We start from the raw sequence: 115028 nt of genomic DNA on the forward strand, positions 1-115028 counted from the left end.
ACGCGGATATTGGGCACATCCAGGCGCGCACGGGCGTTCTCGTACTGGCCGGCAGACACTGCGACGGTCACCGGTTCAAAGCGCGCAATGGCCTTGGCCACCGCCACATGGGCCGCCTGCGCCGGCTTGCCGCCCAGGCGCCAGTTGTCCGGGCGCTCGGGCCAGATCATCCAGGTTTGGGTTTGTGGCGCCCATTCGGCAGGCATGTAGAAGCCATCGGCGCGAGGTGTGCTGTGCAGGGTGGTCATGGCGTTCAGGACTCCGAATGGGGTGAAGGTCGACTTTATAACGGATAAAAATCGGCTTTAGAAGTGATAAAAGATCATAGCCGACAAGTATGACAAGCCTTAGTCGATAACAATCGACTACCTATAGTTGCTCATCGAGCACCTTCGACAACATGTCGACAAAGAAATCCACGCTGCGTTATGGAAACCCAACTCGCGCAGGCGATCAAGGCAACCCTTCTTCACCCGAGTATGCTTGCGCCGCCCCGTTGCGCCACTCAAGCTATGCTCTGGCTTAATCTCTGTCTTGGAAAAAAGGCTCTCTGAATGCGCATTCTCATCACCGGCGGCGCCGGCTTCATCGGTTCTGCCCTGGTTCGTCACTTGATTCAACACACCGAGCACGAAGTGCTCAACCTGGACAAACTCACCTACGCCGGCAACCTGGAGTCACTCACCAGCATCGCCGCCAACAGCCGCTATGAGTTCGTGCAGGCCGACATCATCGACCAGGCCGCCGTCAGCTCCGTGCTGGCGCGCTTTGAGCCGCAGGCCATCATGCACCTGGCCGCCGAGTCGCACGTCGACCGTTCCATTGATGGCCCCTCGGACTTTATCCAGACCAACATCGTCGGCACCTACAGCCTGCTGGAAGCCACCCGCGCCTATTGGCAGACCCTGGAAGAACCGGCCAAGAGCGCGTTCCGTTTCCACCATATTTCCACCGACGAAGTGTACGGCGACCTCCACGGCGTGGATGACTTGTTCACCGAAACCACGCCTTACGCACCCAGCTCGCCGTATTCGGCCAGTAAAGCCGCCTCCGACCACCTGGTCCGCGCCTGGCAGCGCACCTATGGCTTGCCGGTGCTGCTGACCAACTGCTCAAACAACTACGGGCCGTTCCACTTCCCCGAGAAACTGATCCCGCTGGTCATCCTCAACGCCCTCGCCGGCAAGCCACTGCCGGTCTACGGCGACGGCCTGCAGGTCCGCGACTGGCTGTTCGTCGAAGACCACGCCCGCGCTTTGTTGAAAGTGGTCACCGAAGGCGTGGTCGGCGAGACCTACAACATCGGCGGTCACAACGAGCAAAAGAACATCGACGTGGTACGCGGCATCTGCGGCCTGCTCGAAGAACTGGCGCCACAACGCCCGGCCGGTGTGGAGAAGTTCACCGACCTGATCACCTTCGTCAAAGACCGCCCAGGCCACGACCAGCGCTACGCGATCGACGCGAGCAAGATCGAAAACGAGCTGGGCTGGGTTCCGGAAGAAACCTTTGAAACCGGCCTGCGCAAAACCGTGCAGTGGTACCTCGATAACCTGGACTGGTGCCGCAGGGTCCAGGACGGCAGCTATCAAGGCGAGCGCCTGGGCAATACCGACCCAAAAGACCTGATCGCATAAGGTTTTGATCACACGACCTGTTCACCCGGCGAGTGCAACCGATGAGTGTGATCGCTACGGAGTTGCCCGAAGTATTGATCCTCGACCCCATGGTTTTGCGGTGCTCAGCGACTCTGCCGAGTTCCTCTACAAAACCACCGATTACTACACGCCTTCGGCAGAGCGTTGTATTCGCTGGGACGACACGGAACTCAAGACTGACTGGCAGTTTGAGGGCGCACCGACCTTGTCCGCCAAGGATCAGAACGGCAAGGCATTGGCAGACGCCGATCTGTTTGCATGACCGGCGAGTGCCTTGCACGCCGGCCCTAGGCATAATGCGCCTGTTCCCACAGGCGCATGACTCCCATGACTCCACCCCTCCCGCGTAGACCTCGCTGGCGCAGCCTCGCCTTATTGGCGTTGTGCCTGGCACCGCTGCTGTGGCCGCTGGAGCATCTGGCCGAGCGCTATTACCGCAGCGAACTCGCCGGGCAAAACCGTCAGACCCTCGACCTGTACGTCGCCAACCTCCTCGGCACCCTGCACCGCTATGAAGTGCTGCCGCAGATCCTCGGTGACTTGCCGGCCCTGCGCACCGCGCTGGATGCGCCGCAGGTCAGTGCCAACCTGACCAACGCCAACCTGCTGCTCAAGGACGTTGCCGCCCAGGCCGGGGTGGAAGTGATGTACCTGATGGACACCACCGGCAAGACCCTCGCCGCCTCCAACTGGGACAAGCAGGACAGTTTTGTCGACCGTAACTTCTCGTTCCGACCCTATTTCAGCGAAGCCATGGCCGGGCGCCTGGGACGGTTTTTCGGCCTGGGCACCACCTCGGCCAAACGCGGCTACTTCTTCGCCGCCGCTGTACGCGATGGCGCCAAAATAATTGGCGTGCTGGTGGTGAAGGTTGACCTGGACCACACCGAAAGCCTATGGGGCAAAACCCCCGAGCAACTGCTGGTGACCGACCACAACGGCGTGGTCATCCTCACCTCACGCCCGCAATGGCGCTTCCGGGCGACCCGGCCGCTCACGGCGCAAGAGCGCCAGGCAATCATCGCCATACAGCCCTACCCGACCCGCGACCCGCAACCGCTGGCGTTGAGCACCACGGCATGGCTGCGCCAATCCACGGCCATCGCCGAGACCGGCTGGACCGTGGAAATTCTTGCACCGCGCTCGCTGATCAATCGCCCGGTGCGCACCGTAGTGGCCGTTGGCGGCGCGACGCTGTTGGTGCTGATGTTGCTGCTGGGCTTGATGATGCAGCGCCGTCGCCACTACCTGGAGCGCATCGCCTTCGAAGCCAAGGCCCGCCGCGAACTGGAAGCGCGTGTGATCGAGCGCACCAGCGACCTCGAAGGCCTTAACCGCCGCCTCAAACAGGAGGTGCTGGAGCGTGAGCACGCCCAGCAGGAACTGGTGCGCGCCCAGGATGACCTGGTGCAGGCCGGCAAGCTGTCGGCGCTGGGCACCATGTCGGCGAGTATCAGCCACGAACTCAACCAGCCGCTGGCGGCGATCCGTAGCTACGCGGAAAACGCCGAGATCCTGCTCGACCACGAACGCACCAACGACGCCCGTGGCAATCTCAAGCTGATCAGCGAACTGACCGGGCGCATGGCCTCGATCATCGCGCACTTGCGCGCCTTCGCCCGCCGCGACCGCCACGCCCCGGAAAGCGTGGCCCTGCAACCGGCACTCGACGATGCCCTGGCGTTGCTGGCCAAACGGCGGCGCTCGATGGAAGTCGAGTTGATCCGCGACTTGCCCGAGGCGACCTTGTGGGTGCAAGCCGGCGAAACCCGCCTGCGCCAGGTGCTCGGCAACCTGCTGGCCAACGCCCTCGACGCCCTCACCGAAAAAGGCCCGCCGCGCAAACTGTGGCTGAGTGCCCAAACCACCGAACAGGGCGTCAACCTGTACATTCGCGACAACGGCCCAGGTTTTTGCATGGAAGCCCTGGGCCGCGCCAGCGAGCCGTTCTACACCACCAAGACCCGCACCCAGGGTTTGGGGTTGGGCCTGGCGATCTGTGACACCTTGATGCGTGCCTTTGGCGGCGAATTGCTGTTCGCCAACCACAAGGAAGGTGGCGCACTGTTAACCCTGAAATTGCGTGCCGGCTCGCCGGGCGTGAGTCTGCAACCGTCCGAGGACCGCAGTGTATGAGTATCGATAACCAGATCCAGGTGGTGTTGATCGACGACGATCCACACTTGCGTCAGGCTCTGTGCCAGACCCTGGACCTGGCCGGGCTGAAAGTCCTGACTCTGGGCGAAGCCACGGGCCTCACGGCGCGCCTGTCCCGCGATTGGCCGGGCGTGGTGGTCAGCGATATCCGCATGCCCGGCATGGACGGCCTGGAGCTGCTGGCTGAACTGCACGGCCAGGACCCGGACTTGCCGGTGCTGCTGATAACCGGCCACGGCGATGTGCCGCTGGCGGTGCAAGCCATGCGCGCCGGGGCCTATGACTTCCTCGAAAAACCGTTCGCCAGTGATGCCCTGCTCGACAGTGTGCGCCGCGCGTTGGCCCTGCGCCGCCTGGTGCTGGATAACCGCAGCCTGCGCCTGGCCCTCAGTGATCGCCAGCAACTGAGCACGCGCCTGGTCGGGCATTCGCCGCAGATGCTGCGCTTGCGCGAGCAGATCGGCGCCCTGGCGGCAACCCGCGCCGATGTGTTGATCCTCGGCGAAACCGGCGCCGGCAAAGAAGTGGTGGCCCGCGCCCTCCATGACCTGTCGAGCCGCCGCAGTGGGCCTTTTGTGGCGATCAACGCCGGCGCCCTGGCAGAATCGGTGGTCGAAAGCGAACTGTTCGGCCATGAGCCGGGCGCCTTTACCGGCGCGCAGAAACGCCGCATCGGCAAGTTCGAGTTCGCCAATGGCGGCACGCTGTTCCTCGATGAAATCGAAAGCATGAGCCTGGATGTGCAGGTCAAATTGCTGCGTTTGTTGCAGGAGCGAGTGGTCGAGCGTCTGGGTGGCAATCAGCTGATCCCGCTGGATATCCGCATCATCGCCGCCACCAAGGAAGACCTGCGCCAGTCCGCCGACCAGGGACGCTTCAGGGCCGACTTGTACTACCGTCTCAACGTCGCGCCGCTGCGCATTCCGCCACTGCGCGAGCGCGGTGAAGACGCACTGATGTTGTTCCAGCATTTTGCCGACGAAGCCAGCAGCCGCCACGGCCTGCCGTTGCACGAGCTGCAACCGGGCCAACGTGCCCTGCTGTTGCGCCACAGCTGGCCGGGCAATGTGCGCGAACTGCAAAATGCAGCCGAGCGCTTTGCCCTTGGGCTCGAACTGGCACTGGACGCCACGGCGGACAACCCCGCCGCGGGCGTGCTGACGTCAACCTCTGGCGGTTTGAGCGATCAGGTCGAGCAGTTCGAAAAAAGCCTGATCGCCGCCGAGCTGACCCGCCCCCACAGCTCGGTGCGCAGCCTCGCCGAAGCCCTGGGCCTCCCGCGCAAAACCCTGCACGACAAACTGCGCAAGCACGGCCTGAACTTCGCCGACAGCGCCAGCCACAGCGCCGACGACGAATGACCCGCCAAGAGACCGCCATGAACCGCGACAGCCGCTACCTGGAATCGATCCTTCACCACGACATCCCCCTCACCCGGGAAATGGGCCTCAAGGTGCTCGGCTGGCAACACAGCCAACTGCAGCTGCACCTGCCCTTACAGGCCAATATCAACCACAAGAGCACCATGTTTGGCGGCAGCCTCTATTGCGGCGCCGTATTGGCGGGGTGGGGTTGGCTGCACCTGAAACTGCGCGAAGAAGGTGTCGAAGACGGGCATATCGTGATTCAGGAAGGGCAGATCAGTTATCCACTGCCGGTGACTCAGGATGCGATCGCTATTTGCGCGGCGCCGGAAGACAAAGTGTGGAAGCGCTTTGTGGCGACGTACAAACGCTATGGCCGGGCGCGGTTGGCGTTGGAGACGTGGATTGTGAATGAGGGCAGTGAGGAGCGGGCTGTAGCCTTCACTGGCCAATACGTCCTGCACCGCTAACCGTCACAACACAAAACCAACTGTGGGAGCTGGCTTGCCTGCGATAGCGGTCTTACAGTCACCTCATTAGTGACTGATCTACCGCTATCGCAGGCAAGCCAGCTCCCACATTTTGACCTGTTGTGGCCTTAAGAACGGGCCAGGGTCAGCAGGCGCTCGCGCCACGCTGCCTTGGCCGGCAACGCCAGAAAGAACGGGTTTAACAACGAAGCCCGCGCCGGATAGCTGAACGGCGCACCACTCAACTCCAACACCTCACCACCCGCCCCTTCCAGCACACCCTGGGCTGCGGCCGTGTCCCACTGCGACGTCGGTGCCAGACGCGGGTAGCAATCGGCACTGCCTTCGGCCAGCAGGCAGAACTTCAGCGAGCTGCCAATATTCGCCAATTTCAGCTCACCCAAACCTTCGCTCAAGCCACTGAGCAAGCGTTCCTGTTCCGGGCTGCTATGGCGGCGGCTGGCTACCACGGTAAACGCCTCGCCGGCCGCCGGGGTCTGGCGTACCTGGATCTGCTTGGGCGCCTCACTCACGTCCGAGCGCCACGCGCCCAGGCCCGCGCCACCGAAGTAGCAACGGCCACTGGTGGGCATCGACACCACGCCAAACACCACGCGGCCTTGCTCGATCAACGCAATGTTGACGGTAAATTCTTCGCTGCCGGAAATAAACTCCTTGGTGCCATCCAGCGGGTCCACCAACCACCAGCGCTGCCAGCCGGCACGCACGTTCTGGTCGATATCGGCGTCTTCTTCGGACAGCACCGGGATGCTCGGGTCCAGAGCGGTAAGGCCCGCCAGGATCAGATGGTGAGCCGCCAGGTCGGCCGCCGTCACCGGTGAATCATCCGCCTTGGCGGTGACCGCTACGTCCGCACGCCAATACGGCAGGATGACTTCACCTGCCTGGCGTGCCAGCTCGATCACAGGGGCAATAAACGGATGGCCTAAAAACAGTTCGCTCATGCGACAAAAGCTCCACGCTGGGTCAACAGGTCTCGTACCAAATACAGGGCCGCCAATGCACGGCCTTCACTGAACTGCTCGTTTTGCGCCAGCATCGACAGCTCGCGCAGGTTGACGCGCTCCACACGCATGGGCTCAGGTTCATCGCCTTCCAGGCGCTCTTCATACAGCTCGGTGGCCAGCACCACCTGGATTTTCTGGCTCATATAGCCAGGCGACAAGGAAAGTTCGGTAATGTGCTCCAACTGGCGCGCGCCATAACCGGCCTCCTCCTTGAGCTCGCGGTTGGCCGCCGCCAGTACGTCCTCGCCGGGTTCGATCAGGCCCTTGGGCAACGACAATTCATATTCGTCGGTACCGCCGCAGTACTCTTCCACCAGCAACGCGTGGTCGGCATCGATCATCGCCACGATCATCACCGCGCCGTAACCGGCACCGCGGCCTACCAGGCGCTCGTAGGTCCGTTCAACGCCATTGGAAAAGCGCAATTGCACTTCCTCCACGCGGAACAAACGGCTACTGGCGACTATTTCGCGGGCGAGGACGGTGGGTTTCTGGCGCATAAGCGGCTCCTTGGCGTGATCGGGTTACTATACCGTGGCTTTTCCGATTGTCTGTGTCGGATATCTTTACTTACATGAGAACGCCCCATGCCCTCTTTGCCCTGGCACGCCATCGACACCGTCCTGCTGGACATGGACGGCACCTTGCTCGACCTGCACTTCGACAACCACTTCTGGATGGAGCACCTGCCCCAGCGTTACGCCGATTTGCACGGGGTGAGCCGGGCCATGGCCGACATGGAATTGCAGCCGCTGTTCGAGCGTAACGCCGGACAGTTGCAATGGTATTGCCTGGATTTCTGGAGTGCCGAGCTGAACATTCCGGTGCGCGAACTCAAACTGGAAACCGCCCACCTGATCGCCCTGCGCCCGGACGCGGACACCTTTCTGGCGGCAATCAAACAGGCCGGCAAGCGTGTGATTTTGATCACCAACGCCCATCGTGATTCGCTGTCATTGAAGTTGGAGCGCATTGAACTGGCGCCGTATTTCGAGCGGTTGATCAGTTCCCACGACTACGGTTTCGCCAAGGAACACCGGCAATTCTGGGATGCGTTGCAAGCCGACATCCAGTTCGACCCGTCCCGCAGCCTGTTTATTGATGACACCTTGCCGATCCTGCGCAGTGCGCGCGAGTTTGGAGTGGGGCATTTGCTGGCGGTCAAAGAGCCGGACAGCAAGAAGGGGCCAAAGGACACAGGGGAGTTTGCGGCAGTCGATGATTACAGAGATCTGATTGCCGGGCTCTAATGTAAATGTGGGAATGTGAATGTGGGAGCTGGCCAGTGTGAGAGCTGGGCTTGCCCGCGATGCAGGCACCTCGGTGTATCAGTGATACCGAGGTGATGCTATCGCAGGCAAGCCGGCTCCCACATATACCTGCTCCCACAGTTATGCCTGTGTATTACTCAGGAATACGCAGTGTCTGGCCTGGGTAAATTTTGTTTACATCTTTAAGCAGCGGCTTGTTGGCCTCGAAGATTTTGTTGTACTGGTTGGCATTGCCGTACACCGCCAGGGAAATCGCGCTGAGGGTGTCGCCTTTCTTCACCACAACAAAACGAGCGGCCGTGACCGCGGGGCCGGACACAGTAATCTGGTCATCCACGCTGGCAACACCGGCGATATTACCCGCCGCCAGAAGGATTTTTTCTTTCTCTTCCTGACTGGCAACTTCACCGGTGATCGTCACCTTGTCACCGTCTACGGTGGCGTGAACGTTCGGGTTACCCAGCCCTACCGCTTCGATATGCTTTTTCAACTCTTCGCCAGCATTGGCATTACCCGGCGTCAACAGGTCAATCAACTTCTCGCCTGCTTCCTTAACAAAGCTAAAAATACTCATGGTGCGCTCTCCTTGGGGTTTAAGTTCCAGATGCCCAAGACTAGACCAGTCCTGCAGTCTTGGGTTCCAGGCACGCCAAAGACCCAAACACGCTAGCCTGCGCGCTGGCAGGAATAAGCCCGCAACACGCGCCTTGATCGACGCCATCTATCAATAGATCAGTACAGCCGATTAGACGCGACCCTTTGTCGCGCCTAGTCTAAACATTGATCATTCCCTCGGTGGTACTGCCCCATGAACGCCAAGCGCCCAGTCTGCGCGGCGCCTGCCCTCGAAACGCCCGCGCCGGCCGCCAGCCAGAGCTACCAGTTTTGCAATCTGGAACACACTGAAATTGCCAGCACTGCATTGGCCGAAGAAGTGGCGTTGGCGATTGCCTACAACGACATCAGCCAGGCGGTGATGCTGGTGACGCCCACCGACCTGGAAGACTTTATCGTCGGCTTCAGCATCGGCAGCGGCATTATCGCCGACGTTAGCGATATTTATGATCTAAAACTCAGCGGCACGGGCTCTGCCCAATACGCTCACGTACAGATTTCCAGCCGCGCCTTCTGGAACCTCAAGCAGCAACGCCGCCAGTTGGCCGGCACCAGCGGCTGCGGCCTGTGCGGCGTAGAGGCCGTAGAACAAGCCTTGCCAGACCTGCAAGTGCTGCCCGGTGCGCCCTTGCCGCCCGCCGAATGGCTCGACGGCCTGCGCCAACGCATCAGCGCCTTTCAGCCCCTGGGCCAGTACAGCGGCGCGGTGCATGCGGCGATCTTTATGAATAACCAGGGCGAGTTGCTGATGGGCCGCGAAGACATCGGCCGACATAACGCCCTGGATAAATTGATCGGCGCGCTGATCCGCCAAAAAATTCCGACCGACGGCGGCCTGGCCATTGTCACCAGCCGCTGCAGCCTCGAATTGATCCAGAAAGTCTTGCGCGCAGGCATCCAGACCCTGGTCAGCCTGTCGTCGCCCACCGGCCTGGCCCTGCAATGGGCGCGCCGGCACAACCTCAATCTCATCCACCTGCCGCAGAAAAGTGCGCCGCGGGTCTACAGCCCTGCGATGGAGAACCAGCCATGAGCCTGCATCACCAAGCCGACCAAACCCCGACTCCGCGCTACAAGCCTTACAAAGGCCCGGCCGGCGGCTGGGGCGCACTGATCAGCGTGGCGCAGGCCTGGCTGACCAGCGACAACGCCATGAAAAACCTGCGCATGATGCTCAAGACCAACCAGAACGGCGGTTTCGACTGCCCTGGCTGCGCCTGGGGCGACTCGCCGGAAAGCGGCATGGTCAAGTTCTGCGAGAACGGCGCCAAGGCGGTCAACTGGGAAGCCACCAAGCGCCGTGTGGACGCGGCCTTCTTCGCCAAGCACAGCGTGACTGCACTGCTGGAGCAGAGTGACTACTGGCTGGAATACCAGGGCCGCCTGACCGAGCCGATGCGCTACGACGCCGAGACAGATCGATATAAAGCCATCAGCTGGGACGCCGCCTTTGACCTGATCGGCAAGCACCTCAACGCCCTGCCAAGCCCGGACATGGCCGAGTTCTACACCTCGGGCCGGGCCAGCAACGAAGCGGCGTACCTGTACCAGCTGTTTGTGCGTGCCTACGGCACCAACAATTTCCCGGACTGCTCGAACATGTGCCACGAAGCCAGCGGCGTCGCCCTGGCGCAAAGTGTGGGCGTAGGCAAAGGCACCGTGACCTTTGATGACTTCGAACATGCCGATGCGATTTTCGTCTGGGGCCAGAACCCCGGCACCAACCACCCGCGCATGCTTGAGCCGCTGCGCGAAGCGGTAAAACGTGGCGCCCAGGTGGTGTGCATCAACCCGCTCAAAGAGCGTGGCCTGGAACGCTTCCAGCACCCGCAACACCCGCTGGAAATGCTCACCAACGGCGACAAACCGACCAACACCGCGTACTTCCGCCCGGCACTGGGTGGCGACATGGCCATCCTGCGCGGCATGGCCAAGTTCCTGCTGCTGTGGGAACGCCAGGCCCAGGCCGAAGGCAAAGAGGCGGTGTTCGACCACGACTTCCTCAATGAACACAGCGTCAACGTGCTGGAGTACCTGGGCCAGATCGACGACACCCCATGGGATGAAATCGTCACGCAGTCCGGCCTCACCCTGGTCGAGATCGAGCAAGCGGCGCGCATGTACGCCAAAGGCAAAAACGTGATCATGTGCTGGGCGATGGGCATTACCCAGCATCGCCATTCGGTGCCGACCATCCAGGAAATCGCCAACCTGATGCTGCTGCGCGGCAACATCGGCCGCCCAGGCGCCGGGCTGTGCCCGGTGCGCGGCCACAGTAACGTGCAGGGCGACCGCACCATGGGCATCAACGAACGCCCGCCGGTGGCGTTTTTGGATTCGCTGGAGCGCCGCTTCCAGTTCCAGGTGCCGCGTACCAATGGCCACAACGTGGTCGAAGCGATCCACGCCATGCTCGAAGGCCGCTCCAAGGTGTTTATCGGCCTGGGCGGCAACTTCGCCCAAGCCACGCCAGACAGCCCGCGCACCTTTGAAGCCCTGCGCAGTTGCGACCTGACCGTGCAGATCAGCACCAAACTCAACCGCAGCCACCTGATGCACGGCAAAGACGCGCTGATCCTGCCGTGCCTGGGCCGTACCGACATCGATATCCAGGCCGACGGCCCGCAAGCCGTGACAGTGGAAGACTCGTTCAGCATGGTGCACGGCTCCAATGGCCAGTTGCAGCCGCTGTCGAAGCTGATGAAGTCCGAGCCGGCGATTCTGGCCGGGATTGCCGCCGCCACGTTGGGCAGCAAGCCGGTGGACTGGAACTGGCTGGTGGCCGACTACGGGCGCATCCGCGACTTGATCGCCGATACCATCCCAGGCTTCAAGGACTTCAACGAACGCATCAAACACCCAGGCGGTTTCTACCTGGGCAACTCCGCCGGTGCACGCCGCTGGAACACGCCGTCGGGCCGCGCCAATTTCCGCCCGAACGTGCTGCCCAAAGACCTGATCCACGAACGCACCCACGCCACAGGGCGGGTGCCGGACCTGATCATGCAATCGATGCGTTCCCACGATCAGTACAACACCACCATTTATGGCCTGGACGACCGCTACCGTGGGGTCAAAGGCCAGCGTGACGTGCTGTTCGTCAACGAAGCCGACATCATCCGCCTGGGCTTCAAGCCGGGTCAGAAGGCTGACATTGTGTCGCTGTGGGAAGATGGCCGCGAGCGCCGCGTGAAGGGCTTTACCTTGCTGGCGTTTGATATTCCGGCGGGCCAGGCGGCGGCGTACTACCCGGAAGTGAACCCGCTGGTGCCGCTGGAAAGCACCGGGGATGGCAGCCATACGCCGACGTCGAAGTTCGTGGCGATTTGCCTGGAAGCGGCGAGCGACAGTGGCTTGATCATGGCCCGTTCAGCCTAAGCAGAGCCCATCGTGGCGAGGGAGCTTGCTCCCGCTCGGGTGCGTAGCGACCGTAATAATGTTGGGGTCGCTGCGCAACCCAGCGCGAGCTTGCTCCCTCGCCACAAGAGAACAATGCCGGCAGTTTTACTCAGGCACAAAAAAAGGCCGCTTTTGCATAAAAGCGGCCCTTCCGAAGTAGCTAAAGACTCACAAAATTGACTTAAGTTCCCTATACAAAACAGCAACTTAGCAAATTGTATACAACCTCTACCGCCGGTCGGTTTTCGATTGTCAGCGCCTCGATACAACCTCAGGATCGCGCCGTCATCCTCTTGAGGTCTCTCTATGAAGTTCTCCTCGATTCTCTTGTTGTCCCTTGGCCTGGTCAGTGGCGCAGCCATGGCCGGTGGCACCACCGAAGCCGGTGTGGGCGGCGCATTGGGCGGGGTTCTAGGTTCGGTTGTCGGCCAGCAGTTGGGCGGCAACACAGGTTCCACCATCGGCGCAGCCTTGGGTGGCGCAGGCGGCAGTGCGGTGGGTGCCGATAGACGCAGCCGTGGCGAAGCCGCCATTGGTGGCGCACTGGGCGCAGCCGGCGGCAACGTCGTGGGCCGCAGCATGGGCGGCAGCACCGGCGCACTGGTCGGCTCAGCAGCCGGCGGTGGTGCAGGTGGCGCGCTGGGCAACTACATGGGCAACAAGAGCGATGACGACGACCGCCGCTACCGCGGGCGTGACAACCGTCGTTATGACCGTGATGACCACCGTGGACGCGGGCATGCCTACGGGCATCGCAAGAACAAGCACCACTACCGTCATCGGTAAGTTCTAAAGAACACAGCTGGCCCCCTGTGGGAGCTGGCTTGCCTGCGATAACGGTGGGTCAGGACGCACATCTAATCCTGACCCACCGCTATCGCAGCGATGCGGCGACCCAACAAGCCAGCTCCCACATTTGATTTTCATTGCATGAAAAAGGGTCTCATACCACCAACCGCTCCAACGCCTCGCGCAACTTCCCCGCAATTGCCACCGGTTGGTTCGATGCCCGATCCACAAACACATGCACAAAGCGCCCCGCCGCACTGGCTTCGTCCTCGCCGGCCTTGAACACCGCCAACTCATATTGCACCGAGCTGTTACCAAGCTTTCCAACCCGCAGGCCGATATCCAGGCGATCCGGAAACGCGATCGAGGCGAAATAATCGCACGCCGAACTCACCACAAACCCCACCACCTCACCGTCATGAATATCCAGCCCACCTTCTTCAATCAGGTAGGTATTCACCGCCGTGTCGAAAAAGCTGTAATAAGTGACGTTGTTCACATGGCCATACACATCGTTGTCGTGCCAACGCGTGATGATCGGCTGGAAGTGACGGTAGTCGGCGCGTTGCGGCATTGAGTCAGGCATGGGCGGTTCTCTGGAAAGTGGGTTTACAGGTCATTCAGGTGGGCTTGCGCCCACTCACGCACCTCGGCGTATGGGTAGTCCTCCAGCGCAGCAAAACCCGGTATGCCCCGCGCCTTCAGCTTGGTAAACAGCGGCACGCTGATACCGCCGAGAAACCGCGCCAGCCGTTCCGCTTCTGGCAGGTTCGTGGTGTGTTCATGATGCCTGTGGATAAAATCACCGCACAGCCCCATGAAGTTTTTATCCACAAGTGGCGGCAAACTCGGCGGCGGCGGCAAATGTGCGACGTGGCCGTGGCATACCGAACAATGCCCGCAGCGTAGAGGGGCATTTTCATCGCCAAAGTACTTGGCCAAACGCTGCCCCAGGCAATGCTCGGTAGCAAAAAGCTCGAGCATGGCGTGGATCCGCGCCACTTCCGTCACTTCATGGTGCTTGAAGCCTGTGTATAACTCGGCGCTCAGCACCCGTGGATCAAAGTCAGTATCGAGCAGGCTGTAGACCTCGGTCATCTGCTTGCTTTCCAGCTCAATCAGGCCCTGTTCCTGGAAGTAGTCCAGCGCCTTCACCACCCGGCTGCGCTCGGCATTGTGCTGTTGGTACAGCGCATCGAGATCCACCGTCGCCCAGGTTTTGGCGCGTTTACATACCTGGATGATCGCCGCGACAAACTGCTGCCGCTCGCCGGAAAACCGCGCCAGCAACGCCTCGGGCTCGATCAGGTATTTGAAGCGGTATTCGGCGTAAAACGCATAACGCGGTGCGATCACACCCTTGAGCTCCAACTGCACCAGCAGTGTCTTGAGCGGCAGCTCGCGGATGTTGCTGTGGTCCGACAGCGATCTCAGCAGGAACTCCCACTGGCCTTCGCTTCGCGCCGCTTGCAACTCCTCCAGTACACGGCGAATGCCCTCCTGCTCTGGCGTATCGCCATACACAAAGTTTTCCAGCACATTGAGGCTGTCGCGGTTGGCCAGTACCAGGCAATCGGACGGCTGCCCATCACGCCCGGCGCGGCCGATTTCCTGGCTGTAGTTCTCGATAGACTTGGGCAGGTCGAAGTGCACCACGTTGCGAATATCACTCTTGTCGATGCCCATGCCGAACGCGATGGTGGCAACAATGCAATTGGAGCGCCCGCCCATGAAACGCTGTTGGATACCTTCGCGTTTATCGTGGGGCAACCCGGCGTGATACGCCTCGGCCTGGATGCCATTGCGGTTCAGGTGTTCGGCAATCTGCTCGGCGGTTTTTTGCAACGTGACGTAAACGATGCTCGGCTGATTGGCCCGCGCGCTCATCCACTCGACCAAGCGCCGGCGTTTGTCGTGGCCGCTCACCGGCTCTACCAACAAGTTGAGATTGGGCCGGTAGAAGCCCGTGGTGATCACATCATCCGGCGCAATGGCGAACTTGGCCTGCATGTCGGCAATCACCTTGGGCGTGGCTGTAGCCGTCAGCAGCAGCGCTTGTGGGATATTGAACTGGCGCTGGTAGTCCGGCAGTTTCAGATAGTCCGGGCGGAAGTTGTGGCCCCATTCGGAAATACAGTGCGCCTCATCCACCACCAACAAGGAAATCTGCACGCTTTGCAGGAAGTTACGGAAGCGCTCGTTCTTTAAGCGCTCCACGGAAATCATCAAAATCTTCAACTCACCCGAACGCGCGCGGGCCATCACCTCATTGGCATCTTCACGGCTCTGCGCCGAATCGATACTGCCAGCACAAATGCCATGGCGTTGCAGGAAACCCAACTGGTCCTGCATCAGCGCCAACAGCGGCGACACCACCAGCGTCAGGTGCGGCAACAGCACCGCCGACAGCTGATAACACAAAGACTTGCCGGAACCAGTGGGGAAAATAGCGGCAGCCGAACGACCGGCCAGCACCGCGCTGATCGCGGCCTCCTGGCCCAAACGAAACTGTGGGTAACCAAAGACCTGTTGGAGGGTGTTGTGCATAAGCTGTCACTCCGTTGACCGCTGAACGAGTCAAAAACATAGACCAGCGATCGGTAAACGGTCGGGGATAAACGCTACAAACTGATACAGAGAAAACCAGCAAGACCGCGCAAAAATGCAGACAGTAGCACGCTTGATTACAAGCCCCGACAAGGAGTCGTGAATGTCTCGCATGCCACCGTTTTCTTTGCTCCTCGCAATGCCCTTTCTGCTGATGGGCTGTGCAACGCCGCCGAAACCCACCTCCGAGCAACTGGCCGTGCATGCCTTTGAAACGCCCGAATACTTCTCCGCAAATGCACTGCCTATCGTCAAGGCATCCACCCTCTATGCCCAGTTGATCTCCATGCAGTCTGGCGACGACCGTCCCATGACCCCGTCCTGACTGAGCGTTCCTCACGCTCTGCGTGGGAATGCCGCCTGGGACGCTCCGCGTCCCACCTCCGCGCACGGCTTTAAGCTTGGGCACTGGTGACGCAGAGCGTCACGGGAGGCATTCCCACGCAGGAGCGTGGGAACGATCTAAAAAATGACCCCGCAGCAGGTTCGCGAACGCTTGCTCAGCACCGCCAATCGGACGGGCATCTATGCCAACAGCGAAGCCTACGGACGCGGGTTGATGGACCTGGATGCGGCTTCGCGTCTGTAGGATTGGCGATGGCCGTCCCTTGAAGCCGTTCTGACTGATCGTTCCGCACGCTCTGCGTGGGAATGCCGCCCGGGACGCTCCGCGTCCCACCTCCGCGCACGGCTTTAAGCTTGGGCATTGGTGACGCAGAGCGTCACGGGAGGCGTTCCCACGCAGGAGCGGGGGAACGATCAGGAAACCTGTGGGAGTCGGGCTTGCCCGCGATGGCGGTGTGTCAGGCAGGGAAATATTGCCTGACACACCGCCATCGCGGGCAAGCCCGGCTCCCACATTGGCTGGGTGTTGCCAAAAAATCACTGTCAAACCGAAAATTCCGGAAAGCTTTGTGGGAAGCAGACAAACACCGTGTAGTCCTCTTCCCAAACTGATCAAAACACCTGCCAAGCCCTCTACATAACCTCCCTTCACATGACCGAAACTAGTGACCTCTCAACTGTCCCGGCAAAAACCGTGAACATCGAAAGGACTCAACGATGGTCGACTACAGCTCTTGGGGCTCGCTCCTCATTCTTATTGCCCTTACTGTCCTGCTCGATAGTAAGTTGAAGCATCCCGAGCTCAGAAAATGGTTCGGACTGGCCCTCATCCTCACCGGACCAATGCTTCTAATCGTCGCCACTTCCTGGCTGAGCGAATTACAATTCGACAGTCTTCCGACATTCGCCTTTATCATTGGCATCCGTCTCTTTTTCACCCGAAACAAATTCCGTCGCCAACGCAATCCTCCCCCCCACCCACTCCTGCGTGCCCCCACCATGAACCTGGCCCCCAACTTCCCCGAAGACCCCGTGATGCAGCAGCTTCTGCAACTGTTGCACGAAGAAATCGGCCTGCCGAAGCACAAGACCCTGCGCCTCGAAACCTCGATCAACCTCGAGCTCGGCTGCGACGGCGCCGAGGCCAAGCAATTGATGGAAGCGATGGAGCAAGAGTTTGCCCTCGACTTGGGCGACTACGATGCTTATCGTTACTTCAAACCGCCGGTGTTCGATGTGTTCCTCAAGCGCCGCGCCAAGGGCCGGGGCGATAAGGTGCCGCTGACCATCGGCATGCTCTACCTGGCGATCAAGACCCATAGTTGGGATACGCAAACCCTGGAAAACTTGAGCTGATCCCAAGACCACCGAATACCGGTGTGGGAGCTGGCTTGCCTGCGATGGCATCACCTCGGTATTACTGACAGACCGAGTCGCCTGAATCGCGGCGGTGCGACGATTCGACAAGCCCGGCTCCCACACTGAAGTTGCTGACACAACAACAAGGACCTTACATGGACGTAATAATGGGCCTGCTGGCCGCCCTCCTCTGGGGTGGCACGGACTTTCTCGTGGGCCTCAACGCCCGAGCCGTGGGCGTTAAACGCGCGGTGTATTTCGGCCAAGCCCTTGGCTTTTTGATAATGACGCTGTTGCTGGTTATCTTCCCGGCCTTCCTGTTCAAATCCTTGAATGCCCCATTGAGCGTCTGGCTCCTGGGCATCACCGCCGCCCTGCTCACCGTCTCCGGCGCGCTGGCACTGTCCAAGGCCTTCGCCCTGGGCAAAGCCGCCATCGTTGCGCCTTTGGTAACGTCTTACGGCGTAGTGACCACCCTGCTGTCCTGGGCCAGTGGCGAACACATCAACCTGATCCAACTCGGCTGCATCGGCCTGTGCGTAATCGGCGTGATCCTGTCCAGCATCCACAAGGATAACGGCACGCCCCACAACAACCCGCGCCAGTCCATCGCCTACGCCATGCTCGCCGCCTTGCTGTACGGCACCAGCTTCTGGTTGCAAGGTCGCTACACGCTGCCGGCGCTGGGGCCGATCACCATGTTGTGGCTGGGTTACCTGGTGGGCCTGTGCGTGCTGGTGGTGATGGTGCTGAAGATCAAGGACGGCCTGAAGATCCCGCCGTTGAAAAACTGCGCAACCTTGACCGGTGCGAGCCTGATGAACCTCGGCGGGTTCTCGGCGTTTTCCTGGGGCGCGATGGCGGGCTCGGTTTCGGTGGTGACGGTGATCAGTACATTGTCCGGCGGGATTGCGGCGATTATGGGGTATGTGTTTTTCAAGGAGCGGTTGTCGGCGGTGCAGGTGCTGGGCGTTGCATTAGTGCTGGTCGGCGCCGTGGTTTTGCATATCGCCATCTAACCTGTCGCCCACAAAAAAGCCGCCCCGGAGGGCGGCTTTTTCACAACAACCGAACCTTACAACTTAGGCCCGGCCGCCTTGATCGCATCGCTCACTTCAAACTTCTTGAAGTTCTCGATGAACAGACCAGCCAGCGCTTTCGCCGCTTCGTCGTAGGCAGCCTTGTCAGCCCAGGTGTTACGTGGGTTCAACAGGCCGGTATCAACGCCCGGTACGGCCAAAGGCACGTCGAGGTTGATAGTGTCGAGGTGTTCGGTTTGTGCACCGATCAACGCGCCGCTCTGGATCGCTGCGATCACGCCGCGAGTGGTCGGGATGTTGAAGCGCTTGCCGACACCGTAGCCGCCGCCGGTCCAGCCGGTGTTGACCAGGTAGACCTTGGAGCCGAAGCCGCGCACACGCTTGATCAGCAGTTCTGCGTATTCACCGGCTGGGCGTGGGAAGAACGGCGCGCCGAAGCAGGTGGAGAAGGTCGACTTGATGCCGCTGCCCGAACCCATTTCGGTCGAGCCCACCAAAGCGGTGTAGCCGGACAGGAAGTGGTAGGCCGCTTGTTCTTCGCTGAGGATCGAGACGGGCGGCAGTACGCCGGTCAGGTCACAGGTCAGGAAGATCACAGCGTTTGGCTCGCCGCCCAGGTTCTTCTCGGAACGCTTGGCAACGTGCTCCAGCGGGTAGGCGGCGCGGCTGTTCTGGGTCAGGCTGACGTTGGTGTAGTCGGCGTGCTTGGCATCGTCGATCACCACGTTTTCAAGCACGGTGCCGTGCTTGATGGCTTTCCAGATTACCGGCTCGTTCTTCTCGGAGAGGTCGATGCACTTGGCATAGCAACCGCCTTCGATGTTGAACACCACGCCTTCGCCCCAGCCGTGTTCATCGTCACCGATCAGGTAACGGCTTTCGTCAGCCGACAGGGTGGTTTTACCGGTGCCCGACAGACCGAAGAACAGAGTCACGTCGCCGGCTTCGCCGATGTTGGCGGCGCAGTGCATTGGCAGCACGTCGGCGGCCGGCAGCAGGAAGTTCTGCACCGAGAACATGGCTTTTTTCATTTCACCGGCGTAACGCATGCCGGCGATCAGCACTTTTTTCTGTGCGAAATTGAGGATCACGCAACCATCGGAGTTGGTGCCGTCACGCTCTGGCACGCATTCGAAGTTGGCGACGTTAAGCACTTGCCACTCATCACGGCCGGCTGGGTTGTACTGGGCCGGGTTGATGAACAGGCAACGACCGAACAGGTTCTGCCAGGCAGTCTGGGTGGTCATTTTCACGGCCAGGTAGTGGTCTTCTGCAGCCCCTACGTGAACATGGGAAACGAAATGCTCTTGCGCGTTGTTGAATGCCTCGACGCGAGCCCACAGGGCATCGAACTTGTCGGCCGGGAACTTGCGGTTGATCGGGCCCCAGGCAATTGCGTCCTGGGTGGAAGGCTCTTCAACGATGAAACGGTCAACCGGCGAACGACCGGTGCGGTGACCGGTTTCTACGACCAGCGCGCCAGTATCGGCAAGCACGCCTTCACCGCGCTGCAGGGCTTCTTTGACCAGATCGTCAACACTCAGATCGGTGTATACGGCGTTATTGGCTTGCGTCATGAGGTTCCCCGTCGGCCTATGGCCGAGTGCTCCAAACGTTTTGTAGTAGAAAGTTGCGCACTACTACCGCGAAAAAAGTGGGCCGGATTATGCCAGAAAAGCCCAAAAAGAGTAGGGTCCTCCCGTCAGAACTGCGCTAATCCGGCGTTTGTCAGGTGATTTACCTGTGCTTAAACGTTTTAGTGGCGGGTGTCGGAGGGGGTGTCGATGCCTGCGCCGGCGAATAATTGGGCTACATCGGCTGCATCGAACAGGTAGCGCTGGTTGCAGAACTGGCAGTCGATCTCGATATTGCCGCCATGTTCCACCACCAAGTGCTGCGCATCTTCAAGGCCCAGGCTAACCAAGGCGTTGGCCGAGCGCTCACGTGAACAACTGCAACGGAAGCGCAGGCCCTGGGCGTCGAACAGGCGCACGGCTTCTTCGTGGTAAAGGCGATGCAGGATGGTTTCGTTATCCAGGCCCAGCAGTTCTTCAGCCGTCAGGGTGCCGGCCAGGGCGGTCAGTTTGCGCCAGCTGTCGGTGCGCTCATCGTCGTCCTTGATGCGGTCAGCCGGCAATTGCTGAAGCAGCAAGCCACGGGCGCGCTTGCCGTCAGCGTTGAGCCAGAATTTGGTGCCGACCTGCTGGGACATCACGAAATAGTTGGTAAAGCAGTCCGATAGGGTTTCGCCGTCGAGGTCGACGATGCCCTGGTAACGCTGGCCTTCGGTGGGGTCGACGGTGATCGCCAGCACGCCATTGGCCATCAGGTCTGACAAGGTCGCGTCCGGGGCGATCTGGTCGGCTTCGTAACGGGCCAGGCCACGGATTTCGCGCTCGCTGGAACACTCGATCATCAACATCGGCACCGGGCCTTCGGAACGGGCCTGCAAGATCAGCAAACCATCGAACTTCATGGTGCCTACCAGCAGCGAGGCCGCCGCCATCAGCTCACCGAGCAGCTGCGCAACCGGCTCCGGATAGGGGTGCTTGGCAAGGACTTCGGCATAGCTGCGCTCCAGCGAGACCAGTTCGCCGCGGGCGTCGTTCTCATCGAAGATGAAGCGTTGGGTGAAGTCGGTATCCGGTAGATCAGTCATAGGTCTGGGTATCTGAATTGATGACAAATTGGTTACAAGGTTTATAGAATTAAACGCTTTGGCACCTTTTTGGTGCGTTTTTACAGAGCGAAGAGGGACAGTTTATGAACAATCCGGGTTTGTTCCAAGCCAGGTGGAACCTCCGGGGGTGGGCCTTTTGCAATCTAGTCGCTATCGGGCTGCTGTGTTTTTGGCTGTGGCCCACGGGACAGATGCTGTGTGTGGTTTTCGACGAATGGCTGTTTCATCTGCTTAATGACCCATTGGCAAGCAATTCGACATGGTTGCATGTGTGGGCGGTGGCCAGTTTGCGACCGTTTGATGCCGTGGTTGGGGTGATTTTGCTGGCACTGCTGATTCGCGGCGACTGGGTGTTCAAGGCCATTCAGGTGCGACAGGCATTCTTCGGTTTCCTCAGCATTCTGCTGCTGTTGCTGTTTATCCGTATGCTGTTTTCCAAGCTCACGGCGCAAATGGGCTGGCAGCACAACAGCCCGTCGATGGTGATCAGCGGCGCGATTCATATGAGCGATTATTTCCCGGGCCTGGAGAAAACCTGGGAGTTGAAGGATCGTTCCAGCCAGAGCTTCCCGGGCGATCATGCGTCGGTTCTGCTGATCTGGGGCATGTTCATGACGGTGTTTGCCCAGCGTTTCACCCAAGTAGTGGTGATCTGGGGCTTGGCATTGTTGTTCATGATGCCGCGGCTGGTGGCGGGCGCACATTGGGGCCAGGACGACTACATCGGCGGAGTGCTGCTGGCGTTGCTGGCACTGGGGTGGGGGTATTACACGCCGTTTGCGGCAAAGGTGTCGGGGTTGCTGATACGGGTGACGGCGCCGGTTTTCGGGTTGCTCGGGAAGCTGCCAGTCATCGGGCGGTTGAGTGTCATGCGCATAGCCGCGTAACACCGCAGCCCTAATGTGAGAGCTGGCTTGCCTGCGATAGCGGGGGGTCAGCCACCCTCTCAGTCACTGACCCACCGCTATCGCAGGCAAGCCAGCTCCCACATTGTTGATCTCCTTTTGAAGGGAGATCCGTGTCAATCATCATTGCCGCTGCCGCGAAACTTGAACAGATCACGCCGCTGCTTCTTGCTCGGCTTGCCGTCGGTGGTCATGCCGGTTGCGCCAGCCTTACGCATAGCCGCCGCATTTTCGCGCTTTGCGATGCTGGCTTCGGTTTCGGCATACAACGCCTGCGCCTCAGGCGCGCCACGACGCACGACAGACAGTGCCTGCACCACCACAGTCTTTTCGTCAAAACCTGTACGAATCTGCAGCTCGTCTCCGACGCGCGGTTCCTTGCCCGGCTTGCAGCGCTCGCCGCGATGGTGCACCTTGCCGCTTTCGATGGCCGCCTTGGCCAGGGCACGGGTTTTATAAAAACGCGCCGCCCACAACCACTTGTCCAAACGGACCTTTTCTTCCTCTTCCTGCTTTTGAGCCACTTGAATTCCTCGCTCTGAAAAATGTCGCAACTTTACCGTTGAACCCCTTCAACGCATAAATCCCAAGCCTCACCTAAGATACGCCAGACACCCCCTGTTTTCGCGAGGATACGCTGTGACCGACTTTCCCACCTCACTCACCTCGCCCAACCAGCGTTGCGTAGGTTGCCAGCAAAGCGAAGACTTGGGTTTCGATTTTTCCTTCGCCTACCAGCCTATCGTAGACCTTCGCGACCGGTCGATTTTTGCCCACGAAGCATTGGTGCGCGGTATTCACGGTGAAGGGGCGTTGTCGGTGCTGGACCAGGTCAACGACAGCAACCGTTATCGCTTTGACCAACGCTGCCGTACTCAGGCGATTGCGGGGGCCGCCGCGCTGGGAATGCAAAGCTATCTTTCGATCAACTTCATGCCCAATGCCGTGTACCGGCCGGAGCTGTGCATTCGCAGCACGCTGGAGGCGGCCCGTGCGCATAATTTCCCGCTGGATCGGTTGATTTTCGAAACCCTTGAAAACGAGCATGTAGATAACTATCGCCATTTGACCAATATTCTGCGTGAATACCGCGAATTCGGCTTCAAGACCGCCATCGATGACTTCGGCGCCGGCTATTCAGGGCTGAACCTGCTGGCCGATTTCCAACCCGACTTGATCAAACTCGACATGGCGCTGATTCGCGATGTAGACCAGGATCGTGTCCGGCAGGTTATTGTCCAGGGGATTGTCACAATCTGTGAGCAGTTGGGCGTTACTGTCATTGCCGAAGGTATCGAAAGTGCCGGCGAGCGCGACTTTCTGTCCGACTGCGGAATATTTCTGATGCAGGGCTACTGGTTCGCCAGGCCTGCATTCAAAGCCCTGGCCGAGGTTTCCCCTCAGGCCTGGGCGAACTGACCGGTTACCCATATTGAAGACATTTGACCATTTGACCGTTGTGGGTCTGCGCGAGTGGGTGGCCCTTCCCGACCTGGGAGTGGCTGGCCTGCGCGCGAAGATCGACACCGGTGCCAGTACCTCGAGCCTGCATGCCACCGATATCGAGCCCTTTGAGCGCGACGGTGAGAAGTGGGTGCGCTTCACTGCGCACCTGGGCAGCGTGGTGCAATTGCGCCATCGTCGCTGCGAAGCGCCCCTGGTGACGATGAAAACTATCAAGAGCTCCAACGGCCATGCGCAGGTGCGGTATGTAATCAGCACCACCCTGGCACTGGGTGACCGAGTATGGCGGGTGGAATTCACCCTGGCCTGTCGCAAGGCCATGCGTTACCGCCTGTTGCTGGGCTCCAAGGCGCTGATTGACGGCCAGTTGGTGGTCAACCCCGGCGTCAAGTACGTTCAAGACAAGCCGGTGTTCCCGGTCTCTACTATTTCTGCCCCAGGTGCTGCATGAAGATTGCTGTGCTGTCGCGAAACCCGCGTCTGTATTCCACCCGCCGCCTGGTCGAGGCCGGCACCGAACGTGGCCATGAAATGGTGGTGATCGACACGTTGCGTGCCTATATGAACATTGCCAGCCACAAGCCGCAGATCCACTACCGGGGCAAACCGCTGGAAGGCTTTGATGCGGTGATCCCGCGGATCGGCGCTTCGGTGACGTTCTACGGCTGCGCGGTGTTGCGCCAGTTTGAAATGATGGGCGTGTTCCCGCTCAACGAATCGGTGGCCATTGCCCGTTCGCGGGACAAGCTGCGCTCCCTGCAATTGCTGTCGCGCCGGGGTATCGGCCTGCCGGTGACCGGCTTTGCCCACTCCCCCGATGACATCCCCGACCTGATCGAGATGGTCAACGGCGCACCGCTGGTGATCAAGGTGCTCGAAGGTACCCAGGGTATCGGCGTGGTGCTGTGTGAGACGGCGACTGCCGCCGAGTCGGTGATCGAGGCGTTCATGGGCCTCAAGCAGAACATCATGGTGCAGGAATACATCAAGGAAGCCGGCGGTGCGGATATCCGCTGCTTCGTGGTCGGCGACAAGGTGATCGCAGCCATGAAACGCCAGGCCAAGCCAGGTGAGTTCCGCTCCAACCTGCACCGTGGCGGCAGTGCCAGCCTGATCAAGATCACCCCGGAAGAGCGCATGACCGCGCTGCGGGCCGCCAAAGTGATGGGCCTGGCAGTGGCAGGCGTGGATATCCTGCGCTCCAACCACGGCCCGCTGGTGATGGAGGTGAATTCATCACCGGGCCTGGAAGGGATCGAGACCACCACCGGCAAGGATGTGGCGGGGATCATCATTCAGCATCTGGAGAAGAATGGTGGGCCGAATATGACCCGGACCAAGGGCAAGGGCTGATACAACCCGGCCTTCCACCCACCGAAAAAACCTGTGGGAGCTGGCTTGTCGGGTCGACGCATCGCTGCGATAGCGGTGGGTCAGCAACCCATTTGTTAACTGATACACCGTTATCACAGGCAAGCCAGCTCCCACATTGGGTTGCTGTTGTTTTTTAGACCGCATCCCTTGGCAGCATCAAGCCCAGCGGCAAGCGCACCCGCGCTTCCAGGCCGCCTTCTTCGCGGTTGCGCAGCTCAACATTGCCGCCATGCATCGAAGCAATTCGCCGCACAATCGCCAGCCCCAGCCCCGTACCCTTGCCGCCCCGCGCACGGTCGCCACGGGTGAATGGGTTGAAAATACCTTCCAGCTCCGCCGGGTCGATGCCCGTACCACGGTCCATCACGCTCAACACCACATAGGGCGCCGTGCTGTCGCCGGACACATAGGCGGCCACTTCCACATCTGAACCCGCGTGATGCAAGGCGTTGCCGATCAGGTTGTTCAACAGGCGCTTCATCGATACCCGACGCAATGCAAACGGCTGGATCGGCTCCAGGCGCATGCGCACCTGTTCGCCATTCTGGTTGTAGGGCGCTACCACCTCACGCACCAGGTCCGTGAGGTCGACTTCCTCCACCACCTCATCACGGCCATCGCGGATAAACGCCAGGAACTGGTCGAGAATCGCGTCCATGTCCTCGATGTCGCGCACCATGTCGTCGGTCAGGTCGTTATGGTTGCCCATCAACTCCAGGGACAGCCGCAAACGCGTCAGCGGCGTGCGCAAGTCATGGGACACGCCCGCCAGCATCAGCTCGCGTTCGCGCCCGGCCTGTTCGACATCCTCCGCCATCTGGTTGAAGGCACCGTACACCTCGGTCATCTCACTGGGCGTATCGCTGATCGGCAGGCGCACACTGCGCCCCTGCCCGAGTTGGCGGGCGGCAAACACCAGGCGTTTAAGCGGTTGGTTGAGCTGTCGGACGAAAATCCACGCGGAAGCGGTTGAAAGTAAACCGATGGCCAGGAACCAGCCCAACACGTTCCAGATTTTTTGCCCGCGCAGCGGATGGGGGTAAAGGGGCACCTTGATCCAGGCATCTCCCAGACTCGGAGCCCTGACCCAGAGTGCAGGTGAAACATGCATGCGCAGGCGCACCTCGGTGTCCTCTCCCAGCTCAGCCTGCATCTGACGCTGATAAATCTCGCTGTAAGGCCAATGCTGCTCACCTTCGGGCACACCAGCGCCGTCGACTCGAATCAGCGTCGAAGCCTTTGCTACCTTTTCGCGGTTTTCAGGGTCAACGGCCCAGTAGGCACGCAGTGTCAGGGCGACACCGTGGCTGTACTGCCTGTCTACCAGCACGTCTTCGTTCATCAACAGATAAACCAGCGTGAGCGCCTTGGAAAACAGAACGACGATCAGCACCAGCCAAAGGGTGCGAGAGAAGAAACTTTGCGGGAACCACAACGGGGTTTTCATAGGAGACAGCTAAACACCTTGCAGGAACGAGCGGCGCTCGCAGAATTGCAGACGCCGGGCATCCCGTCGACCCTCATGGAGTCAAACGCCGGGATGCCCGCCCCTGCAAGTCATCGGTCACTTGGTTGCAGTGCCATCCGGCACAAACACATAACCCACGCCCCACACCGTCTGGATGTACCGCGGCTTGGCCGGGTCCGGCTCGATCATCCGGCGCAGACGCGAGATCTGCACGTCGATGGAGCGCTCCAGGGCGTCCCATTCGCGGCCACGGGCCAGGTTCATCAGCTTGTCGCGGGTCAACGGCTGGCGAGCATTCATCACCAATGCCTTGAGCACGGCGAACTCGCCGGTGGTCAGCATGTGCACTTCTTCGCCACGCTTGAGTTCGCGGGTCGCCAGTGACAGCTCGTATTCGCCAAAGGTGACGCTCTCGTCTTCGCTGCCTGGCGCGCCCGGTACCGGCGGTGCCTGGCGACGCAATACGGCCTTGACCCGGGCCATCAACTCGTCAGGGTTGAACGGCTTGGCCAGGTAGTCATCAGCGCCCAGTTCCAGGCCCTTGATGCGGCTCAGCTCATCGCCCTTGGCGGTCAGCATGATGATGGGGATCTGGTTGTTCGCACCGCGCAGGCGCTTGCAGGCGGTAAGGCCGTCTTCGCCGGGCAGCATCAGGTCGAGTACGACCAGGTTGAACACTTCGCGCCCCAACAGGCGGTCCATCTGCTCGGTGTTCGGCACCGCGCGGGCACGGTAGCCCTTGGAGTTGAAAAAACGTTCCAGCAGGCTGCTCAGCCCCGGATCGTCGTCAACGATGAGAATTTTTTCGCCTTCAGCAGTTTGTGCAGTGCTGCTCATTAGATGCTCCTCTTATCTCGGCGCGCATTATGGCGTAGCTGCCGTTATACGCACCGTGTGCATTGTTAGCAGATTTTTCCTCCACCGCCAGCGAACCCGCGTCCTACAACCACCGGCGCAGTACCCCCCAAGGGCAGAACGCTGGTTATAATGCGGCGCCTTCACGCAGGGCACTGTCAGACTTTACTGTTTGCAGCCTCAGCCGTTTTTTCAGCGCGGGGCAGCAATTTCCCGATTTCGAGGGTCAATAGGCAGCCTTTTGACCCAGGCAGCGGTGCCGCTGGCGCCGCTCAACCAGCCTCGCAACGCCTTGTTTTCCGGGCCTGCGAGCTGCTTTCAAGAATTTCAGGTGGTTTTATGGACAGCATCAACAGCCGCATTGCCGAGGAACTCGGTGTACGCCCACAACAGGTCGAAGCGGCCGTCGCGCTACTGGATGAAGGCTCCACGGTGCCTTTCATCGCCCGTTACCGTAAAGAAGTGACCGGCAGCCTCGACGACACCCAATTGCGTCACCTGGAAGAGCGCCTGCGCTACCTGCGAGAACTCGACGAACGGCGCATCAGCATCCTCGCCAGCATCGAGGAACAGGGCAAGTTGACCCCGCAACTGGAACGCGACATCAAGCTCGCCGACACCAAGACCCGCCTCGAAGACCTTTACCTGCCGTACAAACAGAAGCGCCGCACCAAGGGCCAGATCGCCCTGGAAGCCGGTTTGGGCGAGCTGGCCGACGGCCTGTTCAACGACCCGTCGCTGGCCCCGGAAGCCGAAGCCGCGCGCTTTATCGATGCCGAAAAAGGCGTCGCCGACGTCAAGGCCGCCCTCGAAGGTGCCAAGTACATCCTCATGGAGCGTTTTGCCGAAAACGCCGGCCTGCTGGAAAAACTGCGCACCTACCTCAAGCAGGAAGCCATTCTCAGTGCTCGCGTTATCGCCGGCAAAGAGGAAGAAGGCGCCAAATTCCGCGATTACTTCGAGCACGACGAGCCGCTCAAGAGCATGCCGTCGCACCGGGCACTGGCGATTTTCCGGGGTCGCAACGAGGGCATTCTCAGCTCGGCGCTGAAAGTCGGCGACGAATTGCCGGGCACCATGCACCCGTGCGAAGGCATGATCGGGCAACAATTCGGCATCCAGAATCAGAACCGTCCTGCGGACAAGTGGCTCGGTGAAGTCGTGCGCTGGACCTGGAAGGTCAAGCTCTACACCCACCTGGAAACCGACCTGCTCGGCGAGTTGCGCGACGGCGCCGAAACCGAGGCGATCAACGTGTTCGCCCACAACCTGCACGACCTGCTGCTGGCCGCACCGGCCGGCCCGCGCGCCACGTTGGGCCTCGACCCGGGCTTGCGTACCGGCTGCAAGGTTGCGGTGGTCGACTCCACCGGCAAGCTGCTGGACCACGCCACCGTGTACCCGCACGTGCCGCACAACAAGTGGGACCAGACCCTCGCCATCCTGGCCGCCCTGTGCGCCAAGCACGCCGTGGACCTGATCGCCATCGGCAACGGCACCGCCAGCCGTGAAACCGATAAGCTGGCCGCCGAGCTGATCAAAAAATCCCCCGCCATGAAGATGACCAAGGTCATGGTTTCCGAGGCCGGCGCTTCGGTGTACTCGGCGTCGGAACTGGCTTCCAAGGAATTCCCGGACCTCGACGTGTCGATCCGTGGCGCCGTCTCCATTGCTCGCCGCCTGCAGGACCCGCTGGCAGAGCTGGTGAAGATCGACCCTAAATCCATTGGTGTCGGCCAGTACCAGCACGACGTGTCGCAGCTGAAACTGGCGCGCGGCCTGGATGCAGTGGTGGAAGATTGCGTGAACAAGGTGGGCGTGGATGTAAACACCGCCTCGGTCGCGCTGCTGGCGCGTATTTCCGGGCTTAACACCACCCTGGCGCAGAACATCGTCACCCACCGCGACGAAAACGGTGCGTTCAAAACCCGCGCTGCGCTGAAGAAAGTCGCACGCCTGGGCGAAAAAACCTTTGAACAGGCCGCCGGCTTCCTACGGGTCATGAACGGCGATAACCCGCTGGACTCGTCTGCGGTTCACCCGGAAGCCTACCCGCTGGTGCAGCGTATTGCCGCCGAGACCGACCGCGATATCCGTTCGCTGATCGGTGACGCCGCGTTCCTCAAGCGCCTGGACCCGAAGAAGTACACCGACGAAACCTTCGGTGTGCCGACCATCACCGACATCCTGCAAGAGCTGGAAAAACCTGGCCGCGACCCGCGTCCCGAGTTCAAGACCGCCGAGTTCCAGGACGGTGTTGAAGACCTCAAGGACCTGCAGCCGGGCATGATCCTCGAAGGCGTGGTCACCAACGTGACCAACTTTGGCGCCTTTGTGGATATCGGCGTGCATCAGGACGGTTTGGTGCACATCTCTGCACTTTCGGAGAAGTTCATCAAGGATCCACGCGAAGCGGTAAAAGCCGGTGACGTGGTCAAGGTCAAGGTCATGGAAGTCGATATCCCGCGCAAACGCGTGGGTCTGTCGATGCGCATGAGCGACACCCCAGGCGAGAAAATCGACGGCGCCCGTGGTGCACGCCCAGGCTCGGCCCCGCGCCAATCCCAGGGTAACGCGCCGCGTAAAGAGCCCACCGCCACGGCCGCGCCGAGCAACAACGCGATGGCGTCGCTGTTTGCCAACGCCAAGCAGTTGAAGAAACGCTGATGGAAATCCCGGCCGGTTTGACCCAGAGCGCGTTCAGCGAACTGATCGGCTGCCGCCTGCAACGCCTGGACGAGGGCGTTGCCGAGGTGGCCCTGACACTGGAGCCGCAGTTGCGCAACCGCGCGGGCAAGCTCCATGGCGGGGCGATTTTCAGCCTGGTCGACATCACCATGGGGCTGGCCTGTTCCAGCGCCCATGGGTTTGACCAGCAGAGCGCGACCATCGAGTGCAAGATCAACTATATCCGCGCCGTCGAAGACGGTGATGTGCTGTGCACCAGCCGGGTGATTCACGCCGGCAGACGCACGTTGGTGGTGGAAGCCGATGTGTATCAAGGCGAAAGACTTGTCGCAAAAGCACAAGGCACCTTCGCTGTCCTCTAGCTCCCCGCCCTCGATTTGAGTTAATTTCGGCGCTGCGACAACAGCGTCGGAATTTTCTTGCTGCGCTATAGCCCAATTCATGGAGTGAAGTAGGCTTTTTCAATGTGAGCCAAATCGACTCTAAACCAGGCGATAACGCCAGTTTCAACTTCACCCTTGTAGACCGTCCTGCCCACCCCCATATTGGGGCGACTGACGCGTGAAGGAATCCAACTTGAGCGAACTTCTCAACCGCCGCCTGGCCCTGCTCGGCAAGCGCGAACACCTCTCCCTGCTAGAGCAATGCTTGCACGGCATCGAGCGTGAATGCCTACGCGTCACCGGTGAGGGTCGCCTGGCACAAACGCCGCATCCAGAAGCCCTGGGCGCCGCGTTGACCAATGAATTGATCACCACCGACTACTCGGAATCGCTGCTGGAGTTCATCACTCCCGCCCTGCCCAACCCGGCCGACACCCTGAGCAGCCTGGACAAGATCCATCGGTTTGCCTACAGCAAGCTCGGCAGCGAGTACCTGTGGAGCCCTTCGATGCCGTGCCCGTTGCCGGCCGAGGAAGATATTCCGATCGCCTACTACGGCACCTCCAATATCGGCCAGCTCAAGTACGTGTACCGCAAGGGCCTGGCCCTGCGTTACGGCAAGACCATGCAGTGCATCGCCGGCATCCACTACAACTTTTCCCTGCCGGAACAGCTGTGGCCGTTGCTCAAGGAGACTGAAGGCTTCGTCGGCACCGACCGCGACTACCAGTCCACCGCCTACATCGCGCTGATCCGTAACTTCCGCCGCTACAGCTGGCTGCTGATGTACCTGTTTGGTGCTTCACCGGCCCTGGACGCCGGTTTCCTGCGCGGCCGTTCGCACCAACTTGAAGTGCTGGACGCCGACACGCTGTACTTGCCGTACGCCACCAGCCTGCGCATGAGCGACCTGGGTTACCAGAGCAACGCTCAGGCTGGGCTGACGCCGTGCTACAACGACTTGAACAGCTACACCGACAGCCTGCGCGAAGCGGTGGCAACGCCCTACGCGCCTTACGTCGAAATCGGCACCCATAAGGATGGTGAATGGGTGCAGCTCAACACCAACATCCTGCAGATCGAAAACGAGTACTACTCCAACATCCGCCCCAAGCGCGTGACCTACACCGGCGAGCGGCCGATCCAGGCGCTGATGGCCCGTGGCATCCAGTACATCGAAGTGCGCTGCCTGGACATCAACCCGTTCCTGCCGATGGGCATCGACCTGCCGGAGTCGCGTTTCCTTGATGCGTTCCTGCTGTACTGCGCGTTGAACGACAGCCCGCTGTTCGCCAACAACGAGTGTGGCAATGCCACCTCCAACTTCCTCAGTGTGGTCAAGGAAGGCCGTCGCCCAGGCCTGCAATTGCAGCGTGAAGGCCAGGCGGTGGACATGAAGGAATGGGCCACCGAGCTGCTGGAGAAGATCGCCCCGCTGGCGGCCTTGCTGGATGAGAGCCACGGCATCACCGAGCACAGCCAGGCGCTGGACGCTCAGTTGGCGAAGGTCAAGGACTCGTCCCTGACGCCGTCGGCCCAAGTGCTGGCAGCGATGGCCGAGCGCAAAGAGAGCTTTGCGCAATTCTCCCTGCATCAGAGCGAGGTGCACGCCGCGCACTTCCGCCAGGAGCCTTTACCGGCCGAGGAGCAGGCACGCTTTGAAGAGTTGGCACGTAAGTCGCTGGCTCAGCAGGTGGAGCTTGAGCAAAACGAAGTGGGCGACTTTGACGTGTTTGTCGGCTCGTACCAGGCAAGCATTCTGGCGATCAGTAACTAAAGCATCACGCCATCTCCTGTGGGACCTGGTTTGTGTGGGAGCTGGCTTGCCTGCGATGCAAACACCTCGGTGTATCAGTGATACCCAGGTGATGCTATCGCAGGCAAGCCAGCTCCCACATTTGCCTTCATTGGGTTGAAGATTGCGCTCACTCTTCTCCTCATAAGCTAATTCGAAAATGTTATTTATTTTCGAGTTCTTAGATCATTTAGTCTCCTCACACGCCGACCCTCGGCCGCCTGATTGAGGAGCTTCCCCTTGAAACTGCTTACCCCATTGCGCCTCTTGGCCGCATTGTCCCTGGCCGGTGCCAGCCTGTTTGCCCAGGCGGCAGATGTGACCATCGCCTACCAGACCACCGTAGACCCGGCGAAAGTCGCCCAGGCCGACGGTGCGTATGAAAAAGCTACCAACGCCAGGATCGACTGGCGCAAATTCGACAATGGCGCCGACATCATCGCCGCCATTGCTTCCGGCGACGTCCAGATCGGCTACCTCGGTTCCAGCCCGCTGACCGCTGCGGTAACGCGCAAAGTACCCGTTGAAACCTTCCTGGTCGCCACCCAGATCGGCGGCGCCGAAGCGCTGGTAGCGCGCAATGGTTCGGGGATCAACAGCCCACAGGACCTGGTCGGCAAAAAGATTGCCGTGCCTTTCGTGTCTACCGGCCACTACAGCCTGTTGGCCGCGCTGAAACACTGGAACATCGACCCTTCCAAAGTGACCATCCTCAACCTCGCACCACCGGCAATCATTGCGGCGTGGAAGCGCGGTGATATCGACGCGACATACGTGTGGGACCCGGCCCTGGGCGTTGCCAAGGAAAACGGCAAAGTGCTGATCACTTCCGGCGAGCTGGCCAAGTTCGGCGCGCCAACCTTCGATGCCTGGATCGTGCGCAAAGACTTCGCCGAAAAACACCCGGAAATCGTCACGGCCTTCGCCAAAGTCACCCTGGACGCCTACGCCGCCTACCGCAAAGACCCACAGGCCTGGCTGGCCGACAAAGGCAACGTCGACAAGCTGGTGAAGCTCTCCGGCGCCAAGGCCAGTGATATCCCACTGCTGCTGCAAGGCAACGTCTACCCACTGGCCGCTGACCAAGTAACCCTGCTGGGCGCACCGACCACCAAGGCTGTGACCGACACCGCCGCGTTCCTCAAGGAACAAGGCAAAGTCGACGCCGTGCTGCCGGACTACGCCCCTTACGTCAGCGCCAAGTTCATCACTAACTGATTCAAGGAGTTCATCGCGATGGCCTTGCTACAACTGGAGCGCATCAGCGCACAGTACCCAGGCGCCACAGAACCGGTACTGTCCGATATCTCACTCGACCTTGGGCCTCAGCAATTGCTGGTGGCCCTCGGCCCGTCCGGCAGTGGCAAGACTTCGCTGTTGAACCTGATTGCCGGCTTCGTCGAACCTTCTGCCGGGCGCATCACCCTCGATGGCGTGCCGGTCAAAGGCCCGAGCGCCGAACGCGGCGTGGTGTTCCAGGACGACGCTCTGCTGCCCTGGCAGGACGTGCTGGCCAACGTCGGCTTCGGCCTGGAACTGGCCGGTGTGCCCAAGGCACAACGCGAAGTGCGCGCCCGGGAAATGCTCGCACTGGTCGATCTGGCCGGTTTCGACAGCCGCCGTATCTGGCAGCTTTCCGGTGGCCAGAAACAGCGTGTCGGCCTGGCCCGCGCGCTGGCGGCTGACCCTCGCGTGCTGCTGATGGACGAGCCTTTCGGCGCCCTCGATGCCTTCACCCGCGAACAGATGCAGGAGTTGCTCCTGCAAGTCTGGCGGCGCACGGCCAAGCCGGTGTTCCTGATTACCCATGACATCGAAGAAGCGGTATTTCTCGCCACCGACCTGATCCTGCTGGCGCCCAACCCAGGCCAGATCGTCGAGCGCCTGCACCTGGACTTCGGTCAACGCTACGCCGCCGGTGAATCGGCGCGGGCGATCAAATCCGACCCGCGCTTTATCGAAACCCGTGAACACGTGCTGGGCAAAGTGTTCTCGCAACGGCAGGTGCCTGCATGAGCAGCTACGAACTTCCCGCCACGGCCGCCAAGCCGGTAGCGCACAAGGTTATTCCGGTACGTCGTCGCCTGAGCACACGCTGGATCAGCGTACTCACCCTGGTCGCCTTGCTGGCAATCTGGTGGGCGGTTACCGCCACTGGCCTGATCGAACCGCTATTCCTGCCGCCACCATCCGCCGTGCTGCAAAAAGGCTGGCTGCTGGCGACCACCGGCTATATGGATTCCACCTTGTGGCAGCACCTGGGCGCGAGCCTCACGCGCATCGGCCTGGGCCTGGGCTTTGCGGTACTGACCGCCGTGCCGGTGGGGATTGCCATCGGTGCCAACCGCATTGCCCGTGGCATCCTCGACCCGCTGATCGAGTTCTATCGGCCGATTCCGCCCCTGGCTTACCTGCCGCTGATCGTGATCTGGTGCGGCATCGGTGAGCTGTCCAAGGTATTGCTGATTTACCTGGCGATCTTTGCGCCTATCGCCATCGCCACCGCGACCGGCGTGCGCACGGTCGACCCGGCCAAACTGCGTGCCGCGCAGTCGTTGGGCGCCACCCGCGCCCAGTTGATTCGCCATGTGATCCTGCCGAGCGCGCTGCCCGACATCCTTACCGGCGTGCGCATCGGCCTGGGTGTGGGTTGGTCGACCCTGGTTGCCGCCGAGCTGATCGCCGCCACCAGCGGCCTGGGCTTTATGGTGCAGTCAGCGGCGCAGTTCCTGGTCACCGACGTGGTGGTGCTGGGGATTCTGGTGATCGCCCTGATTGCCTTCGCCATGGAAATGGGCCTGCGTGCCCTTCAGCGCAAATTAGTGCCTTGGCATGGCCAGGCACATTGAGTGAGAACCGCATGAGCAGCCTGACCGTTACGCCAATAAGCACCGCCCTGGGCGCCCTGATCAGTGGCGTCGATATCACCCAACCGTTGAGCTTTGAAGAACGTGACGGCATTGAGCAGGCGCTGCTCAGCCACTCGGTGCTGTTCTTCCGTGGCCAAGCCGTCACGCCGCAGCAACAGGCGCGGTTTGCGGCAAATTTTGGCGACCTGCATATTCACCCGATCTACCCCAACGTGCCGGAGCAGCCCGAAGTGCTGATCCTCGACACTGCCGTGACTGACGTGCGCGACAACGCCGTATGGCACACCGACGTGACCTTCCTGCCGACGCCGGCGCTCGGCGCGGTGCTCAGCGCCAAGCTGCTGCCGGCCTTTGGTGGCGACACGTTGTGGGCCAGTGGCATTGCGGCGTATGAAGCCTTGTCGGAACCCTTCAAGCGCCTGCTCGGCGGCCTGACGGCGACTCATGATTTCACCAAATCCTTCCCGCTGGAGCGCTTTGGTAACACCGCCGAAGACCTGGCGCGCTGGGAAGAGACCCGCAAGAAGAATCCCCCCCTGTCACACCCGGTGGTGCGCACGCATCCGGTCAGCGGGCGTAAGTCATTGTTTGTGAGTGATGGGTTCACCACCAAAATCAACGAGCTGGAGCCGGCGGAAAGCGAGGCCATACTCAAGCTGCTGTTTGCCCACGCAACACGGCCGGAATTCACCATTCGCTGGCGCTGGCAGGAGAACGACGTGGCGTTCTGGGACAACCGCGTGACCCAGCACTACGCCGTGGATGACTACCGTCCGCAACGGCGCGTGATGCATCGCGCCACAATCCTGGGCGACGTCCCCTTCTAAACCAGGCACAACCTCTGAATCAATGAAGATCAAAATGTGGGAGCTGGCTTGCCTGCGATAGCGGTGGACCAGCCACAACTTAATCGACTGACACACCGCCTTCGCGGGCAAGCCCGGCTCCCACATTGACCGCGTACTGACGAATGAATTTGCCACACTGAAGATCAAAATATGGGAGCTGGCTTGCCTGCGATAGCGGCGGACCAGCCCATACATTCATCGACTGACACACCGCCATCGCGGGCAAGCCCGGCTCCCACATTGACCGCGTACTGCCGAGTGAATTTGCCACACTGAAGATCAAAATGTGGGAGCTGGCTTGCCTGCGATAGCGGTGGACCAGCCACTACTTCATCGACTGATGCACCGCCATCGCGGGCAAGCCCGGCTCCCACATTGACCGCGTACTGCCGAATGAATTTGCCACACTGAAGGTCAAAATGTGGGAGCTGGCTTGCCTGCGATAGCGGTGGACCAGCCCATACATTCATCGACTGACACACCGCCTTCGCGGGCAAGCCCGGCTCCCACATTTTTGACCGGCTTGTACCGGCTTATTCAGCAGTGGATGGTTTTTCCCACAGGTTAATCCCGCCTTCCTGCGCAAACCGATCAATCTCCGCCAGTTCTTCCGCGCTGAAGCTCAAGTTCTTCAACGCGCCGACGTTTTCAATGATCTGCTCCGGTCGGCTCGCACCAATCAAGGCACTGGTCACCCGCGGGTCACGCAGGGTCCAGGCCAGGGCCAGTTGCGCGAGGCTCTGGCCACGGCGCTTGGCGATTTCATTCAACCCGCGCACATGGGCAATGTTGGCTTCAGACAAGTGCTTGGCCTGCAACGAGCCGCCACCTGGGCGGTTGACCCGCGCATCGGCCGGCACGCCGTTGAGGTACTTGTCGGTGAGCAAACCCTGGGCCAGTGGTGTGAAAGCAATCACCCCTGCGCCAAGTTCGTCGGTGGTATCCAGCAGGTCTTTTTCAATCCAGCGGTTGAGCAGGTTGTAGGCCGGCTGGTGGATCAGCAACGGCACTTTCCACTCTTTGAGCAGCGCCGCCATTTCGCGGGTTTTCACCCCGGAATAAGAAGAGATACCGATGTACAACGCCTTACCCTGCTGCACGGCAGTGGCAAGGGCGCTGGCGGTTTCTTCCAACGGGGTGTCGGCGTCAAAACGGTGAGAGTAGAAAATATCCACGTAGTCGACGCCCAGGCGTTGCAGGCTCTGGTCCAGGCTCGCCAGTACGTATTTGCGCGACCCGCCACCCTGGCCGTAAGGGCCGGGCCACATGTCCCAGCCGGCTTTGCTGGAAATGATCAGCTCGTCGCGGTAGTGCTTGAAGTCTTCACGCAGCAAACGGCCGAAGTTGATCTCGGCGCTGCCATACGGTGGGCCGTAGTTGTTGGCCAGGTCGAAGTGGTTGATCCCCAGGTCAAACGCAGTGCGCAGCAGGGCGCGCTGGGTGTCAATCGGGGTGCTGTCGCCAAAGTTGTGCCACAGCCCCAGGGACAGTGCCGGCAGCACCAATCCACTGCGACCTACGCGGCGGTACGGGATAGATTCATAGCGGTTTTCGGCAGCAATGTAAGTCATCGAATCCTCTCTTGGACGTAGGCAAATAAGGCCTGGGAATAAGGTTATTCCCAGGCCTTTTAACCAGCTGAATCGCTTAAGCCTGCCGCTCCGTTCTACAGCAATTTCCTACCAGAGTGGAACGACGTAGCTGACATAAAAGCGATTTTCATCTTGAACGGTGGCACCGGTAATATCCGGGCTGGCGTGGGCATTTTTCCAGGTCACGCCCAGGCCCTTGAGGGTGCCGGTCGGTACTTGGTAAGCCACGGCAATGTTGCGTTCCCACTCGCTGGTGGTGCCTTGCACGGTGCGGATGTCATCACCGTGGGCATAGGCCGCCGAGAACGTCAGGCCGGTAAGGCCCAGCTTACCGAAGTCATACTTGTACTGCGCAAGCCAAGTGCGCTCACCGGCGTGTTGAAATTTATTCAACTGCATGTTGGTGAGCGCCGGGGTGTCTGCGCCTGAGCCCGGCCCTTGGCGGTTGTCGCCGCTGTTGAGGCCGGAATCGAGGTACGGGAAGTCGCTGTCACCGCTGTTTTTCTGGATGCCCAAGCCGACGGTGTGACCATCCAGGCTGTAGCTCTCCAGCAAGCTGGCGGTGGTTTGGTTGATGCGGCCCTTGCTGGTGCCGTCGCCATACAGACCGGCGCCGGTAAAGTCTTTATCGCCGTCGGCGTTGGCGCCTACACCAAGGCTGCGGAACACGCGCACGTCGGTGTCGATGGCGCCCACGGACAACGCGTCATGGCGCTTGGCGCCGAGGAAGAACTGCTGGTAGTAATCCTCAAGGTTGGAGTACCACAGGCTCACGGTGGTGTTCTGGATGCCGGTGTAATCCGCACCGCCGAACAGGAAGCGATCGCTTTCTCGGGTGCCACCGGCGGTGATCATGCCTTGGTCGCCGGTTTCGCTGCGGATCTTGGTCTTGAAGATATCGCCGCCGGTGAAGGTGAAGTCGCTGAGGTCTTTGGAGACCAGTTGTACGCCGGTATTGGTCTGCTGGTACAGGCGGCCGTCGGTGTTGGCCAGTACCGGGTTGTTGCCATACAGCGTGCCAACCCGCAGTTCATCTTTGGCGAAACGCATCTTGAAGGTCGGGCTGAGTACACCGAACTGGTCGGCGGATTTGCCGTTGTCCAACGGGAACATGCTGCCTGGGTAACGGCCCTGGTGATCCTTGTCGTTGAGGTCGCCGCCGGAGTCGAGTTTCAAGCCGTAAAACGCCTGCAAATCCAGGCCAAAACCGACCGGGCCTTCGGTGTAGCCGGACTTGAAGTTGAACTCGAAACCCTGGCCCCAATCCCGCACGCTATGCGCCTTGGCGTTGCTGCCCACCACATCACGACCTTGCTGGTTGAGATAGCGGTTGAGCAGGGTCACGTCGGCGTGGCTGTCGTCGATAAAATCGGCATGGGCGGACAGCATAAAGCTCGCCATGGCGGCACCTACCATGGGGCTTATTAACGTCTTCATTGTTACCGGTCTCCGTCACTGTTCTGAAATGAAAGCGTCAAACGCTTCACACAATTACGCAGTGGCCAGATGACAGTTCGGAGTCAAAACGCTTAGTTCACGAATGAAATTAAGTTTAAGAAAGCCTTTAATTACACGGGTTTGCGGGCATTTGATCGTTCCCACGCGGAGCGTGGGAACGATCGGTGGGTCAGCGCACCAGGTGCAGGAACTGCAGGTGGCGCTCGTACTGGTCGAGGATGTCGTTGATGATCTGCTCCTTGGTGTAGCCGACCAGATCGTAGTCCTGGCTGCCCTCACTCAAGTGCACTTCCGCGCGGTAATAGCGGCGGTTGTTGATCTCTTTGGAACCCATGCCACCACGGGCAAACGACGGCGTGAAGTAACCGCGCATCTGCACCTGGTAAACGAATGGATGCTCCTCGCCATGCCCGATTTCCAGGCTGACGCTGTCGTTGGACGGGTCCGGCTGAGTCACCACATTCAGGCCTTTCTCGACAAACACCGCCGTCACTTCTTCAATCGCCGGGCGCACCGTCGATTCGAGGAAACGGTACACCTCATCACGTGACGGGAAGTGCACGGCCTGGCTCAAACGCTGGCGCCAACCGCCTCGGCCTTTGCGCGCCGCCGACACCGGTGCCAGCGAATGCAGCTGGGCAATCTGCTTCTGCGATTCGAGGTAGAAGGCCTTGTGCAGCCCCCACATCATCAGCAGCAAAATCAGCGAGAACGGCAACGAGGTCAGCACCACTGCCGATTTGAGCGAGTCGATACTGCCGGCAAACAGCAGGGCACTGGTGACCAGCGCCGTCATCGCGCCCCAGAACACCCGCAGCCATTTCGGCCCGTCTTCATCGGCGTTGCCGCCTTTGGACGAAAGCGTCGACAGCACTACAGTGCCGGAATCCGCCGAAGTGACGAAGAACACGAAGCTGATAAACACCGTGACGGCGATCACCGTCTTGCTCCACGGGTAGGTTTCCAGCAGCAGGTAGAGGCTCATCGACGGGTCATCGATGGCCGACTGGCCCAACGCGGTCATGCCGTGGTTGAGTACCTGGTCGATGGCGCTGTTGCCGAAGATCGACATCCACGCCAGGGTGAAGCCCAGCGGAATCAGCAGTACGCCGAAGACGAACTCGCGGATGGTCCGACCACGGGAAATACGCGCGATGAACAGGCCCACGAACGGCGACCATGCGATCCACCAGGCCCAGTAGAACACCGTCCAACCGCCCAGCCAGTCGCTGGGTTTGTCGTAGGCGTACACATCGAAGCTCTTGGTCGGCAAGGCGCCGAGGTAGTCACCGATGTTCTGGATCAAGGTGTTGAGCAAGTGCTGGGTGGGGCCTGCGAACAACACAAACAGCAGCAGCGCACAGGCCAGCAGCATGTTGATGTCGGACATCACTCGCACGCCCTTGTCGACGCCGGCGACGGCAACCAGGATCGCGGCGCCCATCATCAAGGTGATCAGGCCGACCTGGATCCACTGCGTATGCGCGATGCCAAACAGGTAGTCGAGACCGGAGTTGAGGTGCAACACGCCAAAACCCATATCGGCGCCCAGGCCGAACACCGTGGCGATGATGCCGAAGCCGTCCACCGCATAACCGATGGGGCCGTTGATGCGCTTGCCGATCAACGGGTACAGCGCCGAACGCAGCGCCAGCGGCAGGTTATGCCGGTAGGCGAAGTACGCCAGGGCCATGCCGACAAAGGCAAACACGCCCCAGCCATGCAGACCCCAGTGCAGAAACAGGATCTGCATGGCCTGGCGAGCCGCATCGGCATTCATCGGCGCGCCCTGAGGCGGCTGCACCAGGTGTGTCAGCGGCTCGGAGACGCAGAAGAAAAACAGCGTGATGCTGATCCCCGCGGCGAACAACATGCCGGCCCAGGACAGGTAACTGAATTCGGGCTCGTCGTGGTCGGCACCGAGTTTTATCTTGCCGTAGCCCGATAGCGCGGTGACCACCACGAAGACCAGATACAGCGTCATCGCGAGCATGTAGTACCAGCCGACCGTGTTGGCCGCCCAGTTTTGCGCTGCCAGCAGCCAGGCACCGGCCTGTTGCGGAATAGCGATGACAGTGATGCCAAACAGCAAAATGAAGGTTGCGGCAAAGTAGAAAACCGGCGCATTCATGCGCACCAGGCCGCTGGATGGGGTGGACGATGCACTCATGAACGATGCACCCCGAAGGTGTGTGATGTGGCTGTAAATAACGGACTCAGCAAAGGTAAGCCTCCTGTTGTGAGCGGGCAGCGAACCACCGGGTTTAACTTGAACGAGCATTCAAGTTAAACATAGGTAGGCGGTTTGGGACTAATCGCAGGGCTGAGTGGTAGACAATTCCTACACTAGCTCAAGGATTGGTATGACGGGCGGGGATGGCAAATCGTTCAGTGGCTCGGAATTGAAATGCGGACACTACTGTGGGAGCTGGCTTGCCTGCGATAGCGGTCTGTCAGCTACAAATGTGCCAACTGGTCCTCCGCTATCGCAGGCAAGCCAGCTCCCACAGTTGATCGGTGTTTGGCTCAAATACTATTTCTGCGCGCCGTCGTCATGTTGCAAATTCGCCTGCGTGATGTTCGCCCCCGCCGGCACGCTGCGGGTCAGCCACACATTGCCGCCAATGGTCGAGCCCTTGCCGATGGTGATGCGCCCCAGGATCGTCGCCCCGGCATAAATCACCACATCGTCCTCAACGATCGGATGGCGCGGGTGGCCTTTCTGCAACTGCCCGTCCTCATCCGCCGGGAAACGCTTGGCGCCCAACGTCACGGCCTGGTAGATGCGCACGCGCTCGCCGATGATCGCGGTCTCGCCGATCACCACACCTGTCCCGTGGTCGATAAAGAAACTCGGGCCGATCTGCGCGCCGGGGTGAATATCGATGCCGGTGGCCGAGTGAGCAATCTCTGCACTGATCCGCGCCAGCAACGGCAGCCCGGCGCGGTACAGATGGTGCGCCAGGCGATGGTGAATCACCGCCAGAATCCCCGGATAGCACAGCAGCACTTCATCCACACTGCGCGCAGCCGGGTCGCCGTGGTAGGCGGCGAGCACGTCGGTGTCCAACAGGCTGCGCAGCGAGGGCAAGGCCAGGGCGAAATCCTGGATCAGGCGGATGGCCAGGGCATCGACCTCGCTGTCATCCCTTGCGCCCTGGCGCGCGGCGTAGCGCAGCTCCAGGCGGGCCTGGGCGAGCAAGGCATTCAGGGCGACGTCGAGGGTATGCCCGACGTAAAAATCTTCACTTTCTTCACGCAGGTCCACCGGGCCCAGGCGCATCGGGAACAGCGCGCCGCACAACGCTTCAAGAATCTGCGCCACCGCCTCGCGGGACGGCAACTCGCGGCCACCGTGTTCGCCACTCAGGCGGCCATTGCGCGTTCGCCACTGGTCCCGGGCGCTGCGCAGCTGGCTGACGATGGTCTGTAATTGCCAATGACTGGAACGCTCACTCACGGTATTCACTCCTGACGATATGGCCATCACTTTACGGTATGCACCCTGGCCACCCTTAAGAACCAATGGTGTGATGCTAAGAACTATCCGACATAAGCGATTGGCGGTTGCCGGTTGAAAAGTGCCTGCCTATAGTCGCCCCATCACTTAGCCACTGTATGTCGCCATGATCAAACAACAGCTCGACCGTTTTAACCGCCTGGAACTGCTGGGCGGCGCCACCGCCCTGGAAAAACTCGAGCGGCTGTCGGCCTGGCTGGGCAGGGACATTTACGTCAAGCGCGACGACACCACGCCGCTGGCCATGGGCGGTAACAAGCTGCGCAAGCTTGAATACCTGGCCGCCGATGCCATCGCCCAGGGCGCCGACACCCTGGTGACCGCCGGCGCCATCCAATCCAACCATGTGCGCCAGACCGCCGCGCTGGCCGCCAAGCTCGGCCTGGGCTGCGTGGCGCTGCTGGAAAACCCTACCGGCACCGAAGACCCCAACTATCTGGGCAATGGCAACCGTTTGCTGCTGGAGTTGTTCGACGCAAAGGTGGAATTGGTCGAGAACCTCGATAACGTCGACGACCAGCTCAACGCCCTCGCCGACCGCCTGCGCAGCAACGGCAAGAAGCCCTACCTCGTCCCCATCGGCGGCTCCAATGCCTTGGGTGCCTTGGGTTACGTGCGCGCCGGGCTGGAGCTGGCCGGGCAGATCGAAGACAGCGGCATTGAGTTCGCCGCCGTGGTGCTGGCCTCGGGCAGCGCGGGCACCCATAGCGGCCTCGCGCTGGCGTTGAGTGAAGTGCTGCCGGACCTGCCGGTGGTGGGCATTACCGTGTCGCGCACCGAAGAAGCCCAGTTCCCGAAAGTACAGGGCCTGGCCGAACGCACCGCCGAGTTGCTGGGCGTGGACATTCCCGAAGCCTTCAAAGTGATCCTGTGGGACGAATATTTCGGCCCGCGCTACGGCGAACCGAACGCCGGCACCCTGGCGGCGGTCAAGCTATTAGCCAGCCAGGAAGGCTTGCTGCTGGACCCGGTCTACACCGGCAAGGCCATGGCCGGTTTGCTCGATGGCATCGGGCGTCAGCGGTTTGAGGACGGCCCGATCATTTTCCTGCACACCGGCGGGGCGCCGGCGCTGTTTGCGTATGACTCGGTGCTTAACTGAATAAACACCGATCAAAATGTGGGAGCTGGCTTGCCTGCGATAGCGGTTCGTCAGCTACAAATGTGTTGGCTGATACACCGTTATCGCAGGCAAGCCAGCTTCCACATTAGATCAACCTAATATTCCAAAAAGAAATATCAAATTAATTTTATATTATTTTCAAGTCTTAAAAACTCGCTTTATAGTCGCGCCGAAGGCGAAGACGCGCACCGCGCTTTAAGGCAGGATACGACTACTGCGTCACCTGCTTCGCTCAACATAAAAAACACAGGGGCTGTTCATGACTATTTCTGTATTGCGTCGCACGTTGCTGGTTGGCACTTTGGGCTTGGCACTCGGGGCTGGTCTGATGGGCCAAGCCATCGCCGGCGAGCAGCTGAGCACCATCAAGAAGGCGGGCGAGATCAAGATCGGCCTGGAAGGCACCTACCCGCCGTTCAGCTTTGTCGATGAAAGCGGCAAGCTCAGCGGCTTTGAAGTCGAGCTGTCCGAAGCGCTGGCCAAAGAGCTGGGCGTCAAGGTCAAGCTGCAGGCCACGCCATGGGACGGCATCCTCGCCGCCCTGGAATCCAAGCGCCTGGATGCTGTGGTCAACCAAGTGACCATCTCCGAGGAGCGCAAAAAGAAGTATGACTTCTCCAAGCCTTACACCGTCTCCGGTATCCAGGCGCTGGTGCTGAAGAAAAACGTCGAAAGCATCAAGACCGCCGACGACCTGGCCGGCAAGAAAGTCGGTGTGGGCCTGGGCACCAACTACGAACAATGGCTCAAGGACAATCAACCCAAAGCCATCATCAAGACCTATAACGATGACCCGACCAAGTTCCAGGACCTGCGTATCGGCCGTATCGACGCCATCCTGATCGACCGCCTGGCCGCTCTGGAATACGCCAAGAAAGCCCCGGACACCGCCGCCGCCGGTGATGCCTTCTCCCGTCAGGAAGCCGGTATTGCCCTGCGCAAAGGCGAGCCGGAACTGCTCGACGCTGTGAACAAGGCCCTCGACAAGCTGCGCGCCGATGGCACCTTGAAGAAGCTGTCCGAGAAGTACTTCAACGCTGACGTCACTGAATAATGGAAGCAGGTTTCCAACTCGCGCTGGACTCCGCGCCCTTTCTGCTCAAGGGCGCGTACTACACGGTGATTCTTAGCCTCGGCGGGATGTTTTTCGGCTTGTTGCTGGGCTTCGGTCTCGCCTTGATGCGTTTGTCGCGCTTCAAGCTTCTAAGCTGGACCGCCCGAGTCTACGTGTCGTTTTTTCGCGGCACGCCCTTGCTGGTGCAGCTGTTCTTGATCTACTACGGCTTGCCGCAAGTGGGCATCGAGCTGGATCCGATCCCGGCGGCCATGATCGGCTTTTCGCTGAACATGGCCGCTTACGCCTGTGAAATCCTGCGCGCGGCGATCAGCTCCATCGAACGCGGCCAATGGGAAGCGGCCGCCAGTATCGGCATGACACGCGCGCAGACCCTGCGCCGGGCCATTCTGCCGCAGGCCATGCGCACGGCCTTGCCGCCGCTGGGCAACAGCTTTATTTCGCTGGTCAAGGACACGGCACTGGCCGCCACAATCCAGGTGCCGGAGTTGTTCCGCCAGGCACAGCTGGTGTCGGCGCGTACTTTCGAAATCTTCACCATGTACCTGTCCGCCGCCCTGATCTACTGGATCCTGGCAAGCATCCTGGCGCACTTTCAAAATCGCCTGGAAGACCGGGTCAACCGGCATGACCTGGAGTCCTGAGCATGATCGTGGTTGAAAAACTGACCAAACAATTCAAAGGTCAGGTAGTACTCAACGGCATCGACCTGGAGGTCAAGGAAGGAGAAGTGGTCGCCATCATTGGCCCCAGCGGTTCCGGCAAGACCACCTTGCTGCGCTGCCTGAACTTCCTCGAAGAACCCACCAGCGGTCGCATCAAGGTCGGTGATATCGAGATCGACAGCAGCAAACCGCTCAGCCAGCAACAAGGCCTGGTGCGGCGCTTGCGCCAGCATGTGGGTTTTGTGTTCCAGAATTTCAACCTGTTCCCGCACCGCACCGCGCTGGAAAACGTCATCGAAGGCCCGATCGTGGTCAAGAAGATGCCGCGCGAGACGGCGACCGCGCTCGGTCGCAAGCTCTTGGCCAGGGTCGGCCTGGCCGGCAAGGAAGACGCCTACCCACGGCGTTTGTCCGGCGGCCAGCAACAGCGCGTGGCGATTGCCCGTGCCTTAGCCATGGAACCGGAGGTGATTCTGTTTGACGAGCCCACCTCGGCGCTCGACCCGGAGCTGGTCGGCGAAGTGCTGGCGACCATCCGCAGCCTGGCCGAAGAAAACCGCACCATGGTCATCGTCACCCACGAAATGAGCTTCGCCCGCGATGTTGCCAACCGGGTGATCTTCTTCGACAAAGGCGTGATCGTGGAGCAAGGCGAAGCCAAGGCACTGTTCGCCAACCCCAAGGAAGAACGGACCAAGCAGTTTTTGAGCAAGTTTTTGGCCCACTGACTGGCTTGCAGCGTGGCGAGGGAGCTTGCTCCCGCTGGGCTGCGCAGCGGCCCCAAAATCCTGGGAGCGCTTCGCACTCCAGCGGGAGCAAGCTCCCTCGCCACAGTCCTACGCAAAACCCTCGCAACTATGGGTAAAACGCCCCGCCAAACCTGCCTTAAAATCCCCCGCCGCGTCAGCCTTTTCTGAATCTGCTCCAACTCGCCGTTTAGCCTTTTGCCGCCATTGACGCCCGCTGGCCAACCCTCTTATCTAGCGCTCAGAGGATTGGATCCTATCCCGGCTACTCACTGAATCGTTCCTTTCGGCACCCTGCGCGCAATCGCGCCACGGGCGCCGGAACGATTGCTGCTGGCTGCATCAAGGAGATTACTTATGACGCGCACCGCACCCCAGGCCACGCTCACCGCCCCGACCCTGCCCCAGGCGAATCGACACGGCATCAATGCCCTCGCCGCCACCCAATTGCAGGTGGATATCGCGCCTTACCCTGGCATGGACGAGGGCGACCTGATCGAACTGTTCTGGAACAACTGCTTTGCCGACTCACGTCGGATTACCGCGTGCAAGGTCGGCACGCTGACCCGCCTGCGTGTACCCGAAAGTTTTATTCAGGATGGCACCGCACGGGTTCACTACCAGGTCATGCAAGTCGGCCACGGCCCGGCACGTTCAGACCTCACTCAGGTGCCTGTGAAGACCTGCTATCCCGGTGGCCACCCTTCTGCACTGCTGGACGATGAAAACCAGAACCTCGCCCCGGTGTGCCTGCCCGAAACCATCCGCCGCTACGGTGTCAACGGCAGCCAGGTGCGGCGCGGCATTCCGCTGACCATCCAGCCCTACCTGAACATGGCCACGGGCGATTCAATCACCTTGCGCTGGGGCGACGTGCGCCTGGACCTGCCAAGAATCCAGGCCAAAGGCGTCGGCCTGCCGGTGCAGGTGTGGGTGCCGTCCACAATGATTATCGAAGCGGGCGACGACAGCCGCCTGGACGTGACGTACTGCATTCTCGATCGGGTCGGCAATAATTCGCGCTGGGCACCGGTACGCACCTTGAACATCGCCACGTGCGCGCAACAGCCGCCAGCCCGCCCCGCCAGGGCCGCGACGACCTATCAACCGCGCCAGCCCGGGTCACCCTGCGAACCTGGGTAACAGCCCTTCTATGCATATTCCAATAAGTTAGTTTATTTAAAAATTTAACACGCTTAGGGTATATGCACCGGACCACCGGACATCTCTGATTTTTCTGTTTTTATTTCATTGAATGCGAGGTCGGTATGGTCAGAATTACCCCGGTGCATAACGCCAGGGCATTACGTGCAGCCAAGGAGCGGCGCTGATGTCTAACTTGGCTCTAACACCCCCCCAGAGTGATCTGGACGTAGCCCCACTGCTGTTGCCGGCCACGGTGCTGCGCAACGACGCCCAGGCGTTGAGCGCGGCCCATGAGCTGGCTCAGGCCGCGCGCCTGCAAGCGGCCAAACGCGACCAGCAGCGCAAGCTGCCCTGGGCGCAGCTTGAACAGTTCACCCGCAGCGGGCTGGGCAGTATTTCCATTCCCCGTGAATACGGCGGCCCCCAGGTGTCATTCGTGACCCTGGCCGAAGTGTTCGCGATCATCAGCGCAGCGGACCCGGCCCTCGGGCAAATCCCGCAGAACCATTTCGGCATTCTGCACCTGCTGCAAAGCACCGCCACCGAGCGCCAGAAAAAGCAGCTGTTCCAGAGCGTGCTCGACGGTTGGCGCATCGGCAATGGCGGCCCCGAACGCGGCACCAAAAACACCCTGGAACTCAAGGCGCGCCTCACTGCCAGGGATGACGGCTATGTGATCAGCGGCCAGAAGTTCTACTCCACCGGCGCCTTGTTCGCCCATTGGGTCGCAGTAAAAGCACTCAACGATGACGGCAAGCAAGTCATGGCGTTCGTGCGCCGTGGCACGCCAGGACTGCGCATCGTTGACGATTGGTCGGGCTTTGGCCAACGCACCACCGCCAGCGGCACGGTATTGCTCGATCAGGTGCCGGTGGACGCAGAGTTGGTCGTCGACAACTGGCGCCTCGGCGAAAGCCCGAATATCCAGGGCGCCGTTTCGCAACTGATCCAGGCCGCCATCGATGCCGGCATCGCCCGTGGGGCGCTGGATGACACCATCGCCTTCGTGCGCGAACGTTCGCGCCCGTGGATCGACGCAAAGGTCGAACGCGCCAGCGATGACCTGTACGTGATCGCCGATATCGGCAAACTGAAAATCGAACTGCACGCCGCCGAAGCCCTGCTGCGCAAGGCCGGCAAGGTGCTGGACGAGGTCAGCGCCGCGCCGATCACCGCGCAATCGGCCGCCCGCGCCTCGATTGCCGTGGCCGAGGCCAAGGTGCTGACCACCGAAGTATCGTTGCTGGTCAGCGAAAAGCTCTTCGAACTGGCCGGCAGCCGCGCCACCCTCGCCGAATTCAACCTCGACCGCCACTGGCGCAACGCCCGCGTGCACACCCTGCACGACCCGGTGCGCTGGAAGTATCACGCCATCGGCGCGTATCGACTAAACGGCACTTTGCCTGCTCGACATTCCTGGATCTGAGCGACCAGACATCTGGAGAAACCCATGACTTTTTCCCCTAACGTCGCGGTCATCACCAGCGACGAACACGCCCTTATTGTCGCCAGTGATCTGGCCGAAGACTTCCGCCGTGACAGCGCCCAGCGCGACCGCGAACGCCGCCTGCCCTTGCCTGAACTGGACGTGTTTTCGCGCTCCGGCCTGTGGGGTATCAGCGTGCCCAAGGAGTATGGCGGCGCTGGCGTTTCCAACGTCACCCTGGCCAAAGTCATCGCCCTGATTGCCCAGGCAGACGCCTCGCTGGGCCAGATCCCGCAAAACCATTTTTATTCGTTGGAAGTGCTGCGCGTGAATGGCAGCCCCGCCCAGCAACAGCGCCTGTACGCCGAAGTACTCGCCGGGCAACGCTTCGGCAACGCCTTGGCGGAGCTCGGCACCAAAACCGCCCATGACCGCGTCACCGCCATCACCCGCGATGGCGATGGTTTTCGCATCACCGGGCGCAAGTTTTACTCCACTGGTGCGATCTACGCTCAACGCATCCCTACTTCGGTGGTGGATGAACACGGCGTGCAGCAACTGGCGTTTGTGCCCCGCGACAGCGAGGGCTTGAGCGTGATCGACGACTGGAGTGGTTTCGGCCAGCGCACCACTGGCAGCGGTTCGGTGGTGTTCGACAACGTCTGGGTGGTCGCCCAGGACGTGATCCCGTTTCAGAGCGCCTTCGAGCGCCCGACCACCGTCGGCCCGCTGGCGCAGATCCTTCACGCCGCCATCGACACCGGCATCGCCCGTGCCGCCTTTGAGGATGCGCTGCACTTTGTGCGCACCAAAACCCGCCCATGGATCGACGCCGGCAACGACAAGGCCAGCGAAGACCCACTGACGCTCAAGAGCTTCGGCCACTTGAGCATCCGCCTGCACGCCACCGAGGCCTTGCTGGAGCGCGCGGGTGAATACCTCGACCGCGCCCAGGCCGACAGCAATGCCCAGACCGTCGCAGCAGCCTCCATTGCTGTCGCTGAAGTGCGCGCATTGAGTACTGAAATCTCCCTGGCCGCCGGCAGCACCTTGTTCGAGTTGGCCGGCAGCCAGGCCACTCTGGCCGAGCATGGCCTCGACCGTCACTGGCGCAACGCCCGCGTGCATACCCTGCACGACCCGGTGCGCTGGAAGTACCACGCGGTGGGCAATTACTACCTCAACGATGAAAACCCACCCCTGCGGGGGACCATCTGAATGGCGAAGAAAAAAATCCTGCTCAATGCCTTCAACATGAACTGCATCGGGCATATCAACCACGGCCTGTGGACCCACCCACGGGATACCTCCACGCAATACAAAACCGTCGAATACTGGACGGAACTGGCGCAAACCCTGGAGCGCGGGCTGTTCGACGGTTTGTTCATCGCGGATATCGTCGGCGTGTACGACGTGTACCAGAGCGCTATCGACGTGCCGCTCAAAGAGTCGATCCAACTGCCGGTCAATGACCCGCTGCTGTTGGTCTCGGCCATGGCCGCCGTGACCAAAAACCTCGGTTTCGGCCTCACCGCCAACCTCACCTACGAGCCGCCGTACCTGTTCGCCCGACGCATGTCCACGCTCGATCACCTGAGCCGTGGCCGGGTTGGCTGGAACATCGTCACCGGCTACCTCGACAGCGCCGCCAAGGCCATGGGCCTGACCGAGCAGGTTGAGCATGACCGCCGCTATGACCAGGCCGATGAGTACCTGCAGGTGCTGTACAAACTCTGGGAAGGCAGCTGGGAAGACGACGCGGTGCTCAACGACCCCAAGCAGCGGGTCTACGCGCAGCCGGGCAAGGTGCACAAGGTCGAGCATCACGGCGAGTTCTATCAGGTCGAGGGTTATCACCTGTGCGAACCGTCGCCGCAGCGCACGCCGGTATTGTTCCAGGCCGGCAGTTCGGACCGTGGCCTGCTGTTCGCCGGGCAACATGCCGAGTGCGTGTTCATCAGCGGCCAGAACAAGGCCGCGACCAAAACCCAGGTGGACAAGGTGCGCGCCAGTGCCGTCGAGGCCGGGCGCAACCCGGAGGACATCAAGGTGTTCATGGGGCTTAACGTGATCGTTGGCTCCACCGAAGCGCTGGCCTGGGCCAAGCACGCCGAGTACTTGAGCTACGCCAGCCCGGAAGCCGGCGTGGCGCATTTTTCGGCGTCCACGGCGATTGATTTTTCTCAATACGAGATCGACGAACCGATCCAGTACGTGAAGAGCAACGCGATTCAGTCGGCCACCAAGAACCTGCAGAACAACGACTGGACCCGGCGCAAATTGCTGGAGCAGCACGCCTTGGGTGGGCGCTACATCACTTTGGTTGGCTCGCCCGAGCAAGTGGCTGATGAGCTGGAATCCTGGATCAGCGAGACCGGCCTGGACGGCTTCAATTTGACGCGGATTGTGACGCCGGAAAGCTATGTCGACTTTATCGACCTGGTGGTGCCGGAGCTGCAGAAGCGTGGGTCGTACAAGACGGCCTATGAGCAGGGAACACTGCGCGAAAAGGTCTTCCACGCCGGGGCTCGCCTACCCGAGCAACACACCGGTTCCACTTACCGACACTGAACCAAAACTGTGGGAGCTGGCTTGCCTGCGATGGCGGTGGGCCAGCAACACATATGTGGCTGACAGACCGCTATCGCAGGCAAGCCAGCTCCCACAAGTGACCGCATTGTTCTTATCCATACCTTATGACTGGAAATCGATTATGAAAAAAACACGGCTCTCCCACCCAGTCAAAGCACTGGCCCTGGCCTTCGGCTTGTTCAGCTCGGCCGTATTTGCCGCTGACGCACCGCTGAAAATCGGTACCACCGCCGCCTTCGCGATTCCCCTCGAAGCCGCCGTGGCCGAAGCCGACAAGCAAGGCCTGAAGGTCGAGCTGGTGGAGTTCACCGACTGGATCGCGCCCAACGTCAGCCTGGCCGCCGGCGATATCGACGTGAACTACTTCCAGCACATTCCGTTCCTGGAAAACGCCAAGGCCGCCGCCGGTTTTGACCTGGTGCCGTATGCCCCGGGCATCATCAATAACGTCGGGCTGTATTCCAAGAAGTACAAAAACATCAACGACCTGCCCCAAGGCGCCAGCGTGGCGATTGCCAACGACCCGATCAACAGCGGTCGCGGCCTGCAATTGCTGGCCAAGGCCGGGCTGATCAGCCTCAAGCCGGGCGTGGGCTACAAGGCCACCGAAGAAGACATCATCGCCAACCCGAAAAAGCTCAAGATCCTGCAAGTCGAGGCCGTGCAACTGGTGCGTGCCTATGACGACGCCGATCTGGTGCAGGGCTACCCGGCGTATATCCGCCTGTCCAAGACCTTCGATGCCGAGTCGGCGCTGCTGTTCGACGGCCTCGACCACCCGGAATACGTGATTCAGTTTGTGATCCAGCCCAAGAGCAAAACCGACCCGCGGGTGATCAAGTTCGTCGACATTTATCAACACTCGCCGGTGGTACGTGCGGCGCTGGATAAATCCCTCGGCAAGCTCTACCAAGTCGGCTGGGAAGATAAAAAATGACCGCCGCCAACGCCCAACTGCGCGACCTGGGCACGCCGCCCAGGGCCGCCGAGCAGACAGAGCTGCACCCGGACCTGAACCGCGCCCATGTGCGTTTTATCAACCTGGGCAAAACCTATGACGGCGCCGTGCATGCCCTGCAAGGCATTGATCTGGCGATCCAGCACGGTGAAGTGTTCGGCATCATCGGCCGCAGCGGCGCCGGCAAGTCGTCGCTGATCCGCACCATCAACCGCCTGGAGCAACCCAGCAGCGGGCGCGTATTGATTGATCAGGTGGACATCGGTGAGTTCGACGAAGACCGCCTGGTGGCGCTGCGGCGGCGCATCGGCATGATCTTCCAGCACTTCAACCTGATGTCGGCCAAGACCGTGTGGCAGAACGTCGAACTGCCGCTGAAAGTCGCCGGTGTGCCCAAGCTGCAGCGTGAGCAAAAAGTGCGCGAGTTGCTGGAGTTGGTCGGCCTCAAAGACAAGCACAAAGCCTATCCGGCGCAACTCTCCGGCGGGCAGAAGCAGCGCGTGGGCATCGCCCGCTCGCTGGTGCATGACCCGCAGATTTTGCTGTGCGACGAAGCCACTTCGGCCCTCGACCCGGAAACTACCCAATCGATCCTCGGCCTGTTGCGCGAGATCAACCAGCGCCTGGGCCTGACCATCGTGTTGATCACCCACGAGATGGCGGTGATTCGCGATATCTGCGACCGCGTGGTGGTATTGGAACACGGGCGCATCGTCGAGCAAGGCCCGGTGTGGCAAGTGTTCGGCAACCCGCAGCACGAGGTCAGCCAAACCCTGCTGGCGCCGTTGCAACACGGGTTGCCGGAAGACCTGCAAAGTCGCTTGCAGACTGAACCTTCGTCGACGGCGGCGGTGGTGTTGCGGTTGCAGTTCACCGGCAGCGCCGCGGACGAACCCGACCTGGCCGCGCTGTTCGCTGCCCTCGGCGGGCGCGTGCGCTTATTGCAAGGCGGTGTGGAACGGATTCAGGGGCATGCCCTGGGGCAATTGCTGTTGGCGGTAAATGGCTCGCCCCACAACGCCGAAGAGTTGCGCAGCCGCGCGGGGAATTGGGCGCAACAGGTAGAGGTACTGGGCTATGTGGTTTGATCGTTTATTGCAGGGCGCCATCGACACCTTGTTGATGGTTGGCGTGTCATCGCTGATTGCGTTGCTGGTGGGGATTCCGCTGGCGGTGTTCCTGGTCACCAGCGACAAGGGCGGCATCTACCAAGCCCCCACGCTGAACCGCGTGCTGGGGGCGTTCGTCAATCTGTTCCGCTCCATTCCGTTTTTGATCCTGATGGTGGCGCTGATCCCGTTCACCCGGCTGATCGTCGGCACCACCTATGGCGTGTGGGCCGCCGTTGTACCACTGACCATCGCCGCCACGCCATTCTTTGCGCGGATCGCCGAGGTGAGCTTGCGTGAGGTCGATCATGGTTTGATCGAGGCCGCACAGGCCATGGGCTGCCGCCGCTGGCACATTATCTGGCATGTGCTGCTTCCCGAGGCGCTGCCGGGGATTGTCGGCGGGTTTACTATTACCCTGGTGACGATGATCAACTCATCGGCCATGGCCGGGGCGATTGGGGCGGGTGGCCTCGGAGATATTGCCTACCGCTATGGTTATCAGCGCTTTGATTCGCAGATCATGCTCACGGTAATTGTGCTGCTGGTGGTGTTGGTGGCGGTGATTCAGTTGGGTGGGGATCGGTTGGCGCGGGTGCTTAACAAGAGATGAGGGAGAGGTGAGGTATAGTCGGGCAATCTCAGCGCCCGGTATTACCCGTCATGACCCTAAAGCCCGACGACCTCAACCAGATCACCACCACCACCCTCGGCCACTACAACAAAGTCGCCGAAGACTTCCGCGAAGGCACCCGCGATCACGATGTGAGCCAGAACATCGACGCCCTGCTGCGGCATATCCAGGGCACGCCCCCGTTCACCGTGCTGGATTTCGGCTGTGGCCCTGGGCGGGATTTGCAGACGTTTACGCGCATGGGGCATATCGCCGTCGGGCTGGACGGCTCTGAGCGCTTTGCGCAGATGGCGCGTGAAGACAGTGGTTGTGAAGTGTTGCAGCAGGACTTCCTGAAGCTGGCTTTACCCGCCGCGCGCTTTGATGGGGTATTTGCCAATGCGGTGCTGTTTCATATTCCCAAACAGGAGCTGCCTCGGGTGCTCAAGCAGCTGCATGGGGCGCTGAAGCCGGGTGGTGTGTTGTTCAGTTCCAACCCTCGGGGTGAGAATCAGGAAGGCTGGAATGGGCCTCGGTACGGGTCTTATCACGACCTGGAGGCGTGGCGGGGTTTGCTGACAGAGGCTGGGTTTGTGGAGTTGGAGCATTACTACCGACCGGCCGGGTTGCCGCGGGAGCAGCAGCCTTGGTTGGCGAGTGTGTGGCGCAAGGCATAGAGGTTCGTTGTTTGATCTGACGCTATCGCAGGCAAGCCAGCTCCCACATTCGAAGGTATTCACACATCAAAATGTGGGAGCTGGCTTGCCTGCGATAGCGATTTAACCGGCGCTACGGATCCACCTGATACACCACCGGTTTTTCACCCACCACCAACGCCGTCACACTGCGCCCCACATACCCCTCTTGCTCCTGCACAGAAAAATTCGCCACCAACCTTGTGCCATCGGCAAAGGTAGTCTGCTGCACCTGTTTGTCCGCCGTCAGCCAACGGAAATCGGTCATCGCCTGAGCCGCCAAACGCTGATGCAACGGCCTGAAAAACCGATCCTGATGCTGAATCATCGGCAGCCGCTGCTTAAGCGTCGCATCCGTGAGGTGATACAGCGGCGGCACGTTGTAGAGCAACTGGGTCAGCTCGTTCTCGGCCCGCACATTGCTCAGCTTCAGGCTGTCGAACAGCCAATGGTGGGTGGTAATCACCGAGCCGTGGAAAACCGCCTGATACAGCGGCAGGCGCATGGTCGGGTCGAAGTACAGCGTGCGAAACGGCTCTTTTAACGGCACAGGCTTGAAGAACACTGCCGGCTGCTCCGGCGGGTACCAGTTGCCGACGTAATAGGGCGATTGCTTGTCCTGGGTCATCTGCCGATCGCCCCAGCCGATCACCGGCGTCTGCATGCCGTGGGCGAACAGAGTGCCTTGGGCGGTGCTGGCATTGCCATCTTCGGAACCCGCCGGCAGCTTGAGTACCGTGCTGATCCAGCGGGAGGCGTCGATATTGCCTTCGGCGTTCTGCGCCTGAGTCATGGATGCACTGTCACGGTAGCTGTCGAACACCATGCCGGTGGCGTAGGCATCCAGGAACCAGGCGTTAAAACCGGCCTTGGCCTGCACCGCCTTCACCCGTGCTTCCAGCAAAGGCCGTATACAGCGCGGGTCGATGTAGTGGCCCGATTGCTGGAAGCCGGTTTTCAGCTTGCCGTCCTTGAGCACAATCGCGCAGTCACGGTAGGCCTTGGCGCCCAGGTGCGCGGTGGTCCAGTCCGGGTTTTCGCTGGCGGACAAGGCGGTTTCATAGGAGTCGTAGGGCGCCACCAGGTAACCGGCTGCGACACCGGCGCGAATTGCTTCGGGATGCCACAGGCCACCTTCCCAGCCTTCGCCCAGGGTCAGCAACAGGCGCGGCAGCCCGGCGTCGCGCAGGGATTGAATCGTCTGGCTGCCCCAGGTCTCGGGGGTGCCGGTCAAGGCCCCGGCAAAGTCCTTGGCCAGCTCGCTGCGCAGTTCACCATAGCGGGCGGCGAGGCGGGTCATGTCCGGGTCTTCGACTTGCCAAGCCTGCCGCGCTTGCTGATTGATCGCCGCATTCAGGCCCCGCAACAAAACGCCTTGCTCATAACGGTTCAAAGCCTTGGCCTGCGCCAGAACCTGAGTCGCCTCTTTGTCCATCAACCCCTTGAGTGCATGGCCGCGCAAGCGTTTGACCAGCAGCGGCCAATCACGCACATCAGCGGGGGCCAGCAGGCTGTTGCCCCACAGGTAGACATGGCTGGCGCCCAGCAGTTTTTTGGCCTCGGGGGTTTGTTGCAGCTTGTCCGCCAGCGGCTCGTAGCGGCCCTGCTCTACCAGCCATTGGCGATAGCGCTTGGCACCGGCCAATGGGTCGGCGTCACCCAGGTGCAAGCGCAAGGTCATCGGCGCCGTGGGGTCAAGACGGGTAAATTCGTGAGCCACCGAAAGTGCCAGGCCCTGGCCGTCGGCCTGCCATTGCAAGTGGTTGTTGTAGGGGTTGGTCAGCAACCAGCTCAACGTGAAGCGGCCGTGATCCATGCCCCATAACGGCAGGCTGAGGTCCTGGGTAGTATTGAGTTCGCCCTGCTCCAGCAAAAACGCTTTCCACACGGCGTTACCGGCCGGTACGTAATGACCTTCGGCCAAGGGCCAGATCAACCCCTTGCCCATGGCCGCAGCGGGTTGGCGCAGCAGCGGCAGTTCACCCGGCTCGCGGGCGCTGAGGGTCAGGGACAGGTCGCGCTGCTCAAGGCGAGCCGTCAGGCGATAGGCGCCGTTGTCCCACTGCCAGGCAGCCTGCTCGGCACCCGCTTGCATATCACTGACAGCATGGGCAGCCACACCGCTGGACGCCTGCACCGAAGCCTCGCCTGCGGGCGTAACGCGCAGCGCGAGCGTGGCGGGGTCGAGTTCGACACGCCACAGGGCGTTTTCCAACACGGTACCGGCTAATGCCAGTGGAGATAACAACAGGCTGACAACCAGCAAAAAATGACGCATGGCACGGGCCTTCCAGACAAGATCAGGCCCGGAGGGTAATGCACATAAGCCTCAGCAAGTGTTCGAAAAGTGTTTCAAAGAACCTTCCCACATCCTTGCAGGAAGGCTCCGATGGTCAGGCCTGTTCTTTTTTCGGCTCGCGAATCTTGTACCAAGCCACATACAACGCCGGCAAAAACAGCAGCGTCAGCAAGGTCGCAATGATGATCCCGCCAATCATCGCGTAGGCCATCGGCCCCCAGAACACTTCCCGCGCAATCGGGATCATGCCCAGGCTGGCCGCCGCTGCGGTGAGCAGGATCGGCCGGCGCCGGTGCTCGGTGGCTTCAACCACCGCGTCCCACGCTGTGTAGCCGGCCACTTCATATTCGTGGATCTGCGTTACCAGAATCACCGAGTTGCGGATGATGATGCCGATCAGCGCCAGAATGCCGAGGATCGCCACAAAGCCCATGGGCGTGCCGGTGGGGATCAGCGCCAGCACCACGCCAATAAGGCCCAGTGGCGCGACACTGGCCACCAGGAACATCTTCTGCACGCTGTGCAGCTGGATCATCAGGAACGTCGCCATCAGGAACAGCATCAGCGGCACCACCTTGGCAATCGGGCCTTGGGCCTTGCCGCTTTCTTCGACGGTGCCGCCGGTGGCCACCTTGTAACCCACCGGCAGCCCCGCGCTGAATTTCTCGATGGTCGGCGCCAGCTGTTTGACCAGGTCCGTGGGCTGCATCTCATCGCGCACCGAGGCCTTGATGGTGATCGTCGGCTTGCGGTCGCGACGCCATACCAGCGGCTGCTCCAACTCATAACGCACGGTGGCGAAGGCCAGCAGCGGAATCGAGGTGCCGTTGGGTGTGACGATCTGCAGGTTCTGCAAGGTTTCCGGCGTACCGCGCTCGGCATCTTCGGCGCGGCCGACCACGTTGATCAGGTAGATATCGTCGTGTACCTGGGTCACCGAAGCGCCGCTGACCACGCTGTTCATCAACTGCGCCACGTCTTCCGACGACAGCCCGAGTTGGCGCGCCTTGTCCTGGGCGATGTCCACGCGCAGCACTTTGCCGGGCTCGTTCCAGTCGTAGATGATCTCGCCCAGGTGGCTGTTTTTATCCAGCAAGGTCGCCAGTTCGATGGCGTGTTTGCGCACCTGATCAATGTCTTTGCCCGACACCCGATACTGGATCGGCCGCCCCACCGGCGGGCCCATTTCCAGCGGCTGCACATAACTGCCGATGCCGACAAAATCATCGCGCAGGCGCTTTTGCAGGCGTGCAATTAACGCACCGCGCTCTTCCAGGCCTTTGCTCACGATGACCAACTGCGCGTAGTAGGGGTTTTCCAGTTGCTGGTCCAGGGGCAGGTAGAAACGAATCGCACCCTGGCCAATGTAGGTGCTCCAGCGCGCAATGTCCGGGTCGTCCTTGATGATCGCTTCAAGGCGGTCGACGGCCTTGCGCGTCTCATTGATCGAGGCGTTTTGCGGCAGGTTGAGGTCGACGAGGATTTCCGGGCGGTCCGAGGACGGGAAGAACTGGTTCTGCACAAATTGCATCGAAAACACCGAGGCTACAAACAGGCCCACGGTGATGCCGATGGCCCACCAGCGGTTGCGCATGGCCCAGAGCATGCCGCAGTTGAAGGCGCGGCCGATGCGCCCAGGCTCAGCGTCATGCGGTTTTACCTTGGCGCTGAGGATATGCACGCCGATCACCGGCGCAAACAGCACCGCCACCACCCACGACACCAGCATGGCCACGGCAATCACCGCAAACAGGGTGAAGGTGTACTCACCCGCCGAACTGGCGTTGAGGCCAATCGGCACAAAGCCGGCGACGGTCACCAGCGTACCGGTGAGCATCGGGAAAGCCGTCGAGGTGTAGGCGTAGGTCGCCGCCTGCTCCTTGGTTTCGCCTTTTTCCAGGCGCGTGATCATCATCTCGACGGTGATCATCGCGTCGTCCACCAACAGGCCGAGGGCGATGATCAACGCGCCCAGCGACACCCGCTGCATGGTGATGCCGCTGTATTCCATGAACACGAACACCAGCGCCAGCACCAGTGGAATCGAGCACGCCACCACCAGGCCGGCACGCATGCCGAGGCTGATAAAGCTCACCACCAACACGATGATCACCGCTTCAAACAAGGCGCTGGTAAAGCCGCCGACGGCTTCTTCCACCACTTCGGCCTGGTCGGAAACCTTATGCACGCCGACGCCCACTGGCAGGTCGGCGGTCAGTTCGTCCATGCGCGTGTGCAGCGCCTTGCCGAAGGATTGGATATTGCCGCCCTTCTGCATGGCGATGGCCAAGCCAATCGCCTGTTTGCCGTTGAAACGGAACATCGGCCGCGCCGGGTCGACGTAGCCACGGCTGATGTCGGCAATGTCCGCCAACCGGTAGAAACGGTCATTGAGCCGCAGGTTGACGTTGGCCAGGTCTTTCTCCGAGGCGAATTGCCCGGACGTGCGCACCGAAATCCGTTCCGGCCCGGCCTCGATCACCCCGGCAGGCGTCACGGCGTTCTGTGATTGCAGGCTTTGCACCACTTGGCGTTGATCAATGCCCAACGCGGCGAGTTTGCGCGTGGAGAAGTTCAGGTAAATCACTTCGTCCTGCTGGCCGATCATCTCGACCTTGCCCAGCCCCGGCACCGAACGAATTTCGGCACGCACCTGCTCCACATAGTCACGCAGTTGGCGCATCGACAGGCCGTCGCCGGTAAAGGCGTAGACCGAGCCGAACACATCACCGAACTCATCGTTGAACGACGGCCCCTGCAAACCCTGGGGGAAGGTGCCGCGAATATCGTCGATCTTCTTGCGCACCTGGTACCAGATCTCTGGGATGGCCTTGGCGCTGGTGGTGTCCTTGAGGAAGACGAATACCGTGGATTCACCCGGCCGCGTGTAGCTCTTCACGTAGTCAAGGGAGTCGAGTTCTTCGAGTTTTTTCTCGATGCGGTCGGTGACCTGCTTGAGGGTTTCTTCCTGGGTCGCGCCCGGCCAGCGGGTCTGGATCACCATGGTCTTGATGGTGAACGACGGGTCTTCCTCGCGGCCCAGGTTCATGTAGGAGAACACGCCCATCAGCAGCGCGACGAACATCAAGTACCAGACGAAGGACTGATGCTTAAGGGCCCAGTCGGATAAGTTGAAGCTCCCTTTCATCGCGGGCTGTCCTCGTCGATTTTGACTTTTTGCCCGGGTTTCAGGCTGTTCACGCCAGCGGTGACGATGCGTTCGCCGGGTTTGACGCCGCCGTTGAGCAAGGCGCTGTTGGCATCACGGCTGATCACCGTGACGTCACGCGGCAGCGCGGTCTGGCTCTGGGTGTCGAGCAACCAGATACGGGTTTTGCCGTCGGCTTCCTGCAAGGCGGTCAGCGGTACTTCGATACGCGGTGCAATGGCCGTGCTCAGGGTCACGCTGATGGCGGTGCCGAGGCGGAACGCAGGTGGCGTCTCGGCCAGGGTCAGGCGCGCGCGGCGGGTGCGCGTGGCGCTTTGGGCCTGGGGCTCGATCTCGCGCACGATGGCGGTGGTGTTGACGCTGGGGTCGAGCTGCCCGGCGACCAGGAATACCACGTCCGGCGGCAGGCGCTCGGCAAGCCCGGCGGGCAGGTCGATCACCGCTTCCTTGATGTCCGGGCGCGCCAGCGTCACCACTTGCTGGCCGGCGCTGACCACTTGTCCGGCCTCGGCATTCCAGGCGGTGACGATCCCGGCGTGGTCGGTGCGCAGTTCGGCGTAGTTGAGTTGGTCTTTAGCCTGGTTGACCGAGGCTTTGGCTTGATCAAGGGTTGCCTGGGTGGTTTTCAAGTCGGTCTGCGCCACATCCAGCTGGGCCTGGGCACCGACGCCGCGATTGAACAGTTCCTGCTGGCGCCGGGCGTTGGCCTGGGCATTGATGAACTGCGCCTGCACGCGGGCCAGGTCGCCTTGGGCGGCGCGCAACTGGTTTTGCTGGTCGGTGGGGTCGAGCACCGCGAGCAAGGCGCCCTTCTCCACTTCGGCGCCGACATCCACGGCGCGGCGGGCGATACGGCCAGGCACGCGGAAACCCAGGTTGCTTTCGTAGCGGGCCTGGATGGTGCCGGCAAAGCGGCCGAGGTTTTCCTGGTCTTCGGACTTCACTTGCATGGACAGCACCGGGCGCACGGGCTCGGGCGGCGTTTCCTCTTTGGAACAAGCGACCAGCAACAGGCTGGCGGCAAGCAATGCCGTCAGGCGCTTCATGGCTGGACTCCTTGCTGGGCGATCTCGACGATCATGCCCGGGTGCAGCAATTGCCCACCGGCCACCACGACTTTTTCGCCGCCTTTAAGGCCGTCGCCAATGATCACTTTGCCGGTCAGATAGCGCGCTACCGTGACTTTGTGCAGTTGCGCCTTGCCGTCGCCGTCAATCAGCCACACGGCGGGTTCGTTGAGGTCTTTGGTCAGCGCCGACCACGGCAACTCCACACTGGCCTTGGCCGGGCCATTGGCCGTGGCGCTGACCACTGAGCCCAGTTGCATGCCTTTAGGCAGCGATTGCAGGGCGATTTTCACTTGCACGGTGCCGGTATTGGCCGCCACGGCGGGCGTGACTTCGCGCACTTTACCCACGGCCTTGATGCTCGGGTTATCCAGCAGGCTCACGGTGATCGGCGCATCGGGCGGCGGCTCCACCAGCAAGGATTCATAGACATTGAACACCGCATCGCGCTCGCCATCGGTGGCCAGGCTGAAAATCGGCACGGTGGCCTGCACCACCTGGCCGACTTCGGCCTGGCGTGCAGTGATCACGCCAGGTGCATCGGCGACCAGCGCGGTATAGCCGAGTTGTTCGCGGGCATTGGCCAATTGGGCCTGGGCGGCAGCCAGAGCGCTCTGGCTGCTACGCAGCGCGGCTTGGGCGGCGTCGTATTCGCTGCGGCTGGTGTAGCCCTTGGGCAGGAGCTTTTCCTGGCGTACGAAGGCGGCGGCGGTTTGCTTGACCCGCGCCTGCTCGGCCACGACCTGGGCCTGGGCGGAATCGACGTTGGTCTGCAAGTCTTTGGGGTCAAGCTTGGCCAGCACTTGCTTGGCGGTCACGCGGTCGCCCACGTCGACCATGCGCTGGATAATCTTGCCGCCCACGCGAAAGGACAAATCGGTTTGCACGCGGGCCTGGATATCGCCGGTCAGGGTCACTGCGGCGGCAAAATCCGCGGGTTGCACGGCCTGCACAAACACCCGCGAATGTTCCTTGGGTTCGGACTTTTCCTGGCCACAACCGCTCAGCAGCGTCAGCAGGCCCAATCCGAAAATACAGGTGTAAATACGACCGCCCATGCAGGCTCCTTTTGCGTGACGCGATGTGACAGTGAGTATGCGACTGTGAGCTTAGATCAGGGTTCCTTATCTGCATTGAGCATCCCATACTCCAAGGGTTCCCACGCCGGCTAAATACACATGCTCAAAACCCTCGCGGTGGCCAACTACCGCTCGATCAATAAACTGGTGGTGCCGCTGGCCCGGCTGAACCTGGTCACCGGCCCCAATGGCAGCGGCAAGTCCAACCTGTACCGCGCTTTACGCTTGCTGGCCGAAACCGCCCAAGGCGGGGTGATCAATGCATTGGCGCGTGAAGGCGGGCTGGATTCGACCTTCTGGGCCGGGCCCGAGAACGTCAGCCGACGCATGCGCAATGGCGAGGTGGCGGTTGAGCCGACCGTGCGCCAGGGCGTCAAACGCCTGCGCCTGGGGTTTGCCGCTGAGGACTTCAGCTACGCAATCTCCCTTGGGTTGCCGGAAAAGACCCTGTCCGCGTTCCAACTGGACCCGGAGGTAAAGAAAGAATGCATCTGGGCCGGTCACATCTACCGCCCGGCCAGCCTGCTGGTGCAGCGGTCCGGGCCGATGGTGCGCGCACGCGATGGCCGCGCCTGGGACGTATTGGCCCAGCACACGCCCAACTATCACAGCCTGTTCGATCAGGTCGGCAGCCTGCGCGGCTCGCCGGAGGTGTTGCTGCTGCGCGAAAGCATTCGTGGCTGGCGTTTTTATGATCATTTTCGCAGCGATGTGGACGCCCCCGTGCGCCAGCCGCAACTGGGCACGCGCACGCCGGTACTGCATCACGATGGGCGCGACTTGGCTGCGGCATTGCAGACCATCCGCGAAATCGGCGACCCCGAGGCGTTGCAGCGCGCAGTCAGTGATGCCTTCCCCGGCGCACGGCTGAATATCGAGCCGTTGCAAGGTGGGCGTTTTGCAATTGAGTTTTATCAGGAAGGTTTGCTGCGGCCATTGTCGGCAGCGGAATTGTCAGACGGCACCTTGCGCTACCTGCTGCTGATCGCGGCACTGCTGACGCCACGGCCGCCGACCATGATGGTACTGAACGAACCGGAAACCAGCCTGCACCCCGATTTATTGCCGGCGTTGGCGCGTTTGATTATCCAGGCCTCGAAGCAGTGCCAGGTGTGGGTGGTGTCGCATGCCAGCCGCTTGATCGCGGCGTTGCAGCAAGATGAAGAATGCAATTCGATCGTGCTGGAGAAGGTGCTGGGGCAGACCCAGATTGTCGGCCAGGGAATTCTGGATGCACCGGCCTGGCATTGGCCGGAATAAGAGATGACTGGGCCGGCCTCATCGCGGGCAAGCCCGCTCCCACATTTGAAGATATTCACACATCAAAATGTGGGAGCTGGCTTGCCTGCGATAGCTATATCAGCCCTGCCACTTCCCGCCTTCAACAATCACACTCTCAGGCTTGGTGTCATCGCTCAGCTCTTTACGCACATACTGGTCATACAGCTTGAGCAAAAACTTCTCCTCACCCAACTTCGCCAGCTCCGCGTTCACCCAGTCGCGCAGTTCGATATTGCCCTTCTTCACCGCCGGCGCAATCGGCGCTTCATCACCGAGTTTCTCTTCCAGCACGCGGTAGCCAGGGTTCTGCTTGGCCCAGCTGAACAGCACCAGGTTGTCTTGCGCGTAGGCATCGCCACGCCCGGCGGACAGGGCTTGCAGTGACTCGGAGTTTTTCTCGAACTTGAGCAGTTTCCAGTCCGGGTGGTTCTTGGTCAGCCAGATATCGGCGGTGGTGCCGGTGGTGACGATGATGGTGCGGGTCGCCAGGTCATCCAGGCTTTTGACCGCGCTGTCATTCGGCACCAGCGCCTGCACAGCGACCTTCAAGTTGGGGTTGGTAAAGTCCACCGCTTCCTTGCGCTCCGGCGTCACGGTCATGTTGGCGAGGATCAGGTCGACCTTGTCGCTTTGCAGGAACGGAATACGGCTGGCCGGCTCGACGGCTACGAACTCAACCTTGTTTTCATCGCCCAACAGGTCCTTGGCGAATTGGCGGCCAATGTCGGTATCAAACCCCACATAGCGGCCCGCTTCGTTGACGAAACCAAACGGTGGTTTGTCGGTAAACACGCCGACGATCAGCTTGTCGCGTGCTTTGATCCTGTCGATGTAGCTGGCAGCAGCGACGGGTTTGGCAGGCTCTTCGGCCTTTTTATCGCAGCCGGCCAGTAAGGCGACGGCAAACAGTGGCAGCAGTAGTTTTTTCATATCAGCTCCAATTCCTTGGTCTTTTTGGGCAGTGTTGAAACAAAGGAGAACTTCTCCAGGAACTGCTGCGCGCGTGCGGTTTGCGGGTTCGTAAAGAATGCCTCGGGGGTGTTGTGCTCGAGGATGCGACCGGCCTCCATGAACACCACGCGGTCAGCGACGGCGCGGGCGAAGGCCATTTCGTGGGTGACAATCAACAGGGTCATGCCATCGCGGGCCAGGCCTTGAATCACTTCCAGCACTTCCTTGACCATCTCCGGGTCGAGGGCGGCGGTGACTTCATCAAACAGCATGACCTGCGGGTTCATGCACAGCGAACGGACGATGGCGATGCGTTGCTGCTGGCCGCCGGAGAGCTGTCGCGGGAAGGCGTCGCGCTTGTCGGCGAGTCCCACGCGTTCCAACAGCTTTTCCGCTTGCTCACGCGCCTCGCGTGGGTCGCGTTTTTGCACTTTCAACGGGCCGAGCAGGATGTTGTCGAGCACGCTCATGTGCGGGAACAGGTGGTAGCTCTGGAACACCATGCCTACGTCCTGACGCACCTGGCGCCAGTCGGTGTGTTTGTCCAATAGCTCCTTGCCGGCAAAACGCAGGCTGCCGCTGTGGGCGACTTCCAAGCCATTCAGGCAACGCAGCAACGTGCTTTTGCCGCAGCCGCTGGGGCCGAGGATCACCACCACTTCGCCACTCTGCACGCTCAGGTCGATGCCCTTGAGCACCTGCGCCTCGCCGAAGAATTTGTTGAAACCCTGGAACTCGATCAATGCGCTCATGCCTGGCCCCAGCGCCGTTCCAGCACCTTGGAGGCGGCCGACAACGGGTAGCAGATAAAGAAGAAAAACAGGAACAGCACGCCGTAGATCAATACCGACTCGTAGGTGCGCTCGATGATTTGCTGGCCGACCTTGATCACATCCACCACGCCGATCAGCACCGCCAGCGAGCTGGTCTTGATGATGCGCGTATAGACGTTGATGGTCGGCGGCGTCATGCGTTTGAGGGCTTGGGGCAGCAGTACGTAGCCGTACAGTTGCGGGTCGGATAAACCAATCGACAACCCCGCCTCGCGCTGGCCGCGTGGCAGCGAATGGAGCGCGCCACGCACCACTTCGCCGACCTCGCTGGCGCCCCATAGCGACAGCACCAGCACCGCGCACCAGAAGCTTGGAATGCTCAGGCCAAAGAAAATCGGCAGCCCGAAAAACAGCAGGTACAACCACACCAGCACCGGGATCGCGCGAAACAGCTCGAGATAAACCCGCAGCACCGCGTTAATCACCTTGTTATTCAAGGTGCGCAATACGCCATACAACACGCCGCCGACAGTGCTGAAGGCGATGCTCAAAAATGAAATCGACAGGGTTTGCGCCGCGCCCTTGCCCAATTGCGGCAACGACACCCACAACAACTCAAGACCCGAACTGGCCATGCTGGAGCCTCCTTTCCAGGCGGCTGAGCAGCAGCGACAGCGGCAAGAACAGCAACACGCAAATCAGCGTCAGCACGGCGAGCATTTCGTAGGTCTTGTAGTAGAGCGCGATGTAGCTCTTGGTGGTGTAGAGAATCTCCGGCACCGCCACGGCGGACACCACGGTGGTCTCTTTGAGCAAAAAGATGAAATTGGCAAACAGCGCCGGCAGGCTGAGGATACTGGCCTGGGGCAGGATCACATGACGCAGCAATTGCCAGTCCGACAGGCCGATGGACTTGCCCGACTCGATCTGCGCCAGCGGCACCGCTTCCACGCCGGCGCGCAGCACTTCGGTGAGGTAGGCGCCGCCGAGGAAGGTCATGGTGATGATCGCCGCCCAGAACCCGGAGATATTGAAGCCCAGGGCCGGCAGTGCGAAGTACACGAAAAACAGTTGGATCAGCAGCGGTGTATTACGCGCCAGCTCCACATACAGCGCCACCAGGCGCGACAGGTAGGGCGTGCGAAACACCAGCAGTGCGGCGTTGATCAGCGCCACCAGCAGGGAGGTGGCAATGGCGATCAAACCCACTTGCAGCGTGACCCCCACGGCTTTGAGAAACGCCGGCAAGGTGCTGAGGATAAAAGCAAAATCGAAGGTCATCTTGAGTCCATGACGCCGCAGGGGTAATGCGGCGGGCGCTGTCCGTTCCGGCATGGGTAACGCCGGGTAGCGCGAACTTTAAAGGCATAAAAAGTAAAATTTAAATACCCAAATAGCATATTGATATCACCCAAAAAGATAACCCGCGGATTCGCGGGTTTGGCGGGCTGCGGCTATGGTTAATGGGTCTGTGTTTCGAGGGAATGAATAATGAACGAAGCGAAACCGATTGATCCGCAGGAACTGGTGAAGTGGCTGGTGGCGTTGCGTCGGGCGATCAATAGCCGCGATATCTGAAACGCTGATCGTTCCCACGCTCTGCGTGGGAATGCAGCACAGGACGCTCTGCGTCCGCTCGTGACGCGGAGCGTCACAGGAGGCATTCCCACGCGGAGCGTGGGAACGATCAATCGCAGGCAAGCCAGCTCCCACAGGGTTTGATTTTGTTTCAGGCATAAAAAAAACGCCGACGCTGCAGTAGCCGTCGGCGTTCAAACCTTGAAGGGGGTTTGGTTTACATCAGAACGCAGGCACTACCGCGCCGTTGTACTTCTTCTCGATGAAGGCTTTGACTTGCGGGCTGGTCAGGGCCTTGGCCAGTTTCTGGATGGCGTCGCTGTCCTTGTTGTCCGGGCGCGCCACCAGGAAGTTCACGTACGGCGACTTGGCGTCTTCGATGATCAGCGCGTCTTTGGCTGGGTTCAGGCCAGCTTCCAGGGCGTAGTTGGTGTTGATCACATCCAGGTCAACCTGGTCCAGCACACGTGGCAGCAGCGCCGATTCCAGCTCTTTGAATTTCAGGTTTTTCGGGTTGCTGGCGATGTCTTTCGGCGTAGCCAGCGCATTGGTCGGGTCTTTCAGCGTAATCAGGCCGTTCTTTTGCAGCAGCAACAGGGCACGGCCGGCGTTGGAGCCTTCGTTAGGGATGGCCACGGTGGCGCCATCTTTGAGTTCAGAAATGTTCTTGATCTTTTTCGAGTAACCACCGATCGGCTCAACGTGCACACCAATCACGGTGACCAGGTTGGTGCCCTTGCCCTTGTTGAAGTTTTCCAGGTACGGCAGGGTCTGGAAGTAGTTGGCGTCCAGACGCTTCTCGGCAACCTGGGTATTGGGTTGCACATAGTCAGTGAAGACTTTGATTTCCAGGTCCACGCCTTCTTTAGCCAGGGTCGGCTTGACCAGCTCAAGGATCTCCGCGTGCGGGATCGGGGTAGCCGCTACCACCAGTTTCTCGTTGGCCTGGGCGAAGCTTGCAGTCAGGGCAGCCGCCAGTGCGGTAAACAACAGAACCTTTTTCATGCAGTGTCCTTATCGAAATTCCGGGGCGTCTCTGACGACCGTTTTTTATGGTGTGCCAGCGAAGTGCTATCGCGGCGTGGGATGGACAATACCTAGATTTTTTATTCCCGAACAATATCTTTTATTCACGTTGATATTCCATTTTGTTCATGTAGCGGCTGTTCATTTAGAAAGCTGAGCAAGCTTTGCTGTTCGGCGGCGCTGGCACTCGCGAAGATGCGCTGCAGTTGTTCCAACGGCGAACCGGCGGCGGGCAGGTTCAAATGCTCGGGTAAAATCTCATCGCCACTGCTTACCAAGAGCGCAAAGTGAATAACGTTTTCCAGCTCACGGGTATTGCCCGGCCAGCTGTGATGCTCCAGCACACGCTGGGCGGCGTCACTGATCAGCGGCACCGGCAGGTCGAGGCGCTGGCTGTAGATGCCGAGGAAGTATTCAGCCAGGGACAAAATGTCGCCCACCCGCTCACGCAGAGCCGGCAGGTCCAACTGGCCCTCGCTCAGGTAATGGAACAGGCGTTCATGAAACTTGCCGGCGGCCACGGCCTGGGCCAGGTCGATACTGGTGGCGGCGACCAGCCGCACATCCACCGGGCTTGGCTGATGAGCGCCGACACGGGTGACTTCGTGGTTTTCCAGGGCGGCGAGCAATTTCACCTGGATCGGCAGCGGTAAGTCGCCGATCTCGTCCAGGTACAAGGTGCCGCCATTGGCCGAGCCAAACCAGCCGGCGCGGCTGCTGGCCGCGCCGCTGTGGCTGCCGGCGGCGTAGCCGAACAATTCAGCATCGGCATAAGTCGGGCTGATGGCGCCGCAATTGACCGACACAAACAAACCCGTGCGGTCGCTGCCCCGGTGAATATGCCGCGCCAGCAGCTCTTTACCACTGCCGGTCTCACCGCGAATCAACACCGGCAACGCACGCGGTGCGAGGCTTTCCAGCTCTTCACGCAGCTGGCGTGAACGCGGGTCGACAAACACCAGCGCCTTGGCGCGGATGCTCAGCGGGCTTTTTTCAGCATCGGGAAAGGTCAGCAACGGCTGGCCAAAGGTGTCATGACTCATGGCAGGCTCCCGCCCCAAATCCGCTCAGGGACGGGGCGTTGAAAAAATTTATGCACGGCGCCGGGCGTGATGCTCAAGGCGGTTTTGCAGGCGATAGAGGTAGGCAAAACCCTGCTCCCAGCGTTGGTGGCCGGACTTCACATTGATATGCCCGGCTCCGGACAAAATGCCGGCCTCGGCGCCCCAGTTGCGGGCCAGCTCCAAGGCGCGGGTGGCGCTGACGGCACTGTCGTTGTCGGAACTGACCACTTGGCTGGGAAACGGCAACAGGTGCGTGGGAATCGGTGCAAAGTTACGCAGGGCGGGGGCACAGGCGGGGCGTTCGACATCCGCCGGCGCCACCAGCAAGGCGCCGCGCACCTGGCGTAGAAAATGCACCGGCGCCGTGGCCGCCCAATGGGCGACCGTGATGCAACCCAGGCTATGGGCAATGAGAATCACCGGCGTGCTGTCGGCGGCGATGGCCTCCGCCAGTGCCGCCACCCAGTCTTCGCGACGCGGGGTAAGCCAATCGGCCTGCTCCACACGCGCACTGTTGGGCAGGCTGTTCTGCCAATGACTTTGCCAATGATCTTCTGGCGATCCTTGCCAGCCCGGCACGATCAGATAACGAATCGACTCGCTGTGCATGGGTGTGCCCTCCTGCAGCGTTTAACGTTGCTGGTCAGTATAGGGACGAGGGTTATATTCGTTAAGGAATAAGAAGCTATTTATTAATAACCAAAATCTCAACTGTATGGATATTTAAAAATGTGGGAGCTGGCTTGCCTGCGATAGCGGTCTCTCAGTTACAGATGCATCGACTGGCCCACCGCTATCGCAGGCAAGCCAGCTCCCACATGGACCGGGTTGCACAGTGGAAATCAGGTAAATACCAGGCAAAAAAAAGGCCGCACCCTGCCAAGGAGACGGCCAAAAATTTGTCGAGGCTTTTGAAACTTAACGTGCAGTAATCACCGACAGCTTGGTGATGCCTGCGCGCTCGATAGACGCCATGGCTCGCGCCACTTCGCCGTAATTCACACCATCATCGGCCTGCAGCTGCACCCGCACCTCCGGGTCCTTGGCCTTGGCCGCCTGCAGATTGAATTCCAGCAGGTCAGGCTGGATTTCGTCCTTGTTGATAAACAATTTGCCGGCGCCGTCGATGCTTACCACCAGCGGGTCTTTCTGCTCCACCGGGGCTACGGCCTGGGTCTTGGGCAGGTTGATCGGGATCGAATTGGTCAACAACGGCGCGGTGACGATAAACACCACCAGCAGCACCAGCATCACGTCCACCAGCGGCGTGACGTTGATCTCGCTCAGCACCTCATCACTGTCTTGCGTGGAGAAGGCCATTTCAGGACGCCTCCTTCACTTTTTGCGCGGTGCCTGCCGCGCTTTTGGTCAGCGTAGGGTGCAGCAGCACGCGGAAGGAATTCTTCTGCGCCAGGCTGTAGAAGTCGTGGGCGAAGTCATCCAGGTCCGCTGCCGTGAGCTTGAGGCGACGCAGGAAGTAGTTGTAGACCAGTACCGCCGGCACTGCGACCGCGATACCCACACCGGTGGCGACCAATGCCGCACCAATTGGACCTGCGACGGTTTCCAGGCTGGCCGAGCCGGCAGCGCTGATGCCTTTGAGGGCTTCCATGATGCCCCACACGGTGCCGAACAGGCCGATAAACGGCGAGGTGCTGCCAATACTGGCGACGACGGCCAGGCCGGTTTCCAGAGAGCGGCGCTCACGCACGATCTGCTGGCGCAGGGCACGTTCAAGGCGGTCCTGGTGATTGATGGCCTGGCTCAAGTCTGCTGCGTGCGGGGCATCACCGACCTGGATCGCTGCATAACCGGCCTGGGCTACACGGGCTGCGGCGCCGGGCTGGGTCTCGGTCAGCTCAGCGGCGGAATCGAGACTCGACGCCGCCCAGAACTGTTTGTGAAACTTGCGATCCTGCGCCTTGAGGCGCCCGAACTGCACGCCCTTCAACAACGCCAAGCCCCAGGTGGCGACCGAAAAGACCACCAGCAGCCAGATTACCGCGCTTTCGATGGATTCAAGTGGAGATGCTAATGCCATGATGTTTTCCCTCTGTGCAGGTGGCGGCGTGTCCAACACACCGCTGCCGAATCGTTAGTGAATCTTGAAATCGATCGGGACGCTGACCCAGCCGTCCTGGGCCACATCGCCCTGCTTGGCCGGCACGAAACTCCAACGTTTCACGGCGGCCAGTGCGGCGTCGTCGAGTTGCTGGCGACCGCTGCTTTTCTGGACCTGGACCTCACCCGGCTTGCCGCTGGCCAACACATGCACGCGCAACAGCACGGTGCCTTCCCAACCACGGCGCTGGGCCAGTGACGGGTACTCCGGCGCCGGGTTCTTCAAGTACGCGGCGTTGGCCGAAGCAGGTGTCACCGGCGCAGGTGAAGGTGCCGGTGGCGCTGGAGGCGCAGGTTTCGGTGGCGCAGGCGGTTGCTCGACCGCTTTTGGCACAGGTTTGGGTTCAGGTTTTGGCACCGGCTTCGGCTTGGGTTTTGGAACAGGTTTGGGCGGCGCTGGTTTGGCGGCCAACTCATCGACTACCGGCGGTGGTGGCTCGACCACAGGCGGTGGCGGTGGCGGCGGTACAGGCGCAGGCGGCTCCACCACCGGCGGCGCGGGTTGGGAAAATTCGATGGTCATCGGCGGGATTTCCGGCGGCACAATCGGCAACACCGGCGTGGGCTTCTGGCTCACCCAATAAATCACCGCACCGTGCAGGGCCAACACCAGCAACCCCAGCAGAATCCCTTCACGACGACTCGAAAAACGCTTCGGGGTTTTCTGCAAACGCAATTGCCCCAACGGCGCGCGGTGCGGCCGGCCAAGGTCGACCAACTCACCACCCGGTGCCTGGCGCCACTGCGCCTCGGGGACACTGGCGGCGGTCTGGACATTGCCCATTGATTCACTCCCCTGCGGTCTTAAGCAAAAAAACCGACGGGCCTGCCTTGGCGGCCGTCGAGGATTGAATCATCGGGGGCAGACGCTTATCTCTTAAAGTAATCTTTAAAGTTATACATAGATCTAAATTGAATAAACGAAACACCCTGAAACGCCAAAGCCACGGTGGCCGTGGCCTGTGGCGAAGGGGTTGTTTTTGAATGCTTTAAAGGCATAAAAAATATTCAGTAAACGCATGGATTGTGGCAAGCCCGCTCGCCACAAAAAAACATTCGTCGAACGCTTCAAGATGGATTGTTGGCGCATAAATCGAGCAATTGCCGCTGCAACGTTTGCCCCGCTGCCCCCAGGCCGCTGCGGCCATACAGCGCAAGGCGCACGCCCTGGACCATGGGGAAACCACTGTCGTCACCCAGTACCACATGCCCAGGCTGCACCACCCGTCGCGGCAACAGGCTGATACCCAACCCCGCCGCCACCGCCGAGCACACGCTGGCCAGGCTGGCGCTGGAATAGCCGATGCGCCAACGCCAACCGCCAACTTCCAGGTGGTGGAGCATTTCATTGCGGTACAAACCGCCTACCGGAAACGCTACCAAGAGCAGCGGGTCGCGCCCAATCGACGGCATGCTGCGGCTGTCTACCCAACACAGCGGTTCCGGCCACGAGGCCACGCAGTCATCGCTGTCGCCCATCTGCTTGACCAGCAACACGTCGAACTCACCGGCGCGGTATTGCCGCTGCAGTTCCGGACCGAGACCGCTGGTGACTTCCAGCCGCACTCGCGGATAGGCCACCACAAAGGCCGACAGCAACGGCATCAGGCGCTCGGCGGCAAAGTCCTCCGGCACGCCGAGGCGCAACACGCCGTCGCTTTGCTGGTTGATCAACACATCGGCGGCCTCCTCATGCAGCGCGAGAATGCGCCGCGCGTAGGCCAGCAAACGCTCGCCCTCGGCGGTGGGCACCACGTGGCGTTGATCGCGGTCGAGCAACTGGCATGCCACGGCGTCTTCCAGGCGACGAATCTGCTGGCTCACGGTGGATTGGGTCAGGTGCAAGCGCTCGGCAGCGCGAGTGAAATTGCCGCAATCCACCACGGCGATAAAACTGCGCAGCAACACGGGATCGAACATGTTTTTCACCATTGCGTTTGCCACTGGTTGGCATGGTTATATTTAATTTCAGAATACTCTGGCGGCTCGCCATACTTCACGCCTCTTTTGCGCAGACGATAGGCCGTGCATGACGCTCAACCATTCATTCGCAGGAAAATTGGCCGGCTGGGGCCTTTTGGTTGTACTGGGCCTGAACCTGCGCCCCATTCTCAGCTCCATCAGCCCCTTGCTCGGCGAGATTCGTCAGGCCACCGGGCTGAGCTTCCAAAGCAGCGCCCTGCTCACCAGCCTGCCGGTGGTGTGCATGGGCCTGGTGGCGCTGGTCGGCGTGCGCGTGGAAGCGCGTCTGGGCGAGCGGCGCGGCATTGCCCTTGGCTTGATGATGATTCTGCTGGCGTGCCTGGCGCGCTGGTTGATGGGCCAGGCGTCGGCGCTGCTGGTTACCGCGTTGCTGGGCGGTGCCGGTGTGGCGCTGATCCAGGCGTTGGTGCCGGCGATGATCAAGCGCGAATTTCATCACCGCGTGCCGGTGGCGATGGGTGTGTACTCAGCCTCGTTGATGGCGGGCGGTGGCCTGGCGGCGTTGCTCAGCCCCGTGGTGGCTACGCATTTTCAGCAATGGCAGGCGGGGCTTGGCGTTTGGCTGTTACCTGCGTTGGGGGCGTTGCTGCTGTGGGCCTGGCTGCCGTTGGGCGCGGCGAGAAACCTGCAAATCGCGCCGGCATTCAAGGGGCTGCGCAATCGTCGGGCCTGGCTGCTGGCGTTGTATTTCGGGCTGGTGAATTGCGGCTACATGAGCATGGTGGCGTGGCTGCCGGCCTACTATCAGCAACTGGGTTGGGGCGTGTTGCCGAGCGGTTCGTTGCTGGCGTTCATGACCATCTTCCAGGTGATCGCTGCGCTATTGATGCCGGTGCTGGCTCAGCGCGGTATCGACCGTCGCCCGCTGCTCGGCATCAGCCTGTTGGCACAGACAGTCGGCTACCTCGGCCTGATCCTCGCACCGCTGGAGTACCCGCACCTGTGGGTAGCCTTGTGCGGTTTTGGCCTGGGCGCGTGTTTCGCCCTCAGCCTGCTGCTGACCCTCGACCACCACCGCGATCCACGTCAGGCCGGGCAACTGGCGGCCTTCGTGCAAGGCGTGGGCTTTTTGATCAACGCGGTTTCACCGTGGCTGACCGGCTGGCTGCGCGAACTCACCGGCAACTTTGTCAGCGCCTGGGTGGTGCTGACGGTCACGGTGCTGGCGATGCTGGTGGTGACGCGGGTGTTCAGCCCGGCCACCTATCGCATTGGCTCAGAAGTCGTAGCGCCCAGTCACGCCTAGGGTGCGCGGCGTGCCCAGCAAGCCTTCGTAGCCGCCGTTGCCGCCGGTCCACAGGGTGGTGTAGTAGGTTTTGTCGAAGGCGTTTTTCAGCCACAACGACACATCCCACTGCCCTTGCTGGTAGTTGCCGCGCAGGCCGGTAGAGAGGTTGACCACCGCGTAGGCCGGAATCTGCCCATAGTCGGAATCCTCCACCGTGCCCACCGCTTTGGAGCGGAATGCATAGCTGGCGGTCACGTAAGGTTCGAAGCCGTTATCCAGGTTCCACTTGTATTCGCCGTTGGCGTTGGCGATCCACTTGGACGCGCCCACCACTTGGTGGCCGCTCAGGTCGCAGGAGGCCGGCGCACCCGGACGCAAGCTGACCTCCGGTGGGCACGGCGCATCTTTGTAAGACAGGTAACTCACATCGTTGAACGAGCCATTAATGTTCAACGTCAGGCCTTGGATCGGCACCAGCGTGCTTTCCACTTCCACGCCGCGTGAGCGCACCGAACCTGCGTTGGTCAGGTATTGCACGCGGTTTTCCTGGTCGTAGGCGTTGGTCTGGTAGCCGTTGACCTGGGTCCAGAACAGGTTGGCATTAAGTTGCAGGCGGCGGTCCCACAGCGTGCTTTTAAACCCCAACTCGGCGTTGTTGGCGCGCTCGGTGCCCACCAGCAGTGAATCGGCCCCGGCCGTCGGCGCAGAGCCCACCACCAAATTCACCCCGCCGGACTTCTCGCCGTGGGACAACGTGGCGTAGCCAAGCAGGTTGTCGTTGAAGTGGTAGCTCAGGTTTAGCAGCCCCGACGGCGTGGCGCTGTACTGGTTGAGATCGCCGGAGTCATACGCGCCGGTGCGCCCACGCCGCGCCGAGGCAGCGGCGCCGGTTACCGCGGCGCCACCCACGGGCGCATTGCGGCTGACCCAGGCGCTTTTTTCTTCGTAGGTGCCGCGCACACCGGCGGTGAAATCCAGGCGTTCAGTGAGGTGCCAGGTGCCTTGGGCGAACAGGGCAAAACTGTCGGTGCGAATATGCCCGTTGCCGACGCTGCTCACATCATTCAAGGCGCCGGTCGGCGTGCCATTCCAGATATCCGCCTTGGGCCCGTAATAGGCGAAGGATTTGTTATCCAGCGAGTTGCCGAAGTAGTAGGCGCCCAGCACATAGTCGAAGAAACCACCGGTAGGTGACGCCAGGCGAAATTCCTGGGACCACTGCTTATCCTCTACCGACACGCCAGCGTTATACGACGCCGGCACGTTGAGGCCATCGTCATTGCGCGGGGTGAAATTCCACCAGCGATACGAACTGACCGAGGTCAGGGTGAAGTCACTCGGCAACGTCCAGTTGGCTTCCAATGAAGTGCCGCCCTGGAACACGGTGACATGCTGATCGCTGTCCAGGTTGACCTTGCGATGGGTGCCATCCACTAGCGTCGCGCCTGCGGCGGCTGCGCGGGATTGGTAGAGGTTGGTGCCATTGATGGTCGGCCCGGTGCTGTACAGCACGCGGGTGCCGGCGCTGGAATCTTCTTCGTTGTAGTCGCCGATCCAGCGCAGGTTGAAGGTGTCGCTGGGCTTGTACAGCAACTGCCCGCGAAAGCCCTGGCGTGAGCCGCCGTTAAGATCATGGCCGTCGTATTCGTTCTTGATGTCGCCATCGCTGCGTGTGCGATAGGCCGAAAAACGCCCCGCCAAATCGTCGGTGAGCGGGCCGGAAATCGTGCCCTTGGTCTGGAAATAACCGTCCTCGCCCAACGAGGTTTCGATGCTGCGCTCCGGGGTAAAACTCGGCGCGCGCGTGCTGATATTGATCACGCCCGCCGTGGTGTTCTTGCCGAACAAGGTGCCTTGCGGGCCGCGCAAGACTTCGAGCTGCTCGATGTCCATCAAGTCGAACACCGCCATGCCCGGCCGCCCAAGATAAACGTTGTCGATATACAGCCCCACGCTGCCTTCCAGACCGTCGCTGGCCGGGTTGTTGCCCAACCCGCGAATCGACACGCTGGACTGACGCGCATGCATATAAGCGACGTTGACGCTGGGCACCAGTTGCTGCAAATCCTGAATGCGGTAGACCCGCTGGCTCTCCAGCGCCTGGCCGCCGATGACGCTCATGGGCGTCGGCACTTCCTGGGCGCTTTCGGTACGCCGCCGTGCGGTCACAGTGACGGTCTCAAGCTGGCCGCTGGCGTTTTCGCCCTTGCCGGCAGGCGCAGGTGTTTCGGCGGCCTGGGTCGGCGACCAACTGGTGCTGCCGGCCACCAACATGGCCAGGGGCAAGGACTTCAACAGACTCATAAGCGGCTCCGAAACCTGGAAATATTGTTCATCCAATATTCCAATAGGTTATTTATTTATGTTTTTACGAACATTTACTGCATAAGAGATAGCCTTTATAAGGAGTCGACCTAATGCATAGCCAATGCATTTCCCGGATATTTTTGATGTGAAAAATGCATATCGACTTGCGCCACCTTCGCCACTTCATTGCCCTTGCCGAACAACGCAGTTTTGTCGCGGCGGCGTTGGCCGTGAACCTGTCGCAGTCGGCGTTCAGTCGCAGCATCCAGGCGCTGGAACACAGTGCCGGTTGCCAGTTGGTGGACCGTGGCCGCAAGGACCTGGCGCCGACCAAACAAGGCCAGGTGCTGCTCGAACATGCACGGCGCCTGGTCAGCGGCGCCCAGCAACTGGCCAACGAGATCAGCCAGTTCAATGGCCTGGAAGCCGGTGAACTGCGCTTCGGCTGTGGCCCGGCGCCCGCTGCCGGGTTGATCCCGCGTGCCATCGGCAGTTTTATCGGGCGCTACCCCAAGGCCCGCGTGCAGTTCCAGGTGGATGACTGGCAAAGTTTGAGCAAGCGCCTGCTCAGCGAAGAGTTCGAATTTTTCGTCGCCGACACCCGCCACTTCGAAGCCAACCCGGACTACCACACCCACCGCCTGCGTGCGCGGCGCTGGTACTTCTGCTGTCGCGCCGGGCACCCGCTGGCCAAGCGCGAAAGCGTCAGCGCCGGCGAGCTGATGAGCTACCCGCTGGCGGTGACGATTCGCCCGCCGAACCTGCGCAAGGTCATCGTCGACCTCAGCGGCCGGCCGGATTACCTGCCCAATGTGGAATGCGAAAACGGCTACAGCCTGATGGGCGTGGTGCTGCGCTCGGATGCGATCGGCATCGTCAGCGCCAACAGCGATGTGCTGCACATGGCCCGGGGTGAGTTGGTGTGTTTGAAGATTGATGGGCTGGCGGAGGACTTGGAGGAGCGCTATACGCGCTACGGGATTGTCAGTCGGGCGGGGTATCGGTTGTCGCCGTTGGCAGAGGCGATGATTGAGCAGATCAAGCAAATCGATGAGTTGGATGAGGATGTGTGCGCCTTGGAAAATCTCGCTGTTTGAGCGGGCGCTATCGCAGGCAAGCCAGCTCCCACAGGGGTACGCATTTCAAGTGTGGGAGCTGGCTTGCCTGCGATAGCGCCAGTAGCAACACCCATGCATTCCCTGCATAAAACCCAGTCCTCAAATGCACTTGCCAGCCCACCACCCGAACAGCGAAAACCTTCACCTGTCCTCAGTCCGGTGAAGCCTCATGTCCAACTCCCAACCCGTGCGCAACGTGCTCTACATCATGTGCGATCAACTGCGCCGCGATTACCTGTCGTGCTACGGCCACGCGCATTTGCACACGCCCAATATCGACCGTCTCGCCGCCGCTGGCGTGCGCTTCAGCCGCGCCTACACCCAAGGCACCATTTGCGGGCCGTCGCGGATGTCGGCGTACACCGGGCGCTATGTCAGCAGCCATCAGGTGGCCTGGAACGCGGTGCCGTTGCCCTTGGAAGAGCTGACCATCGGCGACTACCTGCGCCCCCATGGCATCCGCACCGCGCTGGTGGGCAAGACCCACGCCACGCCGAACCTTGAGGCCTTGCAGCGCCTGAATATCGACCCCGACAGCCAGCAGGCCGAGCCTTTCAATGAGGTGGGTTTCGACGCTTATTTGCGCCATGACGGCATCTACCCCGACAGCCCCCTGTTCGCGGAAAAACGCGAGTCCGCGCCCTACACTCAGTACCTGCGCGAGCACGGCTACGACGGCACAAACCCGTGGCATGAATGGGCCAACGCTGCAGCCGGTGAAAACGGCGAAGTGCTCAGCGGCTGGCATATGCGCAACGCGGGGCTACCCGCACGCGTCGCCGAGGAGCATTCGGAAACCGTCTACACCACCGACCGCGCCATCGACTTTATCGCTGAACAAGGCGAGCAGCCGTGGTGTTTGCACCTGTCTTACATCAAGCCGCACTGGCCCTACATCGCTCCGGCGCCGTACCACGCGCTGTATGGCGCCGAGCATATCCAGGCGCCGATTCAGCCTGCGCAAACCAGTGATCATCCGGTCTACCAGGCTTTCCGTCAGCATCAGGAAAGCGTGAATTTTTCCCGTGATGAAGTGCGGCTCACAGTGGTTCCGACCTACATGGGCCTGATCAAACAAGTCGATGATCAACTCGGGCGTCTGTTCGATTTTCTGCAAAGCAACGGCCGCTGGGATGACACATTGATCGTGTTCACCAGTGACCATGGCGACTTCCTCGGCGACCACTTCCTCGGCGAAAAAGAGTTTCTGCTGGAGCCTGCGGTGGGTATTCCACTGATCGTGCGCGACCCGCGTGCCAGTGCCGATATCAGCCGTGGCGCGGTGGATGAGCGCCTGGTGGAAACCATCGACGCCCTGCCAACGTTCCTCGATGCCCTGGGCTTGCCGGCCGCAGACCATCGCCTTGAAGGCCGCTCGCTGATCCCGCTGCTGCACGGCGAACCCATCACCTGGCGCAACTACGCCATCGCTGAATACGACTATGCCTTCCAGGCCCCAGCCCGTGAGCGTTTGGCGCAGCCCATCGACCGCTGCCGCATGACCATGGTGCGCAGTGAACGTTGGAAGTACCTGGCCTATGACGGCTTTCGTCCACAGCTGTTTGATCTGGAGAATGACCCGCAGGAAGTACACGACTTGGGCGAGGACCCGGCGTATGCGGCGGTGCGCGAGACGCACTTGGGGTATTTGTTCGAATGGCTGCGTGGGTTGAAGCGGCGTACGACCATCAGCCATGCGGAGGTTGATTCGCGTGGCCAGTGGTTCCGGTACGGTGAGCCTGAGGCGGAAAAGGTAGTGAAAATCGGCGTCTGGTAAACACCACAAAACCTAATGTGGGAGCTGGCTTGTCGAATCGTCGCACCGCTGCGATAGCATCGCCTCGGTGTGACTCATACACCGAGGTGTCTGCATCGCAGGCAAGTCAGCTCCCACATTGTTTAATCTCCAACCTGGCTTAGAGGCCTTTGGTGGTCTGGCTGCGCTGCCCTTGCACACTCACCGGCACATCGCCCTTGAGCGTCACTCGACGCACGATGCGTTCCTGGGTGCCGTAGTCGTCCACCGCGTAATGCTGAGTGGCGCGGTTGTCCCAGATCGCCACGTCGCCGGTGTTCCAGCGCCAGCGCACGGTGTTTTCCAGGCGGGTGACGTGGCCCTGCAGCAGGTTGAACAGCTGCGCCGATTCGGTCTGGGAATAGCCTTTGAGCCGTTTGACGAAGTGCCCCAGCAGCAAGGTTTTTTCACCGCTGACCGGATGTACACGCACCACTGGGTGCTCGGTTTCATACACGGTGGAAGTAAAGATTTTGCGGTACTCCTCAAGCTTTTCCAGCGACACATCCGGCTTGCGCCCGGCGTAGTCGTACTCGTTGCTGTGCACGGCCCACAGGTTGTCGGCGAGTGCGCGCAGGTCGGCGCTGAGGTCGTTGTAGGCGGCGGCCGTGTTGGCCCACACCGTGTCGCCACCGGATTTTGGCGCCAGTACCGACCGCAGGATCGATGCCTTCGGGTAGGCGTCGACGAAGGTCACGTCGGTGTGCCAGGAATTGGCGCGCTGGCCACGGGCACCGTCCAGCTCCAACAGGAAGCGCGTGCCGTCGCGCACCGGCACTGTCGGGTGTGCGATCGGCTCGCCGAGCAGGTGCGCGAAGGCTTCCTGGCTCTGGTCATCGAGGTGGGTTTGCTCGCGGAAAAAGATCACTTTGTACTGCACCAGTGCGTGCTGGATGGCCTCGACGGTGGCGGCATCCAGGTCACCGGAGAGTTTGATGCCACGGATCTCGGCGCCGATGCGGCCAGCCACCGGGTGGATGTCGAGCGCCTGGGCGACGGGTTGAACAGCTAATGCGGCGTTGCTCATTGTGATGACCCTCATGTGCCTGCTGATGGTGGGATGCTTTCCTGCAACGCTCTATTCATATGCAATTTAGATCTAGCAAATGAATCAATGCTTCGTTGACGGAATAAGAGCTTGCATTTAAAACCTCAGCTCCCACGGTCGCAAATGCCTTCGACCTATTTTTCAAATGCCGGGAAAGCATATGGATCTTCGCCAACTTCGGTACTTCATCGCCCTCAACGAACACCGCAGTTTCGTGCGCGCAGCCGACGCCATGGGCATCACCCAACCGGCGTTCAGCCGCAGCATCCAGGGGCTCGAACAGGAGTTCGGCTGCGTACTGGTCGACCGTGGCCACAAGGACTTGCGCCCTACGCCAGAAGGCCAGGTGGTGCTGCAACATGCCTTGACCCTGGTACACGGCGCTGCGCTGCTGAGCAGTGAAGTCACGCGCATGACCAAGCTCGACGCCGGCGACCTGCGCTTTGGTTGCGGCCCGGCGCCAGCAGTAAAACTGGTGCCGGACGCGGTGGCGCGTTTTATTGGCGCGCACCCGAAAATCCGCACCAGCTTCCAGGTGGATAACTGGGAGAAACTCAGCCGCGCCTTGAGTCGTGAAGAGATCGAATTCTTTATCGCCGATATCCGCCAGTTCGAGGCCGACCCGAACTTCCAGACCCGCGCATTGACGCCCAAGCGCGGCGTGTTTTTCTGCCGCCCAGGCCACCCGTTACTGGCCAAGGACAGCCTGTCGACCAACGACATGTTCGACTACCCGCTGGCCTCGCCGCTGATCTCTCAGGGCATTCGTAAACTGCTGGCGAACCTGAGTGGGCGCATGGACTTTTCACCCAGCATTCAGACTGAACACTTCCCGGCGCTGGTAAAAATCGTGCTGCAATCGAACGCCATCGGCGTGGGCACCGAGGAAGCTTTTGCCGAGGACATCGCACAGGGTTCGCTGGTGCTGCTGCACTGGCGCAACCTGCCGCAGAACATGGAGACCATGAGCGCGCGTTGTGGGATTGTCAGCCGCACGGGATCGAGGTTGTCGCCGGCGGCCAAGGCGATGATCGAGACATTGGTGGAGGTCGACAGGCAGGAGGTGAGTGTGGCGGTTTGACGGGCCTCATCGCAGGCAAGCCAGCTCCCACAGTTGGAATGCATTCCCCTGTGGGAGCTGGCTTGCCTGCGATAGCAATATCCCAGCCACCAAAAACCTCAGAGCCCCGCCGCCGCCAGGTTCGGCGCCACCCAGTCACTCACCTGAAACGACTTGCGAATCAGCCGTTCCTTGGACGCCAAATCCACCGCGCCCTGCAACTTGCCGAGGAACACCGGGTCCAGCGTCGCCGGGAAAATCTCGCTGAGCTGCTGGTCTTTCAAGTCGTTGGTCAGGATCACCGGTGGGTAACTGGCTCGCCCCGACACTAGCTCGATATAGGCCTGCTTGTTGCTGTCGTTGGTCAACCACTGCACCGCTTGCTGCTGGGCCTTGAGCAGCTTGGCCACCGCATCAGGGTGTTCGTCGACAAACTGTTTGCTGCCCACCAGCACCGCCTGGACGCTGCCGGCGCCGCCGAGGTCCTTGGTGGTGAGCGGTATTTCCGCCAGCCCTTTGGCCTGCAACGCCGTCAGGTTCGAACCGCCCCAAGTCGCATCAATCTGTTTGGCGGCCAATGCCGCGCCCGCCGCGTTGAAATCCAGGTTGATGACTTTCAGGTCCTTTTCATTCAAGCCCTGGCTGGCCAATGCACTGTCGAACGACAACTGGCTGGCCGTGCCACGGAACACCGCCACACGTTTGCCCTTGAGGTCTTGCAGGGTCTTGATCCCCGAGCCCGGCACCACGCCCAGGTACTGCTTGACGTCACGTGCCGTGGCGCTGAGCAAACGCGTGTCCAGCCCATTGGAGCGACCGATGATCGCCGCCAGATCGCCCAGGTAGGCCAGGTCCACCTGGCCATTGGCGAAGGCTTCATTGATCACAGGACCTGCGCCCTTGAAGTAATTCCACTGAATCTTGATGCCTTGGTCGGCAAAGGCCTTTTCGAAGATCTGCTGCTCGCGCAATACATCCGTTATACCGCCGCCGCTGTGCTGGCTGCCGGCACTCAGGTCGGGCACGGCGATGCGGATTTCCTTGAGGTCGGCAGCGTGTACCAACCCGGCCAGCGCGGTGCCCGCGAACAGGCTGATCAGACGTTTGAAGGGCAGTTTCATAAGCGCAGCTCCTGGTGGGCGACGGTCGCCTGGGGAGCAGAAAGTAGGCACAGCCCGAGCAAAACTTTAAATACTATAAATTCACAATTTAATAGCTTTTTGGACTATGCGAGCAGAAACGCTGGCTCCAGCGGCGTATGCATAAACAGCATCAAAAATATTCTTCGAATGCATTGGATGCGTGCCAGGCAGAGGCTTTAAATGATTTTTCTTATCTCACAATCATCTTTATTCCGTTTTTATAAGATCGAAATCACATAACGCCGAGGGAGGTCCGCTATGGCCCGCACTTCACAGTTGAGCCTGCCTCTTTCAGCCCCCGCGCCGCGCTGGCCCTTGCTCGGTGAGCGTCTGCTGCCCTGGCTGTTGCCGCTGGCACTGTTTGCGCTGTGGTGGTTGGCCAGCCGTAATCAGTGGATGAGCGAACAAATTTTGCCCGCGCCGTCGCTGGTGTGGAGCAGCGCCGTAGAGCTGGCCGGCGGCGAGCTATGGAGCAACCTGGCGATCAGCTTGCAGCGCTTGTTCTGGGGGCTGTTGGCCGGTATCGGCGCGGGAGCCGTATTGGGTGCGCTATTAGGTTTCAGCGCGCGCGCCGAACGCCTGGTGTTCCCCACCTTCAGCGCGCTGTCGCAAGTGCCGACCCTGGCCTGGATCCCATTGTTCATGGTGTTTTTCGGCATCGGCGAGACCTTGAAACTGGTGGTGCTGGTGAAGGCGATTGTGGTGCCCGTCACCCTGCACACGCTGGTTGGTGTGCGTGACGCGCAACCCAACCTGCGTGAAGCCGCCCGCGTGCTGCGCCTGCCCACGCACCTGCTGATTCGTCGGCTGATCCTGCCCGCTGCGTTGCCAGCCTTCATGGCCGGTGTGCGCCTGGCGCTGGCGGCGGGCTGGACCTCGTTGCTGGCCGTGGAATTGCTGGCCTCCAGCGAAGGCATCGGCTACCTGATGGTCTGGGCACGCCAGTTGTTCATGCTCGATATTGTCTTCGTGTGCATCGTGGTCATCGGTGTGCTGGGCGTGGTGATGGATCGCGGCATCGGCTGGCTGGACCGCAAATGGGCGCACTGGCCGCACCCGGCCACTGCGCAGATTCGCCGCGGCCCGCGTTATGAGGGGTGGCAACGCCTGCAACCGTGGTTGTTGCCGCTGCTCTTGCTGGCGTTGTGGCAGGTGGCGACGGATCTCGCTTGGGTGGACCCGAATATTCTGGTCAGCCCATGGGCCGTGCTGCAAACCACCGGCGCGGGTGTGCTGGATGGCAGCCTGTCCGGCGCCTTGGGCAAAAGCCTCGGCCGCACGCTGGGAGGCTTGTTGCTCGGCGCCAGCCTGGGGTTTGCCATGGGTTTGTGGCTGGGTTTGTCGCGACGCAGCGAGCGAGTGCTCGGGCCGACGCTGGCCGCGCTGCGCCAGATCGCGATTTTCGCCTGGGTGCCATTACTCACCGCCTGGTTCGGCCTGGGTGAATTGGCCAAGTCGGTGTTTATCGCCCTGGCGGCGTTTTTTCCGCTGTTTATCGCCACCCAACGCAGCGTGTTGAACCTGTCTCCACAGCTGCGCGAAGCCGCGCACGTGCTACGCCTGAACCTGTTCCAGCGCCTGCGCCGTCTGGTGCTGCCGGGCGCGGCGGCGGGGATCTTCGCCGGCCTGCGCCTGAGCCTGATCTATGCCTGGCTGGGCACCATCGGCGCGGAATATTTCATGCCATCCAACGGCGGCATCGGCAGCCTGATGATCGGCGCCCAACAGCTGCTGCGAATGGATTTGATCATGAGCGGCATGCTGCTGGTGGGCCTCACCGGCGCCACGCTCAACCTTATCGGCCAACGCATCGAAACCCGCGCCACGCGCTGGAGACACGCATGAACGCACCTATCGTCAGCTTCAACCATGTGGGCAAGACCTTTGACGTCGACGGCTTTGAGCTGGAGGCGATTCGCGAATTCAACCTGGACATTGCCGAAGGCGAGTTCGTGGCGATTGTGGGTTCCAGTGGCTGCGGCAAATCTACGCTACTGCGCCTGCTGGTGGGGCTGGATACGCAGTTTCGTGGCGAGATCCGGGTGGACGGCCATGCCGTAAAGGGCATCGGCGGCGAACGCGGCATCGTGTTCCAGGAGCACCGGTTATTCCCCTGGCTGACCGTCGCGGAAAACATCGGCCTGGGCCTGGTCAACGAGCCGTTGAGCGAGGCCGAGCGCAACCGGCGCATCGGTGACTTTATCGAATTGGTGGGCCTTACCGACTTTACCCGCGCTTATCCGCATCAGCTGTCCGGCGGCATGGCGCAACGTGTGGCAATCGCCCGTGGCCTGGTGGCCAGCCCGCGCATTCTATTGCTCGACGAGCCGTTCGGCGCCCTCGATGCGTTGACCCGCCAGCAGATGCAGGACGAGCTGTTGGCAATTCGCGCCCGCGCCAAAATCACCACGGTGCTGGTGACCCACGATGTGGAAGAAGCGATTTTCCTCGCCGACCGCGTGGTGGTGATGGAGCCGCGGCCAGGGCGCATCAAACAGGTGGTGGACATCGCCCTGCCCCACCCACGCCTACGCAGCAGCTTCGAGTTCCACCAACTGCGCGAAGAGCTGCTGCATGAACTGATCAGCGACGGCCACTATCAGCCGCCGCTGCGCGAACAGATTCGCGACCTGCCGCTGGCGTTTATTGCTTGCTGAATGCCAGCTCAGCGTCCGGCCGTTCCTGGCGCTCAAGCCGATTGGCGCGGGTAAACGTGCCGATATCATTGAAGCGCACGCCCATCTCGCGCATCACCTTGTGGGCCACCTTGGCGGTCATCTGACGGATGTAGAACGGCTCCTTCACCACAAAATGGTGGATGCCGTGAGTGCTGCCGAAGTTGAAGCAAAACGCCTGCAACGGCCACATCCACCACGGGTTGAGCACCTGGGTTTGCTGGATCACGTTGCCCAGTTCCACATCGCCGTAATAGTGCATGTTGGAGCTGACAAAGTGCAGGCAAAAGGTGCGCAGCACGTTAGGACCGATGATCACCACGGCTGCGATATCAATCACCTGCATCATCTGCAAGGTACCGGCGGACCACTGGATTGGCGCGCCCATCAGGCTGGCGATGCCATTGGCGGCATGAAAGCCCAGGAACACATACCACGCGCCCCAATGCAGCAGCGCCAGCGGTGCGTACACCAGCAGCGAGCGTTTGAGGATCTTGAGTTTGTGACTCCAGGTCTTGGCCCGCAGCATGCGGATAAACGCCGACATCACGTTATCGCCCACCATCAGCAACCGCGCGAACCCCCACGGCTCGCCATTGGTAATGGCGCGCTCTTCCATATCGGTTTCGGTGCCGGACACCTTGTGGTGGTTAAGGTGCAAATGCCGGCGTATCCACGGGTTGATGGTGCTCGGCCGCGCCAGCCACACCAGGCCCATCATCAGGTTGTGTGGCACACGTTGCTTGCGAAAGTACATGCTGTGGATCAGGTCGTGTTCCAGCTCGTGGGTCAGCGAAGCGAGGAAAGCGTTGAGCAGCAAACATGCCCACCAGGCCATATGACCGGTGATATAGAGCGCCGCCGAACCGAGCATGCCGAGCAAGGCAAAGGCCAGGATGCCCGCGCCCAACGCGTCCTGATGCAGCAGCCAGGGGTGCTGTTGGCGCAACCGCACGCCCTCGGCGAGCACCACTTCGCGGATTTTTGCCGAGCGCTGTTGCGCATTCATCTGTTGGGGACTTGCAGAAGTACCGTCCATGCTCCCATCCTCTTGTTAAGTGATACGTCCATCCTGCCCCAAGCGATCGGGCGGGACGCTAGCCCCGGACGCCAACCTGTTGACCGCAAGCGCCAATCACCATGACTGAACCCACGTCTCTCGCCAGTTGGACCCGCGCCCTGCGCAAGCAGCTCGACGCCCTCAACCTGGACAGCGCCGCGCTGTGCATCGAGGCCGGGCTCGACCCGCAGCAGATGGACGACCCCAACGCACGCTACCCGCTGTCGGCCACCACACGCCTGTGGGCGCTGGCAGTGCAGGCCAGTGGCGACCCGGCGATCGGCTTGCGCGTGTCGCGGTTTGTGAGCCCGACCACCTTTCATGCGCTGGGTTATGCGCTGGTGGCCAGCGGCAGCTTGCGTGAGGTGTTCGAGCGCATCGTGCGGTATCACCAAGTGGTCAGCGATGCCCTGACGCTGGAGCTTAGCCGAGAGGGTGAGCGTTACCGCTTTCGTCTGCTGCAACCTGCGGACAGTCCGGCACCGGCGCCGGAAGCGATTGATGCGTTTGCAGCGATCTATGTGCGCACCTGCCGTAATCGCCTGGGCCGTGACTACGCGCCGTTGGCGGTGTACCTGCGGCGGCCGGAACCGGTGGATCCAAAACCCTGGCACACGGTGTTTCGCGCACCGGTGTTCTTCGATGCCGAGGAAGACCGACTTGAATTTTCCGCCCAGGACTTCGACAGCCACCTGGACGACGCCAACCCCGAGTTGGCCGAGCACAATGAAACCGTGCTCAAGCGCACCCTGGCCCAGCTGCAACCGCTGACCTGGGAACGCAAGGTGCGCAGGGCGATCGAGGAACAATTGCCGGAGGGCGAGCCGAGTGCCGAGCGCATCGCCCAGGCGTTGCACCTGAGCTTGCGCAGCTTGCAGCGGCATTTGGCGGATGAAGGCTGTCGGTTTGATGCGTTGCTCAATGAGTGCCGCGAGAACCTGGCGCTGCTGCACCTGCGCGATCCGCACTGCTCATTGGCCGAGATCAGTTATTTGCTTGGGTTTGCCGATACCAGCAGTTTCAGCCGAGCGTTCAAGCGCTGGACGGGGATGACGCCGGGGCAGTTTCGCGATGGGTTGCGTTAGGTAGGGCCTCATCGCGGGCAAGCCCGGCTCCCACAGGGCAATGCATTCCAACTGTGGGAGCTGGCTTGCCTGCGATAGCGGTGGCTCAGCGACCACGCCGCAAGAGTTTTTTCATCCGCGCCACCAGCACCTTGGCATCAAACGGCTTGAGCAAATAATCGTCCTCATGCAGTTCCAACCCACGCAAGCGGTCTTCAATGCCACCGGGCGTGGTCAGGAACAGCACGGGTGTCTCACCCTTTAACCGAATCGCCTGCTGCAACTTCCAGGCATTCAGGCCCGGCAGCATCACATCCAGAATCACCAGGTCGTACTCGGTGCTTTCCACGAAACGCAACGCCGCCATGCCATTGGCCGCGACTTCCACGCTGTAACTGGCCTCGTTCAAGCCCTGGGCCATCCGCTGCGCCTCTTCGGATTCATGTTCCACTAACAGCACGCGCATAACACACCTCGATTAATCAGGCTTGCAGGCTAACACCCTCAGGTGTGCGCCGCCTCACGCAGTCGCCGGGCATCAAGGATTTCGATCTCGCCGTAGCCCAGGCGCACGATGCCTTGGGCCTGCAGGTCCTTGAGCAAGGCGTTGGTGGTCTGGCGTGACAGGCTCAGCATGGCGGCCAGGTCTTCCTGGGGCAGTTGCAGCATGCTTTTTAAAGACTCGGCCTCGCCATAACCCTCGACGATCATCAACAGACGATGGGCCAGGCGCACCGACGCCGGCATCAGGCTCAATTGCTCGATATTGATAAAACTCAGGCGCAGCTTCTGGCTCATCAACAACGCCAGGTCGCGCCAGTACTGCGGGCTTTCATTGAGGATACTGAGCAACGCCTGCTGTGGCACCTGCAGCAGCGTGCACGGCCCGACGGCGCAGGCGTCGTGGGTGCGTGGCAGGCCGTCGAACAGGCAAATCTCACCCAGCCAGAAGGGTGATTCCACCAGGCTCAACAGTGCTTCCTTGCCGTGTTCATTCACCGCACTGATGCGCAAGGCGCCGTCGAGCACCGCGTACAGGCCACAGGGTGGGTCGCCACGCTTGAACAGGGTTTGCCCCGCCGCCAGCTGCCGCTGCCGGGCGTGGGCCAGCAGGCTATGCTGAAAAGGCTCAGGCAGGTGGCTGAACCAGTGGCCAGAGGCCAAGCGAGTACGCCATTTCTCTGTGTCCATGAGCACTCCGAAGATTGTCGCCCAGCTGACAGTCAGTCACAGGCGGACAGGGCATGATCAAGCATCCTACAGGAGGAACAACAATGAAAAGCCTCGTCGACCACCTCAGCCAATACGCCGCCTACCACCGCGACCCGCGCAATATCGCCAGCCACTTTATCGGCATCCCGTTGATTGTGGTCGCCGTGGCGGTGCTGCTGTCGCGCCCTGAATGGGCAATCGGCAGCCTGTGGATATCTCCGGCAGTGCTACTCGCGCTGTTTTCGGCATGGTTCTACTTGCGCCTGGAACTGGCGCTGGGCCTGCTGATGACGCTGTTGATGGGTTTGTCGGTATGGGCCGGGCATGCGCTGGCGGCACAGAGCACGCTGGTATGGCTGAGCAGCGGCATCGGTATGTTTGTGGTGGGCTGGGTGATTCAGTTTGTCGGGCACTATTACGAAGGCAGGAAGCCGGCGTTTGTGGATGATGTGTCGGGATTGATTGTGGGGCCGTTGTTTGTGGTGGCGGAGCTGGCGTTTGTGCTGGGGTTGCGGCAGGAACTTAAAGAGCAGATTGAGGCGCGGTCCGGCCCGGTAGAACGCCGCGATCTGAAGCCAAGCAAGGTCTGAATGTGGGAGCTGGCTTGCCTGCGATACAGGCACCTCGGTGTATCAGTCACACCGTAGTGATGCTATCGCAGGCAAGCCAGCTCCCACATGATCGTTCCCACGCAGAGTGAACGATCTGAGGGTCAGGCTTTTTGCCAGACCTTGGGCTTGAAGAACAAGGTCTCGCCACGCGCCAATCCGGTCAGGCTGTCGTGGTCTTTGACCACTTCGGCCTCGATCAGCTCGCTTTGGCCTTCGACCTTCAGCGTCACCCGTGTGGTGGCGCCGAGCGGGCGAATATCGCGCACTTGCGCCGCGTGGTGATCTTCCAGCTCATGGCGCGACAGCGACACTTCATGCGGGCGGAACAGCACGTGCTTGTCTTCGCCCAAGTGCAGACGGTTGGAATCACCGAGGAAGTGATACACAAAATCGCTGGCCGGGTTTTCGTAGACTTCGCCCGGTGAGCCGATCTGCTCGATCACGCCCTTGTTCATCACCACGATACGGTCGGCGACTTCCATGGCCTCTTCCTGGTCGTGGGTCACGAACACCGAGGTGAGGTTGATATCTTCGTGCAGGCGCGCCAGCCAGCGGCGCAGCTCTTTACGCACCTTGGCGTCGAGGGCACCGAAGGGTTCATCCAGCAGCAGCACCTTGGGTTCTACCGCCAGGGCGCGCGCCAGGGCGATACGCTGACGCTGGCCACCGGAGAGTTGTTCCGGGTAGCGATCCGACAGCCAATCAAGCTGCACCATATTCAGCAGTTCATGCACTTTGACCGCAATCTGGCTTTCGCTCGGGCGCTGGTTTTTCGGCTTCATGCGCAGGCCGAAGGCAACGTTGTCGAACACGGTCATGTGGCGGAACAGCGCGTAGTGCTGGAACACAAAGCCGACGTTGCGATCACGCACGTCGTGGCCGGACACGTCTTCGCCATGGAACACGATGCTGCCGGCGTCCGGGGTTTCCAGGCCTGCAATGATGCGCAGCAAGGTGGTCTTGCCGCAGCCGGACGGGCCCAGCAACGCCACCAGCTCGCCACTCTGGATGTCCAGATTGATGCTGTTCAGGGCCTTGAAGGCGTTGAAGTTCTTGCTGACATTACGGACTTCGATCGACATGACTTATTCCTCACCGGCGCTGTTGCGCAGGCGGTTGATACGGTTCTCGCTCCACTGCTTGAGCAGCAGGATGAAGAGCGCCAGGATCAGCAACAGGCTCGCGACGGCAAACGCGGCGACATGGTTGTATTCGTTGTAGAGGATCTCGACGTGCAGCGGCAGGGTGTTGGTGACGCCGCGAATGTGACCGGACACCACCGACACCGCGCCGAACTCACCCATCGCCCGCGCGGTACACAGCACCACGCCGTAGATCAGGCCCCACTTGATGTTCGGCACGGTCACATGCCAGAACATCTGCCAGCCATTGGCGCCCAACAGGCGTGCGGCTTCTTCTTCCTGGGTGCCCTGCTCCTGCATCAACGGGATCAGTTCACGGGCCACGAACGGCACCGTCACGAAGATGGTCGCCAGCACAATGCCCGGCAAGGCGAACACGATCTGGATGTCATGGTCTTGCAGCCACGGGCCGAAGAAGCCCTGGGCGCCGAACATCAGCACGTAGACCAGGCCCGCGATCACCGGCGACACCGAGAACGGCAGGTCGATCAGCGTGACCAGAATGCTCTTGCCACGGAACGAGTACTTGCTCACACACCACGCGGCACTGACGCCGAACACCAGGTTGAGCGGCACCGAAATCACCACGGCGATCACCGTGAGCTTGAGCGCCGACAGCGCGTCCGGCTCAAGGATCGCCGTGAAGAACGCGCCGAGGCCATTCTTCAAACCCTGGGACACCACGATAAACAGCGGCAGCAGCAGGAACAGGAAGAACACCAGCCAGCCCAGGCCGATCAGGATGCGTCGCGACACCGCGCTGCCACGCCGGGCAGCATTGGCCGAGGACGCGGCGGAAATAGACGATTGGGACATGTTCCGCGCCTCCTTATGGGGTTTCGATGCGCCGCTGCAGCAAGTTGATCAGCAGCAGCAGGACAAAGGAAACCACCAGCATCATCACGCCGATGGCGGTGGCGCCGGTGTAGTCGTATTGGTCGAGCTTGACCATGATCAGCAACGGCAGGATCTCGGTTTTCATCGGCATGTTGCCGGCGATGAAGATCACCGAACCGTACTCACCCACGCCACGGGCGAAGGCCAGCGCGAAGCCGGTCAGCCAGGCGGGCAGCAATGCGGGTACGAGGATGTAGCGGAACACCTGCAAGGGCTTGGCGCCCAGGCAGGCGGCGGCTTCTTCGATTTCACGCGGGATATCGGCCAGTACCGGCTGCACCGTACGCACCACAAAGGGCAAGGTGACGAAGGTCAAAGCAAGGGTGATGCCGACTGGGGTGTAGGCGATTTTAAAGCCCAGGTCGGTTGCGAATTGCCCGACCAGGCCTGCCGGTGCGTACAGCGCAGTGAGGGCAATACCGGCCACTGCGGTGGGCAGGGCAAACGGCAAGTCGATCATCGCATCGATGACCTTGCGGCCAGGGAAGGTGTAACGCACCAGCACCCAGGCCAGCAGTGTGCCGATCACGCCGTTGATGATCGCCGCGACGAACGCGGTGCCGAAGCTCAGTTTTAACGCCGCCAGCACCCGCGGTGCGGTAATGATGGCCCAGAACTGATCCCAAGTGAGTTGAGCGGCATGTACAAACATCGCCGCCAGGGGGATGAGTACGATCAGGCTGAGGTACACCACGGTGTAGCCCAGCGTCAGCCCGAAGCCGGGTATGACGGGGGAAATACGACGCGACATAAGAGTCCTTGGTTAAAGGGTAAACACCACTGCCTTTCTGTGGGAGCTGGCTTGCCTGCGATGCAGGCACCTCGGTGTGTCAGTCACACCTTGGTGATGCTATCGCAGGCAAGCCAGCTCCCACACAAGCCGGCCCCCGCCGAAAGGCGGGCTCCTACAGGTAATTTGGCTTACTGCGCCGTGTAGATCTGGTCGAACACGCCACCGTCGTTAAAGAATTTCGGTTGGGCAGTTTTCCAGCCACCGAAGTCTTTGTCGATAGTCACCAGGTCCAGTTTCGGGAACTGCTGGGCGTATTTGGCGGCCACTTTTGCATCGCGTGGGCGGTAGAAGTTCTTCGCCGCAATCTCCTGGCCAGCCGGGCTGTACAGGTGCTTGAGGTATTCGGTGGCGATCTCGGTATTGCCCTTTTTCTCGGCGTTTTTGTCGACCACGGCCACTGGCGGCTCCGCGAGGATCGACAGGGACGGCACGACGATATCGAACTTGTCGGCGCCGCCGTCTTCTTTAAGTGCCAGGAATGCCTCGTTTTCCCAGGCCAGCAACACGTCACCCTGACCGTTGTTGACGAAGGTGATGGTCGAACCGCGAGCACCGGTGTCGAGGATCGGCACGTGCTTGAACAGCTCTTTTACGTATTCCTGGGCCTTGGCTTCGCTGCCGCCGGATTTAAGGCCGTAGGCCCACGCGGCGAGGAAGTTCCAGCGCGCACCGCCGGAGGTTTTCGGGTTAGGCGTGATAACGGAAACGTCTTTCTTGATCAGGTCGCCCCAGTCCTTGATGCCTTTAGGGTTGCCCTTGCGCACCAGGAACACGATGGTCGAGGTGTACGGAGTGCTCGCATCCGGCAGGCGGGTTTGCCAGTTTTCCGGCAGGGTCTTGCCCAGTTTGGCGATTTCATCGATGTCGCCAGCCAGGGCCAGGGTCACTACGTCGGCGCGCAAGCCGTCGATCACCGCACGGCCTTGCTTGCCCGAGCCACCGTGGGATTGCTGGATCTTCACGTTGTCGCCAGGGTGGGACTGTTTCCAGTAGCTGGTGAACTCAGCGTTGTAGTCCTGGTACAGCTCACGGGTCGGGTCATACGAGACGTTGAGCAACTCGTAGTCCTTGGCAACGGCGGAACCGGCAAACACGGCGCTGGCCAGTGCGGCCAGGGCGTAACGGCGAATCGACGACATAGAAGCTCCTGATAATTCTTGGGTGTTGGCTTTTTCTTATAGTTGCGGGTCTAGCATGCGAATCGCCGTTGTTGCTTAGCTCGGTTTGTTACCGGGGTTCTGCAAACGGAATTTTTCCTTGCGTTCGATCTGTACCACTTGGGCGTTGTGCACAGTGATTTCCACCGCGCCAAACCGCAGGTCGCGCAAGGCGCTCTGGATCTCACGCAAAATGGCTGCTTCGTCCTGGCCGTCGACGCTACGTAGAGATGCGCTCATGGTCTCGCTCCTGAAATGAATAGTGCCTGGCAGTGGCGGCACTGCTTGCGGCGTGAGGGCGATAGTAGATAAGCGCGGATATTCTTAAAAATACTATTTAAGAATGTTTATATAACCAGAAAGAATTTTCTGACAGGACGTGGGGTTGCGAAGGTTTTGGCCGTGAAAATACTGATACCCAGGCACCGCGGAACCCTGTGGGAGCCGGGCTTGCCCGCGATGGCGGTGTGTCAGGCACTGATGTTTCGACTGATACTGCCTCATCGCGGGCAAGCCCGGCTCCCACATTGGCCTGCATTTCACATGCGGATAGAGGGTGCCCTGGCCCAATCCATTTCTTTCGCCGGCACCGGCCGGCCAAACCAATACCCTTGCGCCAAATCACACTCTTGCTCCAACAAAAACCGCGCCTGCTCCACCTGCTCAATGCCTTCAGCATGCACCTGCATGCCCATGCTTTTTGCCAACGCGATCACCACGCGCACAATCGCCGCGTCGTCTTCATCCCACGGCAAGCCGGCGACAAAACCCTGGTCGATCTTGAGCTTCTGCACCGGCAGGCGCTTGAGGCGCAGCAATGACGAATAACCGGTACCAAAGTCGTCAATCGCCAGGCGCAGGCCCAGCTCGCGCAGGCGGTGCAATTGCTCAAGGGCGACTTCGGGGTCTTCCATCACGGCGCTTTCGGTGACCTCAAGCTCCAGATAAGCCGGGTCAAGGCCGGTGGTGTGCAGCACCTGGGCGACTTGCTCATACAGTTCACGCCGGGCAAACAAACGGCTGGAGACATTCACCGCAATAAAGCTCAACGGCGCGCCATCGGCCAGCCATTGGCCCATCTGGCGGCAGGCCTGGTCCATCACCCAGGCATCGATATCGGCAATCAGCCCGGTGCGCTCGGCAATCGGGATAAATTCACCCGGCGGCACCAGGCCGCGCTCAGGGTGTTGCCAGCGCACCAGGGCTTCGACGCCGACCAGACGACTGTCTTGCAGGTCGTGCACGGGCTGGTAGTACACACGCAGCTCTTGCTGATCGAGGGCGCGGCGCAGTTCGCTGGCGATTTCCACGCGGTGCTGGGCGTGGGCCGTCAGTTCTTCGGTGTACAGCGCATAACCTTCGCGGCCGGCGCTCTTGGCTTTGAACAGCGCGGAGTCGGCATTGCGCAGCAGTTGTTCGGCGCTCAGGGCATCACTGGGAAACAGACTGATTCCGATGCTGGCGCTGATAAACAACTGGTTGCCGTCGAACACAAACGGCTCTTTCATCGCATCGAGCATGCGCTGTGCCAGCGCGGCAGCCTGCACCACCTGTGGACAACTTTCGGCCAGCACGGCGAACTCATCGCCACCGAGGCGCGCCAGGGTCACGCCGGGGCCGAACAGGCCCTTTAACCGCTCGCCAACGGCCTTGAGCAGCTGGTCACCGACATTATGGCCGAGGCTGTCGTTGATGATCTTGAAGTGGTCCAGGTCCATCAACAGCAACGCGCAGCCGCGTTTGTGCACTTGCGCCGAGGCCAGCGCCTGCTCGGCGCGGTCGGTGAACAGCAGGCGGTTGGGCAAGTCGGTGAGCGGGTCGTGGTGGGCCAGGTGCGCCAGTTCGTGCTCGGAGTCCTTGATGGCGCTGATGTCGGAAAACACCGCGACGTAATGGCTGACCTTGCCCTGGTCATTGTGGATAACTCGGATGGTTTGCCACTGTGGATAAATCTCACCGCTCTTACGCCGGTTCCAGATTTCGCCGCTCCACTCGCCGGTGCGTTCGAGGGTCTGGAACATCTGTTGATAAAAATTCGACGAATGGCGTCCGGACTTGAACAGGCTCGGCCGTTCGCCCATCACGTCCTCACGGCTGTAACCGGTGATCTCCATAAATGCACGGTTCACATGCACGATCAGCCCTTGGGCGTCGGTGACCAGTACGCCTTCACGGGTGCAATCGAACACGGCGGCGGCCTGTTGCAGGCGTTCATGGTTTTCTTTCAAGGGTTGCTGCAACCGATGGGTGCGGGCAAAACGGGCACAGATCAGGTAAATGGCCAACGCGCTGAGGGCCACCCACACATAACCGCGCGCCTGCAACCAACGTCCTAACTGCCTCGGGTCATCGAGAAAGTTGATCAATAGGTGGTTGCTGAGCTGGAGCCACACAATGGAAACCAGCAGGTATACCAGCCCCACCCGCAGGGCACCTCGGTACGAAAACAGCATATGGTCAGTAATCCTTACCCAAAAAACAAAATCGCCCTACAAACGCTGCGGATTATAGAATAAGAAACATCCAGTCACTCCTATCTGAAAGGGCGGCTGGTTTTCTCTGTAGGCTTAGTGATAATGCGTGAGCTGTTTTTTTCTTTATCTGAGGGCCATACAGCCTATGTGGTACAACGGTTTTCTTGACCTGTCAGCCTGGCAACTGGTGGCAGTCACGCTGTTGATGACCCACGTGACCATTGTTGGGGTCACGGTCTATCTGCACCGTTATTCAGCCCATCGCTCCCTGGAGCTCAATGCCGGCCTGAAACACTTCTTCCGCTTCTGGCTGTGGCTGACCACGGCGCAGAACACCCGCGAGTGGACCGCCATCCACCGCAAGCACCACGCCAAGTGCGAAACCGTCGACGACCCGCACAGCCCGGTCATCAAGGGTTTGTCCACCGTGCTGCGCAAAGGCGCCGAGCTGTACCGCGCCGAGGCCGAGAACCCCGAGACCCTGCGCATCTACGGCAAAAACTGCCCGGACGACTGGATCGAACGCAAAATCTATACGCCATACCCGCTGCTGGGCGTGGCGATCATGGGGGTCATCGACCTCCTGCTGTTCGGCACCATTGGCATCACCATCTGGGCGATCCAGATGATGTGGATCCCGTTCTGGGCCGCCGGTGTGATCAACGGCCTTGGCCATGCGGTCGGTTATCGCAACTTTGAGTGCCGTGACGCCGCCACCAACCTGGTGCCGTGGGGCATCATTGTTGGCGGCGAAGAGCTGCACAATAACCACCACACTTACCCGAACTCGGCCAAGCTGTCGGTGAAGAAGTGGGAGTTCGACCTGGGTTGGGCGTGGATCAAAGTGTTCAGCTTCCTGCGCCTGGCCAAGGTGCAGCGCGTCGCGCCGATCGCGCACCGCGTGGAAGGCAAAGGCCACCTGGATATGGACACCGCCATGGCGATCCTCAACAACCGCTTCCAGATCATGGCCCAGTACCGCAAGTTGGTGATTGGCCCACTGGTCAAGCAGGAGCTGGAAAAGGTCGATCATTCGGTACGCCACCAGTTCCACCGCGCCAAGCGCCTGTTGTCACGTGAAACCAGCCTGCTGGATGACCGCCACCACGTGCGCATCCAGAGCATGCTCGAACACAGCCACGCCCTGACCGTGATCTACGAGAAGCGCCTGGCGCTGCAGCAGATCTGGCTGAAGACCAGCACCAATGGCCACGACATGCTGGCCGCGATCAAGGAATGGGTGCATGAGGCTGAGGCCAGCGGTATTCAGTCCCTGCGCGATTTTGCCCACCAACTGAAGACCTACTCGCTGCGCCCTGCAGCGGTCTGACACGGTCTAGTGGTGAGCGGGCTTGCTGTGGCGAGCAGGCTTGCCCTGCGTTGGGTTGCAAAGCAGCCCTGAAACCAAACACCGCGCCCTGCCTGGCAGAACGCGGTGTTTTTATTGGGGCCGCTGCGCGCCCCAACGCGGGGCAAGCCCGCTCGCCACAGTAAGCCCGCGCTCTGCATACTGGTTTCTGACGCCATTTCTTAGTCAGCCCGTTCACGGAACTTCACCGCAAATCCCCTCTCTCAAGGAACACTTCGCCATCATGGTGGCCCTTGCACTGACCGCTGCTCCATCCTGCGGCGAGCCCAGAGAGAGAGTTGTGCCGATGGTTCCCGAAAAGCCTTATTCAACCGATGCGCCCGTCGCTGAGCACCCACGCCCGGCTGCGGCGGCCACTCTGCTGGCGCTGATGCATGCCCAAGGTGAAGTCGAACGGCTGAGTGAGCGTGAACAACTGCTCAGTTCGCTGTTGGTCAGCGTGAATGCCGTGCTGTGGGCCATCGATTGGGAAACCCGGCGTGTGTTGTACGTGAGCCCGGCCTACGATCGGGTGTTTGGCCGATCCGCCGGTTTACTGCTCGCCGACTACCGCGAATGGCGTAACAGCATTCACCCCGAAGACCTCGACTACGCCGAACACAGCCTGGCCCGCGTGATGGAAGACGGCGCCGTGGAGGACCGCGAGTACCGCATTATCACCGCCGACGGTCAGATTCGCTGGTTGAGCGACAAGTGCTACATCAACCAACAGGTCGAACCCGGCAAGCCGGTGATTGTGGTCGGCATGGCCGAAGACATCACCGAAAAAAAGCACATGGAGTTGGAGCTGCACCGACTCGCCACCACTGATGTGCTGACCCAAAGCAGCAACCGCAGGCACTTTTTCGAGTGCGCCAACCAGGCGTTCGACAGCGCCTGCGCCCAAAGCGCCCCGCTGGCGTTCCTGCTGCTGGACATCGATGACTTCAAAGACGTCAACGACAGCTACGGCCACCTGGAAGGCGACCAGGTGCTGCGGCGTATCGCCGAGAGCGGTCGCGGCGTGCTGCGCCGTGGCGACCTGTTCGGGCGCATTGGCGGCGAAGAGTTCGCTGCGGTACTGCCTGGCTGTGCGCCGCACATGGCGTTGCAGGTAGCCGAACGGCTCGGCAAGGAAATCCAGGCCCTGAGTTTCAGCTATGAAGGCCGGGAGTTTACCGTGACCGTCAGCCAAGGCCTGGCCAACCTGCGTGAAGACGACTCAACCCTGGACAGCCTGTTCGCACGGGCCGATGCCGCCATGTACGAGGCCAAGCGCCAAGGCAAAAACCGCGTCATAGAGGGCTAGAACTCGATCAAGCAATGGGAACCGGCCTGGTTGGGAGCTGGCTTGTGTGGGAGCTGGCTTGCCTGCGATGCCGGCACCTCGGTCTATCAGGGGTACCGAGTTGATGCTATCGCGGGCAAGCCCGGCTCCCACACAAGCCCGCTCCCAGACCTGAACTTCGTTGCCCGCTAGGTTTTGCGCACCCGCGTCAGCTCCGACAAGCCCACCTTGAGTAACCTGGCCGTCTTGCTCTTGGCCAGCGCTTCCAACCCTTCATGCTCGGTCAGACGCGCCATTTGCGCCGCCAGGTTCACCACCAGCGCGTCGCGCGAATACACCCCACCCTCGAGTGAATAGGTCGCCGCAATCAACTGCCGCAACTCCAGCGGCAAGCGCCAGCGCGTGCGCAACGCCGAGCCATAGGCGGCGCCAAAGGTGTCGAGGGACTCACCGATTGCCTCGTCATCCAGCGCCCCGCCACCCAGGCGCCAGTCTTCCAGGCAGCGTAACAACGCCAAGTCACCCAGCCGATGCAGAATGCCCGCGCAGTAGCAACGTTCGTGGTCCAGTTCGAGCATGCGCGCCAGGCGGCGGCCGTAGTCGGCGGTGTCCTGGGACAGCTGCCAGTGGCGCTCGGCGTAGGCCACCAACGCCGGGTCACCCAGCACCACGTTGTGCTTGAGCGCCAGGCCCAGGATCAGGTTCATGCTCTGCCCGGCGGCGAGCTTTTGCAGTGCAGCGGCCAGGGTCTGCACCGGCGTGCCGTGATGGCCGGCGCTGTTGGCGGCGGCGATCAGCACAGCGGTGATTTGCGGGTCGGTTTTTACCTGATCTTCCAGTTGCTTGAGGTCCAGGCCGTCCGGCGCCAGGCTGTGTTGCACGGCGGCTTTCACATCGACCCGCAGCGGCGCGCCATCACAGACGTCGCGGCGGCGTTCCAGGAACACTGGCAAGGCCATACCGGGCGCCAGCGGCGGTATCTCGCAATACACACTTTCGCCTTCATCGAGCAGCAGGTCTTGCAGGCGCTGGGTCAGGCCCTCCATGTTCAGGGGTTTGGTCAGATACGCCGTGGGCGCCAGGGGCAAGGCTTCGCGCACGCTGGCGCTGTCATTGCGACTGCTCAGCAGAATAAACGGCAGCGAACGGCGCTTCTGGCGCACGCTGCGCAGCAGGCTCAGGCCATCGACGCCCGGCAGCTCCCAATCCGCCAGGATCAGGTCATAGGTTTTGTCTCGCAACAGCGTGGCCGCTTCCTGGCCATCGGCACACACATCCAGCCGCGCGTCGCAGCGCACATTCAACAACACTTGCTTGAGCAGGTCCCGCGACCAAGGGTCCGCCTCGGCAATTAACACGCGGGGTACAGCGGGTAAATCAACAGCAGTCATCCAGCACGCTCCATCGGCAATACTTGCACCTTAGACAATCACGCCGCCTGCGTACAATGAACATGGCCTGAATGTGCTGCAGCGGGCACAAAAAAACCCGCCGAGGCGGGTTTTTTCTGTCGATCAAGTCAGCCTCCGCTTACAGCTCGGAGAAGCACTCTTCGATGATCGCCAAGCCTTTGTCCAACTGCTCGTCCGGCGAGGTCAGCGGGACCAGTACGCGCAACACGTTGCCGTAAGTGCCGCAAGACAGCAGGATCAGGCCCTTGTCACGCGCCTTGGCCACCACGGAAGCTACGGCAGCGGCGTTTGGCTTGTGGCTGTCGCCATCTTCGAACAGCTCAACCGCGATCATCGCGCCCAGGGCACGCACTTCGCCGATCACCGGGTACTTGGCTTGAATGGCTTTGAGGCCCGTCACCAAGCGCTCGCCAACCGCCTTGCAGCGGTCCAGCAGGTGCTCTTCTTCGAACACTTCCATCACCGCCAGCGCAGCAGCGCAAGCAATCGGGCTACCGGCATAAGTGCCGCCCAGGCCGCCTGGCGCAATGGCGTCCATGTATTCAGCCTTGCCGCACACACCGGCCAGCGGGAAGCCGCCAGCGATGGATTTGGCGAAGGTGGTCAGGTCGGCAGCCACGCCCATCTGTTCCATGGCGAAGAACGTACCGGTACGCCCGGCACCGGTTTGCACTTCGTCGGCGATCAGCAGGATGCCGTGCTTGTCGCACAGTTCGCGCAGGCGCTTCATGAAGGATTTAGGCGCGACGTAGAAACCGCCTTCGCCCTGCACCGGCTCGATGATGATGGCAGCGATATCACGCGGCTCGGCATCGTTTTTGAAGATGCGTTCGATGCTGGCGATAGCGTCATCATCGCTCACGCCGTGCAGTTCGTTCGGGAACAGTGCGCGGAACACCCCGCCTGGCATCAGGCCCATGCCGGCCGAGTACGGCACGACTTTACCAGTGAGGCCCAAGGTCATCATGGTGCGGCCGTGGTAAGCGCCGGTAAACGCGATTACGCCAGCACGGCCAGTGGCGGCGCGGGCGATTTTCACGGCGTTTTCGACCGCTTCGGAACCGGTGGTGACCAGCAGGGTTTTCTTGGCGAAATCACCTGGCACCTTGGCGTTGATCTTTTCGCACAGCTCCACGTAAGGCTCGTAAGCCAGCACCTGGAAGCAGGTGTGAGTCAGCTTGTTCAGTTGCTCGGTCACGGCGGCGATGATTTTCGGGTGCACGTGGCCGGTGTTCAGCACGGCGATACCGCCAGCGAAGTCGATGAACTCGCGACCTTCAACGTCGGTCACGGTGGCGTTCTTCGCGGATTCGGCGAAGATCGGGTGAATCTGGCCAACACCGCGCGGTACAGCGGCTTCGCGGCGTTTCATCAGGGATGCGTTGGTCTTGCTCATAAAGTCCTCATTCGCCACTCATCGGGTGGCGTGGTCCAAGGAATACGTGGCGGGGAGGCAACTACGGCAGCATGCGATGATCGACTGCCACAGCTTTCCCGGCCACTACGAATAACGTCTTCAAACACGCAAAGGGTCAGCGCTCTCGTGCCCTCTGCGTTTACTGCAATCTCTTGCCGAGCTTAGATGCCCAGGCAGAGGTATTTGATTTCCAGGTAATCCTCGATCCCGTACTTGGAGCCTTCACGGCCCAGGCCCGAAGCCTTGATGCCGCCGAACGGCGCCACTTCGTTGGAGATCAACCCGGTGTTGACGCCAACCATGCCGTATTCCAGGGCTTCGGCCACACGGAACACACGGCCCAGGTCGCGCGCGTAGAAGTAGGAAGCCAGGCCGAACTCGGTGTCGTTGGACATCGCGATCACTTCGGCTTCGTCTTTGAAGCGGAACAGCGGCGCCAGTGGGCCGAAGGTTTCTTCCTTGGCGACAGCGGCGTCTTTGGGCACGTTGACCAGAATGGTCGGCTCAAAGAAGTTGCCTTCCATCACCTTGCCACCGGCCAACAGCTTGGCACCTTTGCTCAGGGCATCGGCGATGTGCTCCTGAACCTTGGCCACGGCTTTTTCGTCGATCAGCGGGCCAGTGGTGGTGCCTTCTTCCAGACCGTTGCCGATCTTGAGTTTGGCCACGGCCACTTTGAGTTTTTCGGCGAACGCGTCGTACACCGAATCCTGAATGTACAGGCGGTTGGCACACACGCAGGTCTGGCCGTTGTTGCGGTACTTGGAGATGATCGCGCCTTCGACGGCCTTATCGAGGTCGGCGTCGTCGAACACGATAAACGGCGCGTTGCCGCCCAGCTCCAGCGAGACTTTCTTGATGTCTTTGGCGCATTCGGCCATCAGCTGGCGACCAATTTCGGTGGAGCCGGTGAAGGACAATTTACGCACGATCGGGTTGCTGGTCAGCTCGCTGCCGATATCACCGGCGCTGCCGGAAACCACGCTGAACACGCCTTTTGGAATGCCCGCACGCTGGGCCAGTTCAGCCAGGGCGAACGCCGAGAACGGGGTTTGCGAAGCCGGCTTGAGCACCATGGTGCAACCGGCGGCCAGGGCCGGGCCGGCTTTGCGGGTGATCATCGCGGCCGGGAAGTTCCACGGCGTGATGGCCGCGGTAACGCCGATCGGTTGCTTGATCACGATCAGGCGCTTGTCCGGCTGGTGGCCAGGAATCACATCACCGTAGACGCGCTTGGCCTCTTCGGCGAACCACTCGATAAAGGAAGCGGCGTAGACGATTTCGCCTTTGGCCTCGGCCAGCGGCTTGCCCTGCTCCAGGGTCATCAGGCGCGCCAAGTCGTCCTGGTTCTCGATGATCAGCTCAAACCAGCGACGCAGCTTGTTGGCGCGGTCCTTGGCGGTGAGTGCACGCCAGGCCGGCAGGGCCTTGTCGGCGGCTTCGATGGCGCGGCGGGTTTCAGCCGCGCCCATCTTCGGCACGGTGCCGAGAATTTCGCCCGTGGCCGGGTTGTTGACCTTGATGGTTTGACCGTTGTCCGCATCGACCCAAGCGCCATCGATAAAGGCTTGTTGGCGGAACAACTGGGTATCTTTGAGCTGCATGTCGGCTTTCCTTAACAGCACCGCGCGCACGCGGAGCGAATTAGAGTTGTTGAAAGGCGCCTTGTGGGCTGCCGTCAGGGAAATCAGCCCCAGCACGCGAGATAAGTGAAATAGCGCACGGGAGACAGAGCGTTTGAAATCTCAAACGAATCCTAGGATCAATGGGGGTACAGGGCAATAGTCTGTTCGAAAAAAAGAACGAAAACGGCGCATTTGATGCATCTTTCAGATCAAGCGCACAAACGACAACAGCCCCGGTGCCTTGTGGGCGCCGGGGCTGTTGGGCCTTGCAACTTACGGTTGGAACGACTTGAGCACGGCCAACAGGCTGGTCAAGTTGTCGGCCACGCCACCTTGGGCGACTTTTTCGGTGGCCGCAGCGCCAGCGGTGGTGTCGACGCTGTAGATCTGCATCACGCCTTGGTTGGTGGCGGCCTGGGCCAGGGTGTTTTGTTGCTGTTGGGCCGAGACCGAGTTCTGGAACAGGATCGCCGTGGCCTGGCCCATGGATTGATAGATCGTGCTCATGGCCATCGCTGGCGATTCGGCAACGACCTTGACGTTGGTCTGGGTGACGGCATCGGTGATTTGCGGGCTGACTGTGCTCATGGTTGAAACTCCTGGTGTGAGAAAGAACAACATCCGTTATCGCTGAGTGCTTAAGGCTGGAAGGACTTGAGCACAGTCAACAGGCTGGTGAGGTTATCCGAGACGCCGCCTTGGGCGACTTTTTCGGTGGCCGCCGCACCGGCGGTGGTATCGACGCTGTAGATCTGCATGACGCCCTGGTTGGTGGCCGCCTGGGCCAGGGTGTTTTGCTGCTGCTGGGCCGACACAGCGTTCTGGAACAGAATCGCCGTGGCCTGCGCCATGGATTGATAGATAGTGCTCATCGCCATCGCCGGCGATTCGGCCACCACTTTGACGTTGGTCTGGGTGACCGCGTCGGTAATTTGCTCGTTAACAAATGCCATGATCAATTTCCTTATAGGGGTACACGGTGCATTCCGTGTTCATGAATGAACGTTGCCAAACAGGCGCTGTGAAACGCGCGAGCTCAAGGTTTCGCAGTTGGGCCCAGCGCCGCTTCAATCTGCGTAATCAAACCCTGGATCAGGGCCTGCACTTCCTTGCGTTGCGCGTCCTTGTCCGGGGCCGCGCCGTCCAACACTTGGCGTAGCGCCGCCTCACGCTGCTCGGCGGCAGCCTTGAGCGCTTGCTCATTGGCCTTGGACTGCTCAAGCACCTGGCTGGCGCGCTTGAGGGTTTCGTCGACGATGGCCTGGGGCGCTCCGGCGAAGATCTGCGGGTTGCGCAGCATCGCTTCCAGCCGCAGGCGATCATCGCTGGACAGCACTGAGGGTGTGGCTGGGTGAGCCATGACGGCCTCCTTGGGTACTACGTTGCTGGCTGAAGGGCCGCTAAAGCCGCACCTCGACGTTGTCCTGCCAGAAGCCCGAGAAGTAGAAATACGCCGAGGCATCACAGAACGTCGCCAACTCTGCAGGGGTAATGGCGCTGGGTTGGTTGCCGAAAATCGCCGGCGGCGGCGGCAGCAGGTTGGCCGAGTTATAGAGGTTGCCGACTTCATAGCAGTTGGCCGCGAACTGGGAACAGAACGAGCTGCTGCCAATCGCCACCGACTCGTTGATGCGCTCGACCAGGCTGGTGTTGGAGGTCCAGCGCCGGAATGCAGAAATCATCGCGTTCCACACGCTGTAACGGCCATGGATATCGCCGCTGATCTTGTCGAAATAGAACTGCTTGGCCGCCACGACTGCCGCTTCGCCCAACTCACTGCTCACGCAAGAGAAGACCATCGCCGAACGCGGGGGCTTTTCAAGGCTGAGGTCAGTCAGCGACAGCCCCTCACCCACGCTTTCAATCACCTGGGTGTCGCTCACCGCAATCGCCGGATGAACCACATTCAGGAACGTCGTGTCCTGGGAAAACACCTTGGCCTTGACCAACTGGCCCGCGCGAATGAACGCGCGCGTCGCGCTGTCATCTTCTTGCTTCACCGAAAAAATAATATCTCCAGGCTGCATGATGTCGCTCCTCACTTAAGAAAAGTTGCTTTCAAGTTGCTGTTGCACCGTTCCAGAAGAACCCTGGAACGTTGTGCTCGGTTCAGGCCGCTGGCGCAGCCCGGTTGGCCAAGGTGTCGGCGTACTTGGCGATGCTCTGGTCGATCTTGTCGATGGCCACGCTGGCGGCTTCGGCTTCCATGGCACCCGCGGCGGCGGCCACGGCGGCAGCGGCGCCCACCAGCAAGTCGGTGGCCAAGGCGCCCAAGGCGTCTTCGGCAGCGGCCGGCAGGTTGTCCTTGACGATGTTCTCGGTCATTTGCTGGAGCAGCACGGCCTGGGCCGCCAGGGCGATCTTGCTGACCCCGTCGAAATACCCCGCCGCCGCCTGCGCCACCAGGCCGGCCGCCTGGCTGATCATCATGTCGGCCGGCACCGCAATCTGCGCCGGCGCATAGGCAAAGTTCTGCGAGTTGGTGAACTGCACCGCCTGCACGATCTGGCTGTTGAGGGCCGCGGTGCTGTCGGGCGACGGCGTGCTCGCCTGGTTGAGCAGGTGCTCGTTCATGCGCGCCATGATAGAGCGCGAGGCCGGTGCGGCGGGCGCCGGCGCAGGGGGGTCGGCGGCGGGCGTTGCTTGCGGGGCGGCGGGTTTCTTTCTACTGAACCACGACATAATCGATCTCCCGAGGGCTTAGCCCTTCTCGCCAATCTGCATGATCAGCGCCACGGCCTTGGAGATCACCGCATTCGAAATCTGGTTCATCGCCTGTTGGCTGTTGACCGCGTTCTGCAACGACAGGCCCGCCGCACTGCTCGCCACCTGATACAGCGACGCGATGGCCTGGGCCGGCGCTTCTGCCACCACTTTGACGTTGGTTTGGGTGACCGCGTCGGTGATCTGGCTGTTGACCTCTGTCATACATCTCTCCTTGATGGCATTCACCCAGGGTTGGGCGTGGGTAGTGGCGGCAGGACGCGCTCATACAACTAGAACGCCCCGCGCCGGCGTGTGTGAATCAAATTCAGCGCAAGGCGTTGCGCAGCAGTTGCACACGCTTGCGCACAAGTGGCAGCGTGACCTGCAACGCGGCAGCGATCTGCGGATACGGCAGGTCATCCACAAAGCGCATCTCAAACAAGCGCTGCTGCAACACCGGCAACCGCGCCACCTGCGCCTCGATCAGCTCCAGGCGCTCGTAACACTCCACCCGGTCCAGCACCGAAGCGCAGGGCGCGGCGAGTGCGGCCAGGTGATCGTGCTCGAGGTCCACCGAATCATCGAGCAGCCGCTCCTCGCGCTTGCTGCGTCGCAAGCTGTCGAGAAACACATGGTCGAGTACCAGAAACAGAAACCCCTGAGGGTCGCGAATGCGCTCCGGCGAGCGCCGAAAGAACAGCAGGGCCTTGATCGCCGTGGCCGACAACCATTCCTGGCCCTGATCCAGATTGCCCTTGGCCCGCCGCAACGCGCGCCGCTTGAGTTCGCCCTGCACGGCGCGCCAACTCGCTTCGAACAAACGGTCATCGGCGGCCCATTGATCCTTGAACTGAACAGTCATCCCCATCGCCAGCACTCCTGTGCATCCTTGATGAAGGGCCAGTCTGCAAGCGCGGGACAGGGGTGCGCTGTTACCTGAGGAACACTGCAACGACTAATTCAAGGCAAAGGCCTTGCGCCGCAAATGCTCGAGATCGTTGATCACCATGCGCTCCAGATTGCCGCTGATCAGCCCACTGCGGCGCCACAATTGCAGCTGCACATTGAGCTTGGGACGGCTGGTGTTAAGCATCGACGCCAACACCCCCTGGCTGGCGGGCAAAGAGACACTCGGCATGGCCAGCGCCAGGTCGATATCGCCCAGGTTGGCCAACAGAAACCGCGCCAACCGCGACTCCAACCGATGCAGGCACACCAACTCCAGCAACTCGATGGCCTGCAGCAAGCGCAGCATCATCAGCATCAACAAGCGCCGCAAAAACACCGGCTCCTCAAACAGCACACCAAAATGCCGGCTACCCAGTTGCAACAGCCGCGTGGGGCCACTGGCAAAGGTGGAAGACTCGCGCCCATGATCCTTGATCAACGCCGTCTCCCCCACCACCTGCCCGGCCCCGGTACTGCCGATAATCTGCTCCCGGCCGTCCGGCCCATGCACCACCGAATAAATCCGGCCCTCAACCACCAAAGCAATAAATTCGAGGCTGTCGTCCTTGAAATACAGCAGTTCACGATCATCCAGCAGGCGCTCCACCATATGGGTGGCAACGTAGCGCAAGAGGTGCTCCGGCATACCTCGAAACAAATCGGAGCGGGCCAACAGGGTTTGTCTCAACGGGAGATCGAGCATCACGGTTCCTTTGGAATGCATGCGTTCACCTGGGGAATTGCGGCTTGGAAGCGGCTTAAAGCCACAAGAGCAAAGCAAACAAAGGGACGTGCGGCGCGGGGAGTTGTGAATGAGAGTGGCGATTAGCCATTTTTGGTGGGAAACGGCCGACAGTTACCGGCTAAAACGCTGGAATGGACGCATCAGGGCGACATGGGTATGATGTCGCCCGCACAAGCATCCGTAGCTCAGCTGGATAGAGTACTGCCCTCCGAAGGCAGGGGTCGTGGGTTCGAATCCCGCCGGGTGCACCAGATACAGATGAAAAAGCCCCAGGTTGAAAGACCTGGGGCTTTTTTGTGGGCGATTTTTTAAGGCTATGGTTTTAGTTATCCGGGGGTTTGGGATGGTTGCGTCTGGGTGGGGGTCTTGGGCCTCAGAGCGACGGGGGCTCTAGTGGCAGCCAGAAATCCGGTGTGAGGGGTGGTAGTCAGGCAATGAGTTGGGTTCTGGTGTGAATATAAATGAATCTGTGCCCATTTTTTCCTGACCAGATCGGGCGGTATCCACTCTGGTATCAACCGTAGAAGGTCGGTGTGCCCCGTCGAGCTAATGCTCAACGCGAAAGTCGAAGACGCTCAAGCTATTTTTTCTTGCTGAAGCGGACTTCAACGGCCTTTTAAAAAGACCGTTTAGCCGCATTTACTGAATTACCTTCCCCGTCTACGAGAATACTCGGTGAGTCGCTGATACTGGGCTTCATGAGTCAGCAAAGGGCTTGTCTGCGCTATCGCATTGAGACACTGCTGCAGCTCACGTGGAGCCCACGGCTGATCATCAATTATTGCGTTTAGAAGTCGCAAGGCATCCATAGGAAAGCGATTGCATAATCCTGACTCATATAATTGATGCACTACGTAGTGCGGATGTTCTATCGGGAGCAACCAATCCTGTACAGCCAAAAACACACTCGAAAACTCAGGGCCCGCAGCAATACTTAATCTAACCAAAGACTCGGCTATACCACTGGTTGCGAGCGCTCGGTTTTTCGGCCAGATATGCTGCCAGAATGGCTGAACTCGATTCCTCCAGTAATCCTCGCGTTGATCAGCAGCACCTTCAAGCGCCTGCGAGAGTGCTTGGGCCGATTCGTGAAGCCCTTCTTGAGGTAAAGCACCGAAAGCGGCCCGAAACTCCTCCACCGTGTAGCCATCAATCTGCTCTAAGGCAGCGTAAGTCAAAAATGCAGCAAACTGTTGGGTGTGCTCACCCAAGTCAACATAATGATCTGCCGTTTCAAGAAAATATGGTTTGAATGCGACTAGTAGTGGACGATAAAGCCGAGGTGACCACAGGAAACCCTCCCATACGGCCTTGGCTTCTATTGGATTTGTAGCCCAGCTAAACAAGGGCAATAGGTACTGCTCAGTCCACGGGCGATCCACACGGAAGAGAGCAATTAAAGAGGCAGCTAACAACACGCGACCGTGACGGAATCGGTCGACCCTTACATCGCATAGCTGAGCGAAGATAGGCTCGATATCACTCGGAAGAAAATCACCATCATTCGGCCCACGCTTGAACCAGAAATTTATTATCGCCTGTGTGACGTGCCCTACGGGATGATTGATCGCTTCCGTAACGGGTTGGTTGAGTGGTGCGCCATTCTGCATCATGCCCGAGTCGGCCTCCAACGGCAGTGCCAATAACCGGCTGCATAACTCCAGAAAAATTAACTCATGTCGGCCAATAGCTTTGGAAATTTCTTGCAGCCAGCGGCCCAGGGCATGGGGAAGCTCCAAGAGAATCTCATCCGGCATTCCATGTACGATGGGTGCCGCATATCTCCACGACTGCTGCGCCCTTCGCTGTTCGCTCCAGACATATAGCGCCTCCTTCCAGCGTTCTGCAGGCCAAACTGCCGCTTCTGCTAAGTCACTCAGCGCGTAAAGGCTATTCAGCAAGTGTTTTCGACAGACTTCGCGCCAAGTATCTTCATGGCGGAAATGGTGTTCCGGAGCAGATTGCTGAAGCCAACGCACCAGGTCTACCCGCTTACGCGGTGCAACTTCTAATTCTCGATGCTCGTCAAAGTCAGGATCTCCTGTTCCGCTCATCCAATGGGAGAACTCATCGCGCTCGTTTGTAGCCAATTCCCACTGAGGGTGGGCTATTGAAATCTCATCCAAACGTCCTGACGCCATGGGCCCCAACACCAGTCCGGAAAGCTTTAACTTGGAAAGATGGAGCCATACAGAGCGCTCGACCAAATGTTTCCATCTATCAGGGGTGAGGTCCTCTTTATACATTTCACGAGGAGGTCCCACCATAATTGCCTCCTCCAACCGGCCTTGTGCGGGATGCGTCAATAACTGGCCTTGCAACACAAGAAGACGCAAAACCTCCCGCTGGGTTTCAGGTGCCCACAACCACCATGCTTCGTTGGCCAACAGCCACTCTGTCCATTGCTCTGGAGCAATACAGCCACCCTGGCCGCCAGCGTAAAAAGCCAATCGTTTGAATGTGGGATAGGGAATTTCGAACCATCCCTGGGCAATACGCAGCGCGCGAAGGGCATCAGTTTTGCGCACTGCCAACCAAGAATCTCGCACAAGCTCGATTAAGGAAACCCACTCACGAAAGCCGCGGTTCTGACGATGCGGAATAATCGAGGGTAGGTCCCAATAAGAACGATCGCTGCGATCATCCGCCTCACCCAATTCACACAGTAGATCTAATGCATCACGCAGTAGTTGCTGAAAATCCTCTAACAACAACGGCAGCGCGGACGCCCAGTCATCACCCGAGAAGTCTTGAAATGTGGATTGAGCGTGATCCGTTGCCAGCACTATTTCCCAATCTACGATCTGTCGGAGGCGAGTGGGCTCGACGTTTACACTTGGCTCTTCATACCATCGAAATGGCTTCTTCAATGTAACCTTAGGCGCAAGTAGTTCTCGCAACTCCAAGCGCAGCGTTGCAGTCAGCCCGTCCCATTTCAAGCGATCTTTCCAACGATAAATGTCTAGCTCGCGCCAAGGCGACTTGACCCTTCCAGTGAGTAACAGACGCCAAAGCGTTCGCATTAAAGAATCTGGGATTCCGTTGGGCTCATGCTTGCGAATCTCGTCCAGCTCTGCCGATTTACCCTCACGCTCCAACCGAGCAAACTCATTTAGGCGATCTTCGATCAGAAACTGCAGACGCTCATGTAATTGCCCGCCTCGCTGGGCGATCCAAATAACGAGTTGGGGATCATTTAGGTGCCGCACTAACCAACGGGCAATATAAAACATCACCTCATCCCATTGAGACCCAGAAGGACCTCCAGAAACCAGCATCTGAGCTGGCGCAAGGGGGTATGGGGCTGGGCGGCGAACAAAACTGAAGCGCAGCTTTGCATCAACCTCGACACGCGGAGGAACGCCAAAACGGGACAGATCACCGTGTTGATATCGCTCCAAGGAAAAAGCATCGAGCAACCAATCAAGTGACGGAACTGGATTAAACATTGCAAACTGTCGAGCTGGCAGTCCGGACTTGTCGGACAAAGCCCATAGCATTCGACCAACAAAATCATCTTGGCGTGTGCTCGCAGATGGTCGAGCTAGGGCATGGTTTATGACTATCCGCTCTTTACCCGTAACACCATCACGGTAAGTTTCCGCCCAGGCCTGTAAGGTTTTATGCAGGGCCCAATGATCATGGCTATCGGCAATCACGTCGTAAAGGATCGGGGTAACGCCCTTAGCCTCCCACTCTACTTTCTTGAGATGTTCTTGCCCGGGCACGCAGTCTCCTAATGCCCAGGCCTGTGGCGTAATCTCCCCCAGCATTCGATCTGCAGCCAATGCATCCATCATGTAGCGCAAGACGGGATCATTGATGCTATATCCCACAAAGCAAACCACATAGTTTCGGAACAACTCGCTCACGAAGCGCGCAGCCCAACGCTCCGTGAGATATGCCAAACCAAAGTCACCGCTCGTCATCACTAAGCGATTTAAGGCCGTTTCATCTGCGTTTTTTGGTAGTAGGCCATGCAGATAAACGAGACCATTCCAGCGACTTTTTTTAGGAATAGGCAGCATCGGAGCAGAGTATGCTTGGAACCTCTGATGCGAGCGCTTTGCTGCGGTATCGAAAACGCGATCAAAGTTAGTTGTGACCAGTCGCAAAGCTCCTTCGCGGCTCCGAGCCAACGTAAGCAAAGCTTCATGTGTCTCTGTCGCGCCTTTGCGACGAAGCTTAGGCTTAAGCACATTTGCTAGAGCTAGTCTTACCGCGAGGCGCTGTCCAGGCAGTCGTCGCTCCAGCAGATCTAGCGTTGCATCAAACTGACCTTGTCTGAATACCTCTTTCTCAATGTCTGTAAGCGCCGTGCCGGTCAGTTTATAAATTTGCTCTACCAATCCCTTGAAGCCTGGCAGCCCCGCAGGATAAGAAATCCCAGCACCACAGAAAAAGACAACCCGACCTTCTTCATGAGCCTGCAATAGCTCCTCTGGGATGTCAGGACCATTAGTGACAAATTGCATTCCCTTGTCCTTTTCAGTTTGCTTGATAGCACGACGCCATCTTGGCAAGGGTTTATTTAGCACAAAGTCTTGTCTTCGCCTATTGAACCTATGATTGCTAGAAAATCCGGGAATCTCCTGCACCACTGGACCAGCGTGATGCTCGTGCAACACCGTAAACAGCCCAGCAACGACGAAGGCTCGTCGCTTGGGTACGCGTACGGTTGCTACGCGTTCGGGTACGTACCAGTAGCAGGTTCGCGCGGAGGTTCGCACTTTTGGTTCGCACCCTCTTACGCGAACCTGGTGCGAACCAGGCGGCCAGCCTGTTATCAAAAGTTATGGTTGCCAGGCGCTGGTTTCCACTATGGTTTCCAAGGTTTTGTAGTGGTTTCCACTGAAAGTCGACTTATAAAAAGGACAAAGTCTACAATCAGGACGTGCCACAAGGTGATCAAAGACCAACCTATCTCATTACGAATTTCGTTTACCTCGGACCTCGTATTGGTCACAGTCGCAAGCTGTATGCTGCCCATAGGATCGAAGGAGTGAAGTCTATGCACCCACGGCTCAAAGCACCTAGCACCCACCTACCTGAAAAATTCCATGCTGCATTTGAGCTATGTTTTGCAGCACATGACGTCCTCGCTCAATTACTTGTATCTGGTATGGAGGCTGGGCTGTTCGTAAAAAATATTAAATTTCAAAATCACGAAGATAAAGCTTCCTTTGAGGAGGCAGATGACATCTTTGAATGGTTCAAAAGTAGCGGCCGATTGGAGGATAAGGTAGATGTACTAGTAAGCTTGATTTTCCCTGCTGTTTTATCCGATATGTTGCACTGTATTTTTGAGGCGTTAGAGACCTCCCGCAAAGGCAAGCTTGCGATTTCCTACATGCTGCTTAGGAAGCCATTGCAAGAAAGCCTTTATCTACTCGAATCGGTAATTGCAAATAAAGAAGATTTTGCCGAGAAGCTTTCTATAGATCCGCTGAAATTACGCCCGCAAAATGCTGGTGGCGTACCGGGGCATACCAAGCGCATTCAAAAGGTGCTAGAGATAATCGGCGAGCAGGATAAATTCGATGCCGAATATTTAGCAAAGCTTCGGTATGACAAATTGGAGCAAGATAGCTTTGACGGAATATGCAATAAGGCCATGCACTTATTCACAGAACATCATGCATTAAGAACAGAGCCACATAACGTGAACTTTATATTTTCAGGGGAAGAAGAAATAGAAGGGCAGTGGTCATTCCTTTACAGCAGACTCCCCTACGTCCTCTTATACGTGGCCTCACTGAGTGATTATATTTCCTTGCGGTATGCTGAAACACTGCCTTTATACATTGATGACATCAAGCGTAGGCTTACTGCCCTGTCGTTGATCAGCACATCTTCCACTGACGCTGAGTACATAACAGAGCAATGGAAAACTCTGATAGCCACGAACTATCACTGGCTGCTCGGACATTGTGACGAGAATGGATATCGAGCACCACAGCCTAACGATCTAATCAAGATGGGATCTACAGGAGCATTCCCAGGAGAGACGAACAAAAGCGTCAAGGCTAGAGCCCGAATCTACGATAAAGTTTCGGACGTAAACAAAACCCGCTCTTAGTAAGTCCGCTCCCATCAGCGAAGCTGAATCCTGACTCATATCTAAAATGAAAAACGCATATGGCACAACGCGCCCAGTGGGGGGTAAGAAGTTCTGTACTCGCCCTCGCCTACGAAGTATCCGTGCTACTGATCCCCCTGAAGGCCCCCAGGCGGATACCCCCCTTATGCCCCGCATACTTTAACCCGGCCTTTACCGAATCGCTGGCGAATGTGAGACAGGCATAAGACGGATTCGGCGAGCGTGGCCGTCTGAGGCTTACCCCGTGCGGAGGCCGTCAAAGGTAAGGGTTTTTCCGTCTCATACCCCTGACAGACCCCTGACGGATTCTGGACAGGCTCTGGACAAATGTGGAGGCCGCGGATCATCCAAGTCCGCCCAGGAACCAACGCGTGCGCCGGCTGGCGGCAGATCTGGTAGGCGACCGGATAGCTACCTCGTCCAGAATCGGGGAGAGCCGCGACGGTCATTTGCTTGACCAGTGGCCCAGGATCGAACCAGGTAAACGCCTCCAGAATCCTTGACCAGCCTTGACGAAATTCTTGACAGGTCTTGACGGACTTATCTGGTGCCACCAGCAGTTGGATCGCTGAAAGCCACGCAGGACAAAGCTTTGCGGGCATTCGCACAGATTGGCCAGCCTTAGCCTCGTCAAGAATTCTAGAGGTACCCGTCAAGGTAATTGCTCGATCAATATCAAGGCCCTGCAGGCGGGATGGGGTGGTGAAATACCGGGCCAGGCAAACCCTTAGGGCCCCAGGCAATACTAGACAGGCACTAGACGAACTCCCGACGACAGAACAAGAATCAATTGCCCGCAGCCCAAGCAATGCGCCGCTTCCAGCGTTATAAGGTGGCGTGCTGGTGCTTGATGCTCGTCAAGTATCTTCCTGGGCTTCCAGTGACCTGACAGCAGGTCGGAGCAGGTGGTGAACGAGTCGTTCACCCTAGAGCGGAAACCGGTCGGCTTAGCTAATGCGATCTAGACCTGTCATTCATCACTACCTATGCTCGAAGCCTTCACCAAGGAGGCCCAAATGACAGAGCATACGCAAAAAACCAAGAACCCAGCCCGCCGGTTTCTATAGGGTTGATCGAAAAAGCATGGGAATGGAAATGGGCAGTTCGCCTTGCGTACTTAGTTATTTTTTTGGACATAGCTTTGTTGCTAAGGAAACTACCAGGCGTTCTAGAGATGTCCATTTCTCTTGAAAGAGTCTGGGCCAACTTCGGATACCTGCTCACAGCCGCTTGTTCATTTGGTCTTATTGTCTCATTCGGCATCCCAGCGCTTGCGATTGCACTGCGTCAAATATTATCGCTAATTGGATCGGCTATTCCTTACGGCCTTTTTGAAATTCGGGCGGAGCCCTACCAGCGGCCAAATGGATGTGTATCGCTCCACCAGCTCCATAAACACGCTTTGAGACAGAACAGCGAATTCTTAATGAAGCTGTATGAAAAACGGTCAGCGGAGATAGAAGAGGCCCGAGAGCAACGGGAGCAGATCGGGATGCTTTTTTTCGGCATGACCGTACTGTGCATACTCGATTGGAGTCTAGGCACGAATTACAGTACTGGGTCACTGGTCCAAGTATTTCTTTCTCATACCAACGATAACGTCGGTATTGCAGCAATGCTCGCCGTGTTAGCTCTTCTGCGCTGGGCGTGGTTTCCGGCATGGAAAACAAACTGGGTATATTACCCACCTCTCCACGATGAGTTGGTAGCCAAGGAGCGTGCCGAAAAGGACGCGCAGGAGAACCTGCGCCGAGAATGGAACAGTTGAGGCCTGAAACTGAAATTCACCCAAAATCACCACTACCCTGATCCGGGGTGGTGCTGCCGCGGGGGAATGGCAAGAACGCCTCTGAGTGGGGGAACGCCACGCGGCGCCAGCGCAATCGCCGCAAAAGTGTGACGACGGCTCCTCAAAAGTGAGGAGCGAGATAATCGGGCCACTTATGGACTGATCGCTCAAAGGCATGGTGGTGATGACCATTCCTTTGCACCGGCGGTGGGTTTATCAAGATGGCGTTACCGTTCGTCGGGGATGGAGCAACGAACCTCGACAGCTTTTTCAGCCAGCGTGAAACGGGCCGAAAACACCCCCCGGCAGGCAGCACCGTGTATCCC

101 protein-coding genes, 1 tRNA gene and 2 pseudogenes (1 of these 104 only partly in view) are annotated in these 115028 nt (G+C 60.2%); 50 read left to right on the top strand and 54 right to left on the bottom strand.

Features of this window, described 5'->3' with window-relative positions:
- Positions 1–248, bottom strand: partial view of an agmatine deiminase gene (aguA, locus tag AOA62_RS20065; protein ID WP_099549512.1) — the 5' portion only. It extends 859 nt beyond the left edge of the window; only the first 248 of its 1107 coding nucleotides appear in the window; it begins with the start codon at positions 246–248; its stop codon lies beyond the left edge, outside the window.
- Between the two features lie 306 nt (positions 249–554).
- Here aguA and rfbB point away from each other — a divergent pair, with 306 nt between their 5' ends.
- From rfbB to AOA62_RS20090, 5 genes and pseudogenes are all read left to right on the top strand, one after another.
- The gene (gene rfbB, locus AOA62_RS20070; protein ID WP_017135390.1) at positions 555–1637 is read left to right on the top strand and encodes a dTDP-glucose 4,6-dehydratase; all 1083 of its coding nucleotides are present in this window, start codon (positions 555–557) and stop codon (positions 1635–1637) included.
- Positions 1638–1725: 88 nt separating this feature from the next.
- Positions 1726–1920: pseudogene (locus tag AOA62_RS20075) on the top strand (dTDP-4-dehydrorhamnose 3,5-epimerase family protein); the annotation flags it as partial.
- A 65-nt stretch (positions 1921–1985) separates the two neighbouring features.
- On the top strand, positions 1986–3794 hold the full coding sequence (locus AOA62_RS20080; RefSeq protein ID WP_017135388.1) for an ATP-binding protein: 1809 nt from the start codon (positions 1986–1988) through the stop codon (positions 3792–3794).
- Positions 3791–5176 (top strand): sigma-54 dependent transcriptional regulator, encoded by a 1386-nt coding sequence (locus AOA62_RS20085; RefSeq protein WP_099549513.1) that lies wholly within the window; start codon positions 3791–3793, stop codon positions 5174–5176. The genes AOA62_RS20080 and AOA62_RS20085 overlap by 4 nt, the downstream gene beginning before the upstream one ends.
- 17 nt (positions 5177–5193) lie before the next feature.
- Positions 5194–5649 (top strand): thioesterase domain-containing protein, encoded by a 456-nt coding sequence (locus tag AOA62_RS20090; protein WP_017135386.1) that lies wholly within the window; start codon positions 5194–5196, stop codon positions 5647–5649.
- 128 nt (positions 5650–5777) lie between these two features.
- Here the strand turns inward: AOA62_RS20090 and cysQ are convergent, their stop codons facing one another.
- Together cysQ and nudE are read right to left on the bottom strand one after the other, a co-directional pair.
- Positions 5778–6614: a 3'(2'),5'-bisphosphate nucleotidase CysQ gene (gene cysQ / locus AOA62_RS20095; RefSeq protein ID WP_017135385.1), complete on the bottom strand. Its 837-nt coding sequence runs from the start codon at positions 6612–6614 to the stop codon at positions 5778–5780.
- Positions 6611–7177 (bottom strand): ADP compounds hydrolase NudE, encoded by a 567-nt coding sequence (gene nudE / locus AOA62_RS20100; RefSeq protein ID WP_017135384.1) that lies wholly within the window; start codon positions 7175–7177, stop codon positions 6611–6613. Before nudE ends, cysQ begins: the two co-directional genes overlap by 4 nt.
- An 87-nt stretch (positions 7178–7264) precedes the next feature.
- Between nudE and yrfG the strand changes: the two genes are divergently transcribed.
- Positions 7265–7927 (top strand): GMP/IMP nucleotidase, encoded by a 663-nt coding sequence (yrfG, locus tag AOA62_RS20105; protein ID WP_099549514.1) that lies wholly within the window; start codon positions 7265–7267, stop codon positions 7925–7927.
- Between the two features lie 154 nt (positions 7928–8081).
- On the opposite strand, the gene lysM is transcribed toward yrfG, so the two are convergent.
- Positions 8082–8522, bottom strand: a complete 441-nt coding sequence (gene lysM / locus AOA62_RS20110; RefSeq protein ID WP_017135382.1) for a peptidoglycan-binding protein LysM — start codon at positions 8520–8522, stop codon at positions 8082–8084.
- Between the two features lie 234 nt (positions 8523–8756).
- Here lysM and fdhD point away from each other — a divergent pair, with 234 nt between their 5' ends.
- From fdhD to AOA62_RS20125, 3 genes are all read left to right on the top strand, one after another.
- Positions 8757–9596: a formate dehydrogenase accessory sulfurtransferase FdhD gene (fdhD, locus tag AOA62_RS20115; protein ID WP_017135381.1), complete on the top strand. Its 840-nt coding sequence runs from the start codon at positions 8757–8759 to the stop codon at positions 9594–9596.
- Positions 9593–11941, top strand: coding sequence for an FdhF/YdeP family oxidoreductase (locus AOA62_RS20120; protein ID WP_017135380.1), 2349 nt, complete (start codon positions 9593–9595; stop codon positions 11939–11941). Before fdhD ends, AOA62_RS20120 begins: the two co-directional genes overlap by 4 nt.
- A gap of 327 nt (positions 11942–12268) precedes the next feature.
- Positions 12269–12748, top strand: coding sequence for a YMGG-like glycine zipper-containing protein (locus tag AOA62_RS20125; RefSeq protein WP_017135379.1), 480 nt, complete (start codon positions 12269–12271; stop codon positions 12746–12748).
- 157 nt (positions 12749–12905) lie between these two features.
- On the opposite strand, the gene AOA62_RS20130 is transcribed toward AOA62_RS20125, so the two are convergent.
- Positions 12906–13337 carry a thioesterase family protein gene (locus tag AOA62_RS20130; protein ID WP_017135378.1) on the bottom strand — a complete coding sequence of 144 codons (432 nt, stop codon included), beginning with the start codon at positions 13335–13337 and terminating at the stop codon, positions 12906–12908.
- A 23-nt stretch (positions 13338–13360) separates the two neighbouring features.
- Positions 13361–15298, bottom strand: coding sequence for an ATP-dependent DNA helicase RecQ (locus tag AOA62_RS20135; RefSeq protein WP_099549515.1), 1938 nt, complete (start codon positions 15296–15298; stop codon positions 13361–13363).
- Positions 15299–15461: 163 nt separating this feature from the next.
- Here AOA62_RS20135 and AOA62_RS20140 point away from each other — a divergent pair, with 163 nt between their 5' ends.
- From AOA62_RS20140 to AOA62_RS20155, 4 genes and pseudogenes are all read left to right on the top strand, one after another.
- On the top strand, positions 15462–15683 hold the full coding sequence (locus tag AOA62_RS20140; protein WP_017135376.1) for a hypothetical protein: 222 nt from the start codon (positions 15462–15464) through the stop codon (positions 15681–15683).
- A gap of 141 nt (positions 15684–15824) precedes the next feature.
- Positions 15825–15947: pseudogene (locus tag AOA62_RS31825) on the top strand (serine protease); the annotation flags it as partial.
- A 755-nt stretch (positions 15948–16702) separates the two neighbouring features.
- Positions 16703–17059 (top strand): DUF1493 family protein, encoded by a 357-nt coding sequence (locus AOA62_RS20150; protein ID WP_017135374.1) that lies wholly within the window; start codon positions 16703–16705, stop codon positions 17057–17059.
- Between the two features lie 158 nt (positions 17060–17217).
- Positions 17218–18081, top strand: a complete 864-nt coding sequence (locus AOA62_RS20155) for a DMT family transporter (RefSeq protein WP_256592441.1) — start codon at positions 17218–17220, stop codon at positions 18079–18081.
- Positions 18082–18137: 56 nt separating this feature from the next.
- Here AOA62_RS20155 and AOA62_RS20160 read toward each other — a convergent pair whose 3' ends face one another.
- Positions 18138–19679, bottom strand: coding sequence for a phosphoenolpyruvate carboxykinase (locus AOA62_RS20160; protein WP_017135372.1), 1542 nt, complete (start codon positions 19677–19679; stop codon positions 18138–18140).
- Between the two features lie 179 nt (positions 19680–19858).
- Entirely contained in the window at positions 19859–20761 is a 903-nt protein-coding gene (gene hslO, locus AOA62_RS20165) for an Hsp33 family molecular chaperone HslO (protein ID WP_099549517.1), read from the bottom strand.
- Between the two features lie 104 nt (positions 20762–20865).
- Between hslO and AOA62_RS20170 the strand changes: the two genes are divergently transcribed.
- Entirely contained in the window at positions 20866–21669 is an 804-nt protein-coding gene (locus tag AOA62_RS20170; RefSeq protein WP_017135370.1) for a phosphatase PAP2 family protein, read from the top strand.
- A gap of 134 nt (positions 21670–21803) precedes the next feature.
- On the opposite strand, the gene AOA62_RS20175 is transcribed toward AOA62_RS20170, so the two are convergent.
- Positions 21804–22211, bottom strand: a complete 408-nt coding sequence (locus AOA62_RS20175; protein ID WP_017135369.1) for an RNA-binding S4 domain-containing protein — start codon at positions 22209–22211, stop codon at positions 21804–21806.
- 115 nt (positions 22212–22326) lie between these two features.
- Between AOA62_RS20175 and AOA62_RS20180 the strand changes: the two genes are divergently transcribed.
- Genes AOA62_RS20180 through rimK form a run of 3 tightly spaced genes read left to right on the top strand, consistent with a single transcriptional unit; the run spans position 22327 to position 24504 of the window.
- Positions 22327–23106: an EAL domain-containing protein gene (locus tag AOA62_RS20180; RefSeq protein WP_099549518.1), complete on the top strand. Its 780-nt coding sequence runs from the start codon at positions 22327–22329 to the stop codon at positions 23104–23106.
- A 31-nt stretch (positions 23107–23137) separates the two neighbouring features.
- Positions 23138–23602 carry an ATP-dependent zinc protease gene (locus AOA62_RS20185; protein WP_169986753.1) on the top strand — a complete coding sequence of 155 codons (465 nt, stop codon included), beginning with the start codon at positions 23138–23140 and terminating at the stop codon, positions 23600–23602.
- A complete protein-coding gene (rimK, locus tag AOA62_RS20190) occupies positions 23599–24504 on the top strand; it encodes a 30S ribosomal protein S6--L-glutamate ligase (RefSeq protein ID WP_003171022.1) in 906 nt (301 codons plus the stop codon). Before AOA62_RS20185 ends, rimK begins: the two co-directional genes overlap by 4 nt.
- 154 nt (positions 24505–24658) lie before the next feature.
- On the opposite strand, the gene AOA62_RS20195 is transcribed toward rimK, so the two are convergent.
- Together AOA62_RS20195 and ompR are read right to left on the bottom strand one after the other, a co-directional pair.
- On the bottom strand, positions 24659–25972 hold the full coding sequence (locus AOA62_RS20195) for an ATP-binding protein (RefSeq protein WP_017135367.1): 1314 nt from the start codon (positions 25970–25972) through the stop codon (positions 24659–24661).
- A 117-nt stretch (positions 25973–26089) separates the two neighbouring features.
- Entirely contained in the window at positions 26090–26830 is a 741-nt protein-coding gene (ompR, locus tag AOA62_RS20200; RefSeq protein WP_017135366.1) for a two-component system response regulator OmpR, read from the bottom strand.
- Between the two features lie 357 nt (positions 26831–27187).
- On the opposite strand from ompR, the gene AOA62_RS20205 reads away from it, so the two are divergent.
- From AOA62_RS20205 to tauD, 7 genes are all read left to right on the top strand, one after another.
- Positions 27188–29515 (top strand): Tex family protein, encoded by a 2328-nt coding sequence (locus AOA62_RS20205; protein ID WP_099549519.1) that lies wholly within the window; start codon positions 27188–27190, stop codon positions 29513–29515.
- Positions 29515–29898: a PaaI family thioesterase gene (locus AOA62_RS20210; protein ID WP_017135364.1), complete on the top strand. Its 384-nt coding sequence runs from the start codon at positions 29515–29517 to the stop codon at positions 29896–29898. Before AOA62_RS20205 ends, AOA62_RS20210 begins: the two co-directional genes overlap by 1 nt.
- Before the next feature lie 214 nt (positions 29899–30112).
- Positions 30113–31696, top strand: a complete 1584-nt coding sequence (gene gshA / locus AOA62_RS20215; RefSeq protein WP_017135363.1) for a glutamate--cysteine ligase — start codon at positions 30113–30115, stop codon at positions 31694–31696.
- A gap of 258 nt (positions 31697–31954) precedes the next feature.
- On the top strand, positions 31955–32932 hold the full coding sequence (gene tauA, locus AOA62_RS20225) for a taurine ABC transporter substrate-binding protein (protein ID WP_017135362.1): 978 nt from the start codon (positions 31955–31957) through the stop codon (positions 32930–32932).
- A gap of 18 nt (positions 32933–32950) precedes the next feature.
- On the top strand, positions 32951–33730 hold the full coding sequence (gene tauB, locus AOA62_RS20230) for a taurine ABC transporter ATP-binding subunit (protein WP_017135361.1): 780 nt from the start codon (positions 32951–32953) through the stop codon (positions 33728–33730).
- Positions 33727–34563 carry a taurine ABC transporter permease TauC gene (tauC, locus tag AOA62_RS20235; RefSeq protein WP_099549521.1) on the top strand — a complete coding sequence of 279 codons (837 nt, stop codon included), beginning with the start codon at positions 33727–33729 and terminating at the stop codon, positions 34561–34563. The genes tauB and tauC overlap by 4 nt, the downstream gene beginning before the upstream one ends.
- Positions 34564–34574: 11 nt before the next feature.
- Complete coding sequence (tauD, locus tag AOA62_RS20240) at positions 34575–35411, top strand: taurine dioxygenase (RefSeq protein WP_099549522.1); 837 nt, start codon at positions 34575–34577, stop codon at positions 35409–35411.
- A 554-nt stretch (positions 35412–35965) separates the two neighbouring features.
- Here tauD and mgrA read toward each other — a convergent pair.
- From mgrA to epsC, 4 genes are all read right to left on the bottom strand, one after another.
- The gene (gene mgrA, locus AOA62_RS20245; RefSeq protein WP_017135725.1) at positions 35966–37003 is read right to left on the bottom strand and encodes an L-glyceraldehyde 3-phosphate reductase; all 1038 of its coding nucleotides are present in this window, start codon (positions 37001–37003) and stop codon (positions 35966–35968) included.
- 108 nt (positions 37004–37111) lie between these two features.
- The gene (locus AOA62_RS20250; RefSeq protein WP_099549523.1) at positions 37112–38440 is read right to left on the bottom strand and encodes an OprD family outer membrane porin; all 1329 of its coding nucleotides are present in this window, start codon (positions 38438–38440) and stop codon (positions 37112–37114) included.
- A gap of 211 nt (positions 38441–38651) precedes the next feature.
- A complete protein-coding gene (gene betT / locus AOA62_RS20255) occupies positions 38652–40613 on the bottom strand; it encodes a choline transporter BetT (RefSeq protein WP_169986756.1) in 1962 nt (653 codons plus the stop codon).
- Positions 40614–41015: 402 nt separating this feature from the next.
- Positions 41016–41942: a serine O-acetyltransferase EpsC gene (gene epsC, locus AOA62_RS20260; protein ID WP_017135728.1), complete on the bottom strand. Its 927-nt coding sequence runs from the start codon at positions 41940–41942 to the stop codon at positions 41016–41018.
- Between the two features lie 166 nt (positions 41943–42108).
- Between epsC and AOA62_RS20265 the strand changes: the two genes are divergently transcribed.
- The 12 genes from AOA62_RS20265 (at position 42109) to AOA62_RS20320 (ending at position 54132) form a co-directional block, all read left to right on the top strand.
- Complete coding sequence (locus tag AOA62_RS20265) at positions 42109–43104, top strand: D-cysteine desulfhydrase (protein ID WP_099549524.1); 996 nt, start codon at positions 42109–42111, stop codon at positions 43102–43104.
- 280 nt (positions 43105–43384) lie between these two features.
- On the top strand, positions 43385–44179 hold the full coding sequence (tcyJ, locus tag AOA62_RS20270) for a cystine ABC transporter substrate-binding protein (RefSeq protein ID WP_017135730.1): 795 nt from the start codon (positions 43385–43387) through the stop codon (positions 44177–44179).
- The gene (gene tcyL, locus AOA62_RS20275) at positions 44179–44844 is read left to right on the top strand and encodes a cystine ABC transporter permease (RefSeq protein WP_017135731.1); all 666 of its coding nucleotides are present in this window, start codon (positions 44179–44181) and stop codon (positions 44842–44844) included. Before tcyJ ends, tcyL begins: the two co-directional genes overlap by 1 nt.
- 2 nt (positions 44845–44846) lie before the next feature.
- Positions 44847–45593, top strand: a complete 747-nt coding sequence (tcyN, locus tag AOA62_RS20280; RefSeq protein WP_017135732.1) for an L-cystine ABC transporter ATP-binding protein TcyN — start codon at positions 44847–44849, stop codon at positions 45591–45593.
- Between the two features lie 375 nt (positions 45594–45968).
- Complete coding sequence (locus tag AOA62_RS20285) at positions 45969–46754, top strand: hypothetical protein (protein ID WP_099549525.1); 786 nt, start codon at positions 45969–45971, stop codon at positions 46752–46754.
- Between the two features lie 187 nt (positions 46755–46941).
- Positions 46942–48183 (top strand): SfnB family sulfur acquisition oxidoreductase, encoded by a 1242-nt coding sequence (locus AOA62_RS20290; protein ID WP_099549526.1) that lies wholly within the window; start codon positions 46942–46944, stop codon positions 48181–48183.
- 24 nt (positions 48184–48207) lie between these two features.
- Positions 48208–49401, top strand: coding sequence for an SfnB family sulfur acquisition oxidoreductase (locus AOA62_RS20295; protein ID WP_099549527.1), 1194 nt, complete (start codon positions 48208–48210; stop codon positions 49399–49401).
- Complete coding sequence (locus AOA62_RS20300) at positions 49402–50754, top strand: LLM class flavin-dependent oxidoreductase (RefSeq protein ID WP_099549528.1); 1353 nt, start codon at positions 49402–49404, stop codon at positions 50752–50754.
- A 142-nt stretch (positions 50755–50896) separates the two neighbouring features.
- Positions 50897–51712, top strand: coding sequence for a MetQ/NlpA family ABC transporter substrate-binding protein (locus AOA62_RS20305; RefSeq protein ID WP_099549529.1), 816 nt, complete (start codon positions 50897–50899; stop codon positions 51710–51712).
- Positions 51709–52821, top strand: coding sequence for a methionine ABC transporter ATP-binding protein (locus AOA62_RS20310; RefSeq protein ID WP_099549530.1), 1113 nt, complete (start codon positions 51709–51711; stop codon positions 52819–52821). The genes AOA62_RS20305 and AOA62_RS20310 overlap by 4 nt, the downstream gene beginning before the upstream one ends.
- Positions 52811–53455, top strand: a complete 645-nt coding sequence (locus AOA62_RS20315) for a methionine ABC transporter permease (RefSeq protein WP_099549531.1) — start codon at positions 52811–52813, stop codon at positions 53453–53455. The genes AOA62_RS20310 and AOA62_RS20315 overlap by 11 nt, the downstream gene beginning before the upstream one ends.
- A gap of 50 nt (positions 53456–53505) precedes the next feature.
- A complete protein-coding gene (locus AOA62_RS20320; RefSeq protein ID WP_017135740.1) occupies positions 53506–54132 on the top strand; it encodes a bifunctional 2-polyprenyl-6-hydroxyphenol methylase/3-demethylubiquinol 3-O-methyltransferase UbiG in 627 nt (208 codons plus the stop codon).
- Positions 54133–54244: 112 nt separating this feature from the next.
- Here AOA62_RS20320 and AOA62_RS20325 read toward each other — a convergent pair whose 3' ends face one another.
- The 4 genes from AOA62_RS20325 to AOA62_RS20340 form a co-directional block, all read right to left on the bottom strand.
- Positions 54245–56428, bottom strand: coding sequence for a glycoside hydrolase (locus AOA62_RS20325; protein WP_099549532.1), 2184 nt, complete (start codon positions 56426–56428; stop codon positions 54245–54247).
- Positions 56429–56543: 115 nt separating this feature from the next.
- The gene (locus AOA62_RS20330) at positions 56544–59597 is read right to left on the bottom strand and encodes an efflux RND transporter permease subunit (protein ID WP_099549533.1); all 3054 of its coding nucleotides are present in this window, start codon (positions 59595–59597) and stop codon (positions 56544–56546) included.
- A complete protein-coding gene (locus AOA62_RS20335; RefSeq protein WP_099549534.1) occupies positions 59594–60664 on the bottom strand; it encodes an efflux RND transporter periplasmic adaptor subunit in 1071 nt (356 codons plus the stop codon). Before AOA62_RS20335 ends, AOA62_RS20330 begins: the two co-directional genes overlap by 4 nt.
- Positions 60661–61743 carry an efflux RND transporter periplasmic adaptor subunit gene (locus AOA62_RS20340; RefSeq protein ID WP_017135744.1) on the bottom strand — a complete coding sequence of 361 codons (1083 nt, stop codon included), beginning with the start codon at positions 61741–61743 and terminating at the stop codon, positions 60661–60663. The genes AOA62_RS20335 and AOA62_RS20340 overlap by 4 nt, the downstream gene beginning before the upstream one ends.
- A gap of 120 nt (positions 61744–61863) precedes the next feature.
- Between AOA62_RS20340 and AOA62_RS20345 the strand changes: the two genes are divergently transcribed.
- Positions 61864–63024, top strand: coding sequence for an AAA family ATPase (locus tag AOA62_RS20345; RefSeq protein ID WP_099549535.1), 1161 nt, complete (start codon positions 61864–61866; stop codon positions 63022–63024).
- A 99-nt stretch (positions 63025–63123) separates the two neighbouring features.
- On the opposite strand, the gene AOA62_RS20350 is transcribed toward AOA62_RS20345, so the two are convergent.
- From AOA62_RS20350 to AOA62_RS20400, 11 genes are all read right to left on the bottom strand, one after another.
- Entirely contained in the window at positions 63124–63975 is an 852-nt protein-coding gene (locus AOA62_RS20350; protein WP_099549536.1) for a transporter substrate-binding domain-containing protein, read from the bottom strand.
- A complete protein-coding gene (locus AOA62_RS20355; protein ID WP_099549537.1) occupies positions 63972–64748 on the bottom strand; it encodes an amino acid ABC transporter ATP-binding protein in 777 nt (258 codons plus the stop codon). Before AOA62_RS20355 ends, AOA62_RS20350 begins: the two co-directional genes overlap by 4 nt.
- A complete protein-coding gene (locus AOA62_RS20360; protein ID WP_065930871.1) occupies positions 64745–65404 on the bottom strand; it encodes an amino acid ABC transporter permease in 660 nt (219 codons plus the stop codon). The genes AOA62_RS20355 and AOA62_RS20360 overlap by 4 nt, the downstream gene beginning before the upstream one ends.
- Complete coding sequence (locus AOA62_RS20365; RefSeq protein ID WP_017135749.1) at positions 65385–66050, bottom strand: amino acid ABC transporter permease; 666 nt, start codon at positions 66048–66050, stop codon at positions 65385–65387. The genes AOA62_RS20360 and AOA62_RS20365 overlap by 20 nt, the downstream gene beginning before the upstream one ends.
- A 519-nt stretch (positions 66051–66569) precedes the next feature.
- Entirely contained in the window at positions 66570–67352 is a 783-nt protein-coding gene (locus AOA62_RS20370) for a MetQ/NlpA family ABC transporter substrate-binding protein (RefSeq protein WP_017135750.1), read from the bottom strand.
- Between the two features lie 125 nt (positions 67353–67477).
- Complete coding sequence (locus AOA62_RS20375; RefSeq protein ID WP_017135751.1) at positions 67478–68416, bottom strand: sigma 54-interacting transcriptional regulator; 939 nt, start codon at positions 68414–68416, stop codon at positions 67478–67480.
- Positions 68417–68464: 48 nt separating this feature from the next.
- On the bottom strand, positions 68465–69046 hold the full coding sequence (locus tag AOA62_RS20380) for an alpha/beta hydrolase (protein WP_058422586.1): 582 nt from the start codon (positions 69044–69046) through the stop codon (positions 68465–68467).
- 309 nt (positions 69047–69355) lie between these two features.
- Positions 69356–69757 (bottom strand): biopolymer transporter ExbD, encoded by a 402-nt coding sequence (locus AOA62_RS20385; RefSeq protein WP_017136714.1) that lies wholly within the window; start codon positions 69755–69757, stop codon positions 69356–69358.
- Position 69758: 1 nt separating this feature from the next.
- A complete protein-coding gene (locus AOA62_RS20390) occupies positions 69759–70481 on the bottom strand; it encodes a MotA/TolQ/ExbB proton channel family protein (RefSeq protein WP_085985974.1) in 723 nt (240 codons plus the stop codon).
- Positions 70482–70532: 51 nt separating this feature from the next.
- On the bottom strand, positions 70533–71342 hold the full coding sequence (locus AOA62_RS20395; RefSeq protein ID WP_099549538.1) for an energy transducer TonB: 810 nt from the start codon (positions 71340–71342) through the stop codon (positions 70533–70535).
- Between the two features lie 284 nt (positions 71343–71626).
- Positions 71627–72478 carry a LysR family transcriptional regulator gene (locus AOA62_RS20400; RefSeq protein ID WP_099549592.1) on the bottom strand — a complete coding sequence of 284 codons (852 nt, stop codon included), beginning with the start codon at positions 72476–72478 and terminating at the stop codon, positions 71627–71629.
- A gap of 109 nt (positions 72479–72587) precedes the next feature.
- Here AOA62_RS20400 and AOA62_RS20405 point away from each other — a divergent pair, with 109 nt between their 5' ends.
- On the top strand, positions 72588–73787 hold the full coding sequence (locus tag AOA62_RS20405; protein WP_099549539.1) for a CynX/NimT family MFS transporter: 1200 nt from the start codon (positions 72588–72590) through the stop codon (positions 73785–73787).
- Here AOA62_RS20405 and AOA62_RS20410 read toward each other — a convergent pair.
- Entirely contained in the window at positions 73758–76073 is a 2316-nt protein-coding gene (locus tag AOA62_RS20410; protein WP_099549540.1) for a TonB-dependent receptor, read from the bottom strand. The two genes, AOA62_RS20405 and AOA62_RS20410, sit on opposite strands and share 30 nt — an antisense overlap.
- Before the next feature lie 155 nt (positions 76074–76228).
- On the opposite strand from AOA62_RS20410, the gene AOA62_RS20415 reads away from it, so the two are divergent.
- Both AOA62_RS20415 and AOA62_RS20420 read left to right on the top strand, forming a co-directional pair.
- On the top strand, positions 76229–77173 hold the full coding sequence (locus AOA62_RS20415; protein WP_099549541.1) for a LysR family transcriptional regulator: 945 nt from the start codon (positions 76229–76231) through the stop codon (positions 77171–77173).
- Positions 77174–77363: 190 nt separating this feature from the next.
- On the top strand, positions 77364–78971 hold the full coding sequence (locus tag AOA62_RS20420) for an alkaline phosphatase family protein (RefSeq protein WP_099549542.1): 1608 nt from the start codon (positions 77364–77366) through the stop codon (positions 78969–78971).
- 139 nt (positions 78972–79110) lie between these two features.
- Here the strand turns inward: AOA62_RS20420 and AOA62_RS20425 are convergent, their stop codons facing one another.
- Positions 79111–80016 (bottom strand): TauD/TfdA family dioxygenase, encoded by a 906-nt coding sequence (locus AOA62_RS20425; protein WP_017136707.1) that lies wholly within the window; start codon positions 80014–80016, stop codon positions 79111–79113.
- Between the two features lie 181 nt (positions 80017–80197).
- Between AOA62_RS20425 and AOA62_RS20430 the strand changes: the two genes are divergently transcribed.
- Complete coding sequence (locus AOA62_RS20430; protein WP_017136706.1) at positions 80198–81118, top strand: LysR family transcriptional regulator; 921 nt, start codon at positions 80198–80200, stop codon at positions 81116–81118.
- Positions 81119–81216: 98 nt separating this feature from the next.
- On the opposite strand, the gene AOA62_RS20435 is transcribed toward AOA62_RS20430, so the two are convergent.
- Positions 81217–82218 carry an ABC transporter substrate-binding protein gene (locus AOA62_RS20435; RefSeq protein WP_099549543.1) on the bottom strand — a complete coding sequence of 334 codons (1002 nt, stop codon included), beginning with the start codon at positions 82216–82218 and terminating at the stop codon, positions 81217–81219.
- Between the two features lie 279 nt (positions 82219–82497).
- On the opposite strand from AOA62_RS20435, the gene AOA62_RS20440 reads away from it, so the two are divergent.
- Together AOA62_RS20440 and AOA62_RS20445 are read left to right on the top strand one after the other, a co-directional pair.
- Positions 82498–84084, top strand: coding sequence for an ABC transporter permease (locus AOA62_RS20440; protein ID WP_099549544.1), 1587 nt, complete (start codon positions 82498–82500; stop codon positions 84082–84084).
- The gene (locus AOA62_RS20445) at positions 84081–84896 is read left to right on the top strand and encodes an ABC transporter ATP-binding protein (RefSeq protein WP_099549545.1); all 816 of its coding nucleotides are present in this window, start codon (positions 84081–84083) and stop codon (positions 84894–84896) included. Before AOA62_RS20440 ends, AOA62_RS20445 begins: the two co-directional genes overlap by 4 nt.
- Here the strand turns inward: AOA62_RS20445 and AOA62_RS20450 are convergent.
- Entirely contained in the window at positions 84883–85953 is a 1071-nt protein-coding gene (locus AOA62_RS20450; RefSeq protein WP_026013676.1) for a fatty acid desaturase, read from the bottom strand. The two genes, AOA62_RS20445 and AOA62_RS20450, sit on opposite strands and share 14 nt — an antisense overlap.
- A gap of 101 nt (positions 85954–86054) precedes the next feature.
- On the opposite strand from AOA62_RS20450, the gene AOA62_RS20455 reads away from it, so the two are divergent.
- Positions 86055–87059, top strand: a complete 1005-nt coding sequence (locus tag AOA62_RS20455; protein ID WP_099549546.1) for an AraC family transcriptional regulator — start codon at positions 86055–86057, stop codon at positions 87057–87059.
- A gap of 85 nt (positions 87060–87144) precedes the next feature.
- On the opposite strand, the gene AOA62_RS20460 is transcribed toward AOA62_RS20455, so the two are convergent.
- The gene (locus tag AOA62_RS20460; RefSeq protein WP_099549547.1) at positions 87145–87504 is read right to left on the bottom strand and encodes a response regulator; all 360 of its coding nucleotides are present in this window, start codon (positions 87502–87504) and stop codon (positions 87145–87147) included.
- 38 nt (positions 87505–87542) lie between these two features.
- The gene (locus AOA62_RS20465) at positions 87543–88229 is read right to left on the bottom strand and encodes a Crp/Fnr family transcriptional regulator (RefSeq protein WP_017136699.1); all 687 of its coding nucleotides are present in this window, start codon (positions 88227–88229) and stop codon (positions 87543–87545) included.
- An 83-nt stretch (positions 88230–88312) separates the two neighbouring features.
- Here AOA62_RS20465 and AOA62_RS20470 point away from each other — a divergent pair, with 83 nt between their 5' ends.
- Positions 88313–88840: a DUF962 domain-containing protein gene (locus AOA62_RS20470; protein ID WP_099549548.1), complete on the top strand. Its 528-nt coding sequence runs from the start codon at positions 88313–88315 to the stop codon at positions 88838–88840.
- A gap of 122 nt (positions 88841–88962) precedes the next feature.
- Here AOA62_RS20470 and AOA62_RS20475 read toward each other — a convergent pair whose 3' ends face one another.
- The 6 genes from AOA62_RS20475 to dibA form a co-directional block, all read right to left on the bottom strand.
- Positions 88963–89943, bottom strand: a complete 981-nt coding sequence (locus tag AOA62_RS20475; protein ID WP_017136697.1) for a sulfate/molybdate ABC transporter ATP-binding protein — start codon at positions 89941–89943, stop codon at positions 88963–88965.
- Positions 89944–89946: 3 nt separating this feature from the next.
- On the bottom strand, positions 89947–90819 hold the full coding sequence (cysW, locus tag AOA62_RS20480; protein WP_099549549.1) for a sulfate ABC transporter permease subunit CysW: 873 nt from the start codon (positions 90817–90819) through the stop codon (positions 89947–89949).
- Between the two features lie 13 nt (positions 90820–90832).
- The gene (gene cysT / locus AOA62_RS20485; RefSeq protein WP_099549550.1) at positions 90833–91651 is read right to left on the bottom strand and encodes a sulfate ABC transporter permease subunit CysT; all 819 of its coding nucleotides are present in this window, start codon (positions 91649–91651) and stop codon (positions 90833–90835) included.
- A 170-nt stretch (positions 91652–91821) separates the two neighbouring features.
- Entirely contained in the window at positions 91822–92832 is a 1011-nt protein-coding gene (locus tag AOA62_RS20490) for a sulfate ABC transporter substrate-binding protein (RefSeq protein WP_003170959.1), read from the bottom strand.
- Positions 92833–92907: 75 nt separating this feature from the next.
- Positions 92908–93090, bottom strand: coding sequence for a sulfur starvation response protein OscA (gene oscA, locus AOA62_RS20495; RefSeq protein ID WP_003170956.1), 183 nt, complete (start codon positions 93088–93090; stop codon positions 92908–92910).
- A gap of 299 nt (positions 93091–93389) precedes the next feature.
- Positions 93390–95303, bottom strand: a complete 1914-nt coding sequence (gene dibA, locus AOA62_RS20500) for a phosphodiesterase DibA (protein WP_099549551.1) — start codon at positions 95301–95303, stop codon at positions 93390–93392.
- A gap of 166 nt (positions 95304–95469) precedes the next feature.
- On the opposite strand from dibA, the gene desA reads away from it, so the two are divergent.
- Entirely contained in the window at positions 95470–96654 is a 1185-nt protein-coding gene (desA, locus tag AOA62_RS20505; protein ID WP_017136693.1) for a delta-9 fatty acid desaturase DesA, read from the top strand.
- 325 nt (positions 96655–96979) lie between these two features.
- Positions 96980–97981, top strand: a complete 1002-nt coding sequence (locus AOA62_RS20515; protein WP_099549552.1) for a sensor domain-containing diguanylate cyclase — start codon at positions 96980–96982, stop codon at positions 97979–97981.
- A 167-nt stretch (positions 97982–98148) separates the two neighbouring features.
- Here AOA62_RS20515 and AOA62_RS20520 read toward each other — a convergent pair whose 3' ends face one another.
- The 11 genes from AOA62_RS20520 to AOA62_RS20570 form a co-directional block, all read right to left on the bottom strand.
- Entirely contained in the window at positions 98149–99351 is a 1203-nt protein-coding gene (locus AOA62_RS20520; protein ID WP_099549553.1) for an HDOD domain-containing protein, read from the bottom strand.
- A 139-nt stretch (positions 99352–99490) separates the two neighbouring features.
- Positions 99491–100768 carry a 4-aminobutyrate--2-oxoglutarate transaminase gene (gene gabT, locus AOA62_RS20525; protein ID WP_012721619.1) on the bottom strand — a complete coding sequence of 426 codons (1278 nt, stop codon included), beginning with the start codon at positions 100766–100768 and terminating at the stop codon, positions 99491–99493.
- A 182-nt stretch (positions 100769–100950) separates the two neighbouring features.
- The gene (gene gabD, locus AOA62_RS20530; protein ID WP_017136690.1) at positions 100951–102393 is read right to left on the bottom strand and encodes an NADP-dependent succinate-semialdehyde dehydrogenase; all 1443 of its coding nucleotides are present in this window, start codon (positions 102391–102393) and stop codon (positions 100951–100953) included.
- 294 nt (positions 102394–102687) lie between these two features.
- Positions 102688–103002 (bottom strand): RebB family R body protein, encoded by a 315-nt coding sequence (locus AOA62_RS20535; protein ID WP_003187551.1) that lies wholly within the window; start codon positions 103000–103002, stop codon positions 102688–102690.
- 50 nt (positions 103003–103052) lie between these two features.
- Positions 103053–103367, bottom strand: a complete 315-nt coding sequence (locus AOA62_RS20540; RefSeq protein ID WP_005783676.1) for a RebB family R body protein — start codon at positions 103365–103367, stop codon at positions 103053–103055.
- A gap of 83 nt (positions 103368–103450) precedes the next feature.
- Positions 103451–103774 carry a hypothetical protein gene (locus tag AOA62_RS20545; protein ID WP_099549554.1) on the bottom strand — a complete coding sequence of 108 codons (324 nt, stop codon included), beginning with the start codon at positions 103772–103774 and terminating at the stop codon, positions 103451–103453.
- A gap of 40 nt (positions 103775–103814) precedes the next feature.
- Positions 103815–104441: a hypothetical protein gene (locus AOA62_RS20550; protein ID WP_099549555.1), complete on the bottom strand. Its 627-nt coding sequence runs from the start codon at positions 104439–104441 to the stop codon at positions 103815–103817.
- Between the two features lie 82 nt (positions 104442–104523).
- Positions 104524–105096, bottom strand: coding sequence for a hypothetical protein (locus AOA62_RS20555; RefSeq protein ID WP_099549556.1), 573 nt, complete (start codon positions 105094–105096; stop codon positions 104524–104526).
- A gap of 18 nt (positions 105097–105114) precedes the next feature.
- Positions 105115–105342, bottom strand: coding sequence for a RebB family R body protein (locus AOA62_RS20560; protein WP_003187543.1), 228 nt, complete (start codon positions 105340–105342; stop codon positions 105115–105117).
- A gap of 103 nt (positions 105343–105445) precedes the next feature.
- Complete coding sequence (locus tag AOA62_RS20565; RefSeq protein WP_176991669.1) at positions 105446–105988, bottom strand: RNA polymerase sigma factor; 543 nt, start codon at positions 105986–105988, stop codon at positions 105446–105448.
- A gap of 87 nt (positions 105989–106075) precedes the next feature.
- On the bottom strand, positions 106076–106792 hold the full coding sequence (locus tag AOA62_RS20570; protein ID WP_099549558.1) for a Crp/Fnr family transcriptional regulator: 717 nt from the start codon (positions 106790–106792) through the stop codon (positions 106076–106078).
- Between the two features lie 195 nt (positions 106793–106987).
- On the opposite strand from AOA62_RS20570, the gene AOA62_RS20575 reads away from it, so the two are divergent.
- A tRNA-Arg gene (locus AOA62_RS20575) sits at positions 106988–107064 on the top strand.
- Positions 107065–107460: 396 nt separating this feature from the next.
- On the opposite strand, the gene dsr1 is transcribed toward AOA62_RS20575, so the two are convergent.
- A complete protein-coding gene (dsr1, locus tag AOA62_RS20580) occupies positions 107461–111288 on the bottom strand; it encodes an anti-phage defense-associated sirtuin Dsr1 (RefSeq protein ID WP_099549559.1) in 3828 nt (1275 codons plus the stop codon).
- Between the two features lie 536 nt (positions 111289–111824).
- Between dsr1 and AOA62_RS20585 the strand changes: the two genes are divergently transcribed.
- Together AOA62_RS20585 and AOA62_RS20590 are read left to right on the top strand one after the other, a co-directional pair.
- Entirely contained in the window at positions 111825–112892 is a 1068-nt protein-coding gene (locus AOA62_RS20585) for a hypothetical protein (RefSeq protein WP_099549560.1), read from the top strand.
- Between the two features lie 1195 nt (positions 112893–114087).
- Positions 114088–114681, top strand: coding sequence for a hypothetical protein (locus AOA62_RS20590; RefSeq protein WP_099549561.1), 594 nt, complete (start codon positions 114088–114090; stop codon positions 114679–114681).
- Positions 114682–115028: the final 347 nt, after the last annotated feature.

This window comes from Pseudomonas sp. 2995-3, assembly GCF_002742565.1.
Taxonomy (GTDB): domain Bacteria; phylum Pseudomonadota; class Gammaproteobacteria; order Pseudomonadales; family Pseudomonadaceae; genus Aquipseudomonas; species Aquipseudomonas edaphica.

Excerpts from the sequence above, each read along its gene's own strand:
- rfbB (WP_017135390.1), top strand. The coding sequence starts at position 555 with ATGCGCATTCTCATCACCGGCGGCGCCGGCTTCATCGGTTCTGCCCTG.
- AOA62_RS20080 (WP_017135388.1), top strand. The coding sequence starts at position 1,986 with ATGACTCCACCCCTCCCGCGTAGACCTCGCTGGCGCAGCCTCGCCTTA.
- AOA62_RS20085 (WP_099549513.1), top strand. The coding sequence starts at position 3,791 with ATGAGTATCGATAACCAGATCCAGGTGGTGTTGATCGACGACGATCCA.
- AOA62_RS20090 (WP_017135386.1), top strand. The coding sequence starts at position 5,194 with ATGAACCGCGACAGCCGCTACCTGGAATCGATCCTTCACCACGACATC.
- cysQ (WP_017135385.1), bottom strand. The coding sequence starts at position 6,614 with ATGAGCGAACTGTTTTTAGGCCATCCGTTTATTGCCCCTGTGATCGAG.
- nudE (WP_017135384.1), bottom strand. The coding sequence starts at position 7,177 with ATGCGCCAGAAACCCACCGTCCTCGCCCGCGAAATAGTCGCCAGTAGC.
- yrfG (WP_099549514.1), top strand. The coding sequence starts at position 7,265 with ATGCCCTCTTTGCCCTGGCACGCCATCGACACCGTCCTGCTGGACATG.
- lysM (WP_017135382.1), bottom strand. The coding sequence starts at position 8,522 with ATGAGTATTTTTAGCTTTGTTAAGGAAGCAGGCGAGAAGTTGATTGAC.
- fdhD (WP_017135381.1), top strand. The coding sequence starts at position 8,757 with ATGAACGCCAAGCGCCCAGTCTGCGCGGCGCCTGCCCTCGAAACGCCC.
- AOA62_RS20120 (WP_017135380.1), top strand. The coding sequence starts at position 9,593 with ATGAGCCTGCATCACCAAGCCGACCAAACCCCGACTCCGCGCTACAAG.
- AOA62_RS20125 (WP_017135379.1), top strand. The coding sequence starts at position 12,269 with ATGAAGTTCTCCTCGATTCTCTTGTTGTCCCTTGGCCTGGTCAGTGGC.
- AOA62_RS20130 (WP_017135378.1), bottom strand. The coding sequence starts at position 13,337 with ATGCCTGACTCAATGCCGCAACGCGCCGACTACCGTCACTTCCAGCCG.
- AOA62_RS20135 (WP_099549515.1), bottom strand. The coding sequence starts at position 15,298 with ATGCACAACACCCTCCAACAGGTCTTTGGTTACCCACAGTTTCGTTTG.
- AOA62_RS20140 (WP_017135376.1), top strand. The coding sequence starts at position 15,462 with ATGTCTCGCATGCCACCGTTTTCTTTGCTCCTCGCAATGCCCTTTCTG.
- AOA62_RS20150 (WP_017135374.1), top strand. The coding sequence starts at position 16,703 with ATGAACCTGGCCCCCAACTTCCCCGAAGACCCCGTGATGCAGCAGCTT.
- AOA62_RS20155 (WP_256592441.1), top strand. The coding sequence starts at position 17,218 with ATGGACGTAATAATGGGCCTGCTGGCCGCCCTCCTCTGGGGTGGCACG.
- AOA62_RS20160 (WP_017135372.1), bottom strand. The coding sequence starts at position 19,679 with ATGACGCAAGCCAATAACGCCGTATACACCGATCTGAGTGTTGACGAT.
- hslO (WP_099549517.1), bottom strand. The coding sequence starts at position 20,761 with ATGACTGATCTACCGGATACCGACTTCACCCAACGCTTCATCTTCGAT.
- AOA62_RS20170 (WP_017135370.1), top strand. The coding sequence starts at position 20,866 with ATGAACAATCCGGGTTTGTTCCAAGCCAGGTGGAACCTCCGGGGGTGG.
- rimK (WP_003171022.1), top strand. The coding sequence starts at position 23,599 with ATGAAGATTGCTGTGCTGTCGCGAAACCCGCGTCTGTATTCCACCCGC.
- AOA62_RS20195 (WP_017135367.1), bottom strand. The coding sequence starts at position 25,972 with ATGAAAACCCCGTTGTGGTTCCCGCAAAGTTTCTTCTCTCGCACCCTT.
- ompR (WP_017135366.1), bottom strand. The coding sequence starts at position 26,830 with ATGAGCAGCACTGCACAAACTGCTGAAGGCGAAAAAATTCTCATCGTT.
- AOA62_RS20205 (WP_099549519.1), top strand. The coding sequence starts at position 27,188 with ATGGACAGCATCAACAGCCGCATTGCCGAGGAACTCGGTGTACGCCCA.
- AOA62_RS20210 (WP_017135364.1), top strand. The coding sequence starts at position 29,515 with ATGGAAATCCCGGCCGGTTTGACCCAGAGCGCGTTCAGCGAACTGATC.
- tauB (WP_017135361.1), top strand. The coding sequence starts at position 32,951 with ATGGCCTTGCTACAACTGGAGCGCATCAGCGCACAGTACCCAGGCGCC.
- tauC (WP_099549521.1), top strand. The coding sequence starts at position 33,727 with ATGAGCAGCTACGAACTTCCCGCCACGGCCGCCAAGCCGGTAGCGCAC.
- tauD (WP_099549522.1), top strand. The coding sequence starts at position 34,575 with ATGAGCAGCCTGACCGTTACGCCAATAAGCACCGCCCTGGGCGCCCTG.
- mgrA (WP_017135725.1), bottom strand. The coding sequence starts at position 37,003 with ATGACTTACATTGCTGCCGAAAACCGCTATGAATCTATCCCGTACCGC.
- AOA62_RS20250 (WP_099549523.1), bottom strand. The coding sequence starts at position 38,440 with ATGGTAGGTGCCGCCATGGCGAGCTTTATGCTGTCCGCCCATGCCGAT.
- betT (WP_169986756.1), bottom strand. The coding sequence starts at position 40,613 with ATGAATGCGCCGGTTTTCTACTTTGCCGCAACCTTCATTTTGCTGTTT.
- AOA62_RS20265 (WP_099549524.1), top strand. The coding sequence starts at position 42,109 with ATGATCAAACAACAGCTCGACCGTTTTAACCGCCTGGAACTGCTGGGC.
- tcyJ (WP_017135730.1), top strand. The coding sequence starts at position 43,385 with ATGACTATTTCTGTATTGCGTCGCACGTTGCTGGTTGGCACTTTGGGC.
- tcyL (WP_017135731.1), top strand. The coding sequence starts at position 44,179 with ATGGAAGCAGGTTTCCAACTCGCGCTGGACTCCGCGCCCTTTCTGCTC.
- tcyN (WP_017135732.1), top strand. The coding sequence starts at position 44,847 with ATGATCGTGGTTGAAAAACTGACCAAACAATTCAAAGGTCAGGTAGTA.
- AOA62_RS20285 (WP_099549525.1), top strand. The coding sequence starts at position 45,969 with ATGACGCGCACCGCACCCCAGGCCACGCTCACCGCCCCGACCCTGCCC.
- AOA62_RS20290 (WP_099549526.1), top strand. The coding sequence starts at position 46,942 with ATGTCTAACTTGGCTCTAACACCCCCCCAGAGTGATCTGGACGTAGCC.
- AOA62_RS20295 (WP_099549527.1), top strand. The coding sequence starts at position 48,208 with ATGACTTTTTCCCCTAACGTCGCGGTCATCACCAGCGACGAACACGCC.
- AOA62_RS20300 (WP_099549528.1), top strand. The coding sequence starts at position 49,402 with ATGGCGAAGAAAAAAATCCTGCTCAATGCCTTCAACATGAACTGCATC.
- AOA62_RS20305 (WP_099549529.1), top strand. The coding sequence starts at position 50,897 with ATGAAAAAAACACGGCTCTCCCACCCAGTCAAAGCACTGGCCCTGGCC.
- AOA62_RS20310 (WP_099549530.1), top strand. The coding sequence starts at position 51,709 with ATGACCGCCGCCAACGCCCAACTGCGCGACCTGGGCACGCCGCCCAGG.
- AOA62_RS20315 (WP_099549531.1), top strand. The coding sequence starts at position 52,811 with ATGTGGTTTGATCGTTTATTGCAGGGCGCCATCGACACCTTGTTGATG.
- AOA62_RS20320 (WP_017135740.1), top strand. The coding sequence starts at position 53,506 with ATGACCCTAAAGCCCGACGACCTCAACCAGATCACCACCACCACCCTC.
- AOA62_RS20325 (WP_099549532.1), bottom strand. The coding sequence starts at position 56,428 with ATGCGTCATTTTTTGCTGGTTGTCAGCCTGTTGTTATCTCCACTGGCA.
- AOA62_RS20330 (WP_099549533.1), bottom strand. The coding sequence starts at position 59,597 with ATGAAAGGGAGCTTCAACTTATCCGACTGGGCCCTTAAGCATCAGTCC.
- AOA62_RS20335 (WP_099549534.1), bottom strand. The coding sequence starts at position 60,664 with ATGAAGCGCCTGACGGCATTGCTTGCCGCCAGCCTGTTGCTGGTCGCT.
- AOA62_RS20340 (WP_017135744.1), bottom strand. The coding sequence starts at position 61,743 with ATGGGCGGTCGTATTTACACCTGTATTTTCGGATTGGGCCTGCTGACG.
- AOA62_RS20345 (WP_099549535.1), top strand. The coding sequence starts at position 61,864 with ATGCTCAAAACCCTCGCGGTGGCCAACTACCGCTCGATCAATAAACTG.
- AOA62_RS20350 (WP_099549536.1), bottom strand. The coding sequence starts at position 63,975 with ATGAAAAAACTACTGCTGCCACTGTTTGCCGTCGCCTTACTGGCCGGC.
- AOA62_RS20355 (WP_099549537.1), bottom strand. The coding sequence starts at position 64,748 with ATGAGCGCATTGATCGAGTTCCAGGGTTTCAACAAATTCTTCGGCGAG.
- AOA62_RS20360 (WP_065930871.1), bottom strand. The coding sequence starts at position 65,404 with ATGGCCAGTTCGGGTCTTGAGTTGTTGTGGGTGTCGTTGCCGCAATTG.
- AOA62_RS20365 (WP_017135749.1), bottom strand. The coding sequence starts at position 66,050 with ATGACCTTCGATTTTGCTTTTATCCTCAGCACCTTGCCGGCGTTTCTC.
- AOA62_RS20370 (WP_017135750.1), bottom strand. The coding sequence starts at position 67,352 with ATGAAAAAGGTTCTGTTGTTTACCGCACTGGCGGCTGCCCTGACTGCA.
- AOA62_RS20375 (WP_017135751.1), bottom strand. The coding sequence starts at position 68,416 with ATGAGTCATGACACCTTTGGCCAGCCGTTGCTGACCTTTCCCGATGCT.
- AOA62_RS20380 (WP_058422586.1), bottom strand. The coding sequence starts at position 69,046 with ATGCACAGCGAGTCGATTCGTTATCTGATCGTGCCGGGCTGGCAAGGA.
- AOA62_RS20385 (WP_017136714.1), bottom strand. The coding sequence starts at position 69,757 with ATGGCCTTCTCCACGCAAGACAGTGATGAGGTGCTGAGCGAGATCAAC.
- AOA62_RS20395 (WP_099549538.1), bottom strand. The coding sequence starts at position 71,342 with ATGGGCAATGTCCAGACCGCCGCCAGTGTCCCCGAGGCGCAGTGGCGC.
- AOA62_RS20400 (WP_099549592.1), bottom strand. The coding sequence starts at position 72,478 with ATGTTCGATCCCGTGTTGCTGCGCAGTTTTATCGCCGTGGTGGATTGC.
- AOA62_RS20405 (WP_099549539.1), top strand. The coding sequence starts at position 72,588 with ATGACGCTCAACCATTCATTCGCAGGAAAATTGGCCGGCTGGGGCCTT.
- AOA62_RS20410 (WP_099549540.1), bottom strand. The coding sequence starts at position 76,073 with ATGAGTCTGTTGAAGTCCTTGCCCCTGGCCATGTTGGTGGCCGGCAGC.
- AOA62_RS20415 (WP_099549541.1), top strand. The coding sequence starts at position 76,229 with ATGCATATCGACTTGCGCCACCTTCGCCACTTCATTGCCCTTGCCGAA.
- AOA62_RS20420 (WP_099549542.1), top strand. The coding sequence starts at position 77,364 with ATGTCCAACTCCCAACCCGTGCGCAACGTGCTCTACATCATGTGCGAT.
- AOA62_RS20425 (WP_017136707.1), bottom strand. The coding sequence starts at position 80,016 with ATGAGCAACGCCGCATTAGCTGTTCAACCCGTCGCCCAGGCGCTCGAC.
- AOA62_RS20430 (WP_017136706.1), top strand. The coding sequence starts at position 80,198 with ATGGATCTTCGCCAACTTCGGTACTTCATCGCCCTCAACGAACACCGC.
- AOA62_RS20435 (WP_099549543.1), bottom strand. The coding sequence starts at position 82,218 with ATGAAACTGCCCTTCAAACGTCTGATCAGCCTGTTCGCGGGCACCGCG.
- AOA62_RS20440 (WP_099549544.1), top strand. The coding sequence starts at position 82,498 with ATGGCCCGCACTTCACAGTTGAGCCTGCCTCTTTCAGCCCCCGCGCCG.
- AOA62_RS20445 (WP_099549545.1), top strand. The coding sequence starts at position 84,081 with ATGAACGCACCTATCGTCAGCTTCAACCATGTGGGCAAGACCTTTGAC.
- AOA62_RS20450 (WP_026013676.1), bottom strand. The coding sequence starts at position 85,953 with ATGGACGGTACTTCTGCAAGTCCCCAACAGATGAATGCGCAACAGCGC.
- AOA62_RS20455 (WP_099549546.1), top strand. The coding sequence starts at position 86,055 with ATGACTGAACCCACGTCTCTCGCCAGTTGGACCCGCGCCCTGCGCAAG.
- AOA62_RS20460 (WP_099549547.1), bottom strand. The coding sequence starts at position 87,504 with ATGCGCGTGCTGTTAGTGGAACATGAATCCGAAGAGGCGCAGCGGATG.
- AOA62_RS20465 (WP_017136699.1), bottom strand. The coding sequence starts at position 88,229 with ATGGACACAGAGAAATGGCGTACTCGCTTGGCCTCTGGCCACTGGTTC.
- AOA62_RS20470 (WP_099549548.1), top strand. The coding sequence starts at position 88,313 with ATGAAAAGCCTCGTCGACCACCTCAGCCAATACGCCGCCTACCACCGC.
- AOA62_RS20475 (WP_017136697.1), bottom strand. The coding sequence starts at position 89,943 with ATGTCGATCGAAGTCCGTAATGTCAGCAAGAACTTCAACGCCTTCAAG.
- cysW (WP_099549549.1), bottom strand. The coding sequence starts at position 90,819 with ATGTCCCAATCGTCTATTTCCGCCGCGTCCTCGGCCAATGCTGCCCGG.
- cysT (WP_099549550.1), bottom strand. The coding sequence starts at position 91,651 with ATGTCGCGTCGTATTTCCCCCGTCATACCCGGCTTCGGGCTGACGCTG.
- AOA62_RS20490 (WP_003170959.1), bottom strand. The coding sequence starts at position 92,832 with ATGTCGTCGATTCGCCGTTACGCCCTGGCCGCACTGGCCAGCGCCGTG.
- oscA (WP_003170956.1), bottom strand. The coding sequence starts at position 93,090 with ATGAGCGCATCTCTACGTAGCGTCGACGGCCAGGACGAAGCAGCCATT.
- dibA (WP_099549551.1), bottom strand. The coding sequence starts at position 95,303 with ATGCTGTTTTCGTACCGAGGTGCCCTGCGGGTGGGGCTGGTATACCTG.
- desA (WP_017136693.1), top strand. The coding sequence starts at position 95,470 with ATGTGGTACAACGGTTTTCTTGACCTGTCAGCCTGGCAACTGGTGGCA.
- AOA62_RS20515 (WP_099549552.1), top strand. The coding sequence starts at position 96,980 with ATGGTTCCCGAAAAGCCTTATTCAACCGATGCGCCCGTCGCTGAGCAC.
- AOA62_RS20520 (WP_099549553.1), bottom strand. The coding sequence starts at position 99,351 with ATGACTGCTGTTGATTTACCCGCTGTACCCCGCGTGTTAATTGCCGAG.
- gabT (WP_012721619.1), bottom strand. The coding sequence starts at position 100,768 with ATGAGCAAGACCAACGCATCCCTGATGAAACGCCGCGAAGCCGCTGTA.
- gabD (WP_017136690.1), bottom strand. The coding sequence starts at position 102,393 with ATGCAGCTCAAAGATACCCAGTTGTTCCGCCAACAAGCCTTTATCGAT.
- AOA62_RS20535 (WP_003187551.1), bottom strand. The coding sequence starts at position 103,002 with ATGAGCACAGTCAGCCCGCAAATCACCGATGCCGTCACCCAGACCAAC.
- AOA62_RS20540 (WP_005783676.1), bottom strand. The coding sequence starts at position 103,367 with ATGGCATTTGTTAACGAGCAAATTACCGACGCGGTCACCCAGACCAAC.
- AOA62_RS20545 (WP_099549554.1), bottom strand. The coding sequence starts at position 103,774 with ATGGCTCACCCAGCCACACCCTCAGTGCTGTCCAGCGATGATCGCCTG.
- AOA62_RS20550 (WP_099549555.1), bottom strand. The coding sequence starts at position 104,441 with ATGCAGCCTGGAGATATTATTTTTTCGGTGAAGCAAGAAGATGACAGC.
- AOA62_RS20555 (WP_099549556.1), bottom strand. The coding sequence starts at position 105,096 with ATGTCGTGGTTCAGTAGAAAGAAACCCGCCGCCCCGCAAGCAACGCCC.
- AOA62_RS20560 (WP_003187543.1), bottom strand. The coding sequence starts at position 105,342 with ATGACAGAGGTCAACAGCCAGATCACCGACGCGGTCACCCAAACCAAC.
- AOA62_RS20565 (WP_176991669.1), bottom strand. The coding sequence starts at position 105,988 with ATGGGGATGACTGTTCAGTTCAAGGATCAATGGGCCGCCGATGACCGT.
- AOA62_RS20570 (WP_099549558.1), bottom strand. The coding sequence starts at position 106,792 with ATGCATTCCAAAGGAACCGTGATGCTCGATCTCCCGTTGAGACAAACC.
- dsr1 (WP_099549559.1), bottom strand. The coding sequence starts at position 111,288 with ATGCAATTTGTCACTAATGGTCCTGACATCCCAGAGGAGCTATTGCAG.
- AOA62_RS20585 (WP_099549560.1), top strand. The coding sequence starts at position 111,825 with ATGCACCCACGGCTCAAAGCACCTAGCACCCACCTACCTGAAAAATTC.
- AOA62_RS20590 (WP_099549561.1), top strand. The coding sequence starts at position 114,088 with ATGTCCATTTCTCTTGAAAGAGTCTGGGCCAACTTCGGATACCTGCTC.